Annotated in this window: 106 protein-coding genes and 1 pseudogene; 65 read left to right on the top strand and 42 right to left on the bottom strand. The window is 59.6% G+C overall.

The window, feature by feature from the left end; genetic code table 11:
• Positions 1-64 precede the first annotated feature (64 nt).
• The 4 genes from CFBP6623_RS10720 (at position 65) to CFBP6623_RS10705 (ending at position 3364) form a co-directional block, all read left to right on the top strand.
• On the top strand, positions 65-961 hold the full coding sequence (locus tag CFBP6623_RS10720) for a DMT family transporter (protein ID WP_046797863.1): 897 nt from the start codon (positions 65-67) through the stop codon (positions 959-961).
• Positions 962-1039: 78 nt separating this feature from the next.
• Positions 1040-1657 carry a L,D-transpeptidase gene (locus CFBP6623_RS10715; protein ID WP_046797864.1) on the top strand — a complete coding sequence of 206 codons (618 nt, stop codon included), beginning with the start codon at positions 1040-1042 and terminating at the stop codon, positions 1655-1657.
• Positions 1658-1898: 241 nt separating this feature from the next.
• Positions 1899-2288 carry a DoxX family protein gene (locus CFBP6623_RS10710; protein ID WP_046798401.1) on the top strand — a complete coding sequence of 130 codons (390 nt, stop codon included), beginning with the start codon at positions 1899-1901 and terminating at the stop codon, positions 2286-2288.
• A 167-nt stretch (positions 2289-2455) separates the two neighbouring features.
• Positions 2456-3364 (top strand): DMT family transporter, encoded by a 909-nt coding sequence (locus CFBP6623_RS10705; RefSeq protein WP_046797865.1) that lies wholly within the window; start codon positions 2456-2458, stop codon positions 3362-3364.
• 258 nt (positions 3365-3622) lie between these two features.
• On the opposite strand, the gene CFBP6623_RS10700 is transcribed toward CFBP6623_RS10705, so the two are convergent.
• Positions 3623-5098: a DEAD/DEAH box helicase gene (locus CFBP6623_RS10700; protein ID WP_046797866.1), complete on the bottom strand. Its 1476-nt coding sequence runs from the start codon at positions 5096-5098 to the stop codon at positions 3623-3625.
• 476 nt (positions 5099-5574) lie between these two features.
• On the opposite strand from CFBP6623_RS10700, the gene CFBP6623_RS10695 reads away from it, so the two are divergent.
• Positions 5575-9273, top strand: a complete 3699-nt coding sequence (locus tag CFBP6623_RS10695; RefSeq protein WP_062654265.1) for a response regulator — start codon at positions 5575-5577, stop codon at positions 9271-9273.
• A gap of 33 nt (positions 9274-9306) precedes the next feature.
• Here CFBP6623_RS10695 and mnmD read toward each other — a convergent pair whose 3' ends face one another.
• Positions 9307-10062 (bottom strand): tRNA (5-methylaminomethyl-2-thiouridine)(34)-methyltransferase MnmD, encoded by a 756-nt coding sequence (gene mnmD / locus CFBP6623_RS10690; protein WP_080841927.1) that lies wholly within the window; start codon positions 10060-10062, stop codon positions 9307-9309.
• Between mnmD and CFBP6623_RS10685 the strand changes: the two genes are divergently transcribed.
• The 9 genes from CFBP6623_RS10685 to CFBP6623_RS10645 all read left to right on the top strand — a co-directional run bounded on the left by CFBP6623_RS10685 (position 10061) and on the right by CFBP6623_RS10645 (position 16026).
• A complete protein-coding gene (locus tag CFBP6623_RS10685) occupies positions 10061-11284 on the top strand; it encodes an NAD(P)/FAD-dependent oxidoreductase (RefSeq protein ID WP_046797868.1) in 1224 nt (407 codons plus the stop codon). The genes mnmD and CFBP6623_RS10685 overlap by 2 nt on opposite strands.
• Positions 11285-11380: 96 nt before the next feature.
• On the top strand, positions 11381-12088 hold the full coding sequence (locus CFBP6623_RS10680) for a DUF1045 domain-containing protein (RefSeq protein WP_046797869.1): 708 nt from the start codon (positions 11381-11383) through the stop codon (positions 12086-12088).
• 205 nt (positions 12089-12293) lie between these two features.
• Positions 12294-13217 (top strand): allantoinase PuuE, encoded by a 924-nt coding sequence (gene puuE, locus CFBP6623_RS10675; protein ID WP_046797870.1) that lies wholly within the window; start codon positions 12294-12296, stop codon positions 13215-13217.
• A complete protein-coding gene (gene uraD, locus CFBP6623_RS10670; protein ID WP_046797871.1) occupies positions 13217-13714 on the top strand; it encodes a 2-oxo-4-hydroxy-4-carboxy-5-ureidoimidazoline decarboxylase in 498 nt (165 codons plus the stop codon). The genes puuE and uraD overlap by 1 nt, the downstream gene beginning before the upstream one ends.
• A gap of 53 nt (positions 13715-13767) precedes the next feature.
• Positions 13768-14061, top strand: a complete 294-nt coding sequence (locus tag CFBP6623_RS10665; RefSeq protein ID WP_046798403.1) for a nucleotidyltransferase family protein — start codon at positions 13768-13770, stop codon at positions 14059-14061.
• Positions 14062-14153: 92 nt separating this feature from the next.
• Positions 14154-14420: a HepT-like ribonuclease domain-containing protein gene (locus CFBP6623_RS10660; protein WP_232370398.1), complete on the top strand. Its 267-nt coding sequence runs from the start codon at positions 14154-14156 to the stop codon at positions 14418-14420.
• A 3-nt stretch (positions 14421-14423) separates the two neighbouring features.
• Positions 14424-14924 (top strand): ureidoglycolate lyase, encoded by a 501-nt coding sequence (locus CFBP6623_RS10655; RefSeq protein ID WP_046797873.1) that lies wholly within the window; start codon positions 14424-14426, stop codon positions 14922-14924.
• Positions 14921-15277, top strand: coding sequence for a hydroxyisourate hydrolase (gene uraH, locus CFBP6623_RS10650; protein WP_046797874.1), 357 nt, complete (start codon positions 14921-14923; stop codon positions 15275-15277). The genes CFBP6623_RS10655 and uraH overlap by 4 nt, the downstream gene beginning before the upstream one ends.
• 5 nt (positions 15278-15282) lie before the next feature.
• A complete protein-coding gene (locus CFBP6623_RS10645; RefSeq protein WP_046797875.1) occupies positions 15283-16026 on the top strand; it encodes a metallophosphoesterase family protein in 744 nt (247 codons plus the stop codon).
• Positions 16027-16029: 3 nt separating this feature from the next.
• On the opposite strand, the gene CFBP6623_RS10640 is transcribed toward CFBP6623_RS10645, so the two are convergent.
• Entirely contained in the window at positions 16030-17331 is a 1302-nt protein-coding gene (locus tag CFBP6623_RS10640) for a D-alanyl-D-alanine carboxypeptidase (protein ID WP_046797876.1), read from the bottom strand.
• Positions 17332-17522: 191 nt separating this feature from the next.
• On the opposite strand from CFBP6623_RS10640, the gene CFBP6623_RS10635 reads away from it, so the two are divergent.
• Together CFBP6623_RS10635 and CFBP6623_RS10630 are read left to right on the top strand one after the other, a co-directional pair.
• Entirely contained in the window at positions 17523-18107 is a 585-nt protein-coding gene (locus CFBP6623_RS10635; RefSeq protein WP_046797877.1) for a TetR/AcrR family transcriptional regulator, read from the top strand.
• Positions 18104-18448, top strand: a complete 345-nt coding sequence (locus CFBP6623_RS10630) for a DMT family transporter (RefSeq protein ID WP_046797878.1) — start codon at positions 18104-18106, stop codon at positions 18446-18448. Before CFBP6623_RS10635 ends, CFBP6623_RS10630 begins: the two co-directional genes overlap by 4 nt.
• Positions 18449-18653: 205 nt before the next feature.
• Here CFBP6623_RS10630 and CFBP6623_RS10625 read toward each other — a convergent pair whose 3' ends face one another.
• Positions 18654-19787 (bottom strand): alpha-hydroxy acid oxidase, encoded by a 1134-nt coding sequence (locus tag CFBP6623_RS10625; RefSeq protein ID WP_046797879.1) that lies wholly within the window; start codon positions 19785-19787, stop codon positions 18654-18656.
• Positions 19788-19964: 177 nt separating this feature from the next.
• Between CFBP6623_RS10625 and CFBP6623_RS10620 the strand changes: the two genes are divergently transcribed.
• Positions 19965-20546, top strand: coding sequence for a hypothetical protein (locus CFBP6623_RS10620; protein ID WP_082178716.1), 582 nt, complete (start codon positions 19965-19967; stop codon positions 20544-20546).
• Positions 20547-20576: 30 nt separating this feature from the next.
• On the opposite strand, the gene CFBP6623_RS10615 is transcribed toward CFBP6623_RS10620, so the two are convergent.
• The 3 genes from CFBP6623_RS10615 to puuD all read right to left on the bottom strand — a co-directional run bounded on the left by CFBP6623_RS10615 (position 20577) and on the right by puuD (position 24176).
• The gene (locus CFBP6623_RS10615; protein ID WP_080842526.1) at positions 20577-21299 is read right to left on the bottom strand and encodes a sulfite exporter TauE/SafE family protein; all 723 of its coding nucleotides are present in this window, start codon (positions 21297-21299) and stop codon (positions 20577-20579) included.
• A gap of 307 nt (positions 21300-21606) precedes the next feature.
• The gene (guaD, locus tag CFBP6623_RS10610; RefSeq protein ID WP_046797881.1) at positions 21607-22917 is read right to left on the bottom strand and encodes a guanine deaminase; all 1311 of its coding nucleotides are present in this window, start codon (positions 22915-22917) and stop codon (positions 21607-21609) included.
• Entirely contained in the window at positions 22914-24176 is a 1263-nt protein-coding gene (gene puuD, locus CFBP6623_RS10605) for a urate hydroxylase PuuD (RefSeq protein ID WP_046797882.1), read from the bottom strand. Before puuD ends, guaD begins: the two co-directional genes overlap by 4 nt.
• Before the next feature lie 462 nt (positions 24177-24638).
• Between puuD and CFBP6623_RS10600 the strand changes: the two genes are divergently transcribed.
• The gene (locus tag CFBP6623_RS10600) at positions 24639-24977 is read left to right on the top strand and encodes a hypothetical protein (protein ID WP_046798405.1); all 339 of its coding nucleotides are present in this window, start codon (positions 24639-24641) and stop codon (positions 24975-24977) included.
• Here the strand turns inward: CFBP6623_RS10600 and CFBP6623_RS10595 are convergent.
• The 5 genes from CFBP6623_RS10595 to CFBP6623_RS10575 form a co-directional block, all read right to left on the bottom strand.
• The gene (locus CFBP6623_RS10595; RefSeq protein ID WP_046797883.1) at positions 24953-25882 is read right to left on the bottom strand and encodes a LysR substrate-binding domain-containing protein; all 930 of its coding nucleotides are present in this window, start codon (positions 25880-25882) and stop codon (positions 24953-24955) included. The genes CFBP6623_RS10600 and CFBP6623_RS10595 overlap by 25 nt on opposite strands.
• 237 nt (positions 25883-26119) lie before the next feature.
• Complete coding sequence (gene xdhC, locus CFBP6623_RS10590; RefSeq protein WP_046797884.1) at positions 26120-26974, bottom strand: xanthine dehydrogenase accessory protein XdhC; 855 nt, start codon at positions 26972-26974, stop codon at positions 26120-26122.
• A 107-nt stretch (positions 26975-27081) separates the two neighbouring features.
• Positions 27082-29421: a xanthine dehydrogenase molybdopterin binding subunit gene (gene xdhB / locus CFBP6623_RS10585; protein WP_046797885.1), complete on the bottom strand. Its 2340-nt coding sequence runs from the start codon at positions 29419-29421 to the stop codon at positions 27082-27084.
• A gap of 3 nt (positions 29422-29424) precedes the next feature.
• A complete protein-coding gene (xdhA, locus tag CFBP6623_RS10580) occupies positions 29425-30894 on the bottom strand; it encodes a xanthine dehydrogenase small subunit (protein WP_046797886.1) in 1470 nt (489 codons plus the stop codon).
• Between the two features lie 136 nt (positions 30895-31030).
• Positions 31031-31807 (bottom strand): 3-hydroxybutyrate dehydrogenase, encoded by a 777-nt coding sequence (locus tag CFBP6623_RS10575; RefSeq protein ID WP_046798406.1) that lies wholly within the window; start codon positions 31805-31807, stop codon positions 31031-31033.
• Positions 31808-32040: 233 nt separating this feature from the next.
• Between CFBP6623_RS10575 and CFBP6623_RS10565 the strand changes: the two genes are divergently transcribed.
• The 4 genes from CFBP6623_RS10565 to sbmA all read left to right on the top strand — a co-directional run bounded on the left by CFBP6623_RS10565 (position 32041) and on the right by sbmA (position 36850).
• Positions 32041-33102: an LLM class flavin-dependent oxidoreductase gene (locus tag CFBP6623_RS10565; RefSeq protein ID WP_046798407.1), complete on the top strand. Its 1062-nt coding sequence runs from the start codon at positions 32041-32043 to the stop codon at positions 33100-33102.
• Between the two features lie 54 nt (positions 33103-33156).
• A complete protein-coding gene (gene map / locus CFBP6623_RS10560) occupies positions 33157-33909 on the top strand; it encodes a type I methionyl aminopeptidase (RefSeq protein WP_003510360.1) in 753 nt (250 codons plus the stop codon).
• A 290-nt stretch (positions 33910-34199) separates the two neighbouring features.
• The gene (locus tag CFBP6623_RS10555; protein ID WP_046797887.1) at positions 34200-35390 is read left to right on the top strand and encodes an MFS transporter; all 1191 of its coding nucleotides are present in this window, start codon (positions 34200-34202) and stop codon (positions 35388-35390) included.
• Positions 35391-35572: 182 nt separating this feature from the next.
• Positions 35573-36850: a peptide antibiotic transporter SbmA gene (gene sbmA / locus CFBP6623_RS10550; RefSeq protein ID WP_046797888.1), complete on the top strand. Its 1278-nt coding sequence runs from the start codon at positions 35573-35575 to the stop codon at positions 36848-36850.
• Between the two features lie 55 nt (positions 36851-36905).
• Here the strand turns inward: sbmA and CFBP6623_RS10545 are convergent, their stop codons facing one another.
• Complete coding sequence (locus tag CFBP6623_RS10545) at positions 36906-37889, bottom strand: polysaccharide deacetylase family protein (protein ID WP_046797889.1); 984 nt, start codon at positions 37887-37889, stop codon at positions 36906-36908.
• A 151-nt stretch (positions 37890-38040) separates the two neighbouring features.
• Between CFBP6623_RS10545 and CFBP6623_RS10540 the strand changes: the two genes are divergently transcribed.
• The 5 genes from CFBP6623_RS10540 (at position 38041) to CFBP6623_RS10520 (ending at position 42508) form a co-directional block, all read left to right on the top strand.
• The gene (locus CFBP6623_RS10540) at positions 38041-38625 is read left to right on the top strand and encodes an NnrU family protein (protein WP_046797890.1); all 585 of its coding nucleotides are present in this window, start codon (positions 38041-38043) and stop codon (positions 38623-38625) included.
• Between the two features lie 155 nt (positions 38626-38780).
• Positions 38781-39452 (top strand): tetratricopeptide repeat protein, encoded by a 672-nt coding sequence (locus CFBP6623_RS10535; RefSeq protein ID WP_080841932.1) that lies wholly within the window; start codon positions 38781-38783, stop codon positions 39450-39452.
• A gap of 130 nt (positions 39453-39582) precedes the next feature.
• Complete coding sequence (gene der / locus CFBP6623_RS10530; protein ID WP_046797892.1) at positions 39583-41019, top strand: ribosome biogenesis GTPase Der; 1437 nt, start codon at positions 39583-39585, stop codon at positions 41017-41019.
• 148 nt (positions 41020-41167) lie between these two features.
• Positions 41168-41776, top strand: coding sequence for a DUF2026 family protein (locus CFBP6623_RS10525; RefSeq protein WP_046797893.1), 609 nt, complete (start codon positions 41168-41170; stop codon positions 41774-41776).
• A gap of 120 nt (positions 41777-41896) precedes the next feature.
• Positions 41897-42508 (top strand): hypothetical protein, encoded by a 612-nt coding sequence (locus CFBP6623_RS10520; protein WP_046797894.1) that lies wholly within the window; start codon positions 41897-41899, stop codon positions 42506-42508.
• 198 nt (positions 42509-42706) lie between these two features.
• Here CFBP6623_RS10520 and CFBP6623_RS10515 read toward each other — a convergent pair whose 3' ends face one another.
• Together CFBP6623_RS10515 and CFBP6623_RS10510 are read right to left on the bottom strand one after the other, a co-directional pair.
• Positions 42707-43756, bottom strand: coding sequence for a bifunctional monoglucosyl/glucuronosyl diacylglycerol synthase (locus tag CFBP6623_RS10515; RefSeq protein WP_080842530.1), 1050 nt, complete (start codon positions 43754-43756; stop codon positions 42707-42709).
• A 171-nt stretch (positions 43757-43927) separates the two neighbouring features.
• Positions 43928-44848 carry a sugar kinase gene (locus tag CFBP6623_RS10510; RefSeq protein ID WP_046797896.1) on the bottom strand — a complete coding sequence of 307 codons (921 nt, stop codon included), beginning with the start codon at positions 44846-44848 and terminating at the stop codon, positions 43928-43930.
• A gap of 155 nt (positions 44849-45003) precedes the next feature.
• Here CFBP6623_RS10510 and CFBP6623_RS10505 point away from each other — a divergent pair, with 155 nt between their 5' ends.
• From CFBP6623_RS10505 to CFBP6623_RS10495, 3 genes and pseudogenes are all read left to right on the top strand, one after another.
• Positions 45004-46668 (top strand): alpha-glucosidase family protein, encoded by a 1665-nt coding sequence (locus tag CFBP6623_RS10505; RefSeq protein WP_046797897.1) that lies wholly within the window; start codon positions 45004-45006, stop codon positions 46666-46668.
• A pseudogene (aac(6'), locus tag CFBP6623_RS10500) lies at positions 46665-47123 on the top strand (aminoglycoside 6'-N-acetyltransferase). The gene CFBP6623_RS10505 and the pseudogene aac(6') overlap by 4 nt, the downstream one beginning before the upstream one ends.
• A gap of 496 nt (positions 47124-47619) precedes the next feature.
• Positions 47620-47982, top strand: coding sequence for a hypothetical protein (locus CFBP6623_RS10495; protein ID WP_225339220.1), 363 nt, complete (start codon positions 47620-47622; stop codon positions 47980-47982).
• Between the two features lie 63 nt (positions 47983-48045).
• Here CFBP6623_RS10495 and ade read toward each other — a convergent pair whose 3' ends face one another.
• Entirely contained in the window at positions 48046-49740 is a 1695-nt protein-coding gene (gene ade / locus CFBP6623_RS10490) for an adenine deaminase (RefSeq protein WP_046797900.1), read from the bottom strand.
• Between the two features lie 279 nt (positions 49741-50019).
• Here ade and CFBP6623_RS10485 point away from each other — a divergent pair, with 279 nt between their 5' ends.
• On the top strand, positions 50020-50964 hold the full coding sequence (locus CFBP6623_RS10485) for an HD-GYP domain-containing protein (protein WP_046797901.1): 945 nt from the start codon (positions 50020-50022) through the stop codon (positions 50962-50964).
• Here CFBP6623_RS10485 and CFBP6623_RS10480 read toward each other — a convergent pair.
• Both CFBP6623_RS10480 and CFBP6623_RS10475 read right to left on the bottom strand, forming a co-directional pair.
• The gene (locus tag CFBP6623_RS10480) at positions 50961-51473 is read right to left on the bottom strand and encodes a GNAT family N-acetyltransferase (protein ID WP_046797902.1); all 513 of its coding nucleotides are present in this window, start codon (positions 51471-51473) and stop codon (positions 50961-50963) included. The two genes, CFBP6623_RS10485 and CFBP6623_RS10480, sit on opposite strands and share 4 nt — an antisense overlap.
• The gene (locus tag CFBP6623_RS10475) at positions 51470-53659 is read right to left on the bottom strand and encodes an anthranilate synthase (RefSeq protein WP_046797903.1); all 2190 of its coding nucleotides are present in this window, start codon (positions 53657-53659) and stop codon (positions 51470-51472) included. Before CFBP6623_RS10475 ends, CFBP6623_RS10480 begins: the two co-directional genes overlap by 4 nt.
• A 282-nt stretch (positions 53660-53941) precedes the next feature.
• Here CFBP6623_RS10475 and CFBP6623_RS10470 point away from each other — a divergent pair, with 282 nt between their 5' ends.
• Entirely contained in the window at positions 53942-54847 is a 906-nt protein-coding gene (locus tag CFBP6623_RS10470; protein ID WP_080841933.1) for an extensin family protein, read from the top strand.
• 57 nt (positions 54848-54904) lie between these two features.
• Here CFBP6623_RS10470 and CFBP6623_RS10465 read toward each other — a convergent pair whose 3' ends face one another.
• Positions 54905-57145 (bottom strand): TonB-dependent hemoglobin/transferrin/lactoferrin family receptor, encoded by a 2241-nt coding sequence (locus CFBP6623_RS10465; protein ID WP_046797905.1) that lies wholly within the window; start codon positions 57143-57145, stop codon positions 54905-54907.
• Positions 57146-57498: 353 nt separating this feature from the next.
• Between CFBP6623_RS10465 and CFBP6623_RS10460 the strand changes: the two genes are divergently transcribed.
• Together CFBP6623_RS10460 and CFBP6623_RS10455 are read left to right on the top strand one after the other, a co-directional pair.
• Positions 57499-58020 (top strand): TIGR00645 family protein, encoded by a 522-nt coding sequence (locus CFBP6623_RS10460; RefSeq protein WP_046797906.1) that lies wholly within the window; start codon positions 57499-57501, stop codon positions 58018-58020.
• Between the two features lie 100 nt (positions 58021-58120).
• Positions 58121-58837: a helix-turn-helix transcriptional regulator gene (locus CFBP6623_RS10455; protein WP_046797907.1), complete on the top strand. Its 717-nt coding sequence runs from the start codon at positions 58121-58123 to the stop codon at positions 58835-58837.
• Positions 58838-58864: 27 nt separating this feature from the next.
• Here CFBP6623_RS10455 and CFBP6623_RS10450 read toward each other — a convergent pair whose 3' ends face one another.
• From CFBP6623_RS10450 to CFBP6623_RS10440, 3 genes are all read right to left on the bottom strand, one after another.
• Positions 58865-60022 (bottom strand): DUF2333 family protein, encoded by a 1158-nt coding sequence (locus tag CFBP6623_RS10450; protein ID WP_046797908.1) that lies wholly within the window; start codon positions 60020-60022, stop codon positions 58865-58867.
• Between the two features lie 240 nt (positions 60023-60262).
• Positions 60263-60715, bottom strand: a complete 453-nt coding sequence (locus CFBP6623_RS10445; RefSeq protein WP_046797909.1) for a pseudoazurin — start codon at positions 60713-60715, stop codon at positions 60263-60265.
• Between the two features lie 209 nt (positions 60716-60924).
• On the bottom strand, positions 60925-61506 hold the full coding sequence (locus CFBP6623_RS10440; RefSeq protein ID WP_052818356.1) for a thymidine kinase: 582 nt from the start codon (positions 61504-61506) through the stop codon (positions 60925-60927).
• A 385-nt stretch (positions 61507-61891) separates the two neighbouring features.
• Here CFBP6623_RS10440 and CFBP6623_RS10435 point away from each other — a divergent pair, with 385 nt between their 5' ends.
• The 4 genes from CFBP6623_RS10435 (at position 61892) to CFBP6623_RS10420 (ending at position 65743) form a co-directional block, all read left to right on the top strand.
• Complete coding sequence (locus CFBP6623_RS10435; RefSeq protein WP_404801052.1) at positions 61892-62794, top strand: choline ABC transporter substrate-binding protein; 903 nt, start codon at positions 61892-61894, stop codon at positions 62792-62794.
• Between the two features lie 187 nt (positions 62795-62981).
• Entirely contained in the window at positions 62982-63833 is an 852-nt protein-coding gene (gene choW / locus CFBP6623_RS10430; RefSeq protein ID WP_046798408.1) for a choline ABC transporter permease subunit, read from the top strand.
• Positions 63830-64876: a choline ABC transporter ATP-binding protein gene (choV, locus tag CFBP6623_RS10425; RefSeq protein WP_046797912.1), complete on the top strand. Its 1047-nt coding sequence runs from the start codon at positions 63830-63832 to the stop codon at positions 64874-64876. The genes choW and choV overlap by 4 nt, the downstream gene beginning before the upstream one ends.
• A 543-nt stretch (positions 64877-65419) precedes the next feature.
• A complete protein-coding gene (locus CFBP6623_RS10420) occupies positions 65420-65743 on the top strand; it encodes an ArsR/SmtB family transcription factor (protein WP_046797913.1) in 324 nt (107 codons plus the stop codon).
• Positions 65744-65880: 137 nt separating this feature from the next.
• On the opposite strand, the gene CFBP6623_RS10415 is transcribed toward CFBP6623_RS10420, so the two are convergent.
• On the bottom strand, positions 65881-67056 hold the full coding sequence (locus tag CFBP6623_RS10415) for a DUF3095 domain-containing protein (protein ID WP_046797914.1): 1176 nt from the start codon (positions 67054-67056) through the stop codon (positions 65881-65883).
• Between the two features lie 286 nt (positions 67057-67342).
• Between CFBP6623_RS10415 and CFBP6623_RS10410 the strand changes: the two genes are divergently transcribed.
• The 4 genes from CFBP6623_RS10410 to queF all read left to right on the top strand — a co-directional run bounded on the left by CFBP6623_RS10410 (position 67343) and on the right by queF (position 70456).
• Complete coding sequence (locus CFBP6623_RS10410) at positions 67343-68449, top strand: branched-chain amino acid ABC transporter substrate-binding protein (RefSeq protein ID WP_046797915.1); 1107 nt, start codon at positions 67343-67345, stop codon at positions 68447-68449.
• Positions 68450-68515: 66 nt separating this feature from the next.
• Positions 68516-68917: a glyoxalase superfamily protein gene (locus tag CFBP6623_RS10405; protein WP_046797916.1), complete on the top strand. Its 402-nt coding sequence runs from the start codon at positions 68516-68518 to the stop codon at positions 68915-68917.
• Positions 68918-69071: 154 nt separating this feature from the next.
• Positions 69072-69974 carry a cation diffusion facilitator family transporter gene (locus CFBP6623_RS10400; protein ID WP_046798409.1) on the top strand — a complete coding sequence of 301 codons (903 nt, stop codon included), beginning with the start codon at positions 69072-69074 and terminating at the stop codon, positions 69972-69974.
• A gap of 17 nt (positions 69975-69991) precedes the next feature.
• On the top strand, positions 69992-70456 hold the full coding sequence (gene queF, locus CFBP6623_RS10395) for a preQ(1) synthase (RefSeq protein ID WP_046798410.1): 465 nt from the start codon (positions 69992-69994) through the stop codon (positions 70454-70456).
• 25 nt (positions 70457-70481) lie between these two features.
• Here queF and CFBP6623_RS10390 read toward each other — a convergent pair whose 3' ends face one another.
• Both CFBP6623_RS10390 and CFBP6623_RS10385 read right to left on the bottom strand, forming a co-directional pair.
• Positions 70482-71237, bottom strand: a complete 756-nt coding sequence (locus CFBP6623_RS10390; protein ID WP_046797917.1) for a DUF2076 domain-containing protein — start codon at positions 71235-71237, stop codon at positions 70482-70484.
• A gap of 100 nt (positions 71238-71337) precedes the next feature.
• Entirely contained in the window at positions 71338-71928 is a 591-nt protein-coding gene (locus CFBP6623_RS10385) for a HupE/UreJ family protein (RefSeq protein WP_046797918.1), read from the bottom strand.
• Between the two features lie 232 nt (positions 71929-72160).
• Here CFBP6623_RS10385 and CFBP6623_RS10380 point away from each other — a divergent pair, with 232 nt between their 5' ends.
• Positions 72161-72742 carry an ATP-dependent Clp protease proteolytic subunit gene (locus CFBP6623_RS10380; RefSeq protein WP_046797919.1) on the top strand — a complete coding sequence of 194 codons (582 nt, stop codon included), beginning with the start codon at positions 72161-72163 and terminating at the stop codon, positions 72740-72742.
• 171 nt (positions 72743-72913) lie between these two features.
• Here the strand turns inward: CFBP6623_RS10380 and CFBP6623_RS10375 are convergent, their stop codons facing one another.
• A complete protein-coding gene (locus CFBP6623_RS10375; RefSeq protein ID WP_046797920.1) occupies positions 72914-73171 on the bottom strand; it encodes a pentapeptide MXKDX repeat protein in 258 nt (85 codons plus the stop codon).
• Between the two features lie 219 nt (positions 73172-73390).
• Between CFBP6623_RS10375 and CFBP6623_RS10370 the strand changes: the two genes are divergently transcribed.
• On the top strand, positions 73391-73906 hold the full coding sequence (locus CFBP6623_RS10370) for a sigma-70 family RNA polymerase sigma factor (protein ID WP_046797921.1): 516 nt from the start codon (positions 73391-73393) through the stop codon (positions 73904-73906).
• Positions 73903-74547, top strand: coding sequence for an NrsF family protein (locus tag CFBP6623_RS10365; protein WP_046797922.1), 645 nt, complete (start codon positions 73903-73905; stop codon positions 74545-74547). Before CFBP6623_RS10370 ends, CFBP6623_RS10365 begins: the two co-directional genes overlap by 4 nt.
• 63 nt (positions 74548-74610) lie before the next feature.
• Here the strand turns inward: CFBP6623_RS10365 and CFBP6623_RS10360 are convergent, their stop codons facing one another.
• Positions 74611-75693 carry an esterase-like activity of phytase family protein gene (locus CFBP6623_RS10360; protein ID WP_046797923.1) on the bottom strand — a complete coding sequence of 361 codons (1083 nt, stop codon included), beginning with the start codon at positions 75691-75693 and terminating at the stop codon, positions 74611-74613.
• A 281-nt stretch (positions 75694-75974) separates the two neighbouring features.
• Between CFBP6623_RS10360 and CFBP6623_RS10355 the strand changes: the two genes are divergently transcribed.
• The 4 genes from CFBP6623_RS10355 to leuA all read left to right on the top strand — a co-directional run bounded on the left by CFBP6623_RS10355 (position 75975) and on the right by leuA (position 79709).
• Positions 75975-77153 carry a benzoate/H(+) symporter BenE family transporter gene (locus CFBP6623_RS10355; protein ID WP_046797924.1) on the top strand — a complete coding sequence of 393 codons (1179 nt, stop codon included), beginning with the start codon at positions 75975-75977 and terminating at the stop codon, positions 77151-77153.
• A gap of 36 nt (positions 77154-77189) precedes the next feature.
• A complete protein-coding gene (locus tag CFBP6623_RS10350; protein ID WP_080841934.1) occupies positions 77190-77483 on the top strand; it encodes a BrnT family toxin in 294 nt (97 codons plus the stop codon).
• A complete protein-coding gene (brnA, locus tag CFBP6623_RS10345) occupies positions 77440-77682 on the top strand; it encodes a type II toxin-antitoxin system BrnA family antitoxin (RefSeq protein WP_046797926.1) in 243 nt (80 codons plus the stop codon). Before CFBP6623_RS10350 ends, brnA begins: the two co-directional genes overlap by 44 nt.
• A 317-nt stretch (positions 77683-77999) precedes the next feature.
• Entirely contained in the window at positions 78000-79709 is a 1710-nt protein-coding gene (gene leuA, locus CFBP6623_RS10340; protein ID WP_046797927.1) for a 2-isopropylmalate synthase, read from the top strand.
• Between the two features lie 209 nt (positions 79710-79918).
• Here leuA and CFBP6623_RS10330 read toward each other — a convergent pair whose 3' ends face one another.
• A complete protein-coding gene (locus CFBP6623_RS10330; RefSeq protein WP_046797928.1) occupies positions 79919-80869 on the bottom strand; it encodes a metallophosphoesterase family protein in 951 nt (316 codons plus the stop codon).
• Between the two features lie 65 nt (positions 80870-80934).
• Here CFBP6623_RS10330 and CFBP6623_RS10325 point away from each other — a divergent pair, with 65 nt between their 5' ends.
• Positions 80935-81426, top strand: coding sequence for an NUDIX domain-containing protein (locus tag CFBP6623_RS10325; RefSeq protein ID WP_046797929.1), 492 nt, complete (start codon positions 80935-80937; stop codon positions 81424-81426).
• Between the two features lie 16 nt (positions 81427-81442).
• Here the strand turns inward: CFBP6623_RS10325 and CFBP6623_RS10320 are convergent, their stop codons facing one another.
• Positions 81443-82435 carry a glutathione S-transferase family protein gene (locus tag CFBP6623_RS10320; protein WP_080841935.1) on the bottom strand — a complete coding sequence of 331 codons (993 nt, stop codon included), beginning with the start codon at positions 82433-82435 and terminating at the stop codon, positions 81443-81445.
• A gap of 296 nt (positions 82436-82731) precedes the next feature.
• Between CFBP6623_RS10320 and CFBP6623_RS10315 the strand changes: the two genes are divergently transcribed.
• A complete protein-coding gene (locus CFBP6623_RS10315; protein ID WP_046797931.1) occupies positions 82732-83301 on the top strand; it encodes a GNAT family N-acetyltransferase in 570 nt (189 codons plus the stop codon).
• A gap of 48 nt (positions 83302-83349) precedes the next feature.
• Here CFBP6623_RS10315 and CFBP6623_RS10310 read toward each other — a convergent pair whose 3' ends face one another.
• Positions 83350-83577, bottom strand: coding sequence for a hypothetical protein (locus CFBP6623_RS10310; RefSeq protein WP_137002523.1), 228 nt, complete (start codon positions 83575-83577; stop codon positions 83350-83352).
• 60 nt (positions 83578-83637) lie between these two features.
• Between CFBP6623_RS10310 and CFBP6623_RS10305 the strand changes: the two genes are divergently transcribed.
• Entirely contained in the window at positions 83638-84951 is a 1314-nt protein-coding gene (locus CFBP6623_RS10305; RefSeq protein WP_046797932.1) for an MFS transporter, read from the top strand.
• A gap of 58 nt (positions 84952-85009) precedes the next feature.
• On the opposite strand, the gene CFBP6623_RS10300 is transcribed toward CFBP6623_RS10305, so the two are convergent.
• Complete coding sequence (locus tag CFBP6623_RS10300; protein ID WP_046797933.1) at positions 85010-85975, bottom strand: MBL fold metallo-hydrolase; 966 nt, start codon at positions 85973-85975, stop codon at positions 85010-85012.
• An 87-nt stretch (positions 85976-86062) separates the two neighbouring features.
• On the opposite strand from CFBP6623_RS10300, the gene CFBP6623_RS10295 reads away from it, so the two are divergent.
• A complete protein-coding gene (locus CFBP6623_RS10295) occupies positions 86063-87016 on the top strand; it encodes a LysR substrate-binding domain-containing protein (protein WP_046797934.1) in 954 nt (317 codons plus the stop codon).
• Positions 87017-87343: 327 nt separating this feature from the next.
• On the opposite strand, the gene CFBP6623_RS10285 is transcribed toward CFBP6623_RS10295, so the two are convergent.
• The 5 genes from CFBP6623_RS10285 to CFBP6623_RS10265 form a co-directional block, all read right to left on the bottom strand.
• Positions 87344-87757 (bottom strand): GNAT family N-acetyltransferase, encoded by a 414-nt coding sequence (locus CFBP6623_RS10285; protein WP_046798411.1) that lies wholly within the window; start codon positions 87755-87757, stop codon positions 87344-87346.
• An 89-nt stretch (positions 87758-87846) separates the two neighbouring features.
• Complete coding sequence (locus tag CFBP6623_RS10280; protein WP_046797935.1) at positions 87847-89931, bottom strand: membrane protein; 2085 nt, start codon at positions 89929-89931, stop codon at positions 87847-87849.
• Position 89932: 1 nt separating this feature from the next.
• Complete coding sequence (locus tag CFBP6623_RS10275; protein ID WP_046797936.1) at positions 89933-92743, bottom strand: DUF4159 domain-containing protein; 2811 nt, start codon at positions 92741-92743, stop codon at positions 89933-89935.
• The gene (locus CFBP6623_RS10270; RefSeq protein ID WP_004430192.1) at positions 92740-93654 is read right to left on the bottom strand and encodes a DUF58 domain-containing protein; all 915 of its coding nucleotides are present in this window, start codon (positions 93652-93654) and stop codon (positions 92740-92742) included. Before CFBP6623_RS10270 ends, CFBP6623_RS10275 begins: the two co-directional genes overlap by 4 nt.
• Positions 93655-93691: 37 nt before the next feature.
• Positions 93692-94702, bottom strand: coding sequence for an AAA family ATPase (locus tag CFBP6623_RS10265; protein ID WP_003523087.1), 1011 nt, complete (start codon positions 94700-94702; stop codon positions 93692-93694).
• Positions 94703-94877: 175 nt separating this feature from the next.
• Between CFBP6623_RS10265 and CFBP6623_RS10260 the strand changes: the two genes are divergently transcribed.
• From CFBP6623_RS10260 to CFBP6623_RS10250, 3 genes are read left to right on the top strand one after another with little or no spacing between them, the layout of a single operon-like run.
• Positions 94878-95507: a DUF1285 domain-containing protein gene (locus CFBP6623_RS10260; RefSeq protein WP_046797937.1), complete on the top strand. Its 630-nt coding sequence runs from the start codon at positions 94878-94880 to the stop codon at positions 95505-95507.
• Positions 95504-96142 carry an NUDIX hydrolase gene (locus CFBP6623_RS10255; protein ID WP_046797938.1) on the top strand — a complete coding sequence of 213 codons (639 nt, stop codon included), beginning with the start codon at positions 95504-95506 and terminating at the stop codon, positions 96140-96142. Before CFBP6623_RS10260 ends, CFBP6623_RS10255 begins: the two co-directional genes overlap by 4 nt.
• A complete protein-coding gene (locus tag CFBP6623_RS10250) occupies positions 96139-97395 on the top strand; it encodes a CCA tRNA nucleotidyltransferase (protein ID WP_046797939.1) in 1257 nt (418 codons plus the stop codon). The genes CFBP6623_RS10255 and CFBP6623_RS10250 overlap by 4 nt, the downstream gene beginning before the upstream one ends.
• 26 nt (positions 97396-97421) lie before the next feature.
• Here the strand turns inward: CFBP6623_RS10250 and CFBP6623_RS10245 are convergent, their stop codons facing one another.
• The 3 genes from CFBP6623_RS10245 to hemF all read right to left on the bottom strand — a co-directional run bounded on the left by CFBP6623_RS10245 (position 97422) and on the right by hemF (position 99032).
• Positions 97422-97607, bottom strand: a complete 186-nt coding sequence (locus CFBP6623_RS10245; protein WP_046797940.1) for a DUF1059 domain-containing protein — start codon at positions 97605-97607, stop codon at positions 97422-97424.
• 121 nt (positions 97608-97728) lie between these two features.
• Complete coding sequence (locus CFBP6623_RS10240; RefSeq protein ID WP_046797941.1) at positions 97729-97998, bottom strand: hypothetical protein; 270 nt, start codon at positions 97996-97998, stop codon at positions 97729-97731.
• A 122-nt stretch (positions 97999-98120) separates the two neighbouring features.
• Positions 98121-99032 (bottom strand): oxygen-dependent coproporphyrinogen oxidase, encoded by a 912-nt coding sequence (gene hemF, locus CFBP6623_RS10235; RefSeq protein ID WP_046797942.1) that lies wholly within the window; start codon positions 99030-99032, stop codon positions 98121-98123.
• 131 nt (positions 99033-99163) lie between these two features.
• Here hemF and CFBP6623_RS10230 point away from each other — a divergent pair, with 131 nt between their 5' ends.
• Positions 99164-99436 carry a hypothetical protein gene (locus CFBP6623_RS10230; RefSeq protein WP_046797943.1) on the top strand — a complete coding sequence of 91 codons (273 nt, stop codon included), beginning with the start codon at positions 99164-99166 and terminating at the stop codon, positions 99434-99436.
• Between the two features lie 60 nt (positions 99437-99496).
• Here CFBP6623_RS10230 and CFBP6623_RS10225 read toward each other — a convergent pair whose 3' ends face one another.
• Together CFBP6623_RS10225 and CFBP6623_RS10220 are read right to left on the bottom strand one after the other, a co-directional pair.
• A complete protein-coding gene (locus tag CFBP6623_RS10225) occupies positions 99497-101149 on the bottom strand; it encodes a Na/Pi cotransporter family protein (protein WP_046797944.1) in 1653 nt (550 codons plus the stop codon).
• 174 nt (positions 101150-101323) lie between these two features.
• Positions 101324-101785: a tRNA (cytidine(34)-2'-O)-methyltransferase gene (locus CFBP6623_RS10220; protein WP_046797945.1), complete on the bottom strand. Its 462-nt coding sequence runs from the start codon at positions 101783-101785 to the stop codon at positions 101324-101326.
• Between the two features lie 235 nt (positions 101786-102020).
• On the opposite strand from CFBP6623_RS10220, the gene CFBP6623_RS10215 reads away from it, so the two are divergent.
• The 4 genes from CFBP6623_RS10215 to CFBP6623_RS10200 all read left to right on the top strand — a co-directional run bounded on the left by CFBP6623_RS10215 (position 102021) and on the right by CFBP6623_RS10200 (position 107726).
• Positions 102021-102896 (top strand): phosphodiesterase, encoded by an 876-nt coding sequence (locus CFBP6623_RS10215; RefSeq protein WP_046797946.1) that lies wholly within the window; start codon positions 102021-102023, stop codon positions 102894-102896.
• A 379-nt stretch (positions 102897-103275) separates the two neighbouring features.
• Positions 103276-105126, top strand: a complete 1851-nt coding sequence (locus CFBP6623_RS10210) for an ABC transporter ATP-binding protein (RefSeq protein ID WP_046797947.1) — start codon at positions 103276-103278, stop codon at positions 105124-105126.
• Positions 105127-105296: 170 nt separating this feature from the next.
• Entirely contained in the window at positions 105297-105734 is a 438-nt protein-coding gene (locus tag CFBP6623_RS10205; RefSeq protein WP_225341611.1) for a GNAT family N-acetyltransferase, read from the top strand.
• Positions 105735-105857: 123 nt separating this feature from the next.
• Positions 105858-107726, top strand: a complete 1869-nt coding sequence (locus CFBP6623_RS10200; protein WP_062654279.1) for an ABC transporter ATP-binding protein — start codon at positions 105858-105860, stop codon at positions 107724-107726.
• Positions 107727-107735: 9 nt separating this feature from the next.
• Here the strand turns inward: CFBP6623_RS10200 and CFBP6623_RS10195 are convergent, their stop codons facing one another.
• A complete protein-coding gene (locus CFBP6623_RS10195; RefSeq protein ID WP_046797948.1) occupies positions 107736-108668 on the bottom strand; it encodes an endonuclease/exonuclease/phosphatase family protein in 933 nt (310 codons plus the stop codon).
• Positions 108669-108976: 308 nt separating this feature from the next.
• On the opposite strand from CFBP6623_RS10195, the gene petA reads away from it, so the two are divergent.
• The 4 genes from petA to CFBP6623_RS10175 all read left to right on the top strand — a co-directional run bounded on the left by petA (position 108977) and on the right by CFBP6623_RS10175 (position 112576).
• Complete coding sequence (gene petA, locus CFBP6623_RS10190) at positions 108977-109555, top strand: ubiquinol-cytochrome c reductase iron-sulfur subunit (RefSeq protein WP_046797949.1); 579 nt, start codon at positions 108977-108979, stop codon at positions 109553-109555.
• 14 nt (positions 109556-109569) lie between these two features.
• Positions 109570-110895 carry a cytochrome b gene (locus CFBP6623_RS10185; RefSeq protein WP_046797950.1) on the top strand — a complete coding sequence of 442 codons (1326 nt, stop codon included), beginning with the start codon at positions 109570-109572 and terminating at the stop codon, positions 110893-110895.
• A 22-nt stretch (positions 110896-110917) separates the two neighbouring features.
• Positions 110918-111802, top strand: coding sequence for a cytochrome c1 (locus tag CFBP6623_RS10180; protein WP_046797951.1), 885 nt, complete (start codon positions 110918-110920; stop codon positions 111800-111802).
• 231 nt (positions 111803-112033) lie between these two features.
• Complete coding sequence (locus CFBP6623_RS10175; RefSeq protein WP_046797952.1) at positions 112034-112576, top strand: adenine phosphoribosyltransferase; 543 nt, start codon at positions 112034-112036, stop codon at positions 112574-112576.
• The last annotated feature ends 152 nt before the right edge of the window (positions 112577-112728 follow it).

Genomic DNA, 112728 nt, shown 5'->3' with positions numbered 1-112728 from the left:
TGCATGACCTTGCGTCCCCGGCAATGTCCGAGAGGCGGGATCATGCCGCACAGGGGATGTTCCCATGTCGCTTGACCGCCTGGCTCCGGCCATTTTCGTGTTTCTCTGGTCGACCGGCTGGGTCACTGCCAAATATGCGGTCTATTATACCGGGCCGTTGACCTTCCTCTGTCTGCGGTATCTGCTGGCCGGCCTGATATTGTGGGCGATCTGCCGGCTGTCCGCCATTTCCTGGCCGAAGAAGCGCGCCGACGTCCTGCGGGCGATCCTGTCCGGCGTGTTCCTGCACGGCATTTATCTCGGCATGATCTGGTGGGCCATCGGGCAGGGCGTGCCGGCGGCGATTGGCGGCATTATTGCCGGCCTGCAGCCGTTGATGACGGCGGTGGCCGCCCGTTTCATGATTGGCGAGAGAATCTCACCCATACAGCGTGCCGGGTTGCTGCTCGGTTTTGCCGGCATTGCCATCGCCGTGCTGCCGAAGGTTATGGCCACAGGTGCACTGGGCATGTCCGTGCCGCTTTATGCCGTGGCGGTGAATGTGCTGGGCATGGTCTCGGTGACCTATGGTACGCTCTATCAGAAGAAATATGTCCATGGCGGAAACATCATGGCGGTGGCGACGCTGCAATATGTCGGCGCGCTGCTGGTCACCGTTCCCTTTGCGCTTTTGCTGGAAGACGGGCATGTGGACTGGAGCCTTGGGCTGGCTGCCACGCTTGGCTGGTCGGTGGGGGCGATTTCCATCGGCGCGGTGGCGCTGCTTCTGTATCTGATCCGGCGCGGTCAGGTCTCGCGCGCGGCCTCGCTGATCTATCTCGTGCCGCCACTTGCCGCCGTGGAAGCTGCGCTGCTTTTCGGGGAAACGCTGACGCCAGCCATGATTGCCGGCACGGTTCTGGCGGTCACGGGGGTCTATCTCGCCAACCGCCGGCCTGCCGCGTCGGTTGCGGCGGGTTAATTACTGCAACCTCATATTAGGGGTTTGTTAACCATAAAATTATACCTCTCGTTAATCACATGATTTGGCGGGGGTTACATGTCTATTTCACGTCGTGGGGTTCTGTTCGGATTGCCACTGTTTCTGGCGGGCTGCGCGAATACCGGCATCGGCCAGCAAAGGCTTAATTATGCGGCGAAGCCGGAAGAGAAATTCCCGCTTCCCGCCATGCATCTCGACAAGGTCAAGCCGGAACTTCGCCGGCAGGAGGTCACCTACGACACCAGCCATCCGACTGGCACGGTGGTGGTGGATACGCCGGCACGGCGGCTCTATTACGTCATGGGCGATGGTCGCGCCATGCGTTACGGCGTCGGTGTCGGCCGGCAGGGTCTTGCGCTGAAGGGCGACGCCTATATCGGCCGCAAATCCGAGTGGCCTTCCTGGACGCCGACCGCAAACATGATGCGTCGCGATCCACGTAACCTGAAGTTTGCCGGTGGCATGGCGGGCGGCCCGAACAATCCGCTCGGCGCACGCGCGCTTTATCTCTATCGCGGCGGCAACGATACCATGTTCCGCCTGCACGGCACCAACCAGCCGCAATCCATCGGCCACGCCATGTCGAGCGGTTGCATCCGCATGCTCAACCACGATATCATCGATCTTTACAGCCGCGTGCCTGTCGGCTCCAAGGTGGTTGTGCTGCAGGCGTGATGGAGAGGCGGATTTTTCCGCCTTTGCCTCGTCGAAAAATGCCTGTACCCTTGAGTTGATTTTTTCAGAAGATGACCAATTTTATGCTGGAAAATCAACCATGTGTAGAATGCCTCCCTTTCCGTATTTAAGGGAGTTCTGCAATATCGGAAACGTGATTTCCGGTGTTCGAGACGTGTATCCATAAAGGAGAAAATGCACTGTATCGAGCGCGGCACCACTTCAACGGGGACACATGAACATGGCAACTTTCGATAATCTTTCTCGCTATCGGCCTTATGCTCTGGCGGCACTGCGCATCATCGCAGCGCTGCTTTTCATCGAACACGGAACGCAGAAGCTGTTCGGCTTTCCAGCATCGCAGATGGAAGGCTCGCTGCCGACCCTGATGCTGGTGGCGGCGCTTCTGGAACTCGTCGGCGGCATTCTCGTGCTGATCGGCCTGTTCACGCGACCGGTCGCCTTCATCCTTTCCGGCCAGATGGCCGTCGCCTATTTCATGGCGCATGCGCCAAGCAGCTTTTTCCCGGCCTTGAACGGCGGCGATGCGGCTATCCTGTTCTGCTTCGTATTCCTTTATTTCGTCTTTGCCGGTCCGGGAGCTTTCTCGGTGGATGAGCGCCGGGCCTGATCTGCCCGACCGATCATCATGGATCCTTTTGCCGAAGCCCCGCATGGTCATGCCGTGCGGGGCTTCGTGTGATAAAAAGGGGGGGAAACTTCGGCCACGGCCGAAGCACCGATGCTTGTTTCCGGGCTACGAAGGGTTCATCCTGAACGCAGTTGGAAAGTCGATCCGTGAACACTCAAAGTCCCATTGCCCGTGAATTGCTGCTGCTCGCGCTCCTGTCCACGCTGTGGGCGGCTTCTTATACGTTCATCAAGATCGGCGTGGAGACGATACCGCCCATCACCTTCATCGCATGGCGAACCCTGATCGCCGGTCTGCTTCTTCTGGTCGTGATCCGGCTGCGCGGGCTGCGATTGCCGAAGGATTTGGCGACCTGGCGACTGTTCTTCATTCAGGCCTGTATCAACAGCGTGTTGCCTTTCACGCTGATCGCCTGGGCGGAGCAGAGCATCGATGCCGGTCTTGCGGTCATTCTCAATGCAACAACGCCGATCTTTACCTTTCTTCTCACCGCGCTGGTTATCAGGCACGAGGCGGTCAGCGGGCGCAAGCTGTTCGGCACCACTGCCGGCATGACGGGTGTGTGCCTCATCATCGGCATGGAGGCGCTGAGTGGTGCGGGCGAGGCGATATGGAGCCAGCTTGCCGTGCTGACAGCGGCGTTTTCTTATGCCTGTGCGGCGATATTCGGCAAGAACTTCAAGGGGCTCGATCCGATCATGCCGGCGGCTGGCTCGCTTATCTGCGGGGCCGTCCTGCTGCTGCCCGTCAGCCTGATCGTTGACCGGCCGTGGACATTGTCGCCTTCGGCCGCTTCGCTCACTTCGCTTGTGTGCCTGAGCGTTTTTTCAACCGCGCTCGCCTTCATGATCTATTTCCGGCTGATGCAGACGCTCGGTTCGGTCGGCACCACCTCCCAGGCTTATCTCCGGGTTCCGGTCGGCGTGGCGATCGGCATGGCATTTCTGGGAGAGGTGCCGACACCTGCCATGTGGGTCGGTCTTGTCTGTGTGATCGCCGGCGTGCTGGCCATGACCTTGCCATCCCGGCGCCGGCCGGTTGTGCAGCGTGGGTGACGGCAAAGAAAAACCCCGCAGGCCGGTGGCTTGCGGGGTGTGATCTGAAGGCGTCTCGGAAGAGGACAACCGTATAATAGACCGAGCGGGTGCCGCTTGTTTCTTCTCCCCGAGGGGGAGAAGGTCGCGGCAGCGGGATGAGGGCGCGCCTCTGCCGGATTTCGGAGGGCTTACCCCCTCATCCGACCCTTCGGGCCACCTTCTCCCCGGCGGGGAGAAGAAATGGGCCGTAAGCGTCCTCAATCCACGCGAAGCAACTTAACGGTTGCGGCCGCGATTGCCGTTGCCGGAAGCGCGCTTTTCCTGGCCGTTGCCGCCAGCAGGTGCGTGGCGGTTGGCGCCGCTGCCGCCGGGCTTGCGGGCCGGACGGCGGTGCTTGCGCGGGCCGGCCGGACGACCTGCATCGCCTTCGGCCTGCTTCACGCGCTTGAAGTCGGAGGTGACTTCCAGATCATTGTCCGCATCGCGCGGCGCGTGGTTGCGGGACGGGCGGGATTCGCCGTTGTGACGTCCACCTTCACGCGGGCCGCGCTGCTGGCCACCATTATTGTTGTTGCGGCCGCCACGGTTGTTGTTGGGGCGCGTCGGGCTGGCAAGGCCGGCCGGACGTTCACCTGACGCGACCGGGATATCGATCTTCATCAGCTTTTCGATGTCGTGCAGCAGGCGGGTTTCGTCCGGCGCGCAGAAAGCGATGGCGATGCCGTCGCGGCCGGCGCGGGCGGTACGGCCGATGCGGTGAACATAGGCATCAGGCACTTCCGGCAGGTCATAGTTGAAGACGTGCGTTACGGCCGGAATGTCGATGCCGCGGGCGGCGACGTCGGTTGCGACCAGAACCTTGATGTCACCATCCTTGAAGCCCTTCAGTGCCCGCTCGCGCTGGCCCTGGCTCTTGTTGCCGTGAATGGAGGCGACCTTGAAGCCGATATGTTCCAGATGCTTGTACAGCTTTTCCGCGCCGTGCTTGGTGCGCAGGAAAACGATCGAGCGGCCGTCCGGGTTCTCGTTCAGCGACTTCTTCAGGAGATCGGTCTTGTCGTTCTTGCCGGCGACGAAATGCACGTACTGCTCGACCTTGTCGGCAGCCTTGCCCGGAGGCGTGACCTCGACCTTGATCGGGTCGGTCAGGAAGTTGCTGGCAAGCTCGGAAATCGCCTTCGGCATGGTGGCCGAGAAAAGCAGCGTCTGGCGCTTGGGCGGAACCATTCTGGAAATCTTGCGCAGATCATGGATGAAGCCGAGATCGAGCATCTGGTCAGCTTCGTCAAGCACCAGATAGGTGACCTTGGAGAGCGAGATGGCGTTGCGGGCGATGAGGTCCAGCAGGCGGCCGGGGGTCGCCACCAGGATGTCCGTGCCCTTTTCGAGCTGCAGCTGCTGCTTGTTGATCGACGCGCCGCCGACAACCTGGTTGATGCGCAGCGGTGTCTTCTTCACGAAGGAGCGCAGGTTTTCGCCGATCTGGTTCACCAGTTCGCGGGTCGGTGCAAGGATCAGCGTGCGGGTGGTGCGGTTTGCCGGACGGTCGGCCTGCTTCATCAGCATTTCGATGATCGGCAGGCCGAAGGCTGCGGTCTTGCCGGTGCCGGTCTGTGCGAGGCCAATGAGGTCACGGCCTTCGAGCAGCAGCGGAATGGCTTTTGCCTGAATGGGGGTAGGGGTTGTGTAGCCAAGCTGGGTAACGCTGGCCACGATCTTTTCGGAGAGGCCGAGTTCGCTAAAACTGGTCAATATATTGCCTTTCGGGGCGCCAAAACAAACTCAGCCGGAGCAGGGCTGCTGTCCGGTGGTTTCGGCGTCAAGAACCCCGCGTGAATTGGGAACTTGTGGGTTGGAATAACTTTCTGCGCATCAGTGCGGCAAATGCCGTCTTCTGTATTCGTTGCGCTTTTCCTTCATGCGGGCCAGATTTCTCTTGGAACAAGTCGTTCTGGACATACGCTGCAGCTCACGCGGCTGCCGAAGGTGAAAGCTTGACCGGCATGTGGGCGTTTTGCGCGTTAAAGTCAAGCGATAGTTTTATAATGCCGCTGTCGGGCGACGCATGGCAGCCATGCGCAAGGTCGGGCGGTTATGGCTGGAATGGCGCGTCGGGGCGAATAATTATGGTTAAAAAAGGGTAGCGGTGCCGCTCGGTACATAGCAAACGGCGATTTTATCACATAACGTTTTTACGACGATATCCGGAAATATTTGATTCGACAGAAATGGAACTGCACGGTGTGGAGTATCGATTGACCGAAGGCAGCGGGTTGCTGGAAAAAGCTTACAGGGCCGTCGCCGCCCTGGACCTGCCCGCGTGCATCAAGGACAGCGAGCTGCGCTATCTCATGGTCAACGCCGCCTATGGCCGGATCATGGGGCGTCCACCCGCAGCGTTTCAGGGGCAAACGAGCCTTTCCCTCTCCGCCGATATTCGCGATGCCGAGCGGGAAGACAGGGAGCGCCGCTCGCTGGTCTTCGCCACGGATGAGCTTATCGCCTGTCATGGTGCGGCGTCTTCCGGGCCATATACGCTTCGTTGCGAACGTTTTATCGGCGATGACGGCAATCTCTTCCTGTTCGAAGCATTCGAGGAAATGCCGGCGGTTGCCATTGAGGGCTTTTCCAGCGGCGATAACGCCTCCGAATTGCTGTTCGGCAGCGGTGTGATCGATCTCATCGACGCCGGTATCGTTATCTATGACGATGAAAACCGGCTGATCTATTGCAACGCCCGCTTCGTGGAATTCTACAGTGCCTTCGGTGTTGCGCTGAAGCCGGGCATGCGGCTCGAAGCGCTGATGGAAGCGGTCTATTTTTCCAGCGGTTACAGCCGCGCGAAAGTGGACGATCCGGCTTTTGAAAGCTGGAAGCAGGAGCAGCTGCGGGATTTTTCCCTGCCCTATCTGGAAAGGGTGGAGCAGTTTGCCGATGGCCGCTGGGTGCGCATGGTCAACAAGCGGCTGGAAAACGGCATGCTGGTCGGTCTGCGCATCGACGTGACCGAGTTCAAGGCGCATGAGACCCTGCTCAGCACGCAGATCCGCGAGACCTGGCTGCTGCGCGCCGCGCTTGAGCAACTGCCGGTGGCGGTGTTCCTGCGCGATCACGACAGGCGGCTGACTTTTGCCAATGCGGCCTATGAAAAATTTGTCGGAGGCGATCTCGCCCATTTCATCGGCAAGACCGAAAACGAGATGTTTCCGGCGACCGGCGAGCAGTCCCGCCTTGAAAACGAGCGGCTGCTTGAAACCGGCGAGGCGATTGAGAAGGCGGAAACCCTGCCGCTGCCGGATGGCGGCTCCGTTCCCGTCATCACCCGCCTCGGCCGGGTGGCGACGCCTGACGACGAATATTATCTGGTCGGCTCGGTCACCGATGTCAGCCTGTTGCAGGACCGTGAAAATGCGCTGATTGCGGCACAGGCCAGGGCAGAGGCGCTGCACCGCCAGCTGGAGGCGATTCTTCACGCCCTGCCGGTGGGGGTGCTGCTCATCAATGCCGATCTCGTCATCGAATATGTCAATCCGTTCTTTTACGAGGTCTGGGGCGAAATTGGCGGCGAGAAGTCGCTGGTCGGCAAAAGCTATCGCGACTTCATGGAGCTGAATTTCGAAAGCGGCCTTTACGACTACGGCGACATGTCCTTCGACGATCTTTATAGCCAGCGAACGGAGCGGCTTCTCAGCAAGGAGGCCTCTGCCCCCCGCGAAGTGCGCAGCAAAAGCGGCAAGGTCACCGTCATCTCGAAAACCCGCCTCGATGGCGGGAAAATCCTCAGCACTTACGCCGACGTGACCGATGTGCGCATGCGCGATGCAGAGATCATGAAGGCCAAGGTCGAGCTGGAGCGCGTCGGCGAATATATGCAGGGCGCCACGCGCGCCATGGCGCAGGGCCTGGTGCTGGTCGAGCAGGGCACGATCATCATGTCCAACGAAGCGATGGCGCGGATGTTCGACGTGCCGCCGCATCTCCTGGAAAAAGGCCGCAATTGGTCGGGTTTCTTTGCCCATTGTGCCAAGCGCGGAGATTTCGGCACCGCCGAGGAGGCGGCGGCGACGCTCGCCGCCTGGAAAGACAATATCGCCGCCAACCAGCCGTTTTCCTGGCTCATCCATGTGGCCGGCAAAACCTGGCTCAATCTGGAAGCCACCAATAGTTCCGGCAATTATTGGCTCGTCATCGTCACTGATGTGACCGAGATGAAGCTGCGCGAGGAAGAGTTGCAGCGGCTGCTTTCGCGGGCGGAAGCGGCGGATCGCGCCAAATCGGAATTCCTGGCCAATATGAGCCATGAAATCCGCACGCCGATGAACGGCGTGCTCGGCATGGCGGAGCTTCTGGCCAAATCCAATCTGGATACGCGCCAGAAGACCTTTACCGATATCATCGTCAAGTCAGGCAATGCCCTTCTGACGATCATCAACGACATTCTCGATTTTTCCAAGATCGAGGCCGGGCAGATGAAGCTGCGCAGCGTGCCTTTCGATCCGGCCGAAGCGGTGGAGGATGTGGTTTCGCTCCTCTCCTCGGCGGCGCTGGAAAAGGACATAGAACTGGTTGTCCGGATCGACCCGTCGGTTTTCGGCAAGGTCATGGGCGATGCCGGGCGGTTCCGTCAGATCGTCACCAATCTCGTCGGCAATGCCGTTAAATTCACCGAAACGGGGCATGTGCTGATCGAGCTTGCTGCGCAGTCGGCCGAGGCGTCCGAAACCATGCTCTCGCTGCGCGTCGAAGACAGCGGCATCGGCATTCCGCGCGACAAGCTCGAGACCATCTTCGACAAGTTCATCCAGGTGGATGGTTCGGCGACGCGCCGGCACGAGGGAACAGGGCTTGGACTGGCGATCACGGTCGGCCTTGTCGGTCTCTTCGACGGTTCGATCAATGTCGTGAGCGAGGTCGGCAAGGGATCGACCTTCGAGGTCAATATTCCATTTCAGGTCACCGAAAGGCGGCGCGACGTTCCGCTTATGTCCGTGGCGATCGACGATATCCGGGTGCTGGTCATCGACGACAATGACGTCAATCGCCGTATATTGACCGAGCAGCTGAAGACATGGGGCATTGATGGCCATGCGGTGGAGGACGGCCCGTCCGGCATCGCCGTGCTGCAGGAGGCCGTGTCGCTCGGCTTTGCCATCGATGCCGTCATTCTCGATTATCATATGCCTGTCATGAACGGGCTGGATGTGGTCGAGCGTATTCGTGCGGACCGACGTTTCGATGAGATTGCCATCGTGTTCCTGACCTCCATGGATGTGGTGGGCGACGAGACGCTGTTTACCGATCTCAACGTGCAGGCGCATCTGATGAAGCCGGCACGGGCGCGGCTTTTGCGCTCCACCCTGTTCGATGTGGTGCGGGATGTGCGGCTGAAGCGTGCCCGCTTGCAGCCGCTGGCGCTGGAGCCAAGCGGCGGAGCCGTGCGCCCGGAAAGGCGTCTGGCTGAAAAGAAACAGCGTATTCTGCCAGCGGACCCGGCTGTTCCCGAACGCCGCAGGCCGAGCCTGATCGACGTGCTGGTGGCCGAGGACAATGACGTCAACCAGATTGTCTTCACCCAGATTTTGCAGCAGGCGGGTTTGCGTTTCCTGATCGTCGGCAACGGCAAGAAGGCGGTTCAGGCGTGGGAGGAAAACAATCCCGCCATCATCCTCATGGATGTCTCGATGCCGGTCATGAACGGCCATCAGGCCACGCTCGCCATCCGCGCCGCCGAACAGGCGGCGGCTGACGGCCGGCACGTGCCGATCATCGGTGTTACCGCCCATACGCAGGAGGCTGACCGGGAACTTTGCCTGCAGGCGGGCATGGATGATTATCTGTCGAAACCGATCAGTCCTGAAATTCTCGAGGACAAGATCGCGCAATGGCTGGGGGATGCCATGCCCCGCCGTGATGCGCCAGGCGTCTGATCATCCGGCGCGGCGACGGTTTTCGGAATTACCTCAGGCGGGCCGTTTGGTGCCGCAGAGCATCTCCCGCTTTCCGGCAAACCCTTTGCGGCGCTCCAGATCAAAACCGGCGGCGATGAGGTTGCGGCGAACGAAACCGGCGGCGGCATAGGTGGCGAATGTGCCCTCCGACGCCGTTTTGGCAAAGAGCGCCTGCATGATTTCCAGCGACCACATGTCTGGATTACGCGCCGGCGCGAAGCCATCCAGAAACCAGGCGTCGAAACTCTCGTTGCTGTTGGAGATTCCGGCAAGGGCCTCGCCGCAGACCACCGTCAGGCGCGTCTCGCCATCCAGTTCGATTTCGACCCTGCCTTGTGGCTCTTCCGGCCAGAGGGCGACGAGCGCCTTGCGCTCAGTATCTACCTCCGGCCAGCGGGAAAGCGCCCGGTCGATTTCGTCCGCCTTCATCGGGTAAAGCTCGAAGGAGATGAAATGCAGCCTGGAGCGGCCGTTGCGGACTTCTTTCCATTGGCGCCATGTCTCGCAGAGATTAAGGCCGGTGCCGAAGCCCAGCTCACCGATGCGGAAGGCGCCCTCCCGTTCGAGCCAACGTTCTGGCAGGCCGTTTCCGGACAGGAAGACATGGCCGCATTCCAGTCGGCCATCCGTCTGGCAATAAAAATGGTCGTCAAAGGCCAGTGAATAGGGCATATCCCCATCACGCCAGTCGAGCGCGGTGCGGGTTTCTCCGGTTAAGGAACCGGTCTCTGTGCCAGCCTCTGGGATAGTGTCGTTGGAATTTTTCATGGCTAATGCCGATAATCCTGCTTTCGAACAGGGTCAATCTCCAAGATTGGCAGTGTCAACATTGCCCGGTTCCATACCGCTCCTCATCGTCGGTGGCGGCATTATGGGGCTATGGGCCGCCGTCAAGGCAGAACGGCTCGGAATAGACACTCTGCTGGTGGAGGCGGAGCAGCTTGGCAGTGGAGCAAGCGGCGGGCTGCTTGGCGCCTTGATGCCGCATATGCCGGACCGCTGGTCGGACAAGAAGCAGTTCCAGTTCGATGCCCTCGTGGCGCTGGAAACGGAAATTGCCGAGCTGGAAGCCGATACCGGGCTTTCCGCCGGTTATCGCCGTTGCGGCCGGATCATTCCGCTGCCCAAGCCGCATTTGCGCGGCATCGCGGAGCGGCACGAACGGGATGCCGGGGAAAACTGGGTTTCGGGCGAGCGCCAGTTCCACTGGCATGTCGGTGACCGGCCTTCCGTTCTTGAATGGGTGGATGATGCGGCGGGTCAGGCGGGTTTTGTGCTGGATACGCTGGCGGCGCGGGTTTCGCCGCGCGCGATGATCGCCCTTCTCTCGGCGTTTCTCCGCAAGGCGCATCACGTGCGGGTGGCGGAGCAGCGCCGTGTTGTCTCACTCGACCTGCAGGCCGGGCGGGCAATGCTGTCTTCGGGGGAAGAGATTGTCTTCAGCCATGCCATTGTCGCCAACGGGCATGGCTCTTTCCCCCTGATCCGCGATGCGCTCGGCCTTGCGGCCGGCGTTTCGCTCGGGCAGGCGGTGAAGGGGCAGGCAGCGCTTCTTGACACGGCGGTTGACCCGGCCATGCCGGTCGTCTTCCTGAACGGTCTTTATATCGTGCCGCATGAGGATGGCACCGTCGCCATCGGCAGTACCAGCGAAGATTGTTTTTCTGCGCCTTTCAGCACCGACGAAAAGCTGGAAAAGCTGCTTGCCGAGGCGTGTGCGGTGGTGCCATCGCTTGCCCGCGCACGAGTTCTCGAACGGTGGGCCGGCCTGCGGCCAAAGGCGGTCGGGAGAGACCCGATGGTGGGGTCGGTTGCCGGTTGTCCGAAGCTTGTTGCGCTTTCGGGTGGTTTCAAGGTCAGCTTCGGTCTTGCCCATTTTCTTGCCGATGCGGCGTTGCAAACCGTGTGCGGGAAGACACCTGTCCTGCCCGCCGGGTTTCGCCTTCAACAACACGTGAATATTGCCGTCACGGACTTTGGAAAGTGCTGATCAGGCCGTCCACGTCGTTAATCTGTCATGCAAATCACCTATTTGCTGGCCTGCAACGAGGCCGGTTTGGCCGCTTTTGCGGCGAGGTGACAGCGCATGCGATACGCCATTCATTTCACGCCTACCCCCAATGACCCCCTGACGCAGGCAGCCGCCGCGTGGTTGGGGCGCGATGCCTATTCCGGTCAGGCGGTGGAGCCGCCGGGCATGATCGATCTCGGCATGCAGGAGATTTCATACCACACGGCGCTGCCACGCCGTTACGGTTTCCATGGCACGATCAAGGCTCCTTTCCGGCTTGCCGAGGGCCATTCCGAGGCCGCGCTTTTGCGCGACCTGATGTATTTCTCCGGCAAGCAGGATCCTTTCACGCTTCCACAACTCGTGGTGGCAAGGCATGGAAATGTCTTCAGCCTCGTCCCCGAGCGCCCCTGCGAAGTGCTGCATTTTTTCGCCGCCCGCGTGGTGCAGGAATTCGACCGTTACCGCGCGCCGCTTTCCGAGGCGGAAATCGAGCGGGCGGATCCGGACCGGCTTTCGGCCTCGCAGCTCACCAACCTGCACCGCTGGGGCAGCCCGCATGTGATGGATGAGTTCCGGTTCCAGATGTCGCTGACGGGCGGTGTTGAGCCTGCCAGCAGCCAGAGAATCGAGCGTGCCGTGCGCAAGGTTTTCGAGCCGTTGCTGACCCGGGAACTGCAATTTTCCAGCCTTGCTCTCTTCATCGAGGATGAACCGGGTGCGCCCTTCCGGGTGCATTCGCTGCATCCCATGGGCCGCGTGTCCGCCCGCAAGATTGCCTGAGAAACGGCTGCCCATAATCGTATACAAAAAAGCATCGGAATGTCGGCAAAATTGATCTCGACATTCCGGATGCGGATGATACCGTTCGGCATCGCATATCCGAAGTTTGCGCCGTTTACCCATTCCGGGGTCGGCGCGCTTTGGAGATTTGTTTATGTCTCCCTAAATCGGTTTTCGCCTGGGGAGAGATGTCTTGGGTGGCTGAATGATTTCCGACAATTACTCCCGCAATCTGGTGGGCTATGGCCGTCATGTTCCCGATCCGAAATGGCCGGGCGGCGCGCGCATCGCCGTGCAATTCGTCATCAACTACGAGGAGGGCGGCGAAAGCTGCATTCTCGATAATGACAAGGCGTCAGAATCGCTGCTGTCGGAAATCGTCGGCGCCCAGCCATGGCCCGGCCAGCGCAACCTGAACATGGAATCGATCTACGAATATGGTTCGCGCGCCGGCTTCTGGCGGCTGTGGCGCATGTTCACAGGTCTTGGCGTCACCACCACCGTTTATGGCGTGACCGCCGCCATGGCCCGCAATCCGGAAGCCGTTGCGGCCATGAAGGAAGCGGGCTGGGAAATTGCCAGCCATGGTTATCGCTGGCTGGAATATAAGGATTTCTCCGAAGACGAAGAGCGCAAGCACATAACCGAAGCGGTGCGCCTGCATAAGGAGGTGACCGGTGAACGACCTTACGGCATGTATCAGGGCAAGCCTTCGGACAATACGCTGCGCCTCGTCATGGAAGAGGGCGGTTTTCTCTATTCGTCGGACTCCTATGCCGACGATCTGCCCTACTGGGTGAAGGGTGCGAAGGATGAGCCTTTCCTGATCATTCCCTATACGCTTGACACCAACGACATGCGTTTTGCCACGCCGCAGGGTTTCAATTCCGGCGACCAGTTCTTCACCTATCTGAAAGACGCGTTCGACGTGCTTTATCAGGAAGGCGCTGAAGGCGCGCCGAAGATGATGAGCGTCGGCCTGCATTGCCGTCTTGTCGGTCGGCCCGGCCGGGCGGCGGCACTTCGCCGTTTCATCGAATATGTGCTCAGCCATGACAAGGTTTGGATCCCGCAGCGGATCGAGATCGCCCGGCACTGGCATGAACACCACAAGCCGGTGGCTCCGTGATGTCGGCGCGGCAGGAATTTGTCGCCCGTTTTGGTGGCGTGTTCGAACATTCGCCCTTCATCGCCGAACGTGCCTATGATGCCGGTGCGGTCGAGGGTGATTTGGCGGCGAAGGCGGTTCATGCCGCACTCACCGCGCAGTTCCGCGCCGCTTCAGAGGCCGAACGGCTTGGTGTATTACGGGCGCATCCCGATCTTGCCGGCAAGCTGGCGATTGCGGGCGAACTGACGGCCGATAGCCGCAACGAACAGGCGGGGGCGGGGCTGGACCGGCTTACCCCCGAAGAGCACGCCCGTTTCACTGAGCTGAACAGCGCCTATACCCAAAAATTCGGCTTTCCCTTCATCATCGCGGTCAAGGGGCTGAACAGGCACGATATTCTTTCCGCCTTCGAAACCCGCATTGGCAATGACGCGGCGCAAGAGTTCGCGACCGCGACGGCGCAGGTGGAGAAGATCGCCTGGCTTCGCCTTTCCGCGATACTGCCGGAGGGTTGAATTGGCGAGCGGTGGCCGTTCTGCTAGAATCGCGCCGTCTGGAGATTGAGATCATGAGACCGTCCGAGGCGCTGGAAAAGAACAGGGAAGCGATCCGCGAAGCGACGAAACGCTTCAACGCGGCAAACCCGCGCGTGTTCGGCTCCGTTGCGCGCGGCGAGGACCGGCCGGACAGCGATCTGGATATTCTGGTGGATGCGCTGCCGGGGGCCACCTTGTTTGATCTGGGTGGCCTGTTGGAAGAGCTATCGGCCATCATGCGTGGCACGGAAATTCATCTGTTGACGCCGGGGGATTTTCCCGAGCGCATTCGTGTGAAGGTTTTGCAGGAAGCGAAGCCTGTATGAGGGTCGAGCGGCTGCACGTTTATCTTCAGGATATCAGGCAGGTTGCTTCGGAAACCATCGACTTCGTTCGACCGAAAACAAAGGATGAATTTTTGGCTGATCTCGTCCGCCAACGGGCGGTCGCGATGAACCTTTTGATTATCGGCGAAACGACTGCGCGGATAATGGAAGAGTTCCCTGCTTTCGTGGCGGATTTTCCCGATATTCCCTGGGTCAAGATGCGCGGAATGCGAAACAGGATCGCGCACGGCTATATGAGCATCAATCTGGAAACGGTCTGGGATACGACCCAGACGGCTATACCTGATCTTCTGGACAAACTCTCTCTTCTGCATAACTGGCATGCCCAAGGTGAATGACATTTGACTGATTTTCTCGACATAAAACCCCTTACCAAGCAAGCATTCGCATCCTTCGGTGATGTGATCGAAGCTACGCCTTCTTCCATGCGCCACATCAATGGCGGCCAGACCGAGAGGCACCATGCGCTTGCCGCACCCGAGGCGGCGGGCGAGGGTGGGCGTGTCATCCTCAATATTTTCCGTGGGCAGCCGCGCGTCTTTCCGCATGAAATCGAGATGATGGAGCGGCATCCGCTCGGCAGCCAGAGTTTTTCGCCGCTTTCCGGCAGGCCTTTCCTCGTCGTCGTTGCGGAAGATGACGGAGGCCGGCCGGCGCGGCCGCAGGTGTTTCTGGCGCGTGGCGATCAGGGCGTGAATTACCGCCGCAATGTCTGGCATTATCCGCTGATGCCGTTGCAGGCGGTTTCGGATTTTCTGGTTGCTGACCGCGAAGGGCCGGGTAACAATCTGGAAGAGTATTTTTTCGATGAGCCCTTCATGATCGCGGAGCCCAAGCCATGACCGGTCTGACCACCCATGTTCTCGATGCCGCCCATGGTACGCCGGCGCAAGGGCTGACAATCGAGCTTTACCGGCTCTCCGGCGATCGCCGCGAGAAGCTGAAGACGGTGAAGACCAATAGTGACGGCCGGGTGGATGGCGGGCCGCTGCTAGTCGGAGAGAGTTTCAAGGCGGGCGAATATGAGCTGGTTTTCCATGCCGGTGATTATCTGCGCGGCAAGGGCTTGGCGCTGCCGGAACCGGCCTTTCTCGACATTATCCCGATCCGTTTCGGCATTGCCGATGAGAGCGGCCATTACCATGTGCCGCTTCTGCTTTCGCCCTATAGCTATTCCACCTATCGAGGAAGCTGATTGCCATGATCTTTGCCGCCATCGCCGATATTCACGGAAACTGCGCTGCGCTTGAAGCCGTGCTGGAGGATATCGCCAGGCTCGGCATCAAGGAGATCGTCAATCTTGGCGATTGCTTTAGCGGGCCGCTGGAGGCGGGTTTTACCGGTGATGTGCTGGTGGGCAACTGGATACCCAGCATTCGCGGCAATCACGACCGGGAACTTATCGAGCGGGCACGGGAGGATATGGGGAGCTGGGAAAGGCCGGCCCATGCGCAGATGACCGCTGCGCATCTGGACTGGCTTCAGACGTTGCCCTTCAGCATGGTATTCAAGGACGTCGCCTATTGCTGCCACGGCTCGCCGCTTGACGATCTCGACTATTGGCTGGAAACGCTTTCGCCGGAAGGCGTGCTGAAATTGCGGCCGCTGGCTGAAATCGAGGCAAGGGCGGAAGGGATCACCCAGCCGCTGATGCTGTGTGGCCATACCCATATTCCCCGCGCGGTGCAGCTTTCCGATGGCCGGCTGATCGTCAATCCCGGCAGCGTCGGCTGCCCCGGCTGGAAGGACGATACGCCTTTCGACCACCACGTCGAGGCCGGTCATCCGCTTGCCAGCTATGCCGTGCTGGAAGAAACCGGGCGCGGCTGGCAGGTCTATTTCCGGAATATCCGCTATGACAATCTGGCCATGGCCGAGATGGCACGGGTCAACGGCATTCCCTATCTGGCCGATGCGCTGGCGAGCGGCTGGCTCAAGCGGTAAAACTTACCCCTCGCTGTTCATTACCACGCAGGCGTAAGACTGCGCCTTCAGTTCCTTGCAGGCGGAAACCGCCGAAGACTGGTCTTCGAAGCCAGTGAAGCGGGCGCGGTAGAGGGTCGCCGAGCCGCTTTGCACCGCTTCGGTATAGGGGGCGATCCCGGCATAGCTTCCGATGTTGGAGCGGGCATTGGCGAGCAGCGAGCGGGCGGCGGCTTCGCTGTCTGCTGCGGCGATCTGCACTTCCCAGCGGCTTCTCTGGCCCGTGGACTGGCCGGCGGAGGCTGCCGCGGGAGCCGGCCGCGGAATGGCGGAAACCTGCATCATATCGGCCATCTGGTTGTTGGCCGTGGCGATCTGCATGGCGACCGGATCGACGCGGCGTTCGGCGAACATCGGTAATGGCACGGAGGCGGGCGGTACGGCAGCGGGGCGCGCGGTTGCGGGCGGCACATCGAAGGTGCGGCTGACATTGGCGCTGGCGACGAGCTGTTCGGTGTTGCGGCTTCTCGATGCCTGCGGCACGGCCTTGTCGAGAAGGGCGGCCATCTGGGCATCGCGGCTGCGTGCGGTCTTGCCACCCAGCACGACGCCGACGACGCGGCGGCCATTGTGGTTGATGGCGCTGACGAGGTTGAAGCCGGAGGCATTGGTGTAACCGGTCTTGATGCCATCCATGCCCCGATAGCGATACATCAGATTGTTGTGGCCGCGGATGCGTTTTCCCCGGAAGCTGAAGGATTCCATGGCAAAGAGGTCATATTCCTTGGGGAAGTCGCGCTGCAGCGCAAGACCGAGCTTCGCCATGTCACGCGCCGTCGTCACCTGCGATTTGCTGGGCAGGCCGGAAGCATTGCGGAACACCGTTTTCGACATGCCGAGCTGGCGGGCCTTGCGGGTCATCATCTCGGCAAACCTTGCCTCGGAGCCACCGAGGTGATCGCCCATGCCTTCCGCCATGTCATTGGCGGATTTGACGATCATGCCATAAACGGCTTCGCGCACGGTGAAGGTCTGGCCCTGGCGCACATAAAGCTTCGAGGGGATGACGGCTGCACCATTCTTGGACATCTTTATCTTCTGGTCCCAGCGAATCCGGCCGGCATGCAGCGCCTCGAAGGTCATGTAAAGCGTCATCATCTTGGTAAGCGAAGCGGGGTGGTTCAGCACATCGGCATTGCGGGACGCCAGAACCTTGCCGGTATTGGCATCCATGATGAAATGGGCGTAGCCGGCCTGTGCGGGCGATGCCTGCAATGAGAGGATCGCGCAAAAGAAGGCGAGCGCGAAGACCCATGTTCCCGCCATTCCCCGTTTGACCGTTCCCGACATAATCCGCCCCTTTTGTTTGACCGCCGCTGTTGATTTCAAGTTTTACTGACACTTTCCGGCAACAAAACCGCTAAAACTTTAGAGATCGCTTTCATGCTTAATTAAGTATGAATTTCAACCCATCCGCTGCCCTCACAATTTTCTTGAAAAGAAACCTACCATCCGGTATGTTTTGGGAAATGACAAATGCTCACGAACGAAAGAAACAGCCCGAGATCGTGCGTCGCAGCCTGCTTGACTGCGCGGCGAAACTTGCTGCCGATCAGGGCGTTGCGGCACTTTCGATACAGGCCGTGGCCGATGCGGCCGGGGTGACGAAAGGTGGGTTGTTCCATCATTTCGCCTCCAAGCAGGCCCTGCTTGAGGCGGTGATGGCGGACCTTCTTTCGGCGCTGGACGCGGAAATCGACGCACTGATCTCACAGGATTGTGAAGCTTACGGATGCTTCACGCGGGCCTATGCGAACGCGGTTTTCGATGATCGTGACCGAGATTCGGGCAGGCAATGGGCGGCGATCTCGGTTTCCATGGTCGGTGAACCGTCGCTTCGGCGCATGTGGACCAGTTGGGTCGAGGGGCGTCTTGCCCGTCATAAAGAGACGGATGACGGGGTGGTACTGGAGATGGTGCGGCTCGCGGCTGATGGCATCTGGTTTGCCGATCTTCTGGCTGATGATAGCAGGGCAGGTGGCGACAGGGCGGCTCTCAAGGCCCGGATGATCGCCCAGACGAAAAAGGAAATGGAACGATGAACGCGGCACTTTTTACCTATGGGGCGCTCGTCGCGGCTATTGTTTGCGAGGTTATCGCGACGTCTTTCCTGCAGCAGTCGCAGCAATTCACGAGGCTGCTACCGACGGTGCTGATGGCACTGTTTTACGGTGCGGCCTTTTATCTGCTGTCGTTCACGTTGCGCGCCATGCCGGTCGGTGTGGCTTATGCGATCTGGAGCGGGCTCGGCATCGTGCTGATTTCCGGCATCGGCTATTTCGTGTTTCGCCAGACGCTGGATCTCGCCGCCGTCATCGGTCTCGGGTTTATCGTGACGGGGGTGGTGATTGTGAATGTGTTTTCGAAGACGGTGGGGCATTGATAGGGCGGGGCGTATGCGGGATCAACATCCTCACGCCGTCACCCCGGACCTGATCCGGGGTCCAGCGCGATCAAGTCCTTGATCGCGAGAGACTCTTTCACGGCGCAGACGCGCCGTGGCTGGATGCCGGATCAAGTCCGGCATGACGGCAGAGAATGGAGCGGCCTCCGACGCATCTCCGGAACGCCTTCTGCCTTTTCCAACATCACGCCAGAATGCTGCGGTCCACATCCGTAATCAGCCGCTTGCCGCAAAGCGCCATGCTGACATCCATCTCCTTGCGGATGATCTCCAGCGCCGTCGTCACGCCCTGCTTGCCATCGGCACCGAGGCCATAGAGGAAGGGGCGGCCGATATAGGTGCCTTTGGCGCCGAGTGCGACGGCTTTCAGCACATCCTGACCGGAGCGGATGCCGCCATCCATATGCACCTCGACTTTATCGCCGACGGCATCGACGATCTTCGGCAGCATGGCGATGGAGGAATGCGCACCGTCGAGCTGGCGGCCGCCATGGTTGGAGACGATGATGGCATCGGCGCCGGTATCGAGCGAGGCGCGGGCATCTTCCTCGTCAAGGATGCCCTTGAGGATCAGCTTGCCGCCCCAGCGTTCCTTGATCCATTCGACATCCTTCCACGACAGGCGCGGATCGAACTGCTCCGCCGTCCAGGAGGAGAGCGAGGAGAGGTCGGAGACATTTTTGGCGTGGCCGACGATGTTGCCGAAGCTGCGGCGCTTGGTGCGGGCCATGTCCATGCACCATTTCGGCCGGGTCGCCATCTGCCAGATATGTTTCGGGGTAAATTTCGGCGGTGCGGAGAGGCCGTTGCGAAGGTCTTTGTGGCGCTGGCCGAGAATTTGCAGGTCGAGCGTCAATACCAGCGCCGAGCAGCCGGCGGCCTTCGCCCGGTCGATGAGATTGTTGACGAAATCCCGGTCCTTCATCACGTAAAGCTGGAACCAGAAGGGTTTCGAGGTGACGGAAGCGACATCCTCGATGGAGCAGATGCTCATGGTGGAAAGCGTGAAGGGCACGCCAAATTCTTCCGCTGCCTTGGCCGCCAGCATCTCGCCATCGGCATGCTGCATACCGGTCAGGCCTGTGGGGGAGAGCGCCACCGGCATCGAAACCTTCTCGCCGACCATTTCGGTGGCCAGCGACCTGTCTGTCATATCAACCAGCACGCGCTGGCGCAGCTTTATCTTGGCAAAATCATCCTCATTGGCGCGGTAGGTGCTTTCCGTCCACGCGCCGCTATCGGCGTAGTCGAAAAACATTTTTGGCACACGGCGCTGGGCCCGATTTTTCAGGTCAGCTATGGTCAGGATTTTGCCCATGGATAAAGCCTTCACATTTAAATGATGGCTTCACATATCATATTCGATGTCGGTGCGCGAGTTGGACAGTCGCAGTTTGAGGGTTTTTTTGAATCGCTTTCACCTCAAAATTATAGTTGATATTTTCTTGGTATCGGGCAATTCTATAAGTATATATCCGAATTGGAATTTTTAATCATGTTTATATACTTACTTAGAATTTTTGCTGCCGTTCTTATAGTTCCAAATATTGCTTTTGCAGCGGAGTGCCCTTCGGTCAAGAGTCATAAGAGCGGATTTGTCCTTAGTCATAGTGGCGTGCAAAGCGAATTCAAAACATCGGGACCGGTGGTTTCCGTTCAACATGGCTTTGCTGACGGTGGAAAACAGAAGGCTTTCCTGTATCAAGGGCTTATAGAAATTTTCCGTTCGGGAAATGACGGGAATTACAATCAGTATTTCACGTCGAATTTGAACGATTTCTGGCCGTTGAGAGTCGGTGCCCGCCGCACTTTCGAATTCATTCCGCTGGACGCCGATGCTTTTAAGGAGAAGTGGACTCTGGACCTTGCCGTTACAAAACGACGGGCTTTTTCTATCGGTTATTGCAGTTATGACGTTTTCAACGTCCTTTACGACGTCAGAAGAAACGGTGAGGAAGTTGAACGCTGGACGGCGGTTTATGCGCCGGATCTGCTTGCAACGGTTGCAAAGATCTACGACGAAGGTACCAGTAACGAAGAAACCGTAAGCTACACGGCTATCAAACCGTTGAAATAATGTGCTTGCCGTGCTTGGCGACAGCGCGGGTTAATTCCAGAATGCACGCAGAAACAATTCGAAGCCTAGCAGAAGCAGACAGATGAGAAACCAGCTCCGAAACGTCGCCGGGCTGACGATATGGCGGATTTTTTGGCCAAGCCACATGCCGAGAAGCGCTGGCAGAACGGCCAGCGCGGAAAGCGACAGATGCTCGACATGAAAAGCATTCTGGGAAGCAAGGCCTGCGGCGAGCGCGACGGTGGAGACGGTGAAGGAAAGGCCGAGCGCCTGCACGAGATCATCCCGGCTGAAACCGAGCGACTGGATATAGGGCACGGCGGGCACGACGAAAATTCCGGTGCCGCCGGTCAAGAGGCCGGTTGCCAGCCCCAAGACCGGGGAGAGCCTGGCTTCCAGCCGTGGCGGAACGGAGAGGGGTTTGGCGAAGAGGCTATAGGCCGCGTAAGCCGCAAGGCACAGGCCGAGCGCCGAGGTGGTCCAGACGCCGGTGCCTGATGTCATCAGCCGGATGCCGATGAGGGTGCCGAGGGCAATGGCGATCATCATCGGCCACAGCCGCTTCACGATGGCCCGGAAATCAGGCCCGGCCAGCAATTGCCAGATGTTGGTGATGAAGGATGGCAGGATGAGCAGGCCTGCGGCGACGACAGGCGGCATGAACAGGCCGAGCACGCCCATGGCGACGGTGGGCAGTCCCATGCCGGTCACGCCCTTGACGATGCCCGCGACGGTGAAGGTCGCGAAAACCATGAGTATGGTGGTTGTGTCCAAATCCGGCACGGCGCACTCCAGAGGTCATTCTCGTTTTGGCCGGTATGGCGTTGGACGATCATTAAGAATCGAGCGGGTGCGACACGGCTTCTTCTCCCCGCCGGGGAGAAGGTGGCCCGAAGGGTCGGATGAGGGGGCAACGCCAGCGATAGACCGCAAGCTTGCCCCCTCATCCCGCTGCCGCGACCTTCTCCCCGGCGGGGAGAAGAAACGAGCAGCACCCGCTCACTCCAATATGTGACCGATATAAAGGAGGCCGCAGCTTTATGTTTCGGCCTCAGCCGAACTATGCCAGCACGCTCTTCATCGCCCTGCCGGCCACATAGGTCTCCACCACCGTGCGGTCGTCGCCCATGGTCAGCATCAGGAAGAGTTCTTCCGTCAGGCTGTTCACCACTTCCATCTTCAGCGCCATGGCGGGGGTGGAAGAGGCGTTCAGCACGGTGATGTCCGCGTCCGTGCCGGCCTCCAGCGTGCCGATGCGGTCGACCATGGAAAGGGCCTCGGCATTGCCGCGGGTCATCAGATACCAGCTTTCCAGCGGGTTGAGGCGCTCGCCCAGCAATTGCTGGATCTTGTAGGCCTCGTCCATGGTGCGCAGCATGGAATAGCTCGATCCGCCGCCGATATCGGTGGCAACCGCGATGCGCACGGGCTTTTCCCGACGCTGCAGCTTTTTCATCGGGAACAGGCCGGAGCCGATGAAGAGGTTCGAGGTGGGGCAATGCACCGCCACCGCGCCGGTGTCCGACAGCACGTCCGCCTCGCGCTCGGAGAGATGGATGGCGTGGCCGAGCAGGGTCTTTTTGCCCATCAGGCCGTAACGCACATAGATATCGGTATAGTCGGTCGCATCAGGGTAGAGTTCGCAGGTATATTTGATCTCGTCGAGATTTTCCGAGAGATGCGTCTGGATGAAGAGATCGGGAAATTCCTGCGCCAGCGCCTGTGCGGCTTCCATCTGCTTCGGCGTGGAAGTGATGGCGAAGCGGGGTGTGATGGCGACGTGGTTGCGGCCCTTGCCGTGCCAGTCGGCGATGACCTGACGCGTCTCGTCATAGGAGGTTTCCGGCGTGTCGAGCAGGCCCTGCGGGGCGTTGCGGTCCATCATCACCTTGCCGCCCACCATCAGCATATTGCGCTTCATGGCCTCAGTGAAGAAGGCGTCGGCGGAGGTCTTGTGCACGGAGCAATAGGCAGCGGCCGTGGTGGTGCCGTGGCGCAGAAGCTCGTCGTAAAAATGCGTGGCGATGCGCTGGGCATGGGCGCTTTCGACGAAGCGGCATTCTTCCGGGAAAGTATAGGTGTTCAGCCATTCCAGGAGATTGGCGGCGTAGGAGCCAATGACCTGCATCTGCGGAAAATGCAGGTGCATGTCGATGAAGCCCGGCACGATGAGATGCGGCCGGTGGTCCTTTTCCTCGATATCTTCGGGGGCTTGCTTGCGGATATCGGCGTATTCGCCGATGGCGGCGATCCGGCCGTCTTCGATCAGCAGGCCACCATCCTCAATGTAAAGATAGCTTTGCGTATCGTCGATTGCGAGCGGCGCGCGGCGGAAGCTCAGCAGGCGGCCACGCAGCAGAACCATGCTCATTCAGTCTTTCCTTCGGCTTTTCCGGCCCCGGAAACCGCACTTTCATACCAGGCGGTCAGCACCTTGCGCTCATCCGGGGTGATGGCGGTGATGTTGCCGGGAGGCATGGCATGGCTGCGGCCGGCTTGCAAATAGATTTCGCGGGCATGGGCGGCGATCTGTTCGTCGGTTTCGAGCTTCACCGATTTCGGTGTGAAGGGCACGCCTTCCCACACCGGCTCGGCCGCATGGCACATGGAACAACGGCCCTGAACCACATCGCGGGCCTTGGAAAAATGGGCGTCGCTGACGAATTGCTGCTGCATCGGCGAAAGGGTGGCGGCCTTCTGTTCTTCTTCGCCGGTCAGCACCTTCGGCACGGTGGAAAGCCACATGATGACGATGAAGATCAGCGCGGTCAGCAGCCAGGTCCAAGTCGGCTTGCCCTTGCGGGCATGGGTGGTGTTGAACCAGTGTCGGATGGTGACGCCCATCAGGAAGACGAGTGCGGCGATGATCCAGTTAAACTGCGTGGCAAAGGCCAGCGGATAATGGTTCGACAGCATGAAGAAGATGACGGGCAGCGTCAGGTAGTTGTTGTGCAACGAGCGCTGCTTGGCGATGCGGCCATATTTCGGGTCCGGCGTGCGCCCGGCGATCAGGTCGGCGACGACGATCTTCTGGTTCGGGATGATGATGAAGAACACATTCGCCGACATGATGGTGGCGGTGAAGGCACCGAGATGCAGGAAGGCGGCGCGGCCGGTGAAGACCTGCGTATAACCCCATGCCATTGCCACCAGCGCGACGTAAAGCACGATCATCAGGCCCCAGGTATTGTTGCCGAGCGGCGATTTGCAGAGGAAATCATAAAACAGCCAGCCGATGGCCAGTGAAGCGAGCGACAGACAGATGGCCTGGAACTGGGTGAGCGCCAGCACGGAATGATCGATGAGGAAGAGATCCGCGCCGCCGTAATAAACGATGCAGAGCATGGCGAAGCCGGAAAGCCAGGTGACATAGCTTTCCCATTTGAACCATGTCAGGTGCTCGGGCATCTGGGCAGGCGCAACCAGATATTTCTGGATGTGATAAAAGCCGCCGCCATGCACCTGCCATTCCTCGCCGTAAGCTCCCGGCGGCAGATGCGGCCGTTTGACCAGCCCGAGATCGAGCGCGATGAAATAGAAGGACGAGCCGATCCAGGCGATGGCGGTGATGACGTGGAGCCATCGGACGGCAAAGGCCATCCATTCCCACGCAATGGCATATTCGTACATGCGGTTCCCCTGATCCTTGTGCAGCGCACCTTGCGAGAAATTTGGCCGTTAGGGAAGGGAAAAGCAGAGGATGGGAGGCGATTGTTCACAATCCGGTTCGCTTGTGTGCACAACATCAATCGGGTGGAATATTTGCGACAACAGGCCCGGCAAAGTTGCGGTGACGGTTTGCTGCCGCATAGTTTGTGCTTAGCTGGCTAACGCGACTCAGCTATTATTTCGTGAGCAGTCTGGTGATGTGCTAAAATATAGGGCTGCGGAGCTTTTAAAGCTTCCATGACATGTTTCGCTGGCGGTTATTCCGAAAGCGGGTGCTGCGGACCCTGTGGCGGGGGAGATCAGGGGCAGGTGTCGCGGTTCCCGGTGCCGTTGTGTCCGGGTGCGTGTTGATGTGTGGAATTTGAATGAAGGGACGCAATGACCTTCCGGCAGCCGCCGTTGTTTTCAACGGAGACCATGCCGATGCGCCTTGTTCTGACGGTCCTTTTCTTATCTCTGGCGTTCACCGCCACGGCACTTGCCCATGAATCCCACAAGGGGTTCAAATATGAAAGCTATTGCTGCAATGGCGATGCCGAAACCGGCGACTGCCAGATGATCCCAACGCGCAGCGTTCGTGTCACGCCCGACGGATATGAGGTTTCGCTCGCCCCCGGCGATCATCGCATGGTGACGCGACGCCACACGTTTAATTGGTCGCAGAGCGAGGCAAGACGGTCGGAGGACGGCGAATATCATCTTTGCCTGTTTCCGGACGAGGATACGCCGCGCTGTTTTTACGCGCCTGACATGGGGTATTGATGGGGCTGCGGCGGCCGGCTTTCTTCGATCCGCTTCAATATCCAGTCGCGAAACAGTTTGATCTTGCGGATGTTCCTCCGGTTTTCGGGATAGACGAGCCAGTAGTTCTTTCCTTCGCTGCTGAGATGCTCGAAGGGCTGGTAAAGACGGCCAAGCGCGATCTCATCGGCGTAGAGTTCAGGGGTGAGCATGGCCACACCCTGACCGGCGATCGCCGCTGCGGCTTCGAAAGCCTGTACGTTGAGGCGGCTGCGCGGATAACGCTCCAGATCAGGATTTTCAATACCGACTTCCCGGAACCATTGGCTCCACCACACGTCACCGGGATCGATGATACGCAGGCGCAGAAGGTCTTCAGGCGTCTTCAAACCATCGATGCTTTGCGCAAGATCGGGATGCAGCATCGGCGTATAAACGCCGCGAAGCAGCCGATGATAGGTCAATCCCTTGCCGTCGTCCCGGCTCCAGCGAATGGCGACATCGCAGTCCGACTGGTTGAAATCAATCAGGGCGCCCGATGTTTCCAGCCTGACGGCGATGGAGGGATGTTCAAGCTGGAAGGCGCCCAGATGTCGCGACAGCCAGCGTGATGCGAAGGTGGCCGTGGAATGTATGGTCAGGGTGGCGTCGGGTGTCTCGCGCACACTGTCGACGGCCTCCCGCAGCGTATTGAAGGCGTCGGCAACCTTGGGCGCCAGTTTCTCTCCCACCTCCGTCAGCGATACCTGCCGTGCCGTGCGCAGGAAAAGCGGCTCGCCGATGTTCTCCTCCAGCAGCTTCACCTGATAGCTTACTGCCGTCTGCGTCATGCCCAGCTCTTCGCCGGCCTTGGTGAAGCTCAGATGCCTTGCGGCGGCATCGAAGACGCGCAGGGCATTCAGGGGGAACTGGCGAGACATCTTCATGGATAAGTTCTCTTTATGCCAAAGGCCAAAGGTTTCATTGGTTTTTCTCCTGAAACCAGAGCATTTTTAGCTCAATTCATCAACTGAGCTTCTGACATTTTTGAATGGAGACGAACATGCGCACAGCACTTTTGCGCGCGTGGTCCCGCCTGCGTGCGGGCCTGCGGACAGCGGAACAGTTTGCCTTTGAGAGCTTTCAGCCGGACAATCTGGCTGATGAAAGCCTGCCCGATGGGCTCAAGCGTGATCTTGGTCTTGAGGATGGGCGTGTCGATTTTCGTTGCGACGGATTTCGGCAGCGGAAAATGCTTGCAGCAACTCGGCTGCCACAAGGGCCGCTATGACGGCGGGGCGCTTGTCCCTCACGCTTGTGCCGCCGATGGGCAGGATGAGTTTTTGAAGCCGGGAAGGGGGCTCTCCTTCCCGTTCCAGCCAATGGGCGAAGGTGGCGCGTTTGGTCTTGGAACCGATCATGCCGACATAAGCGAGATCGTCGCGGGCAAGCGCTTCCTTCGCAATCAGGAAATCCAGTGCGTGATCGTGGGTGACGATGATGGCCGCACCGTTTGCGGGAATTTCCGCGACGAGAGCCTCCGGCATCGGGGTCAGCACGGATGCGACGCCGGGAGAAAGATCGCGCAGCTCGTTTTCACGGGTTTCCACCACGGTTAGCGTCAAAGGCAGAAGCGACAGGGCCTCGGCCAGCGCCTTGCCGACATGGCCCGCCCCGAAAATGAAGACTGCGGGCTGCTGCTCGGCCTCGCCCTTAACCCGCGCTTCAAGCGCTGCCGCGATTTCCGCCGTTATCAGCCGGAACCGGATGAGGGTGCGGCCGCCGCAGCATTGGCCGATTTCCGGGCCGAGCGGGATATCCATCCGGTCTTCGGCAACGCCGCTCCGCAGCATGGCGCGGGCGTGGTCTATGGCCATATATTCGAACTGCCCGCCGCCGATGGTTTCCCACAAGTCAGCCTCTGAGACCAGCATGAAGGTGCCGGCTTCGCGCGGGGATGAGCCTTTCACGGCCTCGATTTCCACGAGGATCGTTGCGGGAGAGCGGGCGAGGAAAGTGGATAAGGAAGTGTCAGGCATTGGGGCTGGCCCCCTTATCCGGCGCTGCGCGCCACCTTCTCCCCGCCGGGGAGAAGGTGGCCCGAAGGGACGGATGAGGGGGCTCGGCCGCATGGGTACGTCCTCCCTCACACCTTCTTCAGCCGTTCCACCGCCATCAGCACCCGCTCGGGCGTTGCCGGCGCATCGAGGCGCGGGCAGACCTTGTAATCGGCGACGGAGGCGACGGCCATGGAGAGGGCTTCGAGAACCGAGATCGCCAGCATGAAGGGCGGTTCGCCCACGGCCTTGGAGCGGCCGATGGTGGGTTCGGCATTTTCCGCCCATTCCGCCAGCCTGACGTTAAAGCTCTTCGGCCGGTCGGAGGCGAGCGGGATCTTGTAGGTGGAAGGCGCATGGGTGCGCAGCCGCCCCTTGCCGTCCCACCACAATTCCTCCGTGGTCAGCCAGCCCATGCCCTGCACGAAGGCGCCCTCGATCTGGCCGATATCGATGGCGGGGTTCAGCGATTTGCCGACATCGTGGAGGATATCGGTGCGTTCCATCAGGTATTCGCCGGTCAGCGTATCGATCGACACTTCCGAGCAGGCCGCGCCATAGGCGAAGTAATAAAACGGCGTGCCGCGGCCGGCGGCGCGGTCCCAGTGGATTTTCGGCGTCTTGTAAAAACCGGCGGCGGAAAGCTGCACGCGGGCGAAATAGGCCTTTTTGATGAAATCATTGAAGGCGATTTCCTCAAGGCCGATGCGCACCCGGTTCGGCAGGAAGGCGACCTCTTCTTCCGGCACGTTCCAGTTCTCGGCGGCGAATTTGACGAGCCTTTCACGGATTTGACGGGCCGCGTCATAGGCGGCCATGCCGTTAAGGTCGGTGCCGGAGGAGGCTGCAGTAGCTGACGTGTTCGGCACCTTGCCCGTCGTCGTGGCTGTGATCTTCACCCGGCCGATATCCACCTGGAAGGCATCAGCCACCACCTGCGCCACCTTGGTATAAAGGCCCTGGCCCATTTCGGTGCCGCCATGGTTCAGGTGGATGGAGCCGTCATTATAGATATGCACCAGCGCGCCGGCCTGATTGAAGGCGGTCATGGTGAAGGAAATGCCGAATTTGACAGGCGTGAGCGCGATGCCCTTGCGGATGATCGGGCTCGTTTTGTTGAACTCGACGATCGCCTCTCGCCGCGCGCGATAGTCGCTGGAGGTTTCCAGCTCCTCGACGATGCGGGCGATGATATTGTCCTCGACCTCCTGGTGATAGGGCGTCGTGGTGCGGCCGGAGCCGGTTTCGCCGTAGAAATTCAGCTTGCGGATATCGAGCGGGTCCTTGCCCACCGCATAGGCGATTTCCTCGATGAAACGTTCCGCGCCCAGCATGCCCTGCGGGCCGCCGAAACCGCGAAAGGCGGTGTTGGAGACGGTGTGGGTTTTCAGAGGCCGCGAGGTGAGGTGCACATGCGGGTAGAAATAGCTGGAATCGGCGTGGAACAGCGCACGATCCGTGACCGGGCCGGACAGGTCGGAGGAAAAGCCGCAGCGGGCGGCATAGGTGGCGTCGACAGCATGGATGCGGCCTTCCTCATCGAAACCCAGTTCGTAATCGACGCGAAAATCGTGGCGTTTGCCGGTGGCCGTCATGTCCTCGTCGCGGTCCGGGCGGATTTTCACGGCTCGGTTCAGCTTCTTGGCGGCGATGGCGCAAAGGGCTGCGAACTGGTTGCCCTGCGTTTCCTTGCCACCGAAGCCGCCGCCCATGCGGCGCACCTGCACCGTGACGGCGTTGGACGGCACCTGCAGGATGTGGCTGACGATATGCTGGATTTCGCTCGGATGCTGGGTGGAGCTCCACAGCGTTACCTCGTCATCCTCGCCCGGCACGGCCATGGCGATGTGGCTTTCGAGATAAAAATGTTCCTGCCCGCCGATACGCATCGTGCCGGTGAGGCGGCGCGGCGCGACATCCATTTCGATCTTGGCATCGCCGCGTTTCAGCGTCATCGGATCGATGACAAGCGCGCCGCCATTTTCAATCGCCGTATCGATATCGGTGAAATGCGGCAGATCCTTATAGGTGATCTTTGCCTTGCGGGCCGCCTTTCTGGCGATATCGCGTGTTTCGGCAAAAACCGCGAAGATCGGCTGGCCGTGGAATTCGACCTTTGTCTCGGCCAGTAAAGGTTCATCGTGGCGACCGCCTGACGAGATATCGTTTTCGCCGGGCACGTCCTTGCCGGTCATGACCCACAGGACGCCCGGTGTGGCCTCGACTTCGGAAAGGTCCATCGAGACGATTTCGGCATGCGCCCGGTCGGAAAGGCCGAGCGCGCCGTGGATGAGGCCGGCGGGCTCAGGGATATCGTCGATATATTCGGCGCTGCCCGTCACATGCTTATGGGCGGAGTCGTGCCGGAGCGACGTGTGGATGGGGCCGTCGATTTCGGTCTTGGTCTTGTCGAAGCTTGTGGTGTCCATGGTTCAAGCCTCCTCCAGTGCAAAACGTACAAGTTCCTGCTTTTGCCCCGAAGTCTCGAGGAAAAACCGCGTCAGCAGGTTTTTGGCCGTCAGCTGCCGATATTCGGCGGTGGCGCGCCAGTCGGTCAGCGGTGTGAAATCCTCATCCAGCGCATCGCGCGCCGCATCGATGGTATCCTGCGACCACTCTTTGCCAAGAAGTGCGGCCTCCAGATGCGCGGCCCGTTTCGGCGTGCCGGCCATACCGCCGAAGGCGATGCGGATGTCTTCCACCGCGCCATCGGCATCAAGCGTCAGATTGAAAGCGGCGCAGAGCGCGGAAATATCCTCGTCGCGCCGCTTGGAAATCTTGTAGACGGCGTAATGGCTTTCCGGCTTCTGGAACGGGATGAAGAGCTTTTCGACGAATTCGCCGCTCAGCCGGTCCTGTTTGCCGTAGTCGATGAAATAGCTTTCCAGCGGCAGGCTGCGGCCGCCGGAAGACGAGCGCAGGGTCAGCGTCGCGCCAAGCGCAATCAGCGCCGGCGGCGTGTCGCCGATGGGCGAGCCGTTGGCGATGTTGCCGCCGATGGTGCCCATATTGCGGACCTGTTCGCCGCCGAGGCGGTTAAACAACTGTGCAAGCGGCGGGAAATGCGTCGCAACGGTCTTGAAGGCCTGGCTGTAGGTGACGCCGGCACCCAGTGTCACGCCCTCCTCATCCATCGTAATCGCCTGCAAATCGCCGAGATTGTTGATGAAGATGACGGGGTTCAGCGTCCGCATCTGTTTCGTCACCCACAGGCCGACATCGGTGGAGCCGGCGACGATGGTGGCCTTTGGTTCAGCGGCGTAAATCTCGGTCAAATCGGAAAGCGTCGCCGGAATGATGGTGCGATCCTCACCGCTGGTGACCGTGATCGTCTCGTTTTCGCGGATCGCCCAGAGCCTTGCCATGATGTCGGTGCGGTCACGTTGCAGCGGGTCGAAGAGCGCACTCGGGCGGGCCGCGGCGATTTTTTCGGCGGCCTTCACAATCGGCTCGTAGCCCGTGCATCGACAGAGATTGCCTTGCAGCGCCTTTTCGATATCGGCGCGGCCGGGTTTTTCGCTTGATAGCCAGAGGCCATAAAGCGACATGATGAAACCCGGCGTGCAGAACCCGCATTGCGAACCGTGGAAATCCACCATGGCTTGCTGCACGGGATGAAGCGTGCCGTCGCGCGCGGCCAGATGCTCCACCGTGACGATATGAGTGCCGTGCTGCGAGCCCAAAAAGCGGATACACGCATTGACGCTTTCATAACGCAGCGAACCATCGAGCAGCCGCCCGACCAGCACCGTGCAGGCACCGCAGTCGCCTTCCGCACAGCCTTCCTTTGTCCCGGTCAACCGCTTGCTGATGCGGAGGTAATCGAGAAGCGTGTCCGTCGGTCCGAAATCCTTCAGCGAGATGGTTTCGCTGTTGAGGATGAAGCTGATCGCGTCTTTCATGCAATGCCCTGCTTTTTGTCCGGCTGCCGAGCCGGTTTCTTGTCATTTTCCCGATACATCTATGCACGCCCGTGCGCGCATATCGATTTCCGTTTTGGCAATTCATTGTTTCCAGAACGGAAAGAAAATCCGGCAATTATTGCGCCGTCCAGCCGCCATCCACGGAAATATGCGTGCCGGTGATATTGCTTGCGGCGTCGCTTGCCAGAAACAGGGCCGCCGCCGCCACGTCATCGACGGTGACGAATTGCTTGGTCGCCTGCAATTCCAGCATCACGTCGTTCTTCACCGCCTCTTCGCTGATGCCGCGCACCTTGGCCATTTCCGGTATCTGCTTTTCGACCAGCGGTGTCAGAACGTAACCGGGACAAATGGCGTTGACGGTGACGCCGGTCTGCGCAAGTTCCAGCGCCGCCGTCTTCGTCAGGCCCATGATGCCATGTTTGGCCGCCACATAGGCCGATTTGAACGGCGAGGCGACGAGACCATGGGCCGAGGAAATGTTGATGATGCGGCCTTTGCCGGCCTTCTTCATCAGCGGTATCGCGGCGCGCATGGTATGGAAGGAACTGGTCAGATTGATGGCGATGATCCAGTCCCATTTTTCTGTCGGGAAGTCCTCGATGGGCGCGATGTGCTGGATACCGGCATTGTTGATGAGCACATCCACCGAGCCGAGCTTTTCATGGGAGGAATTGATGAGGTCGGCGATCTCGTCCGGTTTCGTCATATCCGCCGGGTGATAAAGCACGCGCCCGCCGCTTTCGGCTTCCAGCAAAAGTCGAAGTTTTTCGATCTCGTCCTCGTCGCCGAAACCGTTCAGTACGAGATTGGCGCCTTCCCTTGCAAACCGCTGGGCGATGCCAAGGCCGATACCGCTTGTGGAGCCTGTCACGATAACTGTCCGATGCATGCTTTCCCCTTTTTGCATTACTTCGCACATGTTTAAGCAGGTTATGCCCAAAGGGGGCGGGCTGGCAATCGTCATTTGGGGCGCGATTTCGGGGGGCATTTCAGGGAAGGCTGGCGCGGTGGTGAATCCGGCTGCGCCTATCCATTTTTTCGAAGCTAAGCTTCCAGATTTTGCGTTTGTCTGGGGGGGCTGTCCGTGCCTATCTCTGTGGCAAGCAAACAGAGGTATCGTTTATGGAACTCGGTCTTTACACATTCGCGGATGTCAATCCTAATCCCGCCGATGGCCGCGGGCCGGAAGGTGCGCGCCGTCTGAAGGATCTTCTCGAGGAAATCGAGCTTGCCGATCAGGTCGGGCTCGATGTTTTCGGGCTGGGCGAGCACCACCGCCCGGATTATGTCGCTTCCTCACCCTCCACCGTGCTTGCGGCGGCGGCGGTGAAAACCAGGAACATCCGTCTCACCAGCGCCGTCTCGGTGTTGAGTTCGGATGATCCGGTGCGGGTGTTCCAGCAATTTTCGACCGTCGACCTTCTGTCGAACGGTCGCGTCGAAATCATGGCCGGGCGCGGCTCTTTCATCGAATCCTACCCGCTGTTCGGTTACGATCTTGAAGATTACGACGTGCTCTTCGCCGAAAAGCTCGATCTGCTGCTGGCGTTGCGCGAACAGGAAATCGTCACCTGGTCCGGCACCAAACATCCGGCCATCAATGGGCGTGGGGTCTATCCGCGCCCGCTGCAGGAGCGTCTGCCGGTGTGGATCGCGGTGGGCGGCACGCCGCAATCGGTGGCGCGTGCCGGGGCCATGGGCCTGCCGGTGGCGCTTGCCATCATCGGCGGCGAATACCGCCGCTTCGCACCGCTGTTCGATCTTTACCATGAGGCGGCGCGCCGGGCCGGTCAGGAAAAGACCACGCTGCGCACCAGCATCAATGTGCACGGCTTCATTGCCGACACAACAGACAAGGCGGCGGACCAGTTTTACGGCCCGCAGGCGGAGGTGATGAACCGCATCGGCCGCGAGCGCGGCTGGGGGCCGACGAACCGCGCGCATTTCGATGCGGCGCGCGGGCCGGAGGGCAATCTCTTCCTCGGCGAACCCGAGCTGGTGGCGGAAAAGATCATCAAGGCACATGGTGTGTTCAAGAATGATCGCTTCCTGCTGCAGATGGCCATCGGCCTGATGCCGCACGACCAGATTATGCGCGGCATCGAGCTTTATGGTACGAAAGTCGCGCCGATCGTCAGAAAAGAATTGACGGGGAGTGCCGATCCGGTGAAAGCCACGGCCTGATGATTACCAAGGCGGGCGTTTTGAGACCCGCCATATAAAACGACGGACAGAAACATGGTCATTTCCACCGAAGAAGAACTGGTTCTGCTGAAGGATATCGGCCGTCTTTGTGCCGTGGCCATGCAGACCATGGCGGACGCGCTGGAACCCGGCATCACCACGGCCGAGCTGGATGCCATCGGCCGCAAGGTTCTGGAGGATAACGGTGCGCAATCGGCGCCGGAATTCTGCTACAAGTTTCCCGGCGCGACCTGCATCAGCGTCAACGAGGAAGTGGCCCACGGCATTCCGGGGCCACGCATCATCAAGGCGGGTGATCTCGTCAATATCGATGTCTCGGCGGTGAAGAACGGCTTCTTTGGCGATACCGGTTCGTCCTTCGCCGTGCCGCCGGTGAAGAAGGAGATCGAACGGCTGTGCCGCGATGGCAAACGCGCCATGTGGACAGGCCTGCAGCAGGTGAAAACCGGCCGGCCCTTTGCCGATATCGGCAATGCCATCGGCGCTTTTGCGAAAAAGAACCGCTATACGCTGATCACCAATCTGGCGAGCCACGGTATCGGGCGCTCGCTGCATGAAGAGCCGAAGGAACTGGCGACCTGGCCCGACAAGGACGAACGGCGCATCATGCAGGAAGGCATGGTGTTCACTGTCGAGCCGTTTCTCTCGACGGGAGCTTATTGGGCTGAAGACGGCGATGACGATCCCTGGACGCTCTATAGCGATCCGAGCGCGCCGACGGTGCAGTATGAGCACACCGTGGTTGCGACGAAGAACGGGCCGTTGGTTCTGACGCTTGCGGAGTGACTGCTACACCTGCCTCCGTCACCCTCGATTTTAAGGTCGGAGCGAGCGCGTGCCACTTGTTTCTTCTCCCCGAGGGGGAGAAGGTCGCGGCAGCGGGATGAGGGGGCGAGCTCTCCGAAATCCGGCTACGTTGCCCCCTCATCCGACCCTTCGGGCCACCTTCTCCCCCTCGGGGAGAAGAATACGCGGCACCCTTCGAACGCATCGCCGCGCGACAGATAAAGTCGGCTTATGAGGCCGATCAAAATAACTCGCTTGTCCCTCATCCGCCCGGTTGCGATAAGCCGTTCATGATCACCGACAAGCCACTTTCCGCCAGACATCTGACTGCACTCGGATTTTCCGGGGCGCTGATGATGGCATCCGCCATGGGTTTCGGCCGCTTTTCCTTCACCCCCATTCTGCCCGGCATGATGGCGGATGTGCCGCTCTCGGCGGGGGATGCGGGCATTGTGGCGGCGGGCAATTTTGCCGGTTATCTGGCGGGTGCGGTGCTTTCGGCCTATTCCTGGGGCTCTGGACGGGAGCGGCTGGTAGCACTTGGCGGTCTGTTTTCCACCGCTGCGCTGCTGCTGGCCATGGCGGCTTTCAATTCCGTCGCGGCCTTCACCATCATCCGGTTTCTTGCCGGTGTCGCCAGCGCACTGACCATGATCTTCACCTCGCAGATCGTCATCGGCCATGCCGTCAAAGCGGGCAGGGATAATATCCAGGCGTTGCATTATGGCGGTGTCGGCGCGGGCATCGCCATCTCCTCGCTTGCGGTCTATCTGATCGGCGTCGTTTTTGATGGCGGGGGTTCCTCATGGCGTGAGGAGTGGATCGCAGGTGCTGCCTTTTCCTTCGCCACATTCCTTCTCGTCTGGCGGGTGCTGCCCGCAGGCCCGCCGCGACATGCATCCTCGGCGGCGGAGCCGCCGCTCAACTGGACGCGGCCGCTGTTTCTGACAACGCTCGCCTATGGGCTTTTCGGTTTTGGTTATGTCATCACCGCCACCTTCATTGTGGCGATTGCCCGCATGGCTGCTGCCGGTGCCTTCGTGGAATTTCTGGCCTGGTTCATCACCGGCTGCGCCGCCGCCGTTTCCCTGTTTCTCTGGAAGCCGGTGCTGAAGTCACAGGGGCTGAAGCGCGCTTTCGTGATCGTTCTTGCCGTCGAAGCCATCGGCGTCTTTGCTTCCGTGATGCTGCCGCCCGTGCCGGGCGTTCTGGCGGGTGGCCTACTCTTGGGGCTGACCTTCATGGTCATCACCGCCTATGGCCTGCAGCTCGGCCGGGAATTTGCCGGGCCAAGCCCGCGCCGCGCCTTCGCGCTGATGACGGCGGCCTTCGGAACGGGCCAGATCGTCGGGCCACTGGCCGCCGGCTGGATCGCCGAGGTGACGGGCAGTTTTACCGCACCCAGCATTCTCGCCTCCGCCGTGCTTGTCGTCAGTATTGTGCTGATGCTGCCGGTGCTCGCCACAGAGCGGAAGCGTTAGGCGCGGGCCGTCTTTCCCAGCCTTTATGCGGTGTTCCATCTTGGCTCGTTTCGCCAACTTCGTCTTACATCTTGTTAAGGTCCGCGCTTCGCCGTTGCTGTGCACAAATTTCTGCCCTAGGTTCGGGCCATCTAGTGCTTCGCCAATAATGGCTGATTTCAAACGCGCGTGAGTTCGAAAACGTGTTTCATTCTTTCTTTCCCAAGCCGAAATTGTTCTTCACCTCCGCTGCGCTGTGGACTGTTGTCTGTATTCTTGTCTGGTACAGCGTCGGTCCGCAAATGGGCGCCGCCCTCGGTATGCCGCCTCTGGCTCCCGGAGAAAGCGCGCCTCTCGGTATCGCCTTTTTCTTTTCGCGAGATAATGTCTGGTTCTATCTTTATTTCACGATTTTCGTCGGGATTTTCGGCGTCGCCTGGCAATTGATCGCCAGAGACCACCCCTGGACGAATTGGTCGATCTGGGGTTCGGCCTTCATCATTTTCATCGCCTATTTTGCGGTGCAGGTTTCGGTTGCGATCAATAATTGGCGTGGTCCGTTCTTCGACCTTTTCCAGCGCGCGCTAGAAAAGCAGCCCGGTATTACGGCAGACCAATTCTATTCACTTCAGTTGCGTTTTCTTGAAATCGGCATGGTTGGCGTCGCGATGAACGTCATCACCGCTTTTTTCACCAGCCACTATGTATTCCGGTGGCGCACGGCCATGAATGATTTCTACCTGTCAAAGTGGGACAAGCTGCGTCACATCGAAGGTGCCTCGCAGCGTGTGCAGGAAGATACGATGCGATTTGCGTCCATTGTCGAGGGGCTTGGTGTCGTGCTCATCAACTCGGTCATGACGCTGGTGGTGTTCCTGCCGCTGCTGTTCCAGATGTCGGCGCATGTGACGGAGCTGCCCTTCCTTGGCGCCATTCCGCATTCGCTATTCTGGCTGGCTTTGTTGTGGTCAGTTTTCGGCACGGTGCTGCTTGCCGTTGTCGGTATCAAGCTGCCGGGACTGCAGTTCCGCAACCAGCGTGTCGAGGCGGCATTCCGCAAGGAACTGGTCTATGGCGAAGACCATGAGGACCGTGCTCAGCCGCCGACCATGCGGGAGCTTTTTGCCAATGTGCGCAAGAATTATTTCCGCATGTATTGGCACTATCTCTATTTCAACGTTGCCCGCTACACATTCGGCCAGCTTGATGCTCTCATTCTAACCTTCATGTTGATCCCGACCATCGTGGCAGCCAAGATCACGATGGGTATCTGGCAGCAGATCGCCACCGCCTTTGGGCAGGTAAGCGATAGTTTCCAGTATCTGGTGAGCTCCTGGTCGACGATCATCGAGCTTCTGTCGATCCGCAAGCGTCTGGTGGCCTTCGAGTCCGCGATCGACGATCAGCCGCTGCCCGATATCGACCAGCGCTATCTGCAGCGCGAGGCAGAGAGTGGTCCGATGGAGGCCAATCGGCCCTGAGGCAAACAAAAAAGGCGGCCGGATGGCCGCCTTTTTTGTCGGGTGCCAAGAGGTTTCAGCCCTCGGTCTTCTGCTTCTTGCGGGCCTCGATCATCGGCATGGCCTCAGCATAACTCACGCAGGCGACATCGTCTTTCCGGCAGACTTCGCGCAGCAGGCGCTCATAGGCGTTCCAATAGGCGCCGCCATTCATCTTCACGAAATGAAAGCCCATCTGTAGCGGAATGCGCTCGCCATTGTACTGTCTGTCGAAGGCATTGCGGAAGGCCGCATAGGCGCGGTCTTCAAATTCCCTGGCGCGATCCGGCGTCTCGACACCGATGGAGTGACGGATGAAGAGATTGTAGTCCATGGCGATGATGGGACGGTTGCCCGGCCCTTCGGGAATGAGCGGCAGGCCGAAATGCTCTATGCCGTCGCGCTCCGCCGGCCATTCCGGCCCCTTGGTGATGCTGGTGGCATCGTAAACGAAGCCGTGTTTTTTCTGGGCGGCGGTCAGTGCCGGTCCCTGCGACAGATAGGGCGCACGGAAACCGTTGATGTTCTTCACCATGTTGCGCCAGCCTTCAGGCTCTTCGCCCTTCTTGCCGATCATCTGCCAGGCATTTTCCAGCGTGCTGGTGAAGGTGGTGAATTCGCCGTCCCATTGTTCGGCGGTCCATTGGCCCCCATCGAAATGGCCGCAGGTGTGGTTGCCGATCTCGTTGCCTTCACGATAGGCGGCCCAGATGTTTCTGAGCCTCGTCTCCACCTCTTCCGGCGACTGGCCGAAACCGACATTGGAGCGACCGGCCTTCTGGCCCGGACCCTGATAGGTCTTGGCGCTGGTCTTGCGGTCCATGACCAGCGTGCAGGCGAGAAAATAGGTGAAATGCGCGCCGACTTCCTTCGCCGTCGCCCGGCTTCTTTCCCACAGCGTATTGTCGCCCGCACCGTCAAAGGAGACGATGACGAGCTGCTTCGGCTTTTCCGTATTTTCGGCGAAAGCGGGCAGGGCGGTGAGAAGCGACAGGGAAAAAGCGGTAAATGGGCGAAACATCAGTCATCCGTCATATGATACACCGTGGCCTTTTGCGGGTGGAATAAGGCGAAGCTTTGAATAGTCTGGCTTTTTTACGCCTTTCAGCCTAATTCCTGTTCTGCCTCGCGGTGATAGGGCCGCGTTCCGATCCACCGGGGGACCGTGTTCCATGCTTTTTCTCGTACTCTGTCTTGCCTTGTTTTTCCTGACGCATCTTTTGAAGGTGTTTGCGCCGCAGTTTCGCGCGCGGATGATCGCGAAGCTGGGTGAAGGTCCTTTCAAGGGGCTTTATTCCGTCGCCAGCCTCATCACGCTCGGCCTCGTCATCTATGCCTTTGGGGAAGCCCGGCAGGAGACGGGCATGTTGTGGTATCCGCCGGTCTGGACGAGCCATCTTGCCGTGACGCTGATGCTGCCGGCGATGATCTGTCTTATCGCCAGCCTCATACCGGCTGGCCACATCGCGGTGAAGACGAAGCATCCGCTCATTCTCTCCGTCAAGATCTGGGCGCTCGCCCATCTTCTGGCGAATGGCGAAACCTCTTCGATCCTGCTTTTTGCGTCGTTCCTTGCCTGGGGTGTGGTGATGCGCATTTCGCTGAAGCGGCGCGAAAGGGCGGGCGAAAAAGTGCTCCGTCCCTTCGTCTCGGGCCGCTATGATGTGGTGGCCATTGTCGGCGGCATCGTTCTCTGGGGGGCTTTCATCCTGAAACTGCACGAATGGTTGATCGGCGTTCAGCCGATCGCGATGTAGGAAATCAACGTTTCCCCCTTACATATCAGGCAAAATAGGCTAGAAGGCCGACCATGACCCGGTCGGCCACGCTTGTGCTTGCCCGGGTAAGCGGCTTGGTATGTCCGCGGACGGATGGATCGGAGACGATCTCCGCGCGGGTAACGGAGAATTTGATGGCAAACGAAAATGATACCTTTATCCGCGAAGTGAACGAGCAGATCCGCTCCGAGCAGCTGTCGCGCTTCTGGGGCCGTTACGGTATCGTGGCTGCGGGCGCCGCCGTTCTCGTGGTTCTCGGCGCTGCCGGCGCCGGCATTTACGAATACTGGAACACCAGCCGCGCTTCTAATTCCGGTGACCAGTTCCTTGCGGCGCTGACGCTTGCTTCTGAAAACAAGACGGATGAGGCGCTGAAGGCCTTTGCCGATCTCGAAACCTCCGGTCACGGCAATTATCCTGTGCTGGCGAAGTTCCGCTCGGCCACGCTGCTGTCGCAGAAGGGTGATGCGGCCGGCGCCATCGCTGCCTTCACCGCCATCGGCAACGATACATCTGCGCCGCAGGTCTTCCGCGACACGGCCAAGGTGCGGGCGGCCTGGCTTTTGGTCGATAACGGCACCTATGATCAGGTGGTTGCACTGGCCGAGCCTTTGAGCGCTGAAGGCCAGACGATGCGGGCGTCGGCCCGCGAGGCACTCGGCCTTGCTGCCTACAAGGCCGGTGATTTCGTCAAGGCCAAACAATGGTTCGAGCAGATCGTCAACGATACGCAGGCACCGCGCAACGTGACGAGCCGTGCGCAGATCATGCTCGACAATATCACCGCTTCGGGCAAAGCTGCTTAAAGCCGCTCTCCGAGCTATCGCCCCGGCATTTCTTCGCATTGCCAAAGCGATCCAACTGATTATTTTACGCATGTCTTTTGCCCAAAACAGGTAACGTTTTGGGCAGACTTGCTCTAAGGAACAGACAACAATGAGCTTCACCGTCGCCATAGTCGGGCGCCCCAATGTCGGCAAGTCCACGCTTTTCAACCGTCTGGTCGGAAAGAAGCTGGCCTTGGTGGACGACACGCCTGGCGTGACCCGTGACCGCCGCCCCGGCGACGCGAAGCTTGTCGATCTGCGTTTCACCATCATCGACACCGCCGGTCTGGAGCAATCCGGGCCGGAAACGCTTCAGGGTCGCATGTGGGCGCAGACGGAAGCGGCAATCGATGAAGCCGATGTAACGCTGTTCGTGGTTGACGCCAAGGCGGGGCTGACGCCCGCCGACGAGACGCTCGGCGAAATGCTGCGCCGTCGCGGCAAGCCTGTCGTGCTGGTGGCCAACAAATCCGAAGCGCGCGGTTCTGACGCCGGTTTCTACGATGCCTTCACGCTCGGTCTTGGCGAGCCTTGCCCGATCTCGGCCGAACACGGTCAGGGCATGATCGACCTGCGCGACGCCATCGTTGCGGCGATCGGCGAAGACGCCGCCTTCCCGCCTGAAGTGGACGAGGCGGAGACGGATATCGTTCTGCCGCGCGCTGAGCCCGGCAGCGAGGAAGAGGAAGACGAAGACGAAGAGCCCGTCTATGACGAGACTAAGCCGCTGCGCGTCGCCATTATCGGCCGACCGAATGCGGGCAAATCGACACTCATCAACCGTTTCCTCGGTGAAGACCGGCTGCTGACCGGCCCGGAAGCCGGCATTACCCGCGACAGTATTTCGGTCGAATGGGACTGGCGCGGCCGCACCATCAAGATGTTCGATACGGCCGGCATGCGCCGCAAGGCCAAGGTGACGGAGAAGCTGGAAAAGCTCTCGGTGGCGGATTCGCTGCGCTCCATCCGTTTTGCCGAGACGGTGGTGATTGTGTTCGACAGCACCATCCCGTTCGAAAAGCAGGATCTGCAGCTGGTCGACCTCGTTATCCGCGAAGGCCGCGCCGCCGTGCTCGCCTTCAACAAATGGGATCTGGTCGAAGACCCGCAGGCCTATCTGGCCGATCTGCGTGAAAAGACCGAGCGGCTGCTGCCGCAGGCGCGCGGCATCCGCGCCGTGCCGATCTCCGGTCAGACGGGTTATGGCCTCGACCGGCTGATGCAGAGCATCATCGATACGGACAAGGTCTGGAACCGCCGTATCTCCACCGCCAGGCTCAACCGCTGGCTGGATGGGCAGACCACGCAGCATCCGCCGCCGGCCGTTTCCGGCCGTCGCCTGAAGCTGAAATATATGACGCAGGTCAAGGCTCGCCCGCCCGCCTTCATGATTTCCTGCACCCGCCCGGAAGCCATTCCGGAAAGCTATACGCGTTATCTGGTGAACGGTTTGCGCAAGGATTTCGACATGCCTGGCGTGCCGATCCGCGTGCATTATCGTGGGTCGGATAATCCGTTCGAGAGCAAGGCGAAGAAGAGGCGTTGATTTTGACGTGAAGGGTCGGATGAGGGGGCAACCTCTCCTGATATCTCGACCCTCGCCCCCTCATCCCGCTGCCGCGGACTTCTCCCCCGGGGAGAAGAAACAAGCGGCGGGCGCTCGTCCAACGTCTTGTTTTGAAGAGTAAAAGACCATGCTGATCAAGCAGACCGACTATCACCGGATTTACCGGGTCATCAACAGCCTGCTCCTCAGCCAGAATGCCGATCCCGCTTCGGCCTCGATGTATTTCAGTACCTTCGGCGCTTTCATCCTCAAGCAGCACTACAAGGTCAAGGCTTTGCCGAAGGGTGGGCTTGCCGCCTATAATCTGGATGGGAAGGTCCTGCTGTTTGCGGATCATCGTGACGATGGTTACGTGACAGGTGCGGGCGACAATTTCCATTGCTGGGTCGAGGCGGATGGATGGGCGATCGATTTCATGGCGCCGGCTTTTGCCGATGGTGCCCGGGGATTGTCCGTGCCGCCGAAGATGTTTCAGCGCCCACTATCCACGATGGCGGCATCAATCAACGATCTCGGGCAATCCGGTGATTTCTTCTACCGTTCAGAACCTGAAGCGACGGCAAGACGCTTTGCCGACTGGCACCACCACGCCATGCTTGGCGATATGGCAAGCGTCGCCGCCAACTGGTTCCGCAAATCGCCTAAGCAGATGTCGGCATCGCTGTCGGCGACGGACAAGGACGGCAAGCCGCGGACTGTGCCGCTTTCCGGGCAAATGCTTACCGGAGCATGGTGAAGGCAGGTTCCGCCGCACGGCGCTGATCCCCAAATGTTTCGGCAGCGAAAGGTCTTTTGATTTATAAGGGCAACCCTGCTACGCAGATTAAACTGCACAGGGACGGGATGACGTGCTCCTATGGCCGATGAAACGATTTCAATAAGCTTCACGCCCGACCCGAAACATATCCCCGACTATGTCCATGGTTATCAACATCAGGCGTATGAAAATTACAGCATGATTCTCGACAGGTCGTGGACGCGCCATCTTGCCTCGGCAAGAGTGAAGCTGTCGATATTTGCGGGACTGGCCGCCGGTTTCATCTATTCCCTAAGCCTGCCATGGTTCCCGGGTGTCTGGCCGGTGGTCGGTTATTGGGTGTTTGCACCCGCACCGATCGTGGCCCTCGTCATATGGTGCATTATCTGGCAGGGCGCGAGACGGGAGGCGAAATCCTATTACGAGGTTCTGGCACACTGGAATATCGCGCACGAGCGCATGTATTCGCCTCATTCGCTGATCGAAATCGGGCCCGAAGGCTTCAAGCAGGTCACACGGCTGGACACCGTGCACTTGAGCTGGGCGCGCTATCATCTCGCAATCACGCCGCCGGACAGTCTGGTGCTGGTTTTTCACGGAACGGTGGCTGTCATACCCAACAGCGCCCTGCCGATCGCTCCAAAGGACATTATCGAGAAGATCAACCAATGGTCCGCAGCCCAGCAAAAAGAGCTTCTTCCTATATCCTGAAGCGGCATCCCAATGGAGCTGGCGGGGTATCATCTTGAAATAGGACGGCCAGCGTAATCTCGCGGCAACCGCCTGACGTCAATCAGCAGCCCGACCCCGTTCTAAAGATAACGGCAGTCGCGTCCTGATCGCCTTGTGACATTCCCGTCATGTTTCGTCCACTGTCCTTGCAGAAAAAACCGGGGGATGTGTTTACCTTCAGGCCAGCCGTGAGCGGGACAGGAGCGGCAGGGATTTTCCAGCCGCGTGAATGACGTTGTCGAGGAATTGCCGCGACGCCTTTTCCCAGCTGTAGCTTTTGGAAAGCGCCAGCGCCTCCTGCGGTGAACAATGAAGTGCTGCCAGGCAGGCATTGCGAAGATTGTCATCCAGCGCGCCGGCGGCCGGGTTGCCGCCGAGAATGTCGATCGGCCCGGTGACGGGGAAGGCGGCGACGGGTACGCCGCTTGCCAGCGCTTCCAGAATGGTGTTGCCGAAGGTGTCGGTCTTCGAGGGGAAAACGAAGACATCCGCCTGCGCATAGGCATCGGCCAGCTCTTCGCCGGTCTTGACGCCGGTAAACAGCACGCCGGGATATTTTTCCTGCAACTCATGGCGGGCCGGGCCATCGCCGATGACGACCTTCGATCCGGGCAGGTCGAGTTCCAGGAATTCCGGCAGGTTCTTCTCCACCGCCACACGACCGACCGTCATGAAGATCGGCCTCGGCAGATCGAAAGGCAGCGTTGTTTTCGGGCGCGGATGGAACAGTTCGGCATCAATGCCACGGCTCCAGCGCTTCAGGTTCTTGACGCCGCGCGCTTCCAGCTCGGTCTCGAGGCTCGGCGTCGCCACCATGCAGGTGTTGCCGCCATTGTGGAACCAGCGCACGAAAGCATAAAGCCAGCTTTCCGGGATTGGAAAACGCGCCGCGACATATTCGGGAAAGCGTGTGTGATAGCTGGTGGAAAAACGCATATGGTTCTTCACACACCAGCGCCGCGCCATGAAACCCAGCGGCCCTTCGGTGGCGATATGCACGAAGGAAGGCTGGCTTTTTTCGATCTCGGCCGCAACACGACGATAGCCGGCGACCGAGAGGCGGATTTCCGGATAGGTTGGGCAGGGAATGCTGTAAAAACTCTGGGGCGTGACCATGTTCACATCCACACCCAGCCGCGCCAGCTCGGTATTGGTGTTTTCTATCGAGCGAACCACGCCGTTGACCTGCGGGTGCCAGGCATCTGTGACAATCGTGATTCTCGTCATGAAACACTGATCCTGCTCATCTGCGCGCAGGCGATTCCCCATTGCCCGGCTTCCGCCCGTATATGCGGCGCGCGTGTTACAGGATCATGTCAGGCCATGTGACGGCGGGGAAGTGGGGTTTTCGCGCAGAAGTTTGCGGTTGTTCACGGCGCTTCCCAGTGCGGCGGAGCCTTATCCCACCAGCGGCAGCAGCTCGGGGCTGATCAGCGCGCCGTGGTGACCGATGACGGTTGCCGCCGCCCTTGCCGCGAAGGTGGCCGCCTCCTCCGGCGAACTGCCGGTCACATAGCGGGCGAGGAAAGCGCCGTTGAAGCTGTCGCCGGCGCTTGTCGTATCCACCACGTCCACGGCCTTCACCGCCGGGGCGTGACTGCGGCTGCCGCCGAAATCGAGCGTCGCGCCCTTGGCTCCATCCTTGACCACGATGTTCTCGACGCCGAGGGAACGGTAGCGGTCGATGGTTACTTCCACGGAGACATCGCCGAAATGGCTCGCCTCGTCATCGAAGCTTGGCATGACAAGCGTTGCGGCGCGTGCGCCGTTGGAGATGGTCTCAAGCATCGTATCCTTATCCGCCCACAGGCGCGGGCGGATGTTGGGGTCGAAGACCACCAGCTTGCCCGCTGCTCTGGCGCGGCGCAGTTCGGCGAGGAACGTATCGACATCATGGGCGGAGGCGAGAATGGCGAGCGTGATGCCGGAGAAATAGACGACATCGGCGCTTTCCACCGTCCTGCGCAGGTGGTCCGCATCGGCGGCGAGCTGCCTTGCGGCGGCGGCATTGCGCCAGTAGCTGAAGGTGCGCTCGCCATCCTTCAGGTTGATGAGGTAAAGGCCGGGCGTGCCGCCCTTGATGCGGCGGATTGTTTCCGTGCCGATGCCGGCTTCCGCAATGAAGGCCAGCATGTCTTCCGAAAGCGGATCGTCGCCGAGCGCGGTGAAATAATCGACCGACCAGTCTTGCGGCAGGCAGGCGCGGGCATACCAGGCGGTATTGAACGTATCCCCGGCAAAACCCTTGCGCAGCAGCCCGTTGCCGGCCTGCGACAATTCCACCATGCATTCGCCAATCGACAGAAACCGTCCGCCCACGCCGTCATCCTCCCGTTTTTTCCAGCCATGCGGCTTACGACGAGTGCGCGCCGCTGACAAGGGCGGTTCTGGCCGATTGTGCATCTGCGAAGTTCCGGTTTACGCGGGCGCAACGGCTTTATATTCTCGAATGAACCGCCATCAGGAGATCGCCCATGACGCCAACCCATGCCCCGGTCCACAAACCCCAAGCGCAATCGGACTGGTGGAAGGGAGCGGTGATCTATCAGGTCTATCCGCGCTCGTTTCAGGACACGACCAGTGACGGTTACGGCGATCTTGCCGGGGTGACGAAACGGCTGCCCTATATCGCCTCGCTCGGCGTTGATGCCATCTGGCTGTCGCCGTTCTTCACTTCGCCCATGGCCGATATGGGTTATGACGTTTCCGATTATTGCAATGTCGATCCGATGTTCGGCACGCTTGCCGATTTCGATGCGCTGATGGCCGAGGCGCATCGGCTGGGGCTGAAGGTGATCATCGACCAGGTCATTTCACACACGTCAGATCAGCATCCGTGGTTCGTGGACAGCCGCGCCAGCCGCACCAACAGCAAGGCCGACTGGTATGTCTGGGCCAATCCCAAGCCGGATGGCACGGCGCCCACCAACTGGCTTTCCGTGTTTGGCGGGCCGGCATGGGAATGGGACGGCGTGCGCAAGCAATATTACATGCACAGTTTCCTTGCCTCGCAGCCAGACCTTAATTTCCACAATCCGGATGTTCAGGATGCGCTTCTCGAAACCGTGCGTTTCTGGCTGGATCGCGGCGTGGACGGTTTCCGGCTCGATACCGTCAACCATTATTTCCATGACAAGCTGCTGCGAGACAACCCGCCGCTTTTCGATGAGGAGAGCTTTGGTCTTGATGCCTCCGACGTCAATCCCTATGGCATGCAGGACCATCTCTACGACAAGACGCGGCCGGAAAATGTTGCTTTCCTGAAGCGTTTTCGCGCACTGCTCGATGACTATGAGGGCCGCGCCACCGTGGGTGAGGTGGGAGACGGCGCGCGCTCGCTGAAGACGGTTGCGGCCTATACGTCCGGCAATGACAAACTCAACATGTGTTATACCTTCGATCTTCTCGGGCCGGATTTCAGCGCAAAACACCTGCGCGGCTCGGTGGAGACCTTCGGCAAGGTGGTGACGGATGGCTGGGTGTGCTGGGCCTTTTCCAACCATGATGTGGTGCGCCATCTCAGCCGCTTTTCCGAAAGCGTGGAGGAGCAGACACGGGTGGCGAAGCTCGCCATCTGCGTTCTCGCCAGCCTGCGCGGTTCCATATGCCTCTATCAGGGCGAGGAACTGGGGCTGACGGAGGCCGAACTTGCCTTTGAGGATTTGCGCGACCCCTATGGCATTCGTTTCTGGCCCGCCTTCAAGGGGCGGGACGGGTGCCGCACGCCGATGGTTTGGGAGACCGGCAAGCCGAATGCCGGTTTTTCAAGCGCTGAAAAGCCCTGGCTGCCGGTGCCCTATGCCCATGCCATGCAGGCCGTTGATGCGCAGGAGCGCAAACCGGAGTCGGTACTCAATCATTATCGCGCGGTTCTGTCTTTCCGCAAAACCCACGGCGCGCTGCGCGATGGCGACATGCATTTCATCAAGACCAATCTCGACGTGCTGGCCTTCACACGCCAGAAGGGCGACGAGAAATTGCTGTTCGTTTTCAACCTGACCCGTGAGGCGGTGGAATTCCCGATACCGAAGGCCATGCGGGTCACGGATATATTGCCGATGCCGGGTTTCTCGCCGCTGTTCGATGGGGGGATTGTAAAGCTCGATGGGCTGGATGTGTTTTGCGGGGTCGTCGCATGAGCAGGCAATTTGTCATCGAGACTGCGGGAGAAACATCGCTCGATGACTGGTCCCTCCTGCGGCACCGCTTGTGGTCCGACGCCTCACCCGCTGAACACCGGGCGGAATTGTAGGACTTCTCCGACAATGAAGTTGGATTTATTGCCCATGATCCGGCGGGTGCGGCCATCGGTTTTGCCGAAGCCAGCCTGCGGCAGGATTATGTCAACGGATGCGACACCTCGCCCGTGGCGTTTCTCGAAGGTGTTTATGTGGAGGAGGCGTTTCGCAAACAGGGCGTTGCGGCTGCATTGATTGCCGAGGTGACCCGTTGGGCGATCAGCAGGGGCGTGAGCGAGCTTGCTTCCGATGCCGATATTTCCAATGTCGATTCACACCGCATGCATGCGGCGCTGGGGTTTGAGGAAACGCAGCGGGTGGTTTATTTCCGTAAGTCTCTGCCTCTGGGTTCATAACCTCCCGGCACTGTTCAGCCAGCAGACGATGTCAGTCTTCGCGGGTGCGTTCTGACGACCGAATGCGGAGCCATAGTCGCGTCTCGGGTGTTGATTAGTACTATTTAGGTATTTGTGAATTTTATAATATCTTAAACTTAAATTAATTCATGGTGAAAACCTATGTATATTCTTATTAACAAATACAACTAAGTAATTTTTTTCATAATTACTTCGTTGTTAGCGATCCTCGGGCAAGCTTCCCGTATTAATGAATTGAAACCTACAGATTTTCGGTCTCCACCCATAAAGTGAAGCAGGGATTGTCATGTCCGTTTCAATCAAGAGTTTTAATCAGTCCAGTACCGCTAATGCCACATCCTCCCGTGCCAAAGCTCAGGCCGCCCCTCCATCCATCAGAGACGTCTTCCTTTCCGGGCAGTCGGCGGCCCGCGCATCCACACCGAATCCAGCCCCGAAAACCGCTTCAGCCGACTATATCGCATCGCCGGCCTTCATGCGGAATCTGAAGGCCAAGCTTTCGTTGGCGGGGGACGATCCGGCGCAATATCTGCGCGCCCGGTCGATGATGGGCGCTCTCGAGCGCGGGGCCCTGCAGGTTTCGACCCCCACCCAGGGCAAAACGATCGACGCCTGGGATCCGAACCAGAAAAACGCCAAGCCGACGACAGCCACTGACATCGCCAAGACCAACTGGGTCGACTTCCTCAACACGCAGCTGAAGCGCAGCGAAGACGGCGCGCTTTCCAGGGATGGAAGCGGCAGCTATGTCGACAAGGCGACGGGAAAACACGCCTATTTTGGCAGGGTCGCGGGCAAATATTATTACGTCACCTGGCCTTCGGAGACGAAAGCATGAGGCCGCTCTCGCGGCCTCAACGCAGATTGAGCGTATCCGCTGCCTCTGGTCGCTAAACCACCATTAAATCAGCGTAAACCGGTCCACGTCCACCATGCCCATATCCGAAATCTTCAGATGCGGAATGACGGGCAGCGGCAGGAAGGCCACCTGCAGGAAAGGCTCCTCCAGCGTTGTGCCGAGTGCATAGGCCGCCTTTCGCAGCGTATGCAGCGTATCGCGCACCGTCTCATAGGGTTCGAGGCTCATCAGCCCTGCGACGGGCAAAGCGATCTCGCCGGTTACACTGCCGTCTTCCACCACCACGAAACCACCCTTGATTTCGCCGAGCCGGTTGGCGGCGAGCGCCATGTCGTCCTCGTTGACGCCGACGACGCAGATATTGTGGCTGTCATGGCCGACAGTGGAGGCGATGGCGCCTTTCTTCAGGCCGAAGCCCTGAACGAAACCATTGGCATGGTTGCCGTTCTTGCCGTGGCGTTCGATGACTGCGACCTTGATGATGTCGTTCGCAAGATCGACGGTGGTCTGGTTGCCATCCGTTGGCAGCTTGTAACGGCGGTGCTCGGTAATGATCTTGCCGGGAAGCACGCCCATGACGGGTGTTTCGCCTTCGGTGACAGGCACGCCAAAATGGGAAGCGAGCACCGGTCTTGCCTTGACGCTGTCGAGGCCGACGGGGGCGACCGGTTTGCGTGTGGCAAAGAGGGCGTCATCGACGATCCGTCCGCCTGATAACACCATGCTGGCCTTGCAGTTCTGCAGGCTGTCGATGACCACGAGATCGGCGCGCCAGCCGGGTGCGACGAGGCCGCGATCGCGCAGGCCGAAGGCTTTTGCGGCGGAAATGGAAGCGGCGCGGTAGATGGCAAGCGGTTCCACGCCGCTGGCGATGGCGGTGCGGATCATATAATCGAGATGGCCCTGTTCGGCGATATCGAGCGGGTTGCGATCATCCGTGCAGAGCGCCAGATAGGGCGACAGGCGCTCGGTGATAATAGGCATCAGGGCGTGCAGGTCTTTTGAGACCGAGCCTTCACGCACCAGAATATGCATGCCCTTGCGGATTTTCTCCATTGCTTCCGGGGCGCTGGTGCATTCATGTTCCGTGCGGATGCCGGCGGCGAGATAACCGTTGAGCGCCGTTCCGGAGAGAAGCGGTGCGTGTCCGTCGATATGCTCGCCCTGAAAGGCCGCAAGCTTTGCCATGCACACCGGGTCCTTGTGGATGACGCCCGGAAAATTCATGAATTCGGCAAGGCCGATGACCTTCGGATGATCGCGGAACGGCAGCAGCTTTTCGATGGGCAAATCGGCGCCGGCGGTTTCCAGATGGGTGGCGGGCACGCAGGAGGAAAGCTGCACGCGGATGTCCATGATTGTTTCCATGGCGCTGTCGAGGAAGAACTGAAGCCCCTCCACACCGAGAACATTGGCGATCTCATGCGGGTCGCAGATGGCGGTGGTAACGCCGTAGGGCAAAACGCAGCGGTCGAATTCGTGTGGTGTCACCAGTGACGATTCGATGTGGAGATGTGTATCGATGAAACCCGGAACGACGATCTTTCCGGAAATGTCGATTTCCCTGATGCCTTTATAGTTCTCGCAGGTTCCGACGATCGTGTCACCACATATGGCGATGTCCGAGGCGACGAGTTCTCCGGTGACGAGGTCGAAGAAACGTCCGCCCTTGAGAACCATGTCCGCCGGTTCACGGCCCGTACCCTGATCGATGCGCGTTTCAAGTCTGGAATTCATGCGGGTTTCTTCGGCTCCTGGTTTACGTCGTATGCGAGAATTTTCACTATTTACATTCCAAGGTTGATTATTGGTCTATTCGAATTTATGCTTTGAGTTTTAAATATATCCGGAGTAAAATATTTTCATATTTGTGTTATCTAATCTTTCGAGGTCCAAGTTTAGGTAAAATCGGGAAGGCTTAACTTCACCTTTATATTTTAGGCGGTTGCGTGCCGACATTTTTTACGAATTACGGTTTCAGGTTATCATTCCCGGGAAGGAAAATAAAAGCATCTGATGCTCAAACGAATTTCCAGCCAGCAACTGACGATTGGCATGTTTATCGAAGCGGTCGAAGGAACGCTTTCGAACCAGGGATTTTTAAAGCGGCACCGCTTTCTTTTGCGGCACGAGGAATTAATGCGTCAATTGAAATTAAGCGGCGCCGAAAGCATTATCATCAATACGGCCAAGGGACATGATACCGAAGGCAGCGCGCGCTCCGCGGCCGTTTCGCCGCAATCGGACAATTGCCCGGAAACCGTCGCCGCCGTTACCCATGCCGTGCGCTCGGCCGCCGATGCGATCGCCGAGACCTTCGCCTCCGCCGAAGCTGGCGGCTGTGTTTCGTTGAAGGGCATGGCTGCCGCGGCGAGCAAGATTTCGGATGCGGTGCAGTCAAACCCGGCGATTTTCATCGGGGTCACCCGCCTGAAATCGAAAGACGAAACGACCTTCGTTCATTCGGTCTCCGTCAGCGGTCTGATGATTCTTTTCGGCAATTATCTCGGGTTGGACAGGGGAGCGGTCGATCTGCTCGGCATCAGCGGCTTGCTGCACGACATCGGCAAGGTGGAAATCCCCTCTTCTATCCTCAACAAGGCGGAGGGGCTGAGCGCCAATGAGCGGGAGATCATCAATCTTCACCCCGTATTCGGCCGGGATATATTGTCGCGCAATGCGCAGATGCCTGGCATGGTGCTTGATGTCTGCTTCAACCATCATGAGCGAATGGACGGCGGCGGTTATCCGAGTGGCCGTGCGGGCAGCGAGATCAGCCTTTACGCGCGTATCGCGGCGATCTGCGACGTTTATGATGCCGTCACTTCGGTCAGGCCCTACAAGAAGCCGTGGACTGCGAATGACGCGCTGACCTGGATGCTGCGGCGGGAAGGGCATTTCGACATGCAGCTTCTGAAGAAATTCGCGCTGTGTATTTCCGCCTCGCTGCCGAGGGGTTAGGTGCCGAAAATGATCGCCATGTTCAGGCTGTCGATGTATCGCCCGTCGATCAGAACGGCGTCACGGCCCCGGCCTTCATGCACAAAACCGATCTTTTCATAAAGCGCAATTGCTCTGGCATTGTCCGCATGTACGCTTAGCTCGACACGATGCAGCCCGCATTGACGGGCGGCATCGAGTGTCTGCCGCATCAGCCGTCCACCCAGCCCCTTGTCGCGATAGGCGGGCAGGATGCCCATGCCGAGCGTGCCGCAATGGGCGCGGGTTGCTCTGCTCTGGCGGCGAATATCGCACCAGCCGGCCACTTCGCCATCCGCAATCGCCACGAATTGCGGATGGTCGTTTTCAATCATGTCGAGAACGAAGGCGCGGACCGAATCGAGCGGCGGCGCCTCCAGGAAGCTCAGATATTTCCGCTCACGCGAAACCGTATCGAGAGCACGGTGAAAGCTTTCAACGTGCTCCGCCCGGATGGGTTCTATGGCAATGGCGCCGGCTGCGGCCATCATGCCGCCTTCGTCTTCGCCTTGCGGGTCAGATGCACCACGACGTTCTCGATCATGCGCATGCCGGCGTCCTGGCCGAGCGTCATGATCGATTCCGGGTGGAACTGAACGGCGGCTACCGGTTCCTTGGCGTGTTCGATGCCCATGATCGTGCCGTCCTCGCTTTCCGCGGTGATGATGAAATCACGCGGCAGGGTGGCAGGGTCGGCGAAGATCGAGTGGTAACGACCGACGGTCACTTCCTTGCCGAGACCGGAGAAGACGAGACCGGGTTCCAGCACGCGGATGCGCGAAGGCTTGCCGTGCATCGGCACTGCAAGCTGGCGCAACTCACCGCCATAGGCTTCCGCCAGAGCCTGAAGGCCGAGGCAGACACCGAAAATCGGCAGATCACGGGCGCGGGCGGCCTTGATCGTCGCCTTGCAGTCGAAATCCGTCGGGCTGCCGGGGCCGGGAGACAGCACAACGAGATCGGGCTGGAAGCGGTCGAACACGTCTGCGGCGACCGGCGATCTGACGGTGGAGACAGTGGCACCCGTCTGGCGGAAATAATTCGCCAGCGTGTGGACGAAGCTGTCTTCGTGGTCGACGAGCAGGATCTTGACGCCGGTGCCCACCTTGGCGGCATCGCGCTTGGTGGCCGCCGAGTTGGTGGCTTTTGCGTCACGAATGGCTGCGATCATGGCCGACGCCTTCAGTTCGGTTTCGGCTTCTTCTTCCTGCGGGTTGGAATCGTTGAGCAGCGTCGCACCCGCACGCACCTCGGCGATGCCGTCCTTGATGCGGATGGTGCGCAGCGTGAGCCCCGTATTCATGTCGCCGTTGAAGCCGACCATGCCGATTGCGCCGCCATACCAGGCGCGCGGGCTCTTTTCATGACCTTCGATGAAACGCATGGCCCACAGTTTAGGTGCACCGGTGACGGTGACGGCCCAGGCGTGGCTGAGGAAACCGTCAAAGGCGTCCATATCGTCGCGCAGGCGGCCCTCGATGTGATCGACGGTGTGGATGAGACGCGAATACATCTCGATCTGGCGACGGCCGATGACCTTCACCGAACCCGGTTCGCAGACGCGGCTCTTGTCGTTGCGGTCTACGTCCGAACACATGGTGAGTTCGGATTCGTCCTTCTTCGAGTTGAGCAGTTTCAGGATCTGCTCGCTATCGGCAATCGGATCGTCGCCGCGCTTGATGGTGCCTGAAATCGGGCAGGTCTCGATGCGGCGGCCGGAAACGCGCACGAACATTTCCGGCGAAGCGCCGACCAGATATTCCTGATGGCCGAGATTGATGAAGAAGGAATAGGGCGAGGGGTTGATCGCCTTCAGGCGACGGGAAATCGCCGATGGATTGCTTTCGCAACGCTCCATGAACTTCTGGCCGGGAACGACTTCGAACAGGTCGCCGCGGCGGAAGCTTTCCTTGGCCTTCACGACAAGTTCGGAATATTCGCCGGGACGGTGATCGCCCTTGGGCGGGATCGTATCGGTGGTCTTGAAGGGATCGGGCGTGATGTCGGAGGACTTGCCGTCCGTCGTTACGCCGTCCTTTTCGAAATCGTAACGGTCGATCCAGGCCTTGGCGGAATAGTGGTCAACGACGAGGATTTCATCCGGCAGGTAGAGCACCATGTCGCGCTGATCTTCCGGGCGCGAAAGCGACAGCTTGATCGCGTCGAACTGGAAGGCGAGATCGTAGCCGAAGGCGCCGAACAGGCCGATGGCCGAATCCGCGTTCGAATAAAAAAGGTCGACGATGGCTCTGAGCGCCGTGAAGACCGTCGGGATTTTCGAGCGTTCTTCCTCGGTGAAGACGCGGTCCGGTTCGTTGACGGTAAGATCGAGACGGCGGGCGGAGGATGCGCCGAGCGTGAGATCGGGCGTCGCCTTCAGCTTTTCGGTGATGAAGCCGAGCAGCACTTCGCCACGGCCATTATAGGCCTCGATCCACATCTTGCGGCCAAAACAGGAAATGCCGAGCGGTGGGTCGATGATGGCCGTATCCCAGCGGGTGTAGCGGCCGGGATATTCATAGTTGGACGAAAAAACCGCGCCTCGGTGAGAATCGAGCTTTTCGATGTAATTATCGATGGCGCTCGCATAATCGGCGGGTCGACGCTTCCGGCTGACTTTTATGTCGCCTTTCGTCTCGTAGGTTTCCGCTCCGTCATCCTGAATGATCGTTACCATTTCTTTCGTACTTCCTGTTGTTCAGGCCCGATGACAGGCGGCAAAATAACAAAAAAGCCGCCTGAAAATTCGGGCGGCTTGGACTTTGTCTGAAGACATGACTGGTCAAGGCCGCGTAAAGCTGCTCCACCACCAGTTAGCAATGTTCATAGACACGATATTCATGGGAAAATTGTTAGCGTGCACGATCCGCCTTGGCAAGCGGATTTCGGTGAGGGAATGAACCTTAGGGGGCGCTGCTGCGTTGCTCTCCTGCCGAAACGGTCAGGAGTACCCCGTATAATGCTTCATCGCCTGTGTCTTCTGGTAGCCAGCCTTGCATTGATTTCCGCCTCGGAACCGCCCCCCCAGGTGCCTGTGCCACAGCCCAAGCCGGGTGAGGGGCAATCCTCCACCCCTTCGGAAAAACCATCGGACGGGAAGGCGCAAGACCCGGTGGAAGCGCCGAAACCGGTTCCGAAGCCGCAGGCTCCGGAAGAACAGAAACCGGATGGTGAAAAGACACCTGCTGATAAGAGTGCCGATGACGCGAAGGGGAAAAGCGAGGGCAAGGATGGCGGGGAACAACAGAAACCAGCTGACGAAGCGGCAAAACCGGAGAAACCACCGGAGCCGGTAAAGCCGGAAGACCCGGCAGCACTTGAGGCCTGCCTTGGTGCGCTGAAGGAAATCGGCGCGGAATTCAAAAAACTTGAGCCGATCCGTGACGAAGAACAGGGCTGCGGCGTTGAAGCGCCAATTGAGCTTTCCGTGGTTCTGCCTGATATAAAGCTTGAACCTTCAGGCACCATGCGCTGCGAAACCGCGCTTGCCCTTTCCCGCTGGACCAAGGAGATGGTGTTGCCGGCGGCGGCCCTTGCCCTGCCGGAGAAGAAGGTGACGGCGATCGCCAATGCCTCGACCTATATCTGCCGCAACCGCAACAGTGCGGAAAACGGCAAGATTTCCGAACATGCCAAGGGCAATGCGGTGGATATTTCCACGATTTCCTTCGACAAGGGCGAGCCGTTGGTGATGAAGACGCGCGGCGAGGACGGAACGCCAGAAGGCGCCTTCCAGCGCACGATTACGGCCGCCGCCTGCCTGTTCTTCCGCACCGTTCTTTCTCCCGGCAGCGATGCCACCCATCAGGATCACCTGCATCTCGACGTCCTGGAGCGAAAGGGCGACTACCTTTATTGCCGGTGACAAAAAAGGGGCGACCCGAAGGCCGCCCCGACTGGAGGTGATGGTTCTGGCCCGGTTTTAGAATTTCTGGGTCAGAGAGATTTTGAAGCTGCGTCCGGCTTCCGTATAGAAGTCGACCGGCTGGTTGACGCTGCTGACGGTGTTGGGATTGACGTCACGAACGCCGACCGCATTCCAGTATTGCCTGTCGAACAGGTTGTAGATGCCGGCCTGGATGCGCAGGCCCTTGGTCTGTTCCGGCTCCCACCAGCCGGTCAGGTTGAAGATGCCGTAACCGGGTGCGTCAAAGGTGGTTGCGACCTTGTCGTCACGCATGCCGGAGGAGAAAATGCCGGTGAATTCCGTGCCCCAGGTTTCCTGCGCGTAGCCGATGCCGAGCACGGACTTGAACGGTGCCACCGTGCGGATGAACTCGTTGGTGTCTGTGTCCTTGCCATAGGCATAAGCAAGCGAGGCATGGGCGAAGAAGCCGTTTGCGAGGTCCTTGCGGACCTTGGCTTCCACACCGGAGATTTCAACATTGTTGCGGTTGCGATAGGTGAAGAGCGATCCGTTGCCCCTGCCGCCAAAGCCGGGGAACAGGGTCGTCGAGGTCGTGTACTGCTCGATGAAGTTCTTGTACTTGTTGTGGAACAGCGTCAGGCTTCCCGTGAGGTCACCGGAGGCATAGTTCGCGCCGATTTCAAAACCGTTGCTGGTCTCGGGGTTGAGGGCGGAATTGCCGACCACTGCGTAACCGGAGCTGACGTTGGAGAAGTTCAGGTACAATTCATTGATCGTCGGCGCACGATAAGCCATGGACCATTGTGCGAAGAGCTGAAGTTCCGGCGTCACGTCATAGGTGGCAAGCAGTTTTGGCGAGAAGCGCGAGCCGCTGTTGCCGCTCGGCAGGCCGAAGGTATTGTAGCCGCTGTTGCTGGATACCGAACCATCCGGATCGTAATCATAGGAATCGAAGCGCAATCCGGGGGTAAGGCGGAAGCCGTTGCCAAATGCGATTTCGTCATCGAGATAGAGGCCGAGGCTCTTGCCGCTCACGTCAGGCATGTCTGATTGCGACGAAGAGGTTGAACCAGCCGTGTTGGCGAAAAGCTCCTGGCTGAAATCGGTCGTCATGGCGTTGCCGCCGAAACGGACCGTGTGCTGCACGCCGCCGAGTTCGAAACCGGATTCAAGGCCGCCAACGATGCCGAATGCGCTGTTGCGCATGCTGTCTTCGCGAATATAGAGCGAATTGTTGGTCAGTCGGTCTCCGGCGCCGGATTCCTTGGAAAGACGCGTCCAGTAAAGCGAAAGATTGGCGGCGTCGATGAAGCCGTCGGTCGAGGGCGCTTCGTATTCGTAATCGAGGGATACGCGATCACGCTCGGTATCCTCGTAGCCCCTATAGTCGCCAATGCGGTAGGTCGATCCCGAAACGCTGACGCCCTGCAGGGTCTTCATGTCGCTGCGGTTTCTCAGCGAATAGCGCTCGGCTGTCAGGCCGATGCGATGGCCGCCTTCAAGATCCTGACGGATCTTGAACATCAGGTTGCTTTCATAGGTGTCGGCGGGATTGGGCTTGGTGCGGCGCGTGCCGTAGATATCGGCTGTGCCCTTGTTGTCCGTCTCGTTGCCGCGCTTGTAGGAACCCTGGAACAGGACCGAAGTGTTCTCGATCTTCTTGGCGACGGCGAGGGATCCGCCGACGCTTTTGTCTTCGCTGTCATAGGTGGTCTTGGCGACACCGCCCCAATCCCTGCCTTCGCCGATCAGGTCTTCCGGCTCGAGCGTGCGTAGCACCAGCGCGCCGCCGAGAGCACCGGAGCCGATACGGCTGGAATCTGCGCCGCGCACCACGTCAACCGTCGAGAGCGAGGAAAAATCGAAGCTCGAACTCGTATCGCTGAGGGTGGTGGTTGCCTGTCCCTGGCGGGCGAAATTATTGAAGTAGGGGACGGGAATATTGTCAATCAGCGTTACGACACGCGCGCCGCCGAGGCCGCGAATGAACAAGCCGCCGGGCCGGCCGGGCTTGGAATCCACATAATCGACGCCCGGTTCCGTGCTGTTGCCGAGGTCCTTGATGCTGCCGATGTCCTTCTTGCGGATGTCTTCCGCCGTGGTCTGGCTCGCCAGTGGCGTGTCGGCGGCGGCATTGGCGCTTTTGACGCGCTTGCCCTTGACGACGATCCTTTCAAGCGTGGTAGCGCCGTCCGCCTGCGACGCGGCATCCTGTGCCCGTGCGGGGCCGGCAAGCGGCAGAAGAGACATGGCAGTGCACAGAAGCAGCGCGGAATGGGTGCGCGAGATGGACATTAAGTACCCCCGGTAGGCGCACGGATAGACACGGCGCGCGAAAACGCGCCGCACTTGTGCGCGGCTTAAAATGTTCTGAATTGTTACGGGCGAGCCGATAAGCGAGGACTAGAAAACATGATGATAACTGTCAACATATTATATATGACTTTTAGCATCATGTTTTAAAGCATAACGGTATGTTGCAGAAATGTTACGGGCCGCCGTGGCGTCTTCCAGGTGCTGAATGCGGCAAAAACGCCACGGTGCCGCCAAAGTCCCGACATTGCCGCTTGCTAGGATATTCGCAGCCAGTTTACATGGCGAAAGAAAGCATGCTCCAACAATAAACAGATTATTAATCGGATACGGAAATGAAGTCTCTTGAACTGCTCGTCGAGCGGATCATCCTCTCCAGCCGCTGGCTGCTCGTCGTTTTTTATCTCGGGCTTGTCGCGGCGCTGGCGGTTTATGCGTTTTCCTTCGCGCTCAAGTTCCTGAAGGTTGCAAAGAACGTCTTTATTTACGACGAGTCGGATATGATCCTCGCCATGCTTGGGTTGATCGATGCGGCGCTGGTCGCCAGCCTGATCGTCATGGTGATGATTTCCGGTTACGAGAATTTCGTCAGCCGCTTCGACAATGCGGATGACGAGGTTTCTTTTCTGGGCAAGCTCGACGCCGGCAGTCTGAAGATCAAGGTCGCGTCGTCGATCGTGGCGATTTCGTCGATCCATCTGCTGCAGATATTCCTCAACGCCAACCAGTATTCGGACAGCAAGCTGATGTGGTTCACCATCATCCATCTGGCTTTTGTCGTCTCGGCGGTTATGCTCGGTTTTCTGGAAAAACTGATGGCCAAGCCGAAGGACAAGTCCGAAAACCCCGCGCTTTAATCCAGGTGGTCCGCCCGTCATGAAGGTCGCAACCGTCTTCGCCTCTGCTGTCTGTTCCTCACATTGGGACATTTTGCGCCCATCGGGTGGTGGTGGCTGAATGTCGAAGACGGAGCGCCAGGCCAGACTTTGCCGTGACCTGTCCGCCGCCGCCGACAGGCAGCAATGGTTGATGGCGCTGCAAGAGGTAATGCACGCATTCGGCTATGCGCATGTGACGCTGATGAAATTACCCGGTGGCAGCAATGCCTATGCCTTGCCAACAGTTGTGGAAAGCACCCTGCCGGTCTGGGTTGTGAATGCGATGACCGCGAATGGCGCGCTTGGCGAGTGTCCGGTTATCAAGCGCGGCGCCTCATCGATGATGCCGCAATACTGGTCGCTGGAAGACGCGGATATTGCCTGCGGAACGCTGGCGGAAGCGGGGGCCTCGCTCGGCAGCATCGGCATCACCTCCGGTCTCATGGTGCCAGTGAGCGGCATGAGCGGAAACCGGCATCTGATGAATTTTGCGGGTGATCGTGATACCCTGTCACAGGCATCGCTGAATGAGCTGGGCATGATCGCGCTGCATGCTCTGGAGGTCTATGATCGTCTTTGCCGCATCGGCTCCAAAGGCCCGTCGCCCCTCACGAAACGGGAGCTTGACGTGGTGCGCTGGACCGCGCAGGGCAAGACCTCCGTGGAGATTGCCGAGCTTCTCTCCATCTCGGAGCACACCGTCAATACCTATATGAACAATGCCATGCGCAAGCTCGACTGCGTCAACCGTACGCAGCTGGTGGCAAAAACCATACGTCAGCGCCTGATAGATTGAGCCGGCCGCAAAGAGCCGGCTCCCTTGTCAGCGGTCGAGAACGGAACGGAGCTCGACGAGGTTGGAGCGCACCCGCAGCACGTAAAATCCCATCGTGGCGAGATGCGAGGGCATGATCCAGCCGCTTTCCTCACCGTTGGAAATGATCGCCGGCTGGATGCGAAGGGCCGCGCGGGTCTGCGCCAGCGTGTCGTTCCACAGGTTGGTCAGGTTGCGCTCGCGGATGACCTGCGCGAAGTCCGATCCGGCGGCGGAAAGCACGCCGTAATATCCGTAGAGCTGGCCATAAGCGAACCAGAAACGGTCATCGGCGCGGGTGTCGAACCAGCCGCCATTATAATTCTCCGAACGCTCGCGCAGAATTGCAGAGGTGGAGCCGATATCGCCGGCGATGCGGTCGATGAACTGGATCAGGTTGTCGGCGCGGGTATCGAAGACGGCCTTGCAGGCGGTCAGTTCGCCATTAAAGGCCTGGAAGCTGCGGATCGCGGCGCGGTAATAGCTGGGCGTCGGCGTCTTCGGGCCGAAGGGATCAAGGCCGAAATACCAGGAATATTCGCTAAACTGCATGTTACCGCGCGCTTCCTGGAGATTGTTGTTGATACCTGAGGTTCCGCGCACGCGGCCGAGCGTATCCACCAGTTCCACCGAGGTGCGTCGCACGGCCTGGTTCACGCCACGCTGGAATGACGCCTTGTTGTCCAGAAACGGCGTGCTGTCCCAGTCCATGCCGAAAAGGCCGAGACGGTAAAGCAGCATGGAGGAAATCCATGCGTTCTGGTTGACGTTGAAATCGGTGAGATCGGCGGCGGCATCGACGATGGCGGATCGCTGGCACACCGGTGCGGACGTGTTGGCGGCAGCGCCGGTGGCGCCGGCGGCCGCAGCCGGGGTGGCGGTCGGCAATTCCTGTCCGGGCGGCACGGTGCGTTCGGCTAGCTTGTAGCGGGAAATGTAATCCGGGTCGAAATTGCTCCAGACCTGCGTCTGCCAGACGAAATATCCATAAAAGCCGGCAAGCAGGATGAGAACCAGAGCGATCGGCCCCTTGATGATCCAGTTGCGATCGCGATACCAGCCATGGGCGGCCATGAAGGGCCACAAAAGCCAGGCGACGACCATGCCGGCGGCCTTGCCGATGGCGCTGAAGGCTGCCTGAATCAATGCGGTGATCCGGTCGATCATGTCGTCATAGTCTCCTCTGCCCGTGGGGCTGGACGCCGGAAGAAAATCCGCGGCTCAACCGGGCGCCCTTCGGCGCTTCGGAAAAACCACGGTCATTTACTGTCTTCCAGATATGTCCCGGTCAACCGGGATACAACATGATTGCGAAACTTTTCTCAACCTGCGGTCCGCGTCGGCTGTTCCGGCATGCTCAGACTGCTTCACCGGATACTACCGTCGCGGAGCCGCGGGGATATGCTGTTACAGGCCGAGCTTGGCAATCTCGGCGTTCAGCCGGTCGCGGGCTTTTTTAGGCAGCTTGCCATTCTTGACGGCATCCAGATTGGCCGGCGGCGCATCGCCGACGACGACCAGCGCTATCATTCCCATGCCGAGATGCGGCGTGCATTTGATGACATAAGCGCCTTCCTTGTCGACAGTGACCTTCACCGTCTCGTTCATCTTGCCCTTGAAGTCGGCGACACCTTCGGGGATCATTTCCTTGACGGCTGCCGCATCATGGCCCTTGTCGACCGGGACGAAGGTGATGACGTCACCGACGGCGGCCTTGACGGTTGCCGGTTCGAAGACCATCGCCTGACCGTCGCTGCCCTTGTTGAGCATCTTTACTTCGATTTCAGCCGACAGGGCGGGAAAGGCGAAAAGGCCTGCGATGATGGCGAGGCTGGCGAATTTGGCAGTTTTGTTCTGCATAATTTTGCTCCTGAGAGAAAGCACATCCACGCGAATGTGTCTCGGTGGTCTTAGCGCAGGAGCAGGGCAGCCATCTTTGCGAAAAATCAAATGCGGCAACCGGACGCAGATTTAGAGCGCTTTCACTTTTCTTCGGATGGCGAAAAACTCTAACTCTTTGTTTAGTCGCGTTTCAGGACGGAAATGGGGGCACTTTTCCTGGAAATGCTCTAGCCGCCCTTCACCGTTTCCACCCAGTGGCGGCGGCAGAAGGACACATATTTTTCGTTGCCGCCGACATCGATCTGCGCGCCTTCCTTGACGACATTGCCCGCATTGTCGAAACGGGCAACCATCGTCGCCTTGCGGCCGCAATGGCAGATTGTGCGGATTTCGCGAAGCTCGTCGGCAATGGCGAGCAGTTCCTTCGAGGCCGGAAAAAGCTTGCCCTGAAAATCGGTGCGCAGCCCATAGGTCATGACCGGGATGTTCAGCCGGTCGGCAATGGCGGCCAGCTGCCAGACATGGTGTTCCGAAAGGAAGTTGGCTTCGTCGATGAATACGCAGGCGACCGGCGCTTCGGCATTGAGGGCCGATACTTCGGCGAAGATATCCGTGCTTTCGTCGAAGGTCCGGGCGTCGGAAGAAAGGCCGATGCGCGATGCCACCCGGCCGGCACCCGCCCGATCGTCAAAGGCGGCCGTGAAGATCAGCGTGCGCATGCCGCGTTCCTGATAATTATAGGACGCCTGCAGCAGCATGGTCGATTTGCCGGCATTCATTGCCGCATAATTGAAATAGAGTTTTGCCATTATCCACTCCCGAAGCGCCTTTGCGTCCTTCGGACGCGCCGTAACAATGCTCCAACCTCTTGAATCGGCGCATCGCGCCTGCGCAAAACCGATTCTCATTCCTGAACGATGTTGCAATCTGCGTCTTTTGACGGCGAACAAGCGGGTTGAAAAGTGCGGCGATGGAAAAAACACAGATTTCCACGGCCTGCCATTCTCGCCTTTACGCCGTTAAAGACCGACATTTTCACGGTTTTGTCGCAAACGGTGGGCCAAAGCACGCAAATGCACGCGAGTTGATTGTGGCCGGCAGATATTGATAATGGCAAGGGAACGAAAAAACAGGGAGCAAGCGATGTTTGCAAATAAAAGTCGCTGTCTGGCCTTGGCCGCAGCAATCTCCTCCATGACGTTCAGCGTGGCCGGTGCCGCCGAGCCGGCAAGTTGCGGTACGGTGCGTTTTTCAGATGTTGGCTGGACCGACATCACGGCCACAACGGCGACCGCCACCGTACTTCTGAAAAGCCTGGGTTATGAAACCGACGTCAAGCTTCTCTCCGTACCCGTTACCTATACATCCTTGAAAAACAAGGACATCGACGTCTTCCTCGGCAACTGGATGCCGACCATGGAAGGCGATATCGCGCCTTACCGCGAGGACAAATCTGTTGAGACGGTGCGTGAAAACCTGACGGGCGCGAAATACACGCTGGCGACCAACGCCAAGGGCGCGGAACTCGGCATCAAAGACTTCAAGGATATCGCCGCCCATAGCGCCGATCTTGGCGGCAAGATTTACGGCATCGAGCCGGGCAATGACGGCAATCGCCTGATACTCGACATGGTGGCCAAGGACAGTTTCGGCCTGAAATCATTCGAGGTGGTGGAGTCTTCCGAACAGGGCATGCTGTCGCAGGTTGCCCGTGCGGAAAAATCCGGCGAGCCGATCGTCTTCCTCGGCTGGGAGCCGCATCCGATGAATGCGAATTTCAAGCTGACCTATCTGACCGGCGGCGACGAGGTCTTCGGCCCCAATCTCGGCGGCGCGACGATCCATACCAATGTCCGCAAGGGTTATGTCGAGGAATGCCCGAATGTCGGCACTCTTTTGAAGAACCTGCAATTTTCCCTGCCCATGGAAAACGAGATCATGGGCAAGATCCTGAATGACGGCCTTGAGGGCGAAGCGGCAGCGACCGCCTGGCTGAAGGCCAATCCGGCAGCGATCGAGCCATGGCTCGCCAACGTCAAGACCAAGGACGGTAGTGCCGACGCCTTGCCCGCCGCCAAGAAGGCACTGGGCCTTTAACGCAAGACTATGCATGACTGCGTCCGGCCTGTGCGACAGGCCGGATTGCAGCGGGAAATAACGATGCCCATGCATGACCTCAGCCGGCGAATTTTATCGCATCGCAGGTCACGCGCCAGCACCGCGTCCGGCAGTCTCGCTGCCGGCCGTCGTTTCTGCATTTGTTCACGAAAGGTCTTTTCTTACCGTGGAATGGCTCAGCGCTCCTGAAAACCGCCTGCCTGTCGGCCGATATGCCAAGGAGGCCATCGACTGGCTGACCGGCAATCTCGCTTTTTTCTTCGATTGGCTTTCTTTCATCTTCCAAAGCGTCATCAACGCCCTGCTTTATGTTTTGCAGGCGCCGCATCCGCTGATCATCGTCGCGATATTGACGGCGCTTTCGGCCTGGACACGCCGCTCGGTCGGTATGCCGCTCTTCACGGCGCTCGGCCTGCTGCTCATCATCAATCTCGGTTACTGGAAGGCCACGACGGAAACGTTGGCGCTGGTGATTGCCGCGAGCGCTGTGTGCATGATCATCGGCATACCGCTCGGCATATTGGCGGCACGGCGTAAATGGATCTATGCCGGCATGCGCCCGGTGCTGGACCTGATGCAGACCATCCCGACCTTTGTTTATCTCATTCCGGCGCTGGTGCTATTCGGCCTTGGCATGGTTCCGGGGCTCATCGCCACCGTCATCTTCGCCATTCCGGCCCCCGTGCGGCTTACCCGCCTCGGCATCGTCTCGACGCCGCCGGCGCTGGTGGAGGCGGCGGTCGCCTTCGGTGCGACGCCGTCTCAGGTTCTGCGCAAGGTGGAGCTTCCCTTCGCTGCGCCGCAAATCATGGCGGGCTTGACCCAGACGATCATGCTGTCGCTGTCGATGGTGGTCATCTCCGCTCTCGTCGGCGCCAACGGGCTCGGCGTACCGGTGGTGCGCGCGCTCAACACCGTCAATATCTCCATGGGCTTCGAGGCGGGACTATGCATCGTCATATTGGCGATCGTTCTCGACCGGCTTTTCCGACTTCCCGGTGCGGAGGATGACCTATGAGTGATGCCATCATCTTCGGAAATGTCGACATCGTTTTCGGTGACCGGCCCGATGCCGCCCTGCCGATGATCGACAAAGGCAGTACCCGTGACGAGATCAATAGCGAGACCGGGCTGGTGCTCGGTGTTGCCAATGCGTCGCTGTCGGTGAGTGAAGGCGAAATCCTCGTGCTCATGGGGCTTTCCGGATCCGGAAAATCGACGCTGCTTCGCGCCGTCAATGGTCTGGCGCCGGTGGTGCGCGGCAATGTCGGTGTGAAGACCAAGTCCGGTTATGTCGATCCCTATCGCTGCCCGGCGAAGACGCTGCGCGACCTGCGCACGCATACGGTTTCGATGGTGTTCCAGCAATTCGGCCTTCTGCCCTGGCGCAATGTGGCCGACAATGTCGGTTTCGGGCTTGAGCTTTCCGGCGTGCCGGAAGCAGAGCGCAAACGCATGGTGGCCGAGCAGCTGGAGCTGGTGAACCTGTCCGCCTGGGCCGACCGCAAGGTGGGGGAGCTTTCCGGCGGCATGCAGCAGCGCGTGGGGCTGGCCCGGGCCTTTGCCACCGGAGCGCCGATTCTCTTGATGGACGAGCCGTTTTCGGCGCTCGATCCGCTCATCAGAAGCCGTTTGCAGGACGAGCTCCTGGAATTCCAGAGCCGGCTGAAGAAGACCATTCTCTTCGTCAGCCACGATCTGGACGAAGCATTCCGCATCGGCAATCGCATCGCCATGATGGAAGGCGGGCGCATCATCCAGTGCGGTACGCCACAGCAGATCGTCAAGCAGCCGGCCACGCAATATGTCGCTGACTTCGTGCAGAACATGAACCCGATCTCGATGCTCACCGCCGCCGACGTGATGAAACCGGGTGTCGACGAGCGAAACGGGCGGCTGACCGTGGCCGCCACCGCGCTTGCGTCATCGCCGCTGATCGACATTCTCGATGCGCTTGCGAAGCATTCGGGCGCGATCGGTGTCGTCGACAATGGCGCCATCATAGGCACGATTTCCGCAGATGAGATCGTGACCGGGCTGACCCGTCACCGAAAAAAATAATATTTTTTTCTGCGAGAACAGCATAAAGGGCCTTCCGTGATGGATGGCCCTTTATGCTTTTAAACGGACGTTGCAGCGCAAGTTATACCTTCCCATGGTAGCAAAGAATATTTTTGGTATCACAAGTTATGCATGAAAATAATTACTAATAAAAATCATATTGCAAATTTCGAGAAAATTGCGCAAAGTTAATCTAGATTCTGTAGGCCGTTGCTAAATTTAAGGTGGTATAAGATTGCAGCCTCAAAACCGGTCACTGGTCGTCAGGATTTATACGCTCAAATTCTGATCGTTTGCTGCTTATAAATACTACCGCTAATACATAAGGTTATTGATAAATTGATAAAAATCAGGCAAAAAGATTATAATTTAGTCGCGATGTCTTAAGTAAATAAATGATCAAGAATAGTCTTTGAAAGGGACACGATATAAGCAAGATTTAGGTATATACAACGTATCCGCCGAATTATAAAAACTTCTTTTGGAACACCTATTATAGCCACCATGACGGTCTTTCCGACTGTCATCAGGAGACTTGAGCGTATGGATAACCAATCTCTGTCGGAACATAGCATCGCCGCTGCAGACTTGCTCTCAGCGATGGCGAATCCCAAGCGCCTGATGATCTTATGCACGCTGGTGGATACGGAAGTGCCGGTCGGTGTTCTCGCTTCGCAGGTTGGTCTCAGCCAGTCCGCTCTTTCGCAGCATCTTTCCAAATTGCGTGCGCAACGGCTGGTCAAGACACGACGGGATGCGCAGACCATCTATTATTCCAGCAATTCCGAATCCGTCAAAAAAATCCTCGCATCCCTCGAGGAAATTTATTGCCAGGTGCAGAAGAGCAGCAGCAAGACTGCCGCTTGATCCCACGGCCATTTCAGGCCTTTACGGCAACATATCCGTTGAAACCGGCGCACGACGCCGGTTTTTCGTTTTCGGGTCCTGCGTTTGCATCAGAGGGTCCATAGGGCAAAGAGATGCGCCTCTCACACCGGCGGGTTTCAGGAGGATGGCGCCGCCTGCATCTGTCGTTTGAGGCGGCTCGACGCAGCCGCATATCCGCCATCTGCGCCGTCCACGAAATGCATGTGATCTCGCGAAAGAGGCGAGGGAACGATACAGGTCATCAAGGCAGCCCCCTGCTCGTGCAGGCCGAAATAACAGGTTCCGGACAAGCGGGCCTGTTCCAGCCGGGCATGGATTTTTTCGAGCCGCGCGGCGTCTATGTCCACCGTCATCTTCAGCCCGTCATCGAATTTTCTGAAATCGGTATTGCTGGCCACCGAGCGCCGGTAACGCATGGCATTGAACCGTCCAAGCGATAGTCCCGTCCGGCCGAGGAGATTGACGAGCAGGCTTTCGCCGAGGATGCGCAGCGAACGGCGCTTCTGCCCCCAGCCATCGTGATAGGCCGCGCCGGCCTTTGCTTCCAGATCGAGGCCTTCTCCAACAAAACCGAGTTTCGGTCCGTCCTCCGGCACGGGGTGGCCATGTCTTGCATCCTGTGCGGCCAGGTCAACGAGATCGACGACCAGTTGCCGGAAGGCGGGCATATCCTGCGACGGTCCCGGCACGGCGATGATCGACACCACCTTGCCATGGGTGGCCGGAATGGGGTTCCAGCGACATGAGAGGCCAGTGAGATCCGGCCGCTCACCCGCTGCGGCGGCTGGCAGGGTATATTGCCCGTCTTTCATCCGCGCTTCCGCCCAGCTGTTGCCGCCGCCCGAAAACATGGCGTAGGAAACATCTTCGCTTGCCTGAAAGCGTGCGACCCTGACATCGAAGCCGTTTGTGCGGATGTCTTCGATCGGGACCAGGGCGACCCGCATCGAAAGGTCGAGATCGTCCTTCACCCAGCGCTGCACGTTCGAAAGAGCGATGCCTGCAAGCGGCAGTCCATTTGCGGGCACGGCGACGGCAGCGCCATCACCGCCGAAGACGAAGGGCAGGTCGTGGCGGCCAAGACTGTTCGAGACGCCTGATATGACCGCCGCGCCGGCCATGTTGACGGACTTGTATCTGCCGGCGCCGATTGCGGCCGTCGAATCGACGATATCGGCGATGGCCAATCCCCATCCCGGCGGCAGGGCGCGGTAAAGCGCCGGGTCTGCCACGTCTTCAAAATGCCGGAAGACGGGGAGGCCCGTCAGAAATGCGTCATCTGCTGCGATCATGCCGGCATTATCCTCTTCTGGCAGGCAAACGCCAAGGGTTTACGAAGGGTCGATTATCGGTTCTGATGGCGCAATCATGACGGGCGGGGCGATTGATTTACAGGTAATAGACCTTATCCAACAAAGGTGACTTGCATAAATCATCAAACCTTCCGTATGAGTTGAGATTGAAGGCTCGGAATTCAAACATGGAACGAGTTTTCGCCGGGAGGCGTCCGATAGGTTTCATTCGGTCAACGCCCATGGCGCTCACCGGGTCCGCGACCCCTTTTAAGGAGACACCAGGATGAAACTGAAGACATTGACCAGCGTGACGCTTGCAGCGTCCTTCGCATTCGCACCCCTTGCCCATGCCGAAATCGTCATCGGGCTGATTGCGCCGCTGACCGGCCCTGTCGCCGCCTATGGCGACCAGGTCAAGAACGGCGCCCAGACGGCAGTCAATGAAATCAACAAAAAGGGCGGTATCCTCGGCGAACAGATCGTGCTGAAGCTGGCCGACGATGGCGGTGAGCCGAAGCAGGGCGTTTCCGCGGCCAACCAGCTCGTTGCCGAAGGCATTCATTTCGTCGTTGGTCCGGTGACGTCGGGCGTCGCCATTCCGGCATCGGATGTCTTTGCCGAAAACGGCGTGCTGATGATCACTCCCACGGCAACTGCGCCGGGCCTGACGAACCGTGGCCTTTCCAACGTCTTCCGCACCTGCGGTCGTGACGACCAGCAGGCCGAGGTTGCGGCGAAATACGTTCTCGCCAACCTCAAGGACAAGAAGATCGCCATCATTCACGACAAGGGCGCTTACGGCAAAGGTCTCGCGGATGCCTTCAAGGCAACGCTGAATGCCGGCGGCGTGACCGAAGTTCTCTATGATGCGCTGACACCAGGCGAAAAGGATCTCGGCGCACTGACGGCCCGCCTGAAGTCCGACAATGCCGATATCGTCTATTTCGGCGGTTACCATCCGGAAGCTGGTCTTCTGGTGCGCCAGCTGAAGGACATCGGCTCCAAGGCCGCCGTCATCGGCGGTGACGGCCTGTCGAACAGCGAGTTCTGGAACATCGGTTCGCAGGCTGGCGAAGGCACGATCTTCACCAACGCCTCCGACGCGCTGAAGAACGATGACAGCAAGGCCGCAGCCGAAGCGCTGAAGGCCGCCAACATTCCGGCGGAAGCCTTCACTCTCAATGCCTATGCTGCCGTTGAAGTGTTGAAGGCCGGCATCGAGAAGGCTGGAAGCGCCAAGGATGCCGAAGCGGTTGTCAAGGCTCTGAAGAGCGGCGATGCTTTCGCCACGGCCATCGGCAAGGTCACCTATGGCGAGAATGGCGACCTGACGTCGCAGACCTTCTCGCTCTTCAAGTGGCAGGACGGCAAGATCGTCGCCGCCGAATAAGCCTACGATACCGGCCGCACCCGTTGCGGCCGGTCTTCTTTTATGGCCTGAAAAGGGGCAGTGACAATGGGCGACGCCGGGAAGCACAGCCTTTCAGAAATCGGTTTCGAGCGAACATTCCCAATCGTCAGGATTTTCGACGAGGCCAAGGCGCGGGAGTTTTATGTCGATTTTCTCGGTTTCGAGATCGACTGGGAACATCGCTTCGGCGACAATTTCCCGCTTTATATGCAGGTATCGCGCGCCGGAATGGGGCTGCACCTCAGCGGCCACCACGGCGATGCGACGCCGGGCTCCAACATCTTTGTCACCATGCGCGGCGTTCACGCTTTTCAACAGGAACTGGCGGCACATGATTATCGCTTCATGAAGCCGGGCGTCGAAGAACTGCCCTGGGGCGATGTGATGGAAGTCACCGATCCCTTCGGCAACCGCATCCGTTTCTGCGAACAGAAAAGCGAGGATTGAGGTCGTTGATGCGACCTAGAGCCTCTTGACCTTGCCGGCGGTTTGAACGATAGAAAACCCAATAGCGAACCGCGCGCACGGAGACCCCGTGCGCGCGGTTCGTGCGTTTTGGCAGTCGGTCATGCAATTCGTTCGCATCCGCACGGGGGCAAAAATGAACAGTGAAGGCAATGCACTGGTAAGGAAGCTCGCATTCTGGGGCATTCCACTTTCTTTCGGCGTGCTGGGCCTCAAGCTTCTGGCCTGGTGGGTCACGGGGTCCGTCGCACTTCTGTCTGATGGTCTGGAATCGACCGTCAACGTGGTCGCGGCCTTCATCGCCTATTTCGTCATCCGGTATGCGCAGAAACCTGCCGATGACGACCACCAGTTCGGCCATCACAAGGCGGAATATATTTCCGCCGTCGTGGAAGGTGTGCTGATCGTTGTTGCCGCGCTGTTGATCGTGCAGGAAGCGTGGGGCAGCCTCTTCAATCCGAGGCTGCCGGAAGCGCCGGTTCTCGGTCTTGCCATCAACGCATTTGCAGCGGTCATCAATGCTGTCTGGGCGACGACCCTGATCCGTGTCGGCAGGAAATACGCCTCGCCGGCGCTTGCCGCGGATGGCCATCACATCATGTCCGATGTCGTGACGTCAGCGGGCGTTCTCGTCGGCCTCATTCTGGCGCTTCTGACGGGTTACGCCATTCTCGATCCGCTGCTCGCCATACTGGTTGCCATCAACATCCTGTTTCAGGGATCGAAGGTCATCCTGCATTCGCTTGGCGGGCTGATGGACCGGGCGGTGGAGCCGGAAGAAGACGAGGCGATCAAGAAAGCTATCGCCGAACATTCCGGTGGCGTGATGGGCGTGCATGACCTTAGAACCCGGCGCGCCGGTTCGGCGGCTTTCATCGATTTCCACGTGGTCGTTCCCGCCACGATGACGGTGCGGGAGGCGCATGATATTTGCGACCGCCTTGAAGATGCCATAAGGGAGGTCATACCGGGCGCCAGCCTTGCCATTCACGTCGAGCCGGAAGGCGAAAAGGCGCATGGCGTCAAAGTCATTGTATGAATGAACAGGAGTATTCCATGTCCGTGACGGATGTTTCCAGCCTGTCGCAGCTGGGCACGAAGGTCGATACGCCCGAGAGCCCGGAAAAGGCCATTCTCGAAAAAGTGCCGAACGGCAATGCCGGTACCGATTACGTCGTGCGCTTCACCGCGCCCGAATTCACCTCGCTTTGCCCGATGACCGGCCAGCCGGACTTCGCCCATATCGTCATCGATTATATTCCGGGTGATTTCCTGGTGGAATCGAAGTCGCTGAAGCTTTTCCTGCAATCCTTCCGCAACCACGGCGCATTCCATGAGGATTGCTCGGTCTATATCGCCAAGCGTCTGGTGGAGCTGCTGCAGCCGAAATGGCTGCGCATCGGCGCTTACTGGTATCCGCGTGGCGGCATTCCCATCGACGTCTTCTGGCAGACCGGAGCGGCGCCCGAAGGCGTGTGGCTGCCGGATCAGGGCGTCGCGCCTTATCGCGGTCGGGGCTGATCCGGCTGTTTAGACGCATCAAGATTCAGGCGAACGAACCGTCGTCGCCTGAATCTGAATCCATATCGTCGGCGCTGTCATCATAATCAGCCTGCTGTGTATTGTCGTCATCGTCGTCGTTATTCTGCTGGCTGGCGCTGTCGCCGTAATAATTGTTGACGACGGTTTCCTCGACGGGGGCGTTACCCGCCGCATTGCCGCCGCCGAAGGGTGAACCGAGCCCGAGCGACGACATGTGGCTGCCGAAAATGCCGCTCAACGAATTGGCAAGCAGCATGCCGCCTGCGACGCCGGCGGCCGTGCCGAGCGCGCCCTGCAGAAATCCACCACCTGAACGCCCAACGGCAGTAGGTTGCTGGCTCCAGGGGCCGCTGGGTTGCTGTTGACCCGCCTGAGATCCCCACGGACCGGCCGTCTGACCGGCGGTATCGTTGCGCCATGAGGTTGGCGCCACAGCAGGGGCTGGCGTTGGTGCGGGTGGCTGAGGCTGGCCGGTGCCGAAAATGGAACTCAGGAACCCGCCCTGTGCGGCCGCCTGCGGGGCGCCATTGCTGCTTTCCAGCGCATGGATGCGTTCTTCGAGCTGCCTGATATGGGCTGCTGCCGCTTCCAGCCCTTTTTCCTGAACGATCACCGCCTGGGCGAGATAATAGGGGGCTGCGGGCTGATCACGCACGGCGTCTGCGATCAATGTTTCCGCCTCGCGGTCACGCGGGGTGGCGGATGCGGTTTTGGTCCTGTCGAACAGGCCCTTGAGAAGCTGGCTTTCTTCCGGTGACATATGCTGCCTCCTTACCGTGAAGCGTAAATCCACGATAAGGAGGTAGGCCTCAATTTTGGCTTTTCAAAGCGGCCCGAATTTTAAATTTCGGTAATGATCGTCAGCCGCCGAGGGCAAGCGACAGGCCGGCGATTGCCGTCAGCGCGCCGATGGTGCGGCTTGCCACCGAGCCGAAACGGGCAATGCCAAGGCCAAGCGCGATGCCGGCCAGATGCAGCAGCGCGGTGGCGATCATGAAGCCAAGGCCGAATTGCCAGGCGCCTGCACTGCCCAGTTCACCACCATGGGCGTAGCCATGGAAAAGCGCGAAAGCGCCGACAACCGCTGCTGCTGCCGCCGCGGGAAGTTTTGCCGCTGCGGCAACCAGCAGGCCGAGACCAATGACGGAGGCGAGAATGGCGGATTCGACGAAGGGAAGACCGATACCGTAAACCGCCATCAGAAACCCGACGGCCATGGTGCCAACAAAAGCGGAGGGCACGATCCACAGGGCTTTGCGGTCACTGTCCGCCGTGGCGATCTGCGAGGCCCATATGCCGACGGCCACCATCGCCAGAATATGGTCCGCCCCAAAGAAGGGGTGGGAAACGCCAGCCATGAAGGAGCCGTGTTCTTCCGGGTTCAAATGGGCAAAGGCGGGCAGGGCGGTAACGCCGAGCGCGGCAGCGGCAAGGCTTAGTCTTTTCAGCATGTTTCCCTCTTTTGATTGTTGCCGCCGGTCAGGATCCTGGGCTTCCGGGCCGGGCGGCGCTGCAATAAGGGGGCGACGATATCGTGAACGCAAATAAGCTGTCCATGCGTCATCTGCCGGGGGTGCTGTTTATTGTTCAGGCGCGAACCTTGTCTTTTTCGCTCATTGCCTTACGTAACAAGTCGCACTATGTCCGAAGGGCATGCAAGAATTACGCTGGAGAGAGCCGTTGATGAACGAAGACGAAGACGACAAGAGCAAGGAACTGCCGATCGGCAAGGAAACGGAAGCGAATCTTTTCAAGTCGCGTTCGATCTTCATCTATGGTGGCATCACGCAGGAACTGGCGCAGAAGGTCTGCACGCAGCTGGTCGCGCTTGCCGCCGCCAGTGACGACGACATTCGCGTTTACGTCAATTCACCGGGCGGCCACGTGGAATCGGGTGATTCCATCCATGACATGATCAAGTTCATCAAGCCGAAGGTCTATATCATCGGCACGGGCTGGGTCGCTTCCGCCGGCGCGCTGATCTATGTTTCGGTGCCGAAGGAACGGCGCCTTTGCCTGCCCAACACCCGCTTCCTGCTGCACCAACCCTCCGGCGGTACGCGTGGCATGGCATCCGACATCGAAATCCAGGCCCGCGAAATCATCAAGATGAACCAGCGCCTGATCAAGATCTTCTCCAAGGCCACCGGCCAGAGCGAAGAAAAGATCGCCAAGGATATCGATCGCGATTATTGGCTCGGCGCGGACGAGGCCAAGGATTACGGCCTCGTCGGCAAGATCGTCGAGAGCCAGTCGGAACTCTGAGTTTCTGATTATCTGTTGAAAAAGCCCGTGCCGGTGGAAACCGGCGCGGGCTTTTTCATTCAGGCTAGAGCATTTCCAGCCAAAGCGGGATCGCTTTTACGTCAGGACAATGCGTAAAACAAAGAGACGGAGTGTTTTCGCGTTTCGGAGAAAAGCGAAAATGCTCTGGTGTCATTTCATGGTGTCGCAGGCCTTCATCATGTCGGCCTTCTTCATCTTGTCCATTTCCATGCCAGCCTTGTGCATGCAGTCCTTCTTGCTGGCCATGGACATGCCGTCCTTTTTCATCGGTTCCATTTTCATTGTCTCAGGCTTCATGGCGTCTTTCTTCATCGTATCGGTTTTCATGCTGTCGGCATGGACGATGCCTGCGAAAGACAGGGCGGACAGCATGGAAGCGACGGCAACGGCTGCAGAAATGCGGGTCATGAAAGGTCTCCTCTGGACGTCATCTTGTGTCCACCGGCGTTGTGCCGGGGGTTCACGACTGTCCATTCGGTCGGAAACGGCCTATCGTTACAGCTTCACGGTCTTGTGACGGCATATTCGGGCGAGATTTTTTTAAAGCCATTATGTAACAATATCCTTCGGACTGCGAATAACCCGATAGTGACGATGACAGGCAGCCTTTCGGAAGAAACATTAAAGATGCTGATGCTGCGTTCCCTTGACGGGGACGATAGCGCCTATAGGCATTTGCTCCACGCCTTGCGCCGGTTGCTTATTGCCTATTACGGGCGGCGCATGGCCTCCACTTCCAGAGGCGATGTGGAAGATCTTGTGCAGGAAACCCTTTTGTCGCTTCACGCCAAACGGGAGACCTATGATCGTGCGCGACCGTTCACGGCCTGGTTCTTTTCGATCGCGCGCTACAAGCTCATCGACCACTATCGCGGCAGGGGCGGGCGCATGCGGGCGGAAGTCGAGCTCGATGAAACGCTGGAGGCCGAGCCAACCATCGATGCGGTGACGGCACGCATGGATGTGGAGCGGCTGCTCGACGACTTGCCGGAACGGCAACGCGACCTCATTCGCAATGTGAAGCTTGAGGGGCAGTCGATTGCCGAAGCGGCAAAAAAATCCGGCCAGACCGAGCTTGCGGCAAGGGTCGGCATCCACAGGACGCTGAAAGTCCTGGCGGCAAAATTGCGGGGAGATTCGTGAGAAAGACGGACGACATCATTGATCAACTGGCGGGTGACCTCAGGCCCGTATCCGCTTTTGCGATGGAGCGCAGGCTCGCGCTTGCGGTCTTGCCCGCACTCGGCATTTCGCTGGTGCTGATGCTCGTCATTCTCGGGCTGCGCGTCGATATGGATGATGCTTTCACCGAACTGGGTTTCTGGATCAAGTCAGCCTACAATGCCGTGCTGGCCGTGGCTGCATTTGCCGCCATCAGGCGCCTTTCCAGCCCCGAAGGGGACAGTGGTCTTTTCTTTGTTTGGCTTGCGCTGATTTTCGTCGCGATGGTGGCGATAGCGCTTGTCCAACTCGGTTTTGCCGTGCCGGGCAGTTATCACGCCCTTATTCTGGGATCGTCGGCGCTGCATTGCCCGTTTCTGATCGCGGCTTTTTCACTTCCCGTGTTTTCGGCGAATTTCGCTGTTCTCAAGCGCTCCGCCCCGGCTAACCCCACGCTTGCCGGTTTTGTCGGTGGCCTTGCAGCGGGTGCGGCGGGAGCCTGGGTCTATTCCTGGTTCTGCACTGAAAACGGCATGGCATTCGTGTTGATCTGGTATTCGCTGGGCATTCTCATGATGGGCCTGATCGGTGCCTTTGCGGGTTCCCGTTTTCTGCGCTGGTGAAAGGCACTTTTCTTGCCGGCTCCGAACGTGGTCCGGAGCCGGTATCTCATGCCGTCACTGACTTCACTGACCCAGATTAGCGGGAATTGCGAAGGCTGCGAATTGGGTGAACTGCTTGCCCGGATTGAAATTATCGTCCGAGGCGATGAAGAAAAGCTGCTTGCCATCCACCACCGGTCCGAAGGCGAAGCTTTCGATGTTGTCGATGTCGAGCCCGAAATCGCCTTCGTTGATCTCGAACCATGGGGTTTTCGATACGGCGCGCACATTCGCCGCCTCGATCTTGTCCTTGCCGAGGATGTTTTCCGCGCCGGACAGGTCGGCAATGAAAAAGCGGATATGGTTGCCGACGCCGGAAGCGAAATTGCGCTCTACAGTGACGAATCGACCATCCGGCATGGCGGCGATGGCGGAGAGACCATTGTCGTTGTATTTCGGCTCGGCGGCTGTCGGGGTCTTGGAGATCGCCTCGGTGACATAGACATGTTCGGCGACCGGCTTCAGTGTCGCCGTGTCGATGACGAGGATACGGGCCGGGCTGCCGGCCTGCGGGGTCGCCTTCTGGCCGTCCTGGGTCAGCGCGTTTTCCGTGGCGGCGATCAGCCGGTCGGATGACAGGGTCAGGCCTTCAAAGCCGAGATTGTTCTGCACGCCCCTGGTCTTTGCATCATTGACGAGATAGGCGTCAGGCAGTTCCAGCCGTTTCACATTACCGCCATCGAGGTCCGAGACATAGATCGCCGGCTGGTTTTTCAGGTCGCGTTCCGAGGACCAGTAGAGCTTGCCGGCCTTGCGGTCGAGCGCGATGCCTTCGGCGTCGATGCCCTTCAGCGCGAAGGCTGCGCCGGTCTCGTCCTTCAATTCGCGCGTGGCCGCGATGTTCAGCGTGACGACACCTTCCGTGACGGCCAGTTCCAGTTCGTAATAACGGGCAGGGCCTTTTTCGACACGGTCATCGGAAATAGCCAGATAGCGGCCGGTTTCGCTATCAAAACTCAGATCGGAAATGCCGCCGAAAGCGACGCCATTGATCGAGAGGCCGGAAGGCACGATGATCTGGCCGAGAAAGGCGGGCGGCGGCGGGGTCTGGGCGGCGGCCGGAAGGGCCACAAGGCAGAAAGCGGCGATGGTGGCGATGCGAAACATGGCAAGGTCCCTCTTGTGGCGGATGGTCCTGTTGGGATGGATGCCGCGAGGATTAGCGCCCTGCCGCTAAACTTTGATGACGTTTTCCGTATCTCCGTACCTGAAGTCCGGCGGTTCATCTTGCCAGGCCTTGTCTTTTTTGATCCTGACTATAGTCATGCTTCATCCAAAGCGTGTCGCGCCGTCTGGATTCGCGCCCTACGCTTCAAATTTTGTTCCTGCCTGTCGCCCCGCAGTCCGCTGCGGTTCTTGCGACTGGCAGCAGGCCCGCAGAGTGCTTCATGCTGAAAGATTTTTCCGTCCAGAGCCTGTTCATGGGATGCCTTACCGCCTTTGTCGGGTTTGCCAGCTCCTTTGCCGTCGTGCTGCAGGGACTGAAAGCCGTCGGCGCGACGGATTTCGAGGCTGCCTCCGGGCTGATGGCGCTTTCGGTGGCGATGGGGCTTTGCGCCATCGTTCTTTCCGTCACCACCCGGCTGCCGATCAGCATTGCCTGGTCGACGCCGGGTGCGGCCCTTCTGGCAACCACCGGGGTGATCGAGGGCGGATTTCCGGCGGCTGTCGGCGGGTTCATCATCTGCGCCGTCCTGATCATCATCGCCGGCCTGTTCAAGCCGCTCGGGCGCGCGGTTGCCTCCATTCCCGCGCCGCTTGCCAATGCCATGCTGTCAGGTGTCATCATCGGCCTGTGCTTTGCGCCGGTGAAGGCGATCGGCTTTAATCCGGCGCTCGGCCTGCCGATCATTCTCGCCTGGATCGTGGTTGGGGCTTTCCGGCGGCTTTTCGCCGTGCCTGCGGCGCTTGCTGCCTTCGTGCTTGTCATGATTTTCGGGGTCGATATTCCGGCGGGCGCGCTCGATAGCGTGGCGCAATCGCTGACGCCGCCGATGGAATGGGTAACGCCCGTCTTCAGCCTGCACGCCGTCGTCTCCATCGCGCTGCCGCTGTTCATCGTCACCATGGCCTCGCAGAACATTCCCGGCATCGCGGTGCTGAAGGTCAATCATTACGATCCGCAACCCGGACCGCTCTTCGCGGCGACCGGCTTTTTTTCGCTGCTGTCCGCCCCCTTCGGCGGCCATGCCGTCAATCTTGCGGCGATCACGGCGGCGATGTGCGCGGGCGAGGACGCCCATGCCGATCCCAAACGTCGCTATTGGGCTGCGATCATCGGCGGCGTCGGTTATATCATCTTCGGCCTGTTGGCTGGCGTGGTCACGGCATTCGTGGCGCTGGCGCCGCCTATCCTCATTCAGGCGGTGGCAGGGCTGGCGCTGGTCGGCGCCTTTTCTGGCTCTGCCGTCGCGGCTTTCAAGGAGCCGGAGACGCGAGAGGCGGCGGCGATCACCTTTCTCATCACGGCCTCGGGCCTCTCCTTCGGCGGTGTTTCCGGGGCTTTCTGGGGGCTGATCGGCGGCGGGTTGATGATGGCGTTGCAGCGGCTGGTGAAGCGTGGTTAAGTAGTGGAAATGGTATAGTTTTTATATTATATTCTTATGGTATTCGAATTTGATCCGGTAAAGAGCGCTGGGAATAAAGACAAGCACGGCATTGATTTTGTCGACGCGCAGGCATTGTGGCACGATAAATACGGTTTGACGGTTACCGCGAACGGTATTGGAGAAGAGCGGCTCGCGCTCATCGCTCTTCTCGGAGAGAAATTGTGGCTGGCTGTCCATACATTGCGAGGCGGCCGTATTCGCATCATTTCCGTGCGCCGTGCCCGTGAATTAGAGAGGCATCATTATGAAGACCATAAGCGTAGAAGAATTCGACAGGGTGGCCGATGATGGCGAAGACATCAGCGAATATCTCGACTGGTCGACGGCGCGGCATCTCAACATCGAACCCAAGCGCGTCAACATCGATTTTCCGACATGGGTCGTCAACGATCTCGACAACGAAGCGCGACGTCTCGGAGTGACCCGGCAGTCGCTTGTCAAATTGTGGATCGCCGAAAGACTCGAGAATGGCAGGCAAGTAAAATAACCTGCGCATCACAAGATCACTTGTCAGACCGCCAGCCGCTGTTTATACACGTCGCCATGAGCAACAGCATCGCAACCATTTTCGGCATGAGCGCGCAGATTTCTGCGAAGGCCTCGCCGTGCGGTGCACTCTCGCTTCTTAGCCTCGACCTTACACGCGGTTGCCGGGTCCAGTGAGGAGCGCCCGGCGGCCGAAAGCCCGCTGGCGCAAACGCTCCTCATCTCGAAATCTCATTTTATACTGGATTTAGGCTCTAAAGGGCCGCGCATCCGCCGATGGCTTGAAGAAGCCCGCGGACTGCGCAAGGAGGAAGCGAAATGGACGGCAAGATCACCAATATTTCCAAGGGCATGACTGACGCGAGCGTGAAGTATCGTCCTTACCCGACCATCAATATCCCCGATCGTACATGGCCGGGCAAGACCATCGACAAGGCGCCGATCTGGTGTTCGGTGGACCTGCGCGACGGCAACCAGTCGCTGGTCAACCCCATGGGGCATGACCGCAAGGCCCGCATGTTCAAGCTGCTGCTCGAAATGGGTTTCAAGGAAATCGAGATCGGTTTTCCTTCCGCCTCGCAGACGGATTTCGATTTTGCCCGCTGGTGCGTGGAAGAAGGCAATGTGCCTGACGACGTCTCCCTGCAGGTGCTGGTGCAGTGCCGCCCGGAGCTGATTACCCGCACCTTCGAGGCGCTGCGAGGCGCCAACAAGCCGATCATCCATTTCTACAATTCCACCTCGGAATTGCAGCGCCGTGTCGTGTTCGGCAAGGATGTGCACGGCATCAAGCAGATTGCCGTCGATGCCGCCAAGATGATCACCGACATGGCGGCCAAGGCCGGTGGTGGTTTCCGCTTCGAATATTCGCCTGAGAGCTTTACCGGCACCGAACTGGAAGTGGCGCTGGAAATCTGCAACGCCGTGGTCGAGGTGGTGAAGCCGACGGCGGACAACAAGCTGATCCTGAACCTGCCTTCCACCGTTGAGATGGCGACGCCGAACATCTATGCCGACCAGATCGAATGGATGTGCCGCAATATCGACAACCGCGAAAACGTCATCATCTCGCTGCATCCGCATAATGACCGCGGCACCGGCATTGCCGCGACCGAGCTGGGCCTGATGGCGGGTGCGGACCGTGTCGAAGGCACGCTGTTCGGCAATGGCGAGCGCACCGGCAATGTCGACGTCGTGACGCTGGCGCTGAACATGTATACGCAGGGCGTCGATCCGGAACTGGATTGCCGCGATATCGAGCGCATCAAGGCCGTCTACGAATATTCCAACGAGATGACGATCCCCGAGCGCCATCCTTATGTCGGCGAACTGGTATATACGGCGTTTTCCGGCTCGCATCAGGATGCGATCAACAAGGGCATGAAGGCGATCAAGGTTGCCAACCATCCCGTCTGGGAAGTGCCCTATCTGCCGATCGACCCGAAGGATGTCGGCCGTTCCTACGAGGCGATCATCCGCATCAACTCGCAGTCCGGCAAGGGCGGCATCGCTTATATTCTCCAGCAGGATTACGGCATCAACCTGCCGCGCAACCTGCAGGTGGAATTCCGCGAGGAGATCCAGCGCATCACCGATGAAGAAGGCGTCGAACTGCCGGCCAAGCGCATCTATGAACGCTTTATCGAGCGTTATGTGACGCAGCCGAATGCGCGCATCAAGTTCGTCGATCACCACACCTATCCGGCCGGCGATTTCAAGGGTGTGCGCATCGTTGCCGCCGAAATTACCGACAATGGCGAGGTGAAGCGCATCGAGGGCAAGGGCACCGGCCCGATCGACGGGTTCATCAATGCGCTGTCGGTCTATCTCGGGGTTGATCTGTCGGTGAATGATTATTCCGAGCATTCGCTGCAGCATGGCTCCAATGCTTCGGCCATCGCTTATGTCGAGATGGAGCATCCGGGCGGCAAGCTGTTCGGGGCAGGCGTCAATACGAATATCGTGGCGGCGTCGCTGGAGGCGATTGTTTCGGCGGCTAATCGGGTGCTGGAAGAGCGGGCTAAGTAAGCTTGTTTTGAGGGTGGGGCTTTACCCCCCTCTGCCCTGCCGGGCATCTCCCCCTCAAGGGGGAGATCGGCAGGAGGCGCTACTGCCACTTCATTCGCAAATGTTGAGATGGGCGAGACCCAACCACGAGTCGATCTCCCCCCTTGAGGGGGAGATGCCCGGCAGGGCAGAGGGGGTAAAGCCCACCCGCGAACCTTGATCTCGCGAACCTATTCCCTCGGCAAAGAAAACCCCAGCGGCCGCCCGTTTTCATAAAATACCCGCACATCCTCCAGCGCCACGCCCGTCCCCGTCTCATCAAGACTATGGCGCTCGCAGGTGACGTTCCAGGTGCCGGGACCACCGGAAATATGAAAGAGATTATAGGCCGCGCGCGGTTTTTCACCGCCCGGTCCCTGGCTGGCGGAGGAAATGCCGACGACCGGGATGTGGTCTTCCCCGTGATGGGTGTTCAGCCAGTACACCGTATTCAAATGGGTATGACCGTGCAGCACGAGTTCCGCGCCACCGACGCCGAGAGCGGCGGCAAAGCGACGAACGCCGAACATGCGTTTATGGGCGGCAGTGGCGCCCCGGATCGGCGGATGATGGATCATCACAACGCGAAAAAGGCCCTGTTCGCCGGCTTTTTTCAAAAGCTCCGCCGTCGCGCGCGCCTGTCGGTTGCCGAAATAGCCGGTTGCCGAAAAGGGCGGTGTGGCAATCGAGGTGGAGCAGCCGATCAGTGCGACGGGACCGCGCACGCGCATATAGGGGAAAATCTTGCGGTCGTCGTCCCATTCCGGCGGGTCGCCATCGCCACGCACATAGGGGTACCAGGCCTGCATGGCCTTGTCGTGCGCGCCGGAAACATAGGCGTCATGATTGCCGGGAACGACGGACGTCTTTTCAGGATCGCCCACTTCCTCCAGCCAGTCGGCGGCGGCGCGAATTTCAATGCCGGTCGCAAGATTGACGAGATCGCCGGTAATAGCCAGATGATCGGGCGATTTGCTCTCGAGATCGTCGAGCAGTTTTTCCAGCGTATCGGTGAAGAGATGCTTGCGGCGGTTGCGGTGCCAGTTGACGAAACCGGTGATACGCTTGGATGCAAGTTCCCGGAAAGTGAGTTTCGGCAGTGGCCCTAAATGGACGTCTGAAATATGCGCAAGTTTGAACATGGCGGCAGAGATAACCTATGATATGTCGCACGTCCAATAAAAGCCGGCCGGCGGGGGAAACCAGGGTGAATGACGAGACAACCGAGCGACAGGCCCGTCCGTTCCATATGCGTGTCTTCATCCGCTTTCTGCATTTCGTTTTCCTGCTCACGCGGGGCGCCACGCTTGGGGTGCGTGCGGCCTGTTTCGATGAAAATGGCAGGATTTTTATGGTGCGGCACACCTATCTGCCCGGCTGGTATCTGCCGGGCGGTGGCGTGGAGCGCGGCGAAACCCTGCTTGCGGCGCTGCACAAGGAAATCCGCGAGGAAGGCAATCTCGAAGCGGCTTCAAAGCCTGAGCTTTTCCACGTCTATCTCAATCTGGAAGGCAGCAATCGCGACCATGTCGCGCTTTACCGGCTTGATGTCATCCAGACCCGGCCGAAAAAGCCGGATCATGAAATTGCCGAAAGTGGTTTTTTCGACCTTTCGGCTTTGCCTGAAGGGGTGACACCCGCCACCCACCGCCGCCTTGCGGAACTTGCCGGCAAAGCGGCGGTTACCGATCACTGGTAACGGCGGCGGCTTTCCTTCAGGCAAGCGTCTCGCGGCCATGGGCCATGGTCAGGTCCAGCTCGGGTCCGACGGGCACGATGCCGGTAGGGTTGATGGTACGGTGGCTGCGGTAATAATGCTCCTTGATGTGGCGCATATCCACCGTGTCAGGAACGCCCGGCGTCTGGTAAAGGTCGCGCAGGTAACCCGTCAGGTGCGGATAGTCGTGGATGCGGCGGATATTGCATTTGAAATGACCGACATAGACAGGGTCGAACCGCACCAGCGTCGTGAACAGGCGCCAGTCCGCTTCCGTCTGCTCCGCACCGAACAGGAAGCGTCTGTCTTTCAGGCGATCTTCCAGCATATCAAGCGTTTCAAACACCTTCACGGCATTCTGCTGATAAGCATCCTGCGTGGTGGCGAAACCGGCCTTGTAGACGCCGTTATTGACGGTGTCACAGATCACGTCGTTCAGCGCATCGATCTCGGCGCGCAGCGCTGCGGGATAATAATCCGCGTTCGATCCGGTAAGGTCGTTGAAGGCAGAGTTGAACATGCGGATGATTTCCGCCGATTCATTGGAGACGATGGTGCCACGCTGTTTGTCCCAGAGCACCGGCACGGTGACGCGGCCCGAATATTTGGGGTCCGCCCGGGTGTAGACCTGCCAGAGCGTGGAAGAGCCGAACAGGTGGTCCTCCGTCGCGCCCGGGGTGCGTTCGCCCTCAGGCTTGAATTCCCAGCCATTTTCCAGCATCAGCGGATCGACAACGGAAACCGAGATCAGGTCTTCCAGCTTTTTCAGCTTGCGGAAGATCAGGGTCCGGTGCGCCCAGGGGCAGGCGAAGGAGACATAGAGGTGGTAGCGATCCTTCTCCGCCTTGAAACCGCCTTCGCCCGAAGGGCCGGGGGTGCCGTCGACCGTCACCCAGTTGCGGAATTGTGAGGCGCCGCGCTTGAAATGCCCCTTGGTTTCCTTGGTGTCGTACCAGACGTCTTTCCATACGCCTTCCACCAGCATGCCCATGACGATCTCCTTGATTGTTTCCTTGACGGCGATCCTAACCGTTCCTTGTCGTCTCGCGAACCCGCAAGGCGTTGAACAATGCGTTTCCGCTCTTGCCTGGGCTGAATGAGATGGCTTCGAGATTTGTTCTGGACGGGTGGGAATTTTCCTGATAATTGCGATTTTCACAAATCTGAGGAAATTACTGACTATGATCGAACCACGGATGCTCCGACGACGCTGACGCTCCTGAACGCCCTTACCGGCGCAGCCGTCACCTATTGTCGCACCCGCATTCTGGAAGTTTCGGTCTCTTCATGTCCAAGCACGATCTTGTCTACCTCACCGAGGACGCGTCGCACGACGCCATCATCGACGTCATCAACGAAGAAGCATTTGGTCCCGGCCGGCACACCCGTGCGGCAGCACGCATCCGTGAGCAGGGGCCGCATGACCGGTCGCTGTCCTTCGTCTGCGCCGATGACGGCGAAACCATTGCTTCGGTGCGCATGACGCCGGTTCTGGCGGGCGATGTGAAGGGCCATATGCTTGGCCCGCTTGCCGTTCGGCCCTCGCACAAGAACATGGGCATCGGCCGGGAACTCGTTCGGATCGCCATCGCGGCTGCCCGGCGGAAGGGTTCCGAAGCCGTGATCCTGATCGGCGATCCGCCCTATTACATGCCGCTCGGTTTCGAGAAGGTCGCTTATGCGGCGCTCGATTTTCCGGGACCGGTCGACCCGAACCGCGTGCTGGTGGTGCCTGTCGGTGACGATGTGCACCAGCGGCTGAAGGGCAGGATCGGCTGGCGCAAATGCGAGGCCGTGATGCCGGCCGCTGCGGCGGAAGATGAGGGTTTTGAGGAGCCGCTCAGGGTTTACGGCTGAGGGGTTATCCGAAGGGGCTTTGTGCTTTTTAGCGCGACATAAACCCCGTCATTCCGGCCTTGAGCCGGAATCCAGCCAGCCCAAGTCTTTGGGCTGAAAAGACTCTTCCCACGGCGCAGACGCGCCGTGACTGGATGCCGGATCAAGTCCGGCATGACGGAAGGGGCGTTGCGCGCTATGGCAAATATCGAGACTGCCGTGCACGTCTTTTTGTGTGGTAAAATCTTCTTCCGATGGTCTGTCTCGAAACAGCGCGTCTCCCTCCACAGAATTCAATTCCGTTTCCTCCCCTTATACGATAGCAAATCAAAGTAGATTTCTTCAAAGGGGCGGGGCATGACGGCGATTACCATGAACGATGCGCTGGAGCGCGCGGGCGCAGGCGCCTATCAGCGGCGGCTGATGGGCATTTTCGGCCTCGTCTGGGCGGCGGATGCCATGCAGGTTCTGGCGGTTGGTTTCACCGCCGCCTCGATTGCCGCAACCTTTGGCCTGACGGTGCCGCAGGCGCTGCAGACCGGAACGGCGTTCTTCTTCGGCATGTTGCTGGGGGCTGCCGGTTTTGGGCGGCTGGCGGATCGTTATGGCCGTCGCCGAGTGCTGATTGTCACCGTGGCCTGTGATGCCCTGTTCGGCGTGCTTTCGATATTTTCGCCAGATTTCACCATTCTGCTCATCCTGCGTTTTCTCACCGGTGCCGCCGTGGGCGGCACGCTGCCGGTGGATTATGCGATGATGGCCGAGTTCCTGCCTGCCAAAAATCGCGGCCGCTGGTTGGTCTTTCTGGAAGGCTTCTGGGCCGTCGGGACGCTGATCGTGGCGCTGGCGGCCTGGGGCGCCAGCCTCGCCGGCGTCGCCGATGCCTGGCGTTATATTTTTGCCGTGACGGCCTTTCCGGCCGTCCTTGGTCTTGGGCTTCGCTTTCTGGTGCCGGAATCGCCGCTTTACCTGCTGCGTAGCGGGCGATTGGAGGAAGCCAAGGCCGTCGTCAACCGTATGCTGGTGACGAATGGCCGTGCGCCGCTCGATGCCGCGACCGGACTTTTCCAGCCTGACGTGGCCAAGGGGCAGGGGATATTTTCACCGGCGCTCCGGCAGCGCAGCATGATGATCCTCACCATCTGGTTTCTCGTCTCCGTTTCCTATTACGGCGTTTTTACCTGGATGCCGGCGAAGCTGGCGGGAGACGGTTTCGGCTTTGTGCGCGGTTACGGTTTCCTCGTACTGGTGGCGCTGGCGCAGATTCCCGGTTATGCGCTTGCCGCCTATGGTGTTGAAAAATGGGGTCGCAAGCCGACGCTGATCGGTTTTTGCCTGCTCTCCGCGCTTGGATGCCTGCTTTTCACGCTCGCTTCCGGCGGCGCGATGATTGCCGCCTCGCTTCTCATCATGAGCTTTGCGCTGCTCGGCACCTGGGGCGCGCTTTATGCCTTTACGCCGGAGCTCTACCCGACGGAATCACGGGCGACCGGCATGGGGGCTGCAGGCGCCATGGCAAGGCTGGGTGGCCTGCTGGCCCCGTCTCTGCTCGGTTATGCCATTGCGCAGGGCTTTGGCGTCGCGATCGGCATATTTGCCGGGCTGCTGGTGCTGGCAGCCATCGCGGCCACGATGATCAATGCGGAAACGCGGCAGGTGGCGTTGACCTGACTGCCGCTCAGGGGTGATGGCCTGATCTGATCCACGATCAGGCCATTCTGTTCTGCGCTTACAGCGTCGTATAATTGACCGGCAGCCAGTCGTAATTGGTGCTGTCGGTGCGCACATGGCCGATGCCGGGGAAGGCGATATGCGCGCCGGCCACCAGATATCTGCCCTCCACCGCCTGTTTGAACGCCAGATCACGCGCGATGACGGCAGCCTTCTGGTCGACGTCGAACTCGATGGCCACATCAGGCTCATCGAACTGGAGGATATCGCCATGGGTGATATCGCCCCAGAAGACGATCTTCTGGCCGTCGCTTTCGACAACGATGCCGCTGTGGCCGGGCGTATGGCCAGCATAAAGGATCGAGCCGAGACCGGAGACCGGTGCGGCATTATCGCTGAAGGTCTCGAATTTACCGGCATCGATATAGGGCTGGATGCTTTCCTTGGCTTCGGCATAACCTTTCTTCAGCGCTTCAGGGGCTGCCTTGGCCTTTGCCTCGTCAAGCCAGAAGGCGGCTTCGCGCGCATTGACCCTGAGCGTCGCATTGGCAAAGACGCGTTTGCCATCTGCCGAAAGCCCGCCGGAATGGTCCGTGTGGATATGGGTGAGGATAATGTCGTCTATCTCGTCGGCCTTGTAACCGGAGGCCTCGATATTGGCGACGAGCCTGCCGAGGCTTGGGCCGAGATAGGTGCCGGTGCCCGCATCGATCAGGACCAACCTGTCTCCTGTGTTGACGAGAAACGCATTGACCGACGTCGGTGTCTCTTCCGGCAGGAACGCATCCCTTAGCACCTTGGCCGCATGTTCCGGCGTCGTGTTGGTGTAGATTTTGGCGAGCGGCAGCGCGATGACGCCGTCCGAAAGGGCGGTGACTTCCACCTTGCCGACCATCAGCCGATAAAAGCCGGGTGCCTGAGTGGCGGCCAAGGGTGCCTTGGCGAATGCGGCGGCGGGGGCAACGAAAGGGGCGGCGAAGATGGCACTGGCAGCGCCTTTGAGAAGTGAGCGGCGTGATGGCATTGGGAGCTCCTGGGTTGAGGGAATGTCTTGAAACTTTCCGCACTCCAGCTAAGTGTAGGCAGGTCAGCAATCAAATCGATGTGACTTATGCAAACTATCGATCATTTCAATCTCCGTTCCTTCGACCTCAATCTTCTCATCGCTTTCGATGCGATGATGGAGGAAATGAATGTCACGCGCGCCGCGCGGCGGCTGAAAATCCAGCAGCCGGCCATGAGCCACAACATCTCCACCCTGCGGACGCTGTTTCAGGATGAGCTTTTCATCCGCGTGGGACAGGAGATGAAACCGACAGCGCGGGCGCTCAATCTGGCCGGCCCGGTGCGGCAGGCGCTCCGGCAGGCGCAGGCGGCGGTGATGACTGCGGATGTTTTCGATCCGGCAACGGAGCGACGCACCTTCCGGCTAGGCATGTCGAGCGAGGTGGAATTGTTGCTGCTGCCGGATCTGACGGCGCGGCTGCGCGAGATCGCCCCGGGAATCCGCATTCTCGCCCGCAGCGGGCAGGAGCAGGAAATCACGGCGATGCTGGATACGGGTGTGATCGACATGGCGGTGGGATGCACCTATTCGAAAGAGCAGCGTCACCATTGCGAGCCGCTCTATTCCTCCAGCGTGCTTTGCTGTTTCAACCCGGCCCTGCTCGATCTGCCCAATCCCGTGGGACTGGACGCCTATATGGAGGCCAAACACGCGGTTATCTCGCAGACGGACAGCCTGCATGGCTGCATCAAGGATGCGCTGGAACTGAGCGGATTGGAAATCGATGTGGTCGCAGCCGCACCTGATTTCCTCTCGGTTCTGGCCACGGCGCGATCTTCGGCGGTGCTGGCCACCGTGTCCTCGCGCATCGCGCTGCGTTATGCGCCGATGCTCGGATTGGAGATAAGCCCGGTGCCCGTAACGCTCAATTTCCCGCCCGTTGCCATGGTCTGGACATTGCAGACCGACGCGGATGCCGGAGCCGTGTGGCTTCGCCAGCAAATCCGCGAGGCCATGGTTCGCAATGTGGATGGTGGGGTCTCGGGGATCGCCGCCTAGAGCATGTCTCCCAAAACTGTGCAGCGGTTTTGGGAGACATGCACAAAAACAAAGAGATAAAGCGCGTCGCATTTAATCTGCTTCCACAGTACGCGACACTTGAAATCATCGACGGCGCTGGGTGTCGTTATACCCCCCTCTGTCCTGCCGGACATCTCCCCCTCAAGGGGGGAGATCGGCAAGAGGCTTTCTCGCCGCTTCATTCTCGACCGTCGAGAGGTGCGAGACATCGCCACGGAACAATCTCCCCCCTTGAGGGGGAGATGTCCGGCAGGACAGAGGGGGGTATAACGACACCCAGCGCCATCGATGATTTTCAACAGCCTGCTAGAAGCGTTTCTCGAGCCAGGTGATCGATTGGCCGCTGGAAAGGGGGCCGAGCGAGCCGATCCTGGTGAAGCCGTAGCGTTCGTAGGTTCTCAGGGCATCCGGGTTCATCGTGTCGATATAGGCCCCCATGCAGCCGCGCTTTCTGGCTTCCTCCTCCGCCATTGCAAGCAGCTTCGCAGCTGTGCCCTGACCGCGCATGGTTTCCGGCACGAAGAGAAGCTGCACATAAAGCCAGCCGCGGCCGGTATACCCCACCAGACCGCCGGTGACGGTATTGTCGTCATCGCGGATGGTGATGGTGAGGTCGCGTTTGTCGCTTTCGCCGAAACGGGCGAGATTATAGGCCACCAGCGGATCGCGGATGGCCTTTTCGGCCTCTGCATCCGCGACGTCGCTCAAAACGAAATTCATGTTCATCTTCCCAGGCCGCCGGGCGGCGGCCGCTTCCCGTTTTCCGTTCCGAGACGTGAAGCGCCTTAAGCTCTTCGCTGGAAACGCCCTTACCGCCCTTCACGCCACCAGAGCGCGGAGAAGGCAAGCAGCAGGGCGGCAAGCCCGGCAAAACCGGCAAACAGCGGCAGGGTGTTGACACCTTTCAGCACTGTCTCGTCGGTCAGACGTATCAGCATGCGATCTTCGTCGGCAACCCTGATGTCACCCCGCACCGGCAATATATCGGGCAGCGCGATGCGGCCGGAATTATCGGCGACACGGTGCACGCTGCCCCTGGTGGCGTCGGCCAGCGGTTTCAGCGTTTCGGTGGTCGAAATCATCGCCTTGAATTCCGGCGCATCCACCGCGCCGACATGGACGAGGGTGGTGAAATCGCCGTTTTTGATCTCGAACAGGCCGGTTTCGTCCATACGGCGCTCGATCCTGTAAAGACCGGGCTCGGTGCTGGTGAAGGCCATGTTCTCGGTCTTGCCGGAAGGGAAGCGCACGTTTGCCTGACCGGGATCGTCGCCGATGGTCTGGCGGGTGATTTGCAATGTGCGGCCATTGGCCCGCGCCGTCAGCGCTTCTTCTTCAAGCTCCGGCTCTTTCATCAGCCAGTGGGCGATGCGGCGGTAAAGCGCCACATGCGGGCCACCGCCTTCATAACCGCGAGCCCAGAGCCAGCCCTGATCGGACAGCAGCATGGCCACACGGCCTTCGCCCTGACGGTTCAGCACCAGCAGCGGGTCTTGCCCATCGCCCAGCATCACGGTCTGGCCCTGCGGCGGGTCGACGCTGATGGTGCGGAACCAGCGGCCCCATTGCGGCGGCTCAACGCCAGATCCATCCAGCCCGCGGGTGACGGGGTGTTTTTTGCCCGCTTCCGAAAGGCGCGGGTAGAAAGCGGCTTGATGCACCTGACCGGTCGGCTGGGCCGGCAGCACGGAGGCAAGCGGCGTCATGGCGATCGAATCCTGACCGGCATGTTCCGGCCCGGCGGCGATCAAGAGCGCGCCGCCCTTTTCGACATATTGGGCGATGTAATCGTAATAGAGGATCGGCAGCACGCCGCGATGCTGGTAGCGGTCGAAGATGATGAGGTCGAAATCCTCGATCTTTTCGACGAACAATTCGCGGGTGGGGAAGGCGATCAGCGAGAGTTCGTTGATCGGCGTGCCGTCCTGTTTTTCCGGTGGGCGCAGAATGGTGAAATGCACCAGATCGACCGAGGCGTCGGATTTCAGGAGGTTACGCCACGCCCGTTCGCCGGCATGCGGCTCGCCGGAGACCAGCAGCACGCGCAGGTTCTGGCGGATGCCTTCGATCAGGTGAACGGCGCGGTTGTTGGCCGCCGTCACTTCGCCGGGAAGCTCGGCGACGGAAAATTCCATGACATTGTTGCCGCCACGCGGAACCTTGAAACTGAACGGCGTCGGCTGGCCGGGGGTGGCCTGCAGCGTGGCGATTTCTTCGCCATTCATCTTCACCGTCACTTCCGCCGCACCGCCGCCTGCGGGGCGACCGTCGTCAAAGACGCGCAGCGTCAGCTGCTGTTCCTCGTTGACGATGCCGAAGCGTGGGGCGCGGACGATCTCGATACGGCGGTCGAATTCATCGGCCTTGCCGGTGATCAGCCCATGCACGGGCGCGCGGAAGCCCAGCGCCTGTTCGGCATTGGGCAGGGCATTCGGGATATCGTGGATCTGGCCGTCGCTGAGGAAGATCGCGCCGCCGACGCGTGACGGCGAGACATCGGAAACGGCCGAGGAGAGCGCCGAGAAAAGCTGGGTCGAGGGCGAATCACTCTCGCCATCGTCGCGTACCTCCACAATGCGCGGTTCGATACGCGGGAAGCGCGACAGCCGGTCTTTCAGCGTCTCCAGTGCGGTATCGGTCATTTGTGGCCGGTCCTGCACGTCCTGGCTCTGTGAACGGTCGACGATTACGGGCACGATGGTGGAGAGCGGCTCACGTTCCTCCTGCGTCAGAAGCGGATTGGCAATGGCCGCAAGCAGAGCGGCGAGCGCCAGCCCGCGCAGCCATGCGCCGCGCACGCCGCGCCACAGGCCGATGAAGGAGAGCGCGAGGGCGGCGACGGCCAGAATGGCGATCACGATCCACGGCAGGAAGGGGGCGAAGGTCAATGTCATGTCACTGCCCCAACCGTTCGAGAAGTGCGGGAACGTGGACCTGATCGGCCTTGTAGTTGCCGGTCAACATATACATCATGATGTTGACGCCGGAGCGGAAGGCATGTTCGCGCTGCATCTCGTCCGGCGGCACGGTTGGCAGAACCGGTGCGCCCTGCGGATCGACGGCCCAGGCGCCGGCGAAATCATTGCCCGTTATCATGATCGGCGTCACGCCATCGCCGGAGGAGGAGAGGCCCGAGGTGGTCTTCGCCGCGCCCTGACGGGATTCCACCCAGAGCGGCGAACCATTGTAACGGCCGGGGAAATTGGTGAGCAGGTAGAAGGAGCGCGTCAGCACGTGGTCTTCCGGCACGGGCTCCAGCGGCGGAATATCGATATTGGCGAGGATCGCCTGCAAACGCTCGCCATTAGCGCTGGTCGTGCCGGTGTCGAGCGACGTGAACTGGTCGCGTGTATCAAACAAAACCGTGCCGCCGGCGCGCATATAGGCGTCGATGCGCGATATGGCGGCGCTGGACGGCATGGGTGCCGTGGCGGAAACCGGCCAGTAAATGATGGGATAGAAGGACAATTCATCCTTGGAGATGTCGAGGCCAACCGGCTGACCGGGCTCCAGCGTCGTGCGCCAGGTCAGGAATTCGCTGAGACCTTGGAGACCCTGCTCGGAAATGCGGTCGACATCGTCTTCGCCGGTGCGGACATAAGCGAGATGTGTCGTATCCAGCCGCTCGAAAATCTGCTCGTCGCCGGGTTTCGGATCGTCGGCGCGGGCATCCGTTGGCGACATGGCGGCAAAGGCGCCCAGGGCCAATAGAATGGTAGCGGCGGTGGCGCTGCGGGCTTTCGGCAGGCGCGCGAAGGCGCCGTTCATGAAGAGCACGATCAGGCTGTCGGCAATCAGCATCAGGAAGGCGGCGATGAACAGGGCCGGGCGCAGCGATTTGGCGGTTTCGCCGATCAGCGCTTCGCTGGTGGTGCTGACACCGGCGGCGGATGTGTCGAGCGGGCGCAGCGTCGCACCTGCCGGCAGGAGGTTGAGAGCCACGAAACCATCCTCTGTGCCGTAAAGGCCGGGGGGATTGTCGAAACCGGTGCGGGGCGGCTGGCCGGCGCGCATTTCCAGCGGTCGGGCAGTGCCGATTTCGGCGGACAGTGCGCCTTCAGCCGTCAAGAGGCGGAACGGGGGCAGGGCGGCGGCCGGGGCATTGGCGTTGGCAGAAGCGCCGCCCGCCTTCGACAATTGCACGATACGGCGCAGCATATCGACGAAATGGCCCGAGATCGGCAGGTCGGACCAGCTCGCTTCAGCGCTGACATGGAAGAGCACGATGCGGCCAGCATCGACAGTGCGGGTTGTAACGAGCGGCGTGCCATCGGCAAGGCTTGCCCATGTGCGTTCCGCCAGGTCAGGTGTCGGTTCGGCCAGAACCTGGCGTTTGACGAGAATGCCATCCGCCTTCGGCATGCCGGCGAAAGCGCCGAAATTCGGGAAATCGGCAAGCGGCTGCGGCTCGGCCCAGGAGAGCGCGCCACCAAGCGCACGTTCGCCCTGCCTGAGCGTCACCGGCACCAGAGGATCGTCTGCCGGGGCTGCGGCAAGACGCGGCCCTGCGAAACGGATGAGCGTGCCGCCGCCGGCGAGCCAACGCTGCATCGGCTCATAGGTTTCCTGCGGCAGGCGGCCAATATCGGCCATGACGATGACGGAGGGGTTGGATTGCAGGATTTCCGGGATCGCCTGCGCCAGATCGGCCTGCCGCTGCGGAATGAGATCGGCGAAAGGCTGAAGTGCGCGGCTGATGTAATAAAGCGGTTGTAGCAGCGGCTGGAAATCATTGCCGGTTTCACCGGCCAGCAGCGCCACGCGACGGCGGCGGAAGCCGTCGTCGAGAAGATGCACCGCACCCGCCGTAGACACGCCTTCGAGGGACAGGCGGGCAAAATCGTTGCGCAGTTCGAAGGGGGCTTCCACCGTTGCCGTGGTTTCGGCCGCGCCGGGCGCGAAGTTCGCGATACCATTGGCGAGGATGCGGCCCTGGCTGTCTTGCGCATTGACGGTCAGCCGGGCGGCTTCGGCCGTGTCGAGCCGCGAAAGTGTGACGCTCATGGCATCGGCATTGTTGGTGGCGCTGGTGATGGCGGCGATGGCCTTGCCGTCGCCCTTCACGATGCGGAATTCGGCGGGTGAGAGGCTGGCAAGCGTTCTCATCGCGTTTTCATCCTGCGCGGTCTGAACACCATCGGCAATATAAGCGAGCGTGCCGGGGGTCGTGCCGTTCAGCGCCTCGGTGATGGCTTCGGCCGTGCGCACGCGGTCCGGTATCAGCGGTTTCGGCTTGGCGGCGGCAAGCTTGTCCAGCGCCACGGCCGTCGTTCCCGAGACGGCATCATGTTCGGCATCGGCGGTGAAGCTGATGGAGACGGGGCGGTCGGCCCGCTCCGCATCGCCGATCAGGGCCTGAGCGGTGGCCACGCGCCTTTCCCAGTCGGGTGCGGAGGCCCAGCCATTATCGACCAACAGCACCAGCGGGCCGCTGCCGGCAATGCTGTTGTTGCGCGGGTTCACCACCGGATCGGCCAGCGCGAAAATCACGGCGGCGGCAAGCGCCATGCGCAAAAGGGTCAGCCACCACGGGCTTTTCGATGGCGTTTCCTCGCGCTTCAGCACCGTTGCCAATATCTTCAGTGGCGGAAACACTTCCGCCTTGGGGCGCGGCGGGGTGAGCCGCAGCAGCCACCAGATGGCGGGCAGCGCCAAGAGGCCGAAGAGGATGTAAGGGCTGGTGAAGACGAAAGGCAATGCGCTCATCTGTGCCCACCGCCTTGCGCTGGCGCGCCGGAAAGATACATGTGAACGGCCACAAGCGCCTCGGAAGCAAGATGATCGGTGCGGTGGAAGACGAAGTTCCAGCCGAGACGGCGCAGCGATGAGGACAGCGCCTCGCGCCTTGCGAGATAGGCGCGAGTGTAATCCTCACGAATGGTCTCGGCGCGGCCGGACACCAGTTTTTCGCCGGTTTCCGGATCGGTGAATTCCGTGCGGCCGGAATAGGGGAAGGTTTCCTCGGCCGGATCGGCGATTTCCACCACATGGCCGCGCAGGCCGCGCCGGGCGAGCGGCGAAATCCGCTCCATCACGTTTTTCGCATCATCGAGAAAATCGCCGATGAGGACGATATCGCTCGCGCCGCGGATCATGCCCGTTTCCGGCATGCCTGTGGTGAGCGGCGCATGCATGATGGCGGCGGCCAGCCGTTCGGCGGCGTTTCTGGCCGAGACCGGCTCCATGATGCCGGGGCAGCCGATGCGCTCGCCCGAGCGCGCCAGGATTTCCGCCAGCGCCAGCATAAGCACCAATGCGCGGCTTTCCTTGGAAACGGAGCCGAGGGTGGATTTGAACATCATCGATGGCGACATGTCGGCCCAGAGCCAGATGGTGTGGGCGGCTTCCCATTCCCGGTCGCGCACATAGGTATGGTCGTCGCGGGCCGAGCGGCGCCAGTCGATGCGCGACAGGCTTTCGCCTTCGGCATAGGGGCGGAACTGCCAGAAATTTTCGCCGATGCCGCGCTTGCGGCGGCCGTGCCAGCCGGCGGTGACGGTGTTGGCGATGCGCTTTGCCTCGACCATGCAGTCCGGCACCAGTGCGGCACGCTGGCGCGCGCGCGCCAGAACTTCGCTACCCGGCGTCTTGTCTACGATCTGGCCGATGGATGCCACAGGCACTCCTTTCGCGAAAGGTTAGGCACGCGTCTTTTTAGTTCTTCGCCTGCTCCACGAGGGCTGCGATGACATCGCGCACCGACATGCCTTCGGCGCGGGCCGCAAAGGTCAGCGCCATGCGGTGTTCCAGCACCGGTTCGGCCAGTGCATGGACATCGTCCAGCGACGGGGCGAGCCGGCCTTCGTAGAGCGCACGGGCACGAGCCGTCAGCATCAGCGACTGGCCGGCGCGCGGACCCGGTCCCCAGACAACGTGCTTGTCGGTCAATTTGTTGCCATGGCCGGGGCGGGCGGAGCGGACGAGCGAGAGGATCGCATCCACGACCTTGTCGCTGACCGGCATCTGGCGGATGAGGGCCTGGATTTCCATCAGGCGCCCGGCATCGATCACGCCGCGCGCTTCGCCGGAGGCGGTGCCCGTCGTATCGAGAAGAATCTGGCGTTCGGCGGCAAGTTCGGGATAACCGACATCGACCTGCAGCAGGAAGCGGTCGAGCTGGGCTTCGGGCAGCGGATAGGTGCCTTCCTGTTCCAGCGGGTTCTGGGTGGCGAGAACATGGAACGGCTTCGGCAGTTCATAGGTCTGGCCGGCCATGGTGATGTGATATTCCTGCATGGCCTGCAAAAGGGCGGACTGCGTGCGCGGGCTGGCACGGTTGATTTCATCGGCCATCAGCAGCTGGCCGAAAATCGGACCCTTGATGAAACGGAAGGAACGGCGGCCGTTCTCGTCCTGATCCATGACTTCGGAACCGAGAATATCCGACGGCATCAGGTCCGGTGTGAACTGGATGCGGTTGGCATCCAGGCCAAGCACGGTGCCGAGCGTGGTAACGAGCTTGGTCTTGGCGAGGCCGGGAACGCCGACGAGCAGCGCATGGCCACCGGAGAGGATGGCGAGAAGCGTGTTCTGCACCACTTTTTCCTGGCCGAAAATGACCTTGGAGACTTCCGTGCGGATGGCCGCGATGTCGGAAAGCGCCTTTTCGGCCGCGGCGACGATGGCCTTTTCATCGAGGGTTTCACCGGTATTCATCACGCCCATGTCGCTCTCCTCATACCTTCGCCGCTGTCACAGTCGCATCCCGGTGTTGCTGGCAGTTGGCCGGGACGGATTTTGCGCTGCATATAGCTTATTGCTCTCTTGGCCGCTGACAAGCGCCATTCGAATGACTATGTCGTGACTTAGTATTTCCTTATCGGCAAAGCGAGACTCGAATATGGCAGCGGAGACGATAAATTCGGCTGATGATGCGGCCGGGCTTGCGGCGATGATTTCCCGCGCCGCCGAACAGACTGGTGACGCCAAGCGCGGGCCGGCCCCGGTGGATCGCTGGAATCCGCCCTTTTGCGGCGATCTCGACATGGAAATCCGCGCCGATGGCACATGGTTCTACCTCGGCACCCCCATCGGCAGGGCGCCGCTGGTGCGGCTGTTTTCCACGGTTCTGCGCAAGGATGAGGACGGCAAGACCTATCTTGTAACTCCTGTGGAAAAAGTCGGCATCCGGGTGGTGGATGCACCATTCGTCGCGGTGGAAATGACGGCGAATGCGGGTGTCGAGGATGGCGAATCCTTGCTGACCTTTCGCACCAATGTCGGCGACGTGGTGGAGGCGGGGCCGGAGCATCCGCTGCGCTTTGAAATTTTCGGTGAAAACCGCGAATTGAAACCCTATCTTCTGGTGCGCGGCCGGTTGGAGGCGCTCGTCTCGCGGGCCGTGATGTATGATCTCGTTGCGCTCGGCGAGGTGATCGACGTGGATGGCGTCGAGATGTTTGCGGTGCGCTCGGGCGGGGTAATCTTTCCGGTGATGCCCGCAAAGGAACTGGAACGGCTTTCACAATGACGATGATGACAACGGGCCTCAAGGCTTTTACCGCCGCCGATTTCCGCCGCCGTGTGCTGCAGGAAGGCGAGGGCGTGGCCGAGCGGGAAAATGGCGACCATGTGCTCAATCCGGGCGTGGTGCTCTCTGGCAACGGCATTCGGCTGAAGGATGCCGCAGTGCTGATACCGGTTATCGACGATGGCAACGATGCGCGGGTGATCTTTACCCAGCGCACGGCAACCCTGCGCCAACATTCAGGCCAGATTTCCTTTCCGGGCGGCGGCATCGATGCCGAGGACCGCACGCCGGAAGAGGCAGCGCTGCGCGAGACGGAAGAGGAGATCGGCCTTTCCAGGTCCTTCGTGGAAACGGTCGGACGGCTGCCGGATTATATTTCCGGGACCGGTTTTCGCATCAAGCCGGTACTGTCCGTCGTCCGTCCCGGCTTTGATTTGACGCTTAATCCCACGGAGGTGGATGAGGTTTTCGAGGTGCCGCTGTCCTTTTTGATGGACCCGGTCAATCACGGGCGCGGCAGCCGCATCTTTCAGGGGAAGGAGCGGTTTTTCTACGAAATGCCCTATGGCGAACGCTACATTTGGGGCATTACGGCGGGCATCGTACGGACGATTTACGAGAGGTTTTATACATGAATAGCCTTGCCGGGCGTGACTGGTTCGAAAAACCTGCGCTGAAGCGCATCTTCACGCTTCTGAATGCCGATGGCGGCGAGGTGCGGATCGTCGGCGGCGCGGTGCGCAATGCGCTGATGGACTTGCCGGTCGTCGATGTCGACATGGCAACGACGCTTACCCCCGATGTGGTTGTTGCGCGGGCGAAGGCGGCGGGCATCAAGGCGGTGCCAACCGGCATCGAACACGGCACGGTAACGCTGGTGATCGATGGCGAAGGTTTTGAAGTCACGACTTTGCGCCGTGATGTCGAGACCAATGGCCGCCACGCGCAGGTCGCCTTCGGTACCGACTGGCAGACCGATGCCGAGCGGCGGGACCTCACCATCAATGCTCTTTATGCCGACGAGAAGGGCGAGATCATCGATCTCATCGATGGCCTTCCGGATGTGGAAACCCGCACGGTGCGCTTTATCGGCGATGCGGCGATGCGGATTTCGGAAGATTATCTGCGGATTCTCCGGTTTTTCCGGTTTTTCGCTCATTATGGCTCAGGTCGCCCCGATGCAGATGGTCTTCGGGCAAGCGCGCGGGCCAAGGACAAGCTTGGTACGCTTTCGGCCGAGCGCATCTGGAGCGAGCTGAAAAAGCTGCTTTCCGCCCGCGATCCTTCCCGCGCCCTGCTGTGGATGCGGCAATCGGGTGTTCTGGCGGAAATTCTGCCCGAAACGGAGAAATGGGGCATCGATGCCATTCACGGGCTGGTGGCGACGGAGCAGTCCCTCGGCTGGGCGGTGGACCCCATGCTACGGCTTGCCGCCATCGTGCCGCCCGACAAGGAGCGGTTGGCGGCGCTTGCAACGCGACTGAGGCTGTCGAAGGCTGAGGCCGGATATCTTGCTAATTGGGCTTCCGCCCCGGTTATCGACCCTGAAATGAAGGAGACGGCGCTTGACCGGCTGCTTTATCGTGAGGGCGTCGAGGGTGTGAAGACGCGGCTGAAGCTCGCGCTTGTCTCGGCCCGTGCCGACCTTTCGGCGGGTGATGCGGCGATGCAGAAAGTGGCGCGTCTTTCGACGCTGCTGACGAGAGCGGAAAAATTCAAGAAACCGGGATTTCCCTTGAGCGGTGCGGATGTGATGGCCGCCGGCGTCGAATCTGGCCCGAAGGTGGGCGAGGTGCTGAAAAGCCTTGAGGAAAAGTGGATCGACGTCAATTTCTCACTGGACCGGGCAGCGCTGACCGCCCGGCTGAAAACCATGCTGGAGAATTGAGGCCGCAGCGATGACGGCGGTTCGGCTTAAGCCGCATTTGCCTCATCGCGGATGCGGGCCTTGATATTGTCGATCATATTTTCGCGGATCGTGGTTTCGCCATGGGCCGAGCGCATATGCTCCACCGTGCGGCGGACAACTTCGGCGTCGTCATCGGCGCGTGTATGCCAGGCACAGCCGGGCACGAGCGTTCCACATTCAAACAGTCTCATTGGTTTTGCCTCCCTGTTTCGAGTGAGGGACAGCATTGAATGAACATGCTGTCCCTCGCACAAGAAACGAATGTTCGCCGCTTATGTTCCAGAGCGGCGTCCTTCGACCTTATTCAGGCCCCTATTCGGGCATCGCCCAGCACTGGAAAACAGAGGATGTGCTGGCTGCCGGGACTTTTGTACGAGGCATTTCGTCATTGGCCGCCCGCCGTGCCGTCGTTTGTCCGGCAAGGGTGCGCTTTACCTGTTCGACATAAAAGGAATGCGGCAGTTCGCGATCGCCCGTGGCACGCATTTCCGCTGCCAGGCGGTCGATCAAATCAGGGGTATCGATGGATTGCGGTGCTGCCTCGGGGGAAGCAGAAATAGGCATGCTGTTCGAAGTAATCATGACGATAGCTCCTCCAGTACGTCTGCGGGAGGAGACTACCACTGCCTTGATTTTTCCATAAGTCCTAATTTGCGCCATTTGCGACAAATTGGCTGATGAGCGTCAAATTTGCGTGAGGTTTTTTAGGGCCAGCGAACCACCGGCGGCAAAGACGACAGGATCGATTCGACGTTGCCGCCCGTCTTCAGGCCGAAGATGGTGCCGCGATCGTAAAGCAGGTTGAATTCCACGTAGCGGCCGCGGCGGATAAGCTGCTCGTCGCGGTCCTCTTCCGTCCAGTTCTGGTTGAAATTGGCGCGGACGATTTTCGGATAGACCAGATTGAAGGCGCGGCCGACATCCTGCACAAAGGCGAAATTGGCGTCCCAGCCGCCCTTTTCTTCTTCCGGATGCAGCCAGTCGAAGAAGATGCCGCCGGTGCCGCGTGGCTCGTTGCGGTGTTTCAGGAAGAAATAATCGTCGCACCACGTCTTGTATCGCGGATAATCGGCGACCGGATGACGGTTGCAGGTGATCTCGAAGGCGCGGTGGAACAGCTGGGTGTCCGGGTCCTCTTCGTTGCGCCTGCGTCCCAGCACCGGCGTCAGATCCGCACCGCCGCCGAACCAGTGGCTGGTGGTGACGACCATGCGGGTGTTCATATGGACGGCCGGCACATTGGGATTGACCGGATGGGCAATCAGCGAAAGGCCCGAGGCCCAGAAACGCGGGTCCTCTTCCGCACCCGGTATCTGCTTGCGGAATTCCGGCGAAAATTCGCCATAGACGGTGGAAGTGTGCACGCCGACCTTTTCGAAGACGCGGCCTTCCATCATCGACATCCTGCCGCCGCCGCCTTCGCCATTGTCGCGCAGCCAGTCTTTCTGCACGAAGCGGCCGGGCTCCTGATCCGACAGGGGGCCGGTCAGGTCGTTTTCGAGCGTTTCGAAGGAGGTGACGATGGTGTCGCGCAGATGCTGGAACCACGCCTGGGCAACGGCCTTCTTGTCTTCGATGTCCTCGGGCAAGCCCTTCGGCAAGATTGGCCGTTCCATATCTCTTCTCTCCTGCTGTGAAGTCCGTTCCCTGCCGCGTCTAGCAGGTGTTTGCGCCGCGCACAAATTCGACTCGCCAAGGCGGCGTGCCGACACTATCTTTACCGATGTAGGTGCCAGAGGTGAATATCATGACGAAATTTGCCGGACCGCCCCTCGACGGGCTGAAGCGCAGGATTGCCAATCACCGCAAGGAACGCGAAAGCGCCGGCGGCGAACAAAAACGGGACGGCATGTTCGTGCGCCAGACCTTCTGTCTTGGGCGTGAGGAGGCCCGTGCCAAGGCGCGCGAATGGTTCGACAGCTTTCCGAAGGCCGCCTATTGGACAGAAGTGGAAAGCTGGCGGCTGCTGGAAGGCGACCGCATTGAATTCACCATGCGCAGGCTTCCCTCGGCCGATTGAGTTTCAGAGCGGTTTCGCATTTCCGGACGGGAAGCCGAGGACCACTTTTCCTGGAAAGGCTCAGGCGCGCGGCTCGGCATAACGCAGGCGGCTTTCGATCAGCACGCCGCTTTCATCCAGAATGGGATGCGCCACCGAAACGATATGGGCGTTGATGCGCTTCAGATCCCGCAGCATGTCGAGGTGCAGCGAGCTGGTCTGCATGCTTTCTGCCAACCCGTCACGCAGACGCTCCAGATGGCGGTTGGAGGACTGTTTTTCGAGGCGGCGTATATCCACCTTGCTTTCCATCAGCCGGCGGGCAAGATCGAAATCGCCGGTGACCAGAATGCTCTGCGCGGCCCGCAGATTTTCAATGGTCATGTCGAACAGGGTTTTCAGCTCCTCGTAACCGTCGTCGGAAAATTTGAAGCTGTTCAGCACCTTCTTGCGGATCTGCTCGCAGATGCCTTTTTCGATGATATCGCCGATATGTTCGAGATTGATCGCATAGTCGATGATGGCGATCGAACGGCGTGCTTCCTCGTCGGCAAGCCCCTTGCGCCCCAGTTGCGAAAGATAGACCTTCACCTCCTGCTGGCGGCGGTCGACCTTCTTTTCGAGCAGGGAAACTTCCTGAAGCGGCGCCAGATCATTGTGCTTGAAGGCGTTTTCGGCGCGGATCAGCATCCGCTCGATGCTGTCGCCGACGCTTAGGACTTCGCGGGTGGCGTTGGCAAGCGCGACGACGGGCATATCAAGCGCCTGCTGGTCGAGGAAATTCGGGCCGTCTTCAGCCTTCGGATCGCCCGGCACCAGTTTCGCCATCAGGTCGGATATCAGGCCGGAGAAGGGCCAGGCCACCGCCGCCAGAATGACGTTGAAGATGAGATGCGCATCCACTGGCAACTTGGCGGGCGAAAGCGGTAATTGCTGCAAATACGCCGCGCCGTAAGAGGCGAGCGGCATGGCGATGAGGCAGCCGATGGTGCGCACCACGAGGTTGCCGATGGTGATGCGTCGCGCAGATGCGGGCCCGGAAAGTGTGGCGATGACGGGCGGAATGGCGCCGCCGAGGTTGGCGCCGAGAATGAGAACGATGATGAGGCCGGCGGAAAGCGTGCCGGTGGCGGCCAGCGACAGGATCAGCACCACGACGGCAAGGCTGGAAGAGGAGACGAAGGCCAGCACCGCGGAGAAGATCAACGCGACGGGCCATGCGCCATCCAGCAGGCCGATGAAGACGCCAAGGGCGGGGGAGGCGCGCATCGGTTCCGTGGCCCCGCTCAAAAGATGCAGCGACAGAAGCATGAGGCCTATGCCAATCACCGCCGTTCCGCCGCCCTGTCTGGCATTGGAACTGCCTTTCTTGAGGATGATGCCTGAAAGGATCAAAAGTGGTGACAGCCATTCCACCCCGGCGGCCACAATCCATGCGGTGACTGCGGTGCCGACATTGGCGCCAAGCAGCACCACCTGCGCCATGCGCGGTTTGATGAGGTCACGTTCGGCGAAGGAGGCGACGGTGAGCGCCGTTGCCGTCGAGCTTTGAAGCGCGACGGTGGCGAAGAAGCCGGAAAAGAAGGAACGCGGGCCGTTCTGGGTGCCTGTGGCCAGCACGCTTCTGAGTTTCATGCCGAAGGCGCGGGTGACGCCGTCCTTGACCTGCGCCAAGCCGAAAAGCAGCAGCGCGACCGCGCCGAGAAGGTTGACGATGACAATGGTGGATTGCATGCTACGTCTCCTCACACCCGCCGGCGGATTGCCCCGGCGAGGGCGATTTTTAGTTGCCCGGCTAATCAGTATAGGAGCGTGAACGCGTCCGGTACAGGCCATGTTGCGACAGTTTCGCGATGAAATCGGTCAATTTTCATATTTGCCTGAAAAAATGGCTGCAAAGATGGCGGGTCAGGCCCATTCCGTCTGGCGCAAGGCCTCGCCGGAGATCATCGCCGCCGACATGGCGACGTTGATGGAGCGTTGTCCGGGCACCATGGGGATGATGATTCGCTCATCCGCTTTTTCATGCACGTGGTCTGGCACGCCGGCACTTTCCCGCCCGAAGAGCAGGATATCATCGGTGCGGTAGCTGATATCAGTATAGGGCAGGGCGGCCTTGGTAGAGGCGAGAACAAGGCGGCGCCCGGTGGCTGCACGCCATTCCTCGAAGCGATCCCAGCTGACATGGCGCGTCAGTGCCGCCGCGGCAATATAATCCATGCCCGCCCGTTTCAGATTGCGGTCGGAAATATCGAAGCCGGCCGGCTCGATGATATCGACGCCGAGGCCAAGGCAGGCGGCCAATCGCAGGATGGTGCCGGTATTGCCGGGAATATCGGGCTGATAAAGGGCGATTCTGATTTCGGGCATGGTTTTCTCATGGCGATTGGAGTGCCTGCCCGATTATCACGAGCGGCGGGCGGGCAACAGATGCGGCACAAAAAGTCCTTTTCCGGTGCCGTCGTCGGCCGGATATTCATTCGCGTGACACACAGGGCGGCTACCCATTCACCAGCACATCGTCAGGCCAGTCCGGAACATCGGTCGTGGCCGTCACGATATCTTTTCGAGCCGGATTTTCTGCACGCAACAACAGGAGGACGCGATGTCCGAACGGGTGAATTTTGTCCATCTGACCGATCTGCATATCGGCAATCCGCAGCTGCAGGATGATGATCTTTATTCCGACACCTCGGCTACGTTGTCCGCCACGCTCACGCAGATCAAGGCGTTGGTGCCGCCGCCGGAATTCATCGTCGTCAGCGGCGATCTGACCAACCGGGGCGATGCCGCCAGCTATGAAGAACTCAAGCGCCTGATGGCTGAGGCGGAACTGGATGTGCCGGTGCTTTTCGCGCTCGGCAATCATGATCGTCGTGACGGCTTTTACCCCGTCATGCTCGGCCGCCACGAAGATCTGGACGCACCTTACGACCATTCGCAGGTGATTTCGGATATCCATGTCATCGTCATGGATACCAGCGTTCCCGGCAAGGTCGGTGGCGCTTTCGAGCCCGGCCAGATCGAATGGCTCGAGGAAGAACTCGAAAACCATCCCGACCTGCCGAAACTCCTGGTGATGCACCATGCGCCGGCGCTGGATTTCGACCGTCCCGACGCGGAGTGGGAATCCCTGTCCTTCGACGATACCGAGGCGCTGGACGAGGTGCTGTTCGAACACGACGTTATGGGCATTCTGGCGGGCCATATCCATTATGATCGCATGTCGCACTGGCAGGGTATTCCCGTTGTCGTCGGCATCGGCCAGCATTTCGCTACCGATCCGCTCTGGCTGCATGAGGGTGTGCGCATGCTGTCGGGTGCATCTTTTGCCATCGGCACGGTGCGGGATACCGGTCTGACTGTCACCTTCGCGCCACAGCCCAGCGATCGCCGGGAACTCAAGCGTCATACGCAGGCCGGCATGGTTGAGCTCGTTACGGAATATGAAAGCGGGCAGGCGCAGGACGCAGCCGAATAAGACGGCATATTCATATTGAGTGATGGGCGGTAACCTTTGCGGGTAAATCCGCCCATTTTGTTCTGTTGGACACAATCGAGAGTTTTCTGACGCATCCAGTATCTTTCCGACTGGTCATTGATTAATTTTTACGCTACAAGGCCACATCTTCAACACCAGCTAGGGAGGTTCTCATGGATATTCACATTCGCTTTCGCCTCCCGGCCCCAGTAGTGCCGCTGCTGGCTTAGGTGTTACTCTGCGGTTTGACCGCGTTTCCCATTTCTCGATTCGTCATGTGGCTGTCACGGCCATATCCAAAGACTTTTCCGTTCCGTCGTGAGCCATATTTGCGTTTGCTCACCTTTCGATGGGGCGATTGATTGCCGGAGCTTGGCCTATGTTTGGCTGGTTTGAAAAACGCCTCGATCCATTTCCCTCTTCGACGCCGGATGTGCCGCCGAAGAGACTGTTGCCGTTCCTGTGGCATTATGTGAAGCCCGCCTGGCCGTGGCTGCTGCTGCTTGGCCTGATGTCCATGGGCATCGCCATTGCGGAAGCCATGCTCTACAAATTCCTCGGCAATATCGTCGACTGGCTTTCCACGGCCGATCGCGCGACGTTTTTCGCCGATGAGGGCTGGCATCTGATCGTGATGGCCGGACTGGTGCTCGTGGTGCTGCCGCTGATGGGTGCTGTCCACACCATGACGATGCACCAGACGCTTGCCGGCAATTTCGGCATGATCGCGCGCTGGAAAATGCATCGTTTCCTGCTGCGTCACTCCATGAACTTTTTCGCCAATGAATTTGCAGGCCGGGTTTCGACCAAGGTGATGCAGACGGCGCTGGCGATCCGCGAAGTGGCGCTGAAGGTGATTGACGTCTTCGTCTATGCCATCAGCTTCGTCGTCTCGATGCTGTTCATGGTGGCGGCGGCCGACTGGCGGCTGGTCATTCCGCTTCTGGCATGGCTCGGCATCTATATGTGCATTCTCGCCTATTTCGTGCCGAAACTCGGTCGGCTGGCGCAGGAACAGGCCGATGCGCGCTCGATGATGACGGGGCGGATCGTCGACAGCTACACCAATATCTCGACGATCAAGCTGTTTTCCCATGCGGGCCGCGAGGAGAGATATGCGCGTGAGGGTATGAATGTGTTTCTCGGAACCGTTCACCGCCAGATGCGCAAGATCTCCGGCTTCAACATCCTGATCGACCTCAACAATGCCGTGGTGCTGTTTTCCACGGCGGCGCTCGGTCTTTATTTCTGGATGCAGGGTTCGGTGACGGCCGGTTCGGTCGCCATCGCCATCAGCCTCGCCATGCGCGTCAACGGCATGTCGCAGTGGATCATGTGGGAAGTCACGTCGCTGTTCGAAAATATCGGCACGGTCTATGACGGCATGTCGATGATGACGAAACCGCACGATATCGTCGATGTCGCCAAGGCGCCGCAGCTTGCGGCACCGCAGGGCGCCATCCGTTATGACAATGTCCGCTTCCACTACGGCAAGAACAAGGGCGTGATCGACGGGCTAACGCTTGATATCAAGCCGGGCGAGAAGGTTGGTCTCGTCGGTCGCTCGGGCGCTGGCAAGACGACGCTGATGAACCTGCTGCTGCGCTTCTATGATCTGGAAGCAGGCAGGATCACCATCGACGGGCAGGACATCTCGAAGGTATCGCAGGACAGCCTGCGCGAGTTGATCGGCGTGGTGACGCAGGATACTTCGCTGCTGCATCGCTCGATACGCGACAACATCGCCTATGGTCACCCCGAAGCCACCGACGAGCAGGTGATCGCGGCGGCGAAGCGGGCGAATGCCTGGGATTTCATCGAAACGCTGGTCGACATGCATGGTCGCCAGGGTCTCGATGCCCAGGTGGGCGAACGCGGCGTGAAACTCTCCGGCGGCCAGCGCCAGCGTATCGCGATTGCCCGCGTGTTCCTCAAGAATGCGCCGATTCTGGTGCTGGACGAGGCGACCTCGGCACTTGACAGTGAAGTCGAAGCGGCGATCCAGGAGAACCTGTTCTCGCTGATGCAAGGCAAGACGGTGATTGCGATTGCCCACCGTCTTTCGACGCTGACCGAAATGGACCGGCTCATCATCCTCGACAAGGGCCAGATTGTCGAGGCGGGCAGCCATGCGGAGCTGGTGGCGATGGGCGGCATCTATGCCGATCTGTGGCGACGCCAGTCCGGCGGTTTCATCGCCGACCACGAAGCGGAAGTGGCCGCGGAATAAGGAAAGAGAAAGGGCGGGAGTGATCCCGCCCTTTTGTCAAAGGCCTGAACCTCTCTGTCGTCATGCCGGCCTTGAGCCGGTATCCAGCCATGGCGTGTCTGCGCCGTGAGAAACGCATTTTTTTGTGATCAGGCGCGGAACGTGTCTGACTTCGAAACCGGAGTAAAGGCATGCGAATGGAGCTGATATCACCGCAAGTATCCACCCCTTCCGAGTTTACGACCGAGTGGCGTGGAGCCTTCGAAAATGCTGAGGTCAATGCCCTTCATGCCGAGTGCTTTGCGCATCGGCTCCTCGCTGATGACTGGTGGTCGCAGGTCAACCGCTTCAGTCTCGGCTGGGTGTGCACCCGCCATCTGGGGAGGCTCATCGGGTTCGTTAACATCGCATGGGATGGCGGGGTCCACGCGTTTGTTGTCGATACAATGGTGTCGTCTGCTTTCCAACGTCAGGGCATTGCAAAGGCGCTGATAGGGGAGGCGGTTAATCAGACGAAAGATACCGCCTGCGAGTGGCTTCACGTGGATTTTGACCCGCATCTCCGGCAATTCTACTTCGACGCCTGCGGATTCCGCCCTACGGACGCTGGACTCATCGCCCTGAAGTAGGAACATCGCCTGACATCCGTTTTCATTCCCGCCCTTTTCATTTCACGAATGTTACCGAAATATAATCTCTTCCCAAAGGCTCTGCGGCTGTTCCGGCGACGGGAATCCGCCTATATCCGGATGATGGTCATTACGCGCATCTTCGAGTTCTTCGAGAACTGGATTAGGCCCTTCGCCCGCAAGGACGACCTGCGGCCGCCTGAAAACACATTTGCTTTCATCTGGTTTTATATTTCGCAGGCCAAGGCGCCGTTTTTCGCCATGCTGGTGCTGGGCGGGCTGACGGCGGCCATCGAGGCGGCGCTGTTCTGGTTCGTAGGGCGGCTGGTGGATATTCTCTCGACCGTGAAGCCGGAAGAGGGCTGGGCCGGGCTGCTTTCCGCCCATGGTGGCGAGCTGGTGGGCATGCTGGTGTTGATCGGCGTCGTGCGTTTTATCGTCACGATGATTACGGCGCTGGTGGACCAGCAGATCATCACGCCTGGCTTTTACAATCTGGTGCGTTGGCAGTCCTACATGCATGTGGCGCGGCAATCGCTTTCCTTTTTCCAGAACGATTTTTCCGGTCGCATCGTCACCAAGGTCTGGTCGGGCGGGCAGGCGGCGGGTGATCTCGTCACCTCGCTGATGGAAAGCGTCTGGTTCGTCGGCATTTATTCCGTCTCGATGCTGTTTCTGATCGGCGGGCTGGACTGGCGGCTTGCGGTCGTCGTGCTTGTCTGGGTGCTGATCTTTTCGGCGCTGGCGCGTTATTTCGTGCCGCGCATCCGCTACCATTCAAAAGAGACGGCGGAAGCGGCGTCCATGCTTTCCGGCCGTATGGTGGATGCCTATAGCAATATCCAGACGCTGCGGCTGTTCGGGCGTGATGATGCGAATGACCGCTACATGCGGCAGGGCTTCGACATCTTCCAGAATGCCACCATGACGTTCACGCGGTTCATCACCGGCGTGCGCGCCTCCATGGCGTTGCTGTCGGGCGTGATGATCACCTCCATGGCGGCGCTGTGCATTGATCTGTGGCTGTCCGGCAGGATCAGTTCCGGTGCGGTGGCCTTCACGCTGGCGCTGGTGCTGCGCCTCAACTTCCTGCTCGGTCGGTTGATGACGCAGTTCAACGGCATCATGCGCAATTTCGGCACGGTGCAGAATGCCGCCGAGTTGATCTCGCAGCCGATCGGCCTCACTGACGCGCCGGGTGCGGCGGTGCTGGAGGTCAAAAAGCCGAGTATCCGCTTTGAGAATGTCAGCTTCCATTACGGACGGGCAAATGGCGTCATCGACAATCTCAATCTCGAGATCCAGGCGGGCGAAAAAGTCGGTATCGTCGGACGCTCCGGAGCGGGCAAATCCACCCTCGTCAACCTGCTCCTGCGGTTTTACGACGTCGAGAAAGGCCGTATCCTGATCGACGGGCAGGATATTGCCAAAGTGACCCAGGAATCGCTGCGCGCCCATATTGGCATGGTCACGCAGGATACCTCGCTTTTGCACCGCTCCATCCGCGACAACATCATGTTCGGCCGCATGGATGCCACCGAAGCGCAGTTGCGGGAAGCAACGCGCCGGGCCAAGGCGGATGATTTCATCGAGAGGCTGGAAGACCAGCGCGGCCGCATCGGCTTCGATGCCCATGTGGGCGAACGCGGCGTGAAACTCTCCGGCGGCCAGCGGCAGCGCATCGCCATCGCCCGGGTGATGCTGAAGGACGCGCCGATCCTCGTGCTCGACGAGGCGACCTCGGCGCTCGATTCTGAGGTGGAGGCGGCGATCCAGAGCAATCTGGATGAGCTGATGCAGGGCAAGACTGTGCTCGCCATCGCTCACCGGCTATCGACGATCGCGGCGCTGGACCGGCTGATCGTGATGGATCAGGGTCGCATCGTCGAACAGGGCAGCCATTCCGATCTGGTCTCGCAGGGCGGACTTTATTCGGAGCTTTGGGCACGGCAATCGGGTGGTTTTCTCGCTGCCGAGGAAGCTGCCCAATAAAGGCGCGCGCTATTTTCCGATCATGAAATCCGCCACCAGTCCGTAATGATTGGAGCCGAGGCTGTCGGGCAGGCGGGTCGTCTTCATCAGGATTGCCGGCGCACGGGCGAAGATGTGGTCTATGGCGATGCCGAAGCGACCGGCTTCCGTCGGCCAGGTGGCGGGTTCGAAGGTCGCTTTCTTCAGTTCGTTGGCGGCGAGGAAAGCGCGCATGTCGGGGGCGATGCTCGCCGAATTGAAGTCTCCCGCCAGAATGAGCGGCCCAGTGACGCGAAAGAGAATTTCGCTGACCTCATCCAGCTCATCGCGGTGATAATCGTCGAAATAGGGTTTGGTGATGTGCCCGGCGGCAAGCGTCAGTTCCGTGCCGTCGACATCGACGCTGGCAATTGCGAAACGGTCGCGGCGCAGATCGCTAAGGCTGTGGAAACGGCCTTCCAGCAACGGCCGCTTCGACAGGATCAAAAGGTCGCAGGTCGGTGTTCCCGAATAACAGCCGAGCCTGTGGGGATAGGTTTGCTCAAGCCGTGGCAGAGCCGATTGCAGCGCTGCCGCCTCGAACAGATAGACCGCATCCGCGCCTGATTCGAGAATGGTGTCGGCAATCGCATCCGCGTTGGCGGCATTGTCCATCAGCACGTTGAAGGACAAAAGCCGGAAAGGCCTCGCATCCGATGCCGGATTGGCGGATGTGGAGAATTCCATCAGCATGGCGATGGCGTGGATGGCAAGTGCAAGAGACCAGACCACGAGCAGGGCGGAAACCGCATCGCGCGTGAACCAAAAGACGAGGCACGACAACAGGATACAGACAATGGCGATGTGGAGCTGGAAACTTGTGACGAAGGCGAGAAGCCAGAAATCCGTCACATAACGCAGGCTGGCGATGAAAAGAACGGCAGCCACCATCGTGGAGACCATGCAAGCGAGCTTCGCCGTCATTCGAATCCCTGCTTTCCGAGCTCTCCCTGTGCGTCTCGTAACATGGGGCACAGGCGGGCACAATGTTGCCCACCTGCCAAGGCTCGGGAAAAATGCGAAACAAATCGGCCCCCTCAGGCAGAATTACGGCAGCTTTGTGTGCTTTGCTCTTGCCAAGTCAGTCAATATTTTGCGATCAAACACAGTGACGCGGTTTCTTGATGCCGCAGTTGTGTCCAGGACGATGGGACGGAGTTTGTCCTGGATCAAATCATAGCGGGAGGACTCATGCGATTTACGGCAAAAACAGCGCAGAGGATGGTGTAGCGGTGAGCGAGCACGTAACCAATCACGACGCCTCGGGTGAACCGACCCGTCGCGATTTTCTTTATCTAGTAACCGGAATGACGGGCGCCGTTGGCGCTGCTGCAGTCGCATGGCCTTTCATCGACCAGATGCGTCCCGATGCATCGACGCTGGCGCTCGCTTCCATCGAAGTGAATGTCGCGGCGGTCGAGCCGGGCATGTCGCTTACCGTGAAGTGGCGCGGCAAGCCGATTTTCATCCGCAACCGCACGGAAAAGGAAATCGATGAAGCCAAGGCGGTCGCTCTCGGCGACCTCAAGGATCCGGTGGCACGCAACGCCAATATCGCCGTCGACGCCCAGGCGACGGATGTTGACCGTTCGGCCGGCGAGGGCAAGGAGAACTGGATCGTCATGATCGGCTCCTGCACCCATCTCGGTTGCGTTCCGCTCGGCCAGGCCGGCGATTTCGGCGGGTGGTTCTGTCCCTGCCATGGCTCGCACTACGATACGGCGGGCCGCATTCGTAAGGGTCCGGCGCCGCAGAACCTCGCCATCCCGACATTTGCATTCACATCCGATACCGTGATCAAGATCGGATAAGGGGACAGATATTCATGAGTGGCCATTCCAGTTATCAGCCGTCCACCGGCATCGAGAGGTGGATCGATTCGCGGCTTCCCTTGCCGCGCTTGATCTATGACAGCTTCGTTGCCTATCCTGTCCCGCGTAACCTGAACTACGCTTACACCTTCGGTGCGATGCTTTCCGTCATGCTGATCGTGCAGATCCTCACCGGCGTCGTGCTTGCCATGCATTATGCCGCTGAAACGACGGTTGCCTTCAATTCCGTCGAAAAGATCATGCGTGACGTCAACCACGGCTGGCTGCTGCGTTATATGCACGCCAACGGCGCGTCGTTCTTCTTCATCGCGGTCTATCTGCACATTGCCCGTGGTCTTTATTACGGGTCCTACAAGGCGCCGCGCGAAATCCTCTGGATTCTCGGCTGCGTGATTTATCTCCTGATGATGGCGACGGGCTTCATGGGCTACGTGCTTCCCTGGGGCCAGATGTCCTTCTGGGGTGCGACCGTTATCACCGGCTTCTTCACGGCTTTCCCGCTGATTGGTGAATGGATCCAGCAGTTCCTGCTCGGCGGCTTTGCGGTGGATAATCCGACGCTCAACCGCTTCTTCGCGCTTCATTACCTGCTGCCCTTCATGATCGCGGGTGTCGTCATCCTGCACATCTGGGCGCTGCACGTAACCGGCCAGACCAACCCGACCGGTGTGGAAGTGAAGAGCAAGACCGATACGGTTCCCTTCACGCCCTATGCGACGCTGAAGGATGCGCTTGGCGTTTCGGTGTTCCTCATCGCCTATGCCTGGTTCATCTTCTACATGCCGAACTTCCTCGGCCACCCTGATAACTACATCATGGCGGATCCGCTGAAGACGCCGGCGCATATCGTGCCGGAATGGTATTACCTGCCGTTCTACGCGATGCTGCGCGCCGTCACCGTCAACATCGGGCCGATCGATTCCAAGCTCGGTGGTGTTCTCGTGATGTTCGGGGCGATCATCGTGCTGTTCTTCTTGCCCTGGCTCGATACGTCGAAGGTTCGTTCCGCCGTCTATCGTCCGTGGTACAAATTGTTCTTCTGGATTTTCGTGGTCAACGCCATCGTGCTCGGCTGGCTGGGTTCGCGCCCTGCTGAGGGTAGTGGCCTGATCGGGCTGATCTTCTTCGGCGATATAAAAGGCAACTATGTTGGCTTTTCACAGCTCGGCACGTTCTATTATTTCGGGTTCTTCCTCGTCATCATGCCGATCCTCGGTCTGGTCGAAACGCCGCGGCGTATTCCGAATTCCATTACCGAGGCCGTTCTTGAAAAGAACGCCGCCAAGAAGGGTGCCGCGCCAGCGGCCGCCCAGATCTGAGCGCGAAGGAAGGATGACGACAATGAAGACGCTTCTCACGAGCATCGCGCTTATCGCCGCCATTGGCTGTTCCTCCGCCGCATTCGCGGCCGAGGAGAGCCATGACCTCGCCACTAAGACCGAACATGCGGTTGCCGGCGGTCACTTCCCGGTTATCAAGCCCGAGGAGCAGAGCTGGTCCTTTGCCGGACCTTTCGGCAAATACGACAAGGGCCAGTTGCAGCGCGGTCTCAAGGTCTATAAGGAAGTCTGCTCCGCCTGCCATTCGATGAGCCTTGTTTCCTTCCGCACGCTGGGAGATCTCGGTTATTCTGAAGATCAGGTGAAGGCTTTCGCTGCCGAATACGAAGTGCAGGACGGCCCTAACGCCGATGGCGAAATGTATAGCCGCAAGGCCGTGCCTTCCGATCATTTCCCTTCGCCGTTCCCGAACCACGAGGCGGCAGCCGCCGCCAATGGCGGGGCCGCACCGCCTGATATGTCGCTGCTTGCCAAGGCGCGCGGTGTGGAGCGCGGGTTCCCGCAATTCATCATCGACATGATCCCGATCATCGGCGGTTACCAGGAAGGCGGCCCGGATTACATCCATGCGCTGCTGACCGGATATCAGGATGCGCCGGCCGGTGTTGAAGTGTCGGAAGGCACGCATTTCAACCCATATTTCGTCAGCGCCGTGGCGCTGAAGATGGCGCCGCCGATCAGTGCCGATCAGGTGACATACGACGACGGCGCGCCGCAGACCGTGGATCAATATTCCAAGGACGTGTCGGCATTCCTGATGTGGGCCGCGGAGCCGCATCTGGAACAGCGCAAGCGCACCGGTTTCATGGTCATGGTGTTCCTGTTCATCTTCACGGCGCTGATCTATCTCACCAAGAAATCGGTCTACGCCCGCAAGGAACATTGAGCCGGTTTCAAGCGGCTACAATCAACGGCCCCCACGGTCTTCCGTGGGGGCTTTTTTATGGCCTCTCCGACAGAGCTGTTGTCCGATCGCAGTTCGCGCGACTGAGGCCGTTGAGGTTCTGTAGCAACAGATCATGGCCGAAGGTCGCGGTCCTTTTTTGTTGGTCCGCCGCCATCAAATTGATAGGGTGGCCCGAACCTTCTGATCCATTCCCATATAAATGGAAATACCATGACCCTTATCGCTTCGGAGCTTTCCGCTGCCATCCGCTCCATTCCCGACTATCCGAAGCCGGGCATCATCTTTCGGGACATCACCACATTGCTTGGCAATCCCCGGGCTTTCCGGCGGGCGGTGGACGAGCTTGTGCAGCCCTATGCGGGAACGAAGATCGACAAGATCGCCGGCATGGAAGCGCGCGGCTTCATTCTGGGCGGGGCGGTGGCGCATCAGCTCTCGGCCGGTTTCGTGCCCATCCGCAAGAAGGGCAAGCTGCCGCACACCACGGTACGGGTTGCCTACAGCCTGGAATATGGCGTGGACGAAATGGAAATGCATGTGGACGCCGTGCAGCCCGGCGAGAAGGTCATTCTGGTCGACGATCTGATCGCGACCGGCGGCACTGCCGAAGGCGCGGTCAAGCTTTTGCGGCAGATGGGCGCGGATATCGTTTCCGCCTGCTTTGTTATCGATCTGCCCGATCTCGGTGGCCGCAAGAAACTCGAAGACCTCGGCGTCGAGGTGCGGACGCTGGTGGAATTTTCGGGACATTAAGGCGTACAGGGCGTTACCCCCCCTCTGCCCTGCCGGGCATCTCCCCCTCAAGGGGGGAGATCGATATGCGGCGAAGTTTCGCCCATCTCAGCCTTTGCGAATGAAGTGGTGGAAGAGCGTCTTGCCGATCTCCCCCCTTGAGGGGGAGATGC

This window comes from Agrobacterium tumefaciens, assembly GCF_005221385.1.
Classification (GTDB): Bacteria; Pseudomonadota; Alphaproteobacteria; order Rhizobiales; family Rhizobiaceae; genus Agrobacterium; species Agrobacterium tomkonis.
Note: the sequence above shows the minus strand (reverse complement) of the source record. Positions and strands in the feature narration are given on the sequence as shown.

Excerpts from the sequence above, each read along its gene's own strand:
- CFBP6623_RS10720 (WP_046797863.1), top strand. The coding sequence starts at position 65 with ATGTCGCTTGACCGCCTGGCTCCGGCCATTTTCGTGTTTCTCTGGTCG.
- CFBP6623_RS10715 (WP_046797864.1), top strand. The coding sequence starts at position 1,040 with ATGTCTATTTCACGTCGTGGGGTTCTGTTCGGATTGCCACTGTTTCTG.
- CFBP6623_RS10710 (WP_046798401.1), top strand. The coding sequence starts at position 1,899 with ATGGCAACTTTCGATAATCTTTCTCGCTATCGGCCTTATGCTCTGGCG.
- CFBP6623_RS10695 (WP_062654265.1), top strand. The coding sequence starts at position 5,575 with ATGGAACTGCACGGTGTGGAGTATCGATTGACCGAAGGCAGCGGGTTG.
- CFBP6623_RS10685 (WP_046797868.1), top strand. The coding sequence starts at position 10,061 with ATGGCTAATGCCGATAATCCTGCTTTCGAACAGGGTCAATCTCCAAGA.
- mnmD (WP_080841927.1), bottom strand. The coding sequence starts at position 10,062 with ATGAAAAATTCCAACGACACTATCCCAGAGGCTGGCACAGAGACCGGT.
- CFBP6623_RS10680 (WP_046797869.1), top strand. The coding sequence starts at position 11,381 with ATGCGATACGCCATTCATTTCACGCCTACCCCCAATGACCCCCTGACG.
- puuE (WP_046797870.1), top strand. The coding sequence starts at position 12,294 with ATGATTTCCGACAATTACTCCCGCAATCTGGTGGGCTATGGCCGTCAT.
- uraD (WP_046797871.1), top strand. The coding sequence starts at position 13,217 with ATGTCGGCGCGGCAGGAATTTGTCGCCCGTTTTGGTGGCGTGTTCGAA.
- CFBP6623_RS10665 (WP_046798403.1), top strand. The coding sequence starts at position 13,768 with ATGAGACCGTCCGAGGCGCTGGAAAAGAACAGGGAAGCGATCCGCGAA.
- uraH (WP_046797874.1), top strand. The coding sequence starts at position 14,921 with ATGACCGGTCTGACCACCCATGTTCTCGATGCCGCCCATGGTACGCCG.
- CFBP6623_RS10645 (WP_046797875.1), top strand. The coding sequence starts at position 15,283 with ATGATCTTTGCCGCCATCGCCGATATTCACGGAAACTGCGCTGCGCTT.
- CFBP6623_RS10640 (WP_046797876.1), bottom strand. The coding sequence starts at position 17,331 with ATGGCGGGAACATGGGTCTTCGCGCTCGCCTTCTTTTGCGCGATCCTC.
- CFBP6623_RS10635 (WP_046797877.1), top strand. The coding sequence starts at position 17,523 with ATGTTTTGGGAAATGACAAATGCTCACGAACGAAAGAAACAGCCCGAG.
- CFBP6623_RS10630 (WP_046797878.1), top strand. The coding sequence starts at position 18,104 with ATGAACGCGGCACTTTTTACCTATGGGGCGCTCGTCGCGGCTATTGTT.
- CFBP6623_RS10625 (WP_046797879.1), bottom strand. The coding sequence starts at position 19,787 with ATGGGCAAAATCCTGACCATAGCTGACCTGAAAAATCGGGCCCAGCGC.
- CFBP6623_RS10620 (WP_082178716.1), top strand. The coding sequence starts at position 19,965 with ATGTTTATATACTTACTTAGAATTTTTGCTGCCGTTCTTATAGTTCCA.
- CFBP6623_RS10615 (WP_080842526.1), bottom strand. The coding sequence starts at position 21,299 with ATGGTTTTCGCGACCTTCACCGTCGCGGGCATCGTCAAGGGCGTGACC.
- guaD (WP_046797881.1), bottom strand. The coding sequence starts at position 22,917 with ATGAGCATGGTTCTGCTGCGTGGCCGCCTGCTGAGCTTCCGCCGCGCG.
- puuD (WP_046797882.1), bottom strand. The coding sequence starts at position 24,176 with ATGTACGAATATGCCATTGCGTGGGAATGGATGGCCTTTGCCGTCCGA.
- CFBP6623_RS10600 (WP_046798405.1), top strand. The coding sequence starts at position 24,639 with ATGCGCCTTGTTCTGACGGTCCTTTTCTTATCTCTGGCGTTCACCGCC.
- CFBP6623_RS10595 (WP_046797883.1), bottom strand. The coding sequence starts at position 25,882 with ATGAAGATGTCTCGCCAGTTCCCCCTGAATGCCCTGCGCGTCTTCGAT.
- xdhC (WP_046797884.1), bottom strand. The coding sequence starts at position 26,974 with ATGCCTGACACTTCCTTATCCACTTTCCTCGCCCGCTCTCCCGCAACG.
- xdhB (WP_046797885.1), bottom strand. The coding sequence starts at position 29,421 with ATGGACACCACAAGCTTCGACAAGACCAAGACCGAAATCGACGGCCCC.
- xdhA (WP_046797886.1), bottom strand. The coding sequence starts at position 30,894 with ATGAAAGACGCGATCAGCTTCATCCTCAACAGCGAAACCATCTCGCTG.
- CFBP6623_RS10575 (WP_046798406.1), bottom strand. The coding sequence starts at position 31,807 with ATGCATCGGACAGTTATCGTGACAGGCTCCACAAGCGGTATCGGCCTT.
- CFBP6623_RS10565 (WP_046798407.1), top strand. The coding sequence starts at position 32,041 with ATGGAACTCGGTCTTTACACATTCGCGGATGTCAATCCTAATCCCGCC.
- map (WP_003510360.1), top strand. The coding sequence starts at position 33,157 with ATGGTCATTTCCACCGAAGAAGAACTGGTTCTGCTGAAGGATATCGGC.
- CFBP6623_RS10555 (WP_046797887.1), top strand. The coding sequence starts at position 34,200 with ATGATCACCGACAAGCCACTTTCCGCCAGACATCTGACTGCACTCGGA.
- CFBP6623_RS10545 (WP_046797889.1), bottom strand. The coding sequence starts at position 37,889 with ATGTTTCGCCCATTTACCGCTTTTTCCCTGTCGCTTCTCACCGCCCTG.
- CFBP6623_RS10540 (WP_046797890.1), top strand. The coding sequence starts at position 38,041 with ATGCTTTTTCTCGTACTCTGTCTTGCCTTGTTTTTCCTGACGCATCTT.
- CFBP6623_RS10535 (WP_080841932.1), top strand. The coding sequence starts at position 38,781 with ATGGCAAACGAAAATGATACCTTTATCCGCGAAGTGAACGAGCAGATC.
- der (WP_046797892.1), top strand. The coding sequence starts at position 39,583 with ATGAGCTTCACCGTCGCCATAGTCGGGCGCCCCAATGTCGGCAAGTCC.
- CFBP6623_RS10525 (WP_046797893.1), top strand. The coding sequence starts at position 41,168 with ATGCTGATCAAGCAGACCGACTATCACCGGATTTACCGGGTCATCAAC.
- CFBP6623_RS10520 (WP_046797894.1), top strand. The coding sequence starts at position 41,897 with ATGGCCGATGAAACGATTTCAATAAGCTTCACGCCCGACCCGAAACAT.
- CFBP6623_RS10515 (WP_080842530.1), bottom strand. The coding sequence starts at position 43,756 with ATGACGAGAATCACGATTGTCACAGATGCCTGGCACCCGCAGGTCAAC.
- CFBP6623_RS10505 (WP_046797897.1), top strand. The coding sequence starts at position 45,004 with ATGACGCCAACCCATGCCCCGGTCCACAAACCCCAAGCGCAATCGGAC.
- CFBP6623_RS10495 (WP_225339220.1), top strand. The coding sequence starts at position 47,620 with ATGCGGAATCTGAAGGCCAAGCTTTCGTTGGCGGGGGACGATCCGGCG.
- ade (WP_046797900.1), bottom strand. The coding sequence starts at position 49,740 with ATGAATTCCAGACTTGAAACGCGCATCGATCAGGGTACGGGCCGTGAA.
- CFBP6623_RS10485 (WP_046797901.1), top strand. The coding sequence starts at position 50,020 with ATGCTCAAACGAATTTCCAGCCAGCAACTGACGATTGGCATGTTTATC.
- CFBP6623_RS10480 (WP_046797902.1), bottom strand. The coding sequence starts at position 51,473 with ATGATGGCCGCAGCCGGCGCCATTGCCATAGAACCCATCCGGGCGGAG.
- CFBP6623_RS10475 (WP_046797903.1), bottom strand. The coding sequence starts at position 53,659 with ATGGTAACGATCATTCAGGATGACGGAGCGGAAACCTACGAGACGAAA.
- CFBP6623_RS10470 (WP_080841933.1), top strand. The coding sequence starts at position 53,942 with ATGCTTCATCGCCTGTGTCTTCTGGTAGCCAGCCTTGCATTGATTTCC.
- CFBP6623_RS10465 (WP_046797905.1), bottom strand. The coding sequence starts at position 57,145 with ATGTCCATCTCGCGCACCCATTCCGCGCTGCTTCTGTGCACTGCCATG.
- CFBP6623_RS10460 (WP_046797906.1), top strand. The coding sequence starts at position 57,499 with ATGAAGTCTCTTGAACTGCTCGTCGAGCGGATCATCCTCTCCAGCCGC.
- CFBP6623_RS10455 (WP_046797907.1), top strand. The coding sequence starts at position 58,121 with ATGTCGAAGACGGAGCGCCAGGCCAGACTTTGCCGTGACCTGTCCGCC.
- CFBP6623_RS10450 (WP_046797908.1), bottom strand. The coding sequence starts at position 60,022 with ATGATCGACCGGATCACCGCATTGATTCAGGCAGCCTTCAGCGCCATC.
- CFBP6623_RS10445 (WP_046797909.1), bottom strand. The coding sequence starts at position 60,715 with ATGCAGAACAAAACTGCCAAATTCGCCAGCCTCGCCATCATCGCAGGC.
- CFBP6623_RS10440 (WP_052818356.1), bottom strand. The coding sequence starts at position 61,506 with ATGGCAAAACTCTATTTCAATTATGCGGCAATGAATGCCGGCAAATCG.
- CFBP6623_RS10435 (WP_404801052.1), top strand. The coding sequence starts at position 61,892 with ATGACGTTCAGCGTGGCCGGTGCCGCCGAGCCGGCAAGTTGCGGTACG.
- choV (WP_046797912.1), top strand. The coding sequence starts at position 63,830 with ATGAGTGATGCCATCATCTTCGGAAATGTCGACATCGTTTTCGGTGAC.
- CFBP6623_RS10420 (WP_046797913.1), top strand. The coding sequence starts at position 65,420 with ATGGATAACCAATCTCTGTCGGAACATAGCATCGCCGCTGCAGACTTG.
- CFBP6623_RS10415 (WP_046797914.1), bottom strand. The coding sequence starts at position 67,056 with ATGATCGCAGCAGATGACGCATTTCTGACGGGCCTCCCCGTCTTCCGG.
- CFBP6623_RS10410 (WP_046797915.1), top strand. The coding sequence starts at position 67,343 with ATGAAACTGAAGACATTGACCAGCGTGACGCTTGCAGCGTCCTTCGCA.
- CFBP6623_RS10405 (WP_046797916.1), top strand. The coding sequence starts at position 68,516 with ATGGGCGACGCCGGGAAGCACAGCCTTTCAGAAATCGGTTTCGAGCGA.
- CFBP6623_RS10400 (WP_046798409.1), top strand. The coding sequence starts at position 69,072 with ATGAACAGTGAAGGCAATGCACTGGTAAGGAAGCTCGCATTCTGGGGC.
- queF (WP_046798410.1), top strand. The coding sequence starts at position 69,992 with ATGTCCGTGACGGATGTTTCCAGCCTGTCGCAGCTGGGCACGAAGGTC.
- CFBP6623_RS10390 (WP_046797917.1), bottom strand. The coding sequence starts at position 71,237 with ATGTCACCGGAAGAAAGCCAGCTTCTCAAGGGCCTGTTCGACAGGACC.
- CFBP6623_RS10385 (WP_046797918.1), bottom strand. The coding sequence starts at position 71,928 with ATGCTGAAAAGACTAAGCCTTGCCGCTGCCGCGCTCGGCGTTACCGCC.
- CFBP6623_RS10380 (WP_046797919.1), top strand. The coding sequence starts at position 72,161 with ATGAACGAAGACGAAGACGACAAGAGCAAGGAACTGCCGATCGGCAAG.
- CFBP6623_RS10375 (WP_046797920.1), bottom strand. The coding sequence starts at position 73,171 with ATGACCCGCATTTCTGCAGCCGTTGCCGTCGCTTCCATGCTGTCCGCC.
- CFBP6623_RS10370 (WP_046797921.1), top strand. The coding sequence starts at position 73,391 with ATGCTGATGCTGCGTTCCCTTGACGGGGACGATAGCGCCTATAGGCAT.
- CFBP6623_RS10360 (WP_046797923.1), bottom strand. The coding sequence starts at position 75,693 with ATGTTTCGCATCGCCACCATCGCCGCTTTCTGCCTTGTGGCCCTTCCG.
- CFBP6623_RS10355 (WP_046797924.1), top strand. The coding sequence starts at position 75,975 with ATGCTGAAAGATTTTTCCGTCCAGAGCCTGTTCATGGGATGCCTTACC.
- CFBP6623_RS10350 (WP_080841934.1), top strand. The coding sequence starts at position 77,190 with ATGGTATTCGAATTTGATCCGGTAAAGAGCGCTGGGAATAAAGACAAG.
- brnA (WP_046797926.1), top strand. The coding sequence starts at position 77,440 with ATGAAGACCATAAGCGTAGAAGAATTCGACAGGGTGGCCGATGATGGC.
- leuA (WP_046797927.1), top strand. The coding sequence starts at position 78,000 with ATGGACGGCAAGATCACCAATATTTCCAAGGGCATGACTGACGCGAGC.
- CFBP6623_RS10330 (WP_046797928.1), bottom strand. The coding sequence starts at position 80,869 with ATGTTCAAACTTGCGCATATTTCAGACGTCCATTTAGGGCCACTGCCG.
- CFBP6623_RS10320 (WP_080841935.1), bottom strand. The coding sequence starts at position 82,435 with ATGGGCATGCTGGTGGAAGGCGTATGGAAAGACGTCTGGTACGACACC.
- CFBP6623_RS10315 (WP_046797931.1), top strand. The coding sequence starts at position 82,732 with ATGTCCAAGCACGATCTTGTCTACCTCACCGAGGACGCGTCGCACGAC.
- CFBP6623_RS10305 (WP_046797932.1), top strand. The coding sequence starts at position 83,638 with ATGACGGCGATTACCATGAACGATGCGCTGGAGCGCGCGGGCGCAGGC.
- CFBP6623_RS10300 (WP_046797933.1), bottom strand. The coding sequence starts at position 85,975 with ATGCCATCACGCCGCTCACTTCTCAAAGGCGCTGCCAGTGCCATCTTC.
- CFBP6623_RS10295 (WP_046797934.1), top strand. The coding sequence starts at position 86,063 with ATGCAAACTATCGATCATTTCAATCTCCGTTCCTTCGACCTCAATCTT.
- CFBP6623_RS10285 (WP_046798411.1), bottom strand. The coding sequence starts at position 87,757 with ATGAATTTCGTTTTGAGCGACGTCGCGGATGCAGAGGCCGAAAAGGCC.
- CFBP6623_RS10280 (WP_046797935.1), bottom strand. The coding sequence starts at position 89,931 with ATGACATTGACCTTCGCCCCCTTCCTGCCGTGGATCGTGATCGCCATT.
- CFBP6623_RS10275 (WP_046797936.1), bottom strand. The coding sequence starts at position 92,743 with ATGAGCGCATTGCCTTTCGTCTTCACCAGCCCTTACATCCTCTTCGGC.
- CFBP6623_RS10265 (WP_003523087.1), bottom strand. The coding sequence starts at position 94,702 with ATGGGCGTGATGAATACCGGTGAAACCCTCGATGAAAAGGCCATCGTC.
- CFBP6623_RS10260 (WP_046797937.1), top strand. The coding sequence starts at position 94,878 with ATGGCAGCGGAGACGATAAATTCGGCTGATGATGCGGCCGGGCTTGCG.
- CFBP6623_RS10255 (WP_046797938.1), top strand. The coding sequence starts at position 95,504 with ATGACGATGATGACAACGGGCCTCAAGGCTTTTACCGCCGCCGATTTC.
- CFBP6623_RS10250 (WP_046797939.1), top strand. The coding sequence starts at position 96,139 with ATGAATAGCCTTGCCGGGCGTGACTGGTTCGAAAAACCTGCGCTGAAG.
- CFBP6623_RS10245 (WP_046797940.1), bottom strand. The coding sequence starts at position 97,607 with ATGAGACTGTTTGAATGTGGAACGCTCGTGCCCGGCTGTGCCTGGCAT.
- CFBP6623_RS10240 (WP_046797941.1), bottom strand. The coding sequence starts at position 97,998 with ATGATTACTTCGAACAGCATGCCTATTTCTGCTTCCCCCGAGGCAGCA.
- hemF (WP_046797942.1), bottom strand. The coding sequence starts at position 99,032 with ATGGAACGGCCAATCTTGCCGAAGGGCTTGCCCGAGGACATCGAAGAC.
- CFBP6623_RS10230 (WP_046797943.1), top strand. The coding sequence starts at position 99,164 with ATGACGAAATTTGCCGGACCGCCCCTCGACGGGCTGAAGCGCAGGATT.
- CFBP6623_RS10225 (WP_046797944.1), bottom strand. The coding sequence starts at position 101,149 with ATGCAATCCACCATTGTCATCGTCAACCTTCTCGGCGCGGTCGCGCTG.
- CFBP6623_RS10220 (WP_046797945.1), bottom strand. The coding sequence starts at position 101,785 with ATGCCCGAAATCAGAATCGCCCTTTATCAGCCCGATATTCCCGGCAAT.
- CFBP6623_RS10215 (WP_046797946.1), top strand. The coding sequence starts at position 102,021 with ATGTCCGAACGGGTGAATTTTGTCCATCTGACCGATCTGCATATCGGC.
- CFBP6623_RS10210 (WP_046797947.1), top strand. The coding sequence starts at position 103,276 with ATGTTTGGCTGGTTTGAAAAACGCCTCGATCCATTTCCCTCTTCGACG.
- CFBP6623_RS10205 (WP_225341611.1), top strand. The coding sequence starts at position 105,297 with ATGCGAATGGAGCTGATATCACCGCAAGTATCCACCCCTTCCGAGTTT.
- CFBP6623_RS10200 (WP_062654279.1), top strand. The coding sequence starts at position 105,858 with ATGGTCATTACGCGCATCTTCGAGTTCTTCGAGAACTGGATTAGGCCC.
- CFBP6623_RS10195 (WP_046797948.1), bottom strand. The coding sequence starts at position 108,668 with ATGACGGCGAAGCTCGCTTGCATGGTCTCCACGATGGTGGCTGCCGTT.
- CFBP6623_RS10185 (WP_046797950.1), top strand. The coding sequence starts at position 109,570 with ATGAGTGGCCATTCCAGTTATCAGCCGTCCACCGGCATCGAGAGGTGG.
- CFBP6623_RS10180 (WP_046797951.1), top strand. The coding sequence starts at position 110,918 with ATGAAGACGCTTCTCACGAGCATCGCGCTTATCGCCGCCATTGGCTGT.
- CFBP6623_RS10175 (WP_046797952.1), top strand. The coding sequence starts at position 112,034 with ATGACCCTTATCGCTTCGGAGCTTTCCGCTGCCATCCGCTCCATTCCC.